Source organism: Sphingobacterium micropteri (genome assembly GCF_014692515.1).
GTDB lineage: Bacteria > Bacteroidota > Bacteroidia > Sphingobacteriales > Sphingobacteriaceae > Sphingobacterium > Sphingobacterium micropteri.
On the sequence record NZ_JACOIK010000010.1, the window covers coordinates 57,672 to 173,014 of the forward strand.

Below are 115,343 nucleotides of genomic sequence, written 5' to 3' on the forward strand. Positions count from 1 at the left end.
GCATCCTCGCCCCCTTCGCCGGTATTGCTTTTCGCACCGATACGGTTCATCGCGATGGCTAGGGTACTGTGTGCTTCCGTGGAAATGGAACCCATGGACATGGCACCTGTAGCAAAACGTTTCATGATGTTTTCTGCAGGTTCGACCTCCTCCAACGGAACAGGTGTTCTATGCTTCGCAAAATCAAGTAATCCGCGTAGCGTGTACATGCGTTCTTTTTGGTTATTGATGAACGCTGCGTATTGTTTGTAGGATTCAAAATCACCTGTGCGGCAAGCCTTTTGTAAAAGGTGTACCGTTTCAGGGTTCCACAAATGACGTTCTCCACGACGTTTCCATTGATAAATACCGCCTTCTGGCAATAGTTTCTGTTCCACGCGTGATTGTCCGAAAGCTCGCCAATGTTTGGATAAAGCTTCTGTCGCGATATCGTCTAAGGTCAATCCACCTATTCGGGAAACCGACCCGCAGAAATATTGATCGACGACCGATTTGTCTATACCCAATACTTCAAATATCTGTGCGCCGTGGTAGGACTGCAGGGTAGAGATACCCATTTTCGAGAATATCTTTAACAGGCCTGCACAGATGGCTTTTACATAATTTTTTCGTAATTCCTCCCAAGTCAGTTCTGTTTCGATCTGCCCTAATTCTTTCATGGTACGGATCGAAGCCAATGCCATATAAGGATTGATGGCTGTCGCGCCGAATGCTAATAGACAAGCAACGTGGTGTACTTCCCATATGTCACCAGCCTCGACCACTAAACCTACCGCACCTCTATTCCCTGTTTTAATAAGGTGGTGATGTACAGCGGATATCGCTAAGATCGATGGAATCGCACAGTGTTGGGAGTCGATCGCGCGATCAGAAAGAATGATCACCTCAAAGCCATCGCGAACCGCATCATCGGCGTATCGACATAGTCTTTCCAGACCAGCTTCCAATGACCCCGGTTTACCATCTGCTTTAAAGTAAAGCTGCAATGTTTTCGCTTGGAATATACCGGTGTCGATGGAACGAAGTTTCTCTAATTCGCTCGAGGTCAATATCGGATGCTCCAAGGTTACGCAGTGACAGAATTTTTTATCCTCTACCAGAATATTGCCCGCATTACCGATGAATGTCGCTAAGCTCATCACCATACGTTCCCGAATCGGATCGATTGGTGGGTTGGTAACCTGTGCAAAGAATTGCTTGAAATAGCTAGACAGGTGCTGTGGCTGGTCTGATAGAATCGCTAACGGAACATCCGTACCCATCGAGCCAATCGGCTCATAACCGGTCATTGCCATCGGCGTGATGATACTTTCTAAATCTTCACGTGAATAACCGAATGCTTGTTGGTATTTGAATACCGATTCTTTTTTAAGGTAGGTATAGGTAACACGAGGTGCTTCCAATTCCGCCATGCGGATTTTGTAATTATCTAGCCATTCGCCATAAGGTTGTTGGCGGATAAGTTCACCTTTTACTTCCTCATCAGAACGAATACAACCTTTTTCCATATCCACGACGAATATTTTACCGGGCTGTTGACGACCTTTCTTAATGATCAAGCTTTCCGGTACCGGTAATGCACCCGCTTCCGAAGCCACAACCACGCGGTCATCGGATGTCACGGCAAAGCGTAGCGGTCTCAAACCGTTTCGGTCTAGCGTGGCACCAATGGTATTACCGTCGGTAAAACACAAGGCAGCAGGGCCATCCCATGGTTCCATTAGCGTTGCGTGGTATTCATAGAATGCTCTCTTCAACGGGTCCATTTGGGTATTGCCATCCCAAGCTTCCGGTACGAGCATCAGCATCACATGCGGCAAACTTCTTCCGCTATGTAATAGCAATTCCACGACGTTATCTAAACAAGCTGAATCCGATTGTCCGCGATCAACTACCGGAAGCAATATCTGCATTTCTTCTTCGGTAAAATAAGGAGAAGAAAGTGCTCTTGCGCCGGCATAAAACCAGTTTAGGTTTCCGGTCAGGGTATTGATCTCCCCATTGTGCGCGATATTGCGGAACGGTTGTGCCAACGACCAAGAAGGAAAAGTGTTTGTAGAAAAACGCGAGTGTACTAATCCGAATGCGGATACAACACGTGGATCTCTCAAATCTTCGAAATACGTACCAACTTGATAAGTCGTTAATTGTCCTTTATATACAATCGTCTTACAAGATAATGAAGCGATGTATAAAGGCAATGGATAGGCTTGTTGTTGTTTTATTTTTTGGATGATAAGACGTCTCAGCACAAAGAGTTTCCGTTCGAAATCTTCTGTGGTGGATACCCCATCTGGGCGAGAGACAAAAAACTGAACGATCTCGGGTTCTGCGCTCAATGCCGTTGGGCCGATACCTTCACGGTTAACCGGTACACCGCGGAAACCTAAGAACCGCATGCCGCGCTCTTCGGTTGCTTCTATAATCGCGTTTCGGCATAGTTGATTTAATTCCTCTTCTTTAGGAAGGAAGACCATTCCTGTGCCATAATAACCCGGTTCTTCTAGTTGAATACCCAAGCTTATACACTCTTCCCATAAAAATTCATGGGGTAATTGAATCATAATTCCCGCTCCGTCTCCACTTTCAGGGTCACAGCCACATGCCCCCCGGTGCTCCATGTTTTCCAACATTGTCAAGGCATCCTTTACTTGCTGATGCGACTTTTTGCCTTTGATGTGGGCGACGAAACCAACACCACATGCATCATGCTCAAAGTCAGGATTATACAGTCCTTGTTCCGGTAATCTTTCGTTTGTCATTTCTCTCCTCAAAATATTTGGTTGCTAATATACGAATAAAAAATGTTTTTTATTATAAATTTTTTAAGAAAAATGATTAGGTGTTGAGGTATTTGTAATTTAATGTGCTTTTATTGCGGAAATCATATTTGCTATTTGGATTCAGTCTACGGTTTTTGTTAAGAGGTAATTTTTGAAATATGTATCGCCTGTGGTACATATTTTAGTAAAAAACGTATCGCAGATGATACGTTTTGTTTTTTTCATCTCTTTTGCTTTTATCCATATATGCGGATCTCTTCTGACAATATATGTTCTTTTAACCTCGGTTTAATCGATGTATTCAACCAGATACAATTTTTTAAGCCGTCTTCTAAATCCAGTATTACTAAAACAAACGTAATATTTTGTGGTTTAACGCTTAAAATATTATAATATTTTGTGGTTTAATCCTTAATTTATTATGTTTGTGGTATGGTAAACCGAGAATTATATACCAACATCCAAGAAGATTGGGACAACAAAAAGGCAATAGTGCTTACGGGGGCAAGGCAGGTAGGGAAAACGACTTTGATTACCCAGCTTGTGGAGAATAAAAACGTATTGCTGTTAAACGGAGATGATCCGCAAACCCGTTTAAATTTTGCCAATGCGGATTTCAACTATCTTAAAAACGCAACCGCTGATTATGACGTCATTGTAATAGACGAAGCCCAACGTATTGAAAACATCGGTATCGCCGTAAAAATGCTTATCGACGCCAAATTCGGCAAGCAGTTTATCCTTACAGGTTCGAGTTCGCTGGAATTAGGCGACAGCCTAAACGAACCGCTTACAGGTAGAAAATGGGAACATCTTATGTACCCTTTGAGCTGGAAGGAAATCAGGGAGCATTACGGTTTTGTGGAAGCAACCAACCGCTTGGAAGAATTTATGATTTATGGAATGTATCCCGAAGTGGTTACGGAAAACCGAAAGCAGAAAATTTTGTTACAGCTTTCGGGAAGTTACCTCTACAAGGATGTGTTGGAGCTGGTCAATATCAAAAAGCCCGATTTGTTGCTGAAACTGTTAAATGCCTTGGCTTTGCAAGTAGGAAGCGAAGTATCGTACAACGAGCTTTCAAAAATACTTGCTGTGGATAGAATGACTGTCATCAATTATATTGACTTGCTGGAAAAAGCGTATGTAATATTTCGTTTGTATCCGTTTTCGACCAACCAGCGGAATGAAATCACGTCAAAACCCAAGGTTTATTTTTATGACAACGGCATTCGAAATGCCATCATCGGGCAATTCAATCCGTTGAATAGCAGACAGGACAGGGGTGCTTTGTTTGAGAATTTTATCATCAGCGAAAAAATAAAACGGCTTTCGTATGACGGATTTTACGGGAAAATCCATTTTTGGAGAAATACACAAAAAGCGGAAATAGACTTTTTGGAAATCATCGAAAATCAAATTTCGGTCTATGAAATAAAATACAGTCCGAAAAAGAAGGTAATATTTACCAAATCATTTACCGAAAAATACAATCCAGCAAGGGAAATCGTTATCAATAAAGACAATTTTTGGGAATATCTGTAAGGGGTACAAACTTCGTTTAAATTCAATGAGACTAAAAATTAAATCACCGGAATGGCAAATAGCGGTATATTAACCATCCAGCTTTCCTCTCTATAATTGCTCATGGAAGTACGGATTGCTTTTCGTGGCTTGTATTTGTCAGCGTAAACGCGTAAGCTTTTCGCTTGTAGATTCTCTTCGGCTTTCACCTCGATTGGAATCACCTCACCTCGATATTGTATAAGAAAGTCAATTTCAGCACGCGAATTGTCCGGAGACCAATAATAGGTGCTGAAATCTTCCCGTGTCATGAGTTGCTGAAGGACATATTGTTCTGTGAGAGCCCCCTTAAATTCTTGGAATACGGCATTGCCTTCCAATAAACTACGTGCGTCTAGGTCGGTCAATGCTGCGAGTAATCCTACATCGACTAAAAAAAGTTTGAAGGTGTTGAAATCTTCGTACGCTTTTAAAGGGATAGCAGGTTTGGTGACATTGTGTATTTTGTGAATCAGACCGCAATCTTTTAGCCAGGCCATCGCTAACTCATAATCTTTTGCCCGAGCGCCTTGTCGTATGATTCCATAAATGAATTTCTTGTTCTCTTTTGCCAATTGAGCAGGTATAGAATTCCAAAGCATACGAATGCGCGGAACAATATCGTGGGGAGCATGCTTCGAAAAATCCTGTTCGTAGGCAGTTAATATACGTTTTTGTATAGATCGGACTTCATCATGATTTTTAGACTGTATAAATGTGTTTACAGCTTCGGGCATACCACCCACATAGTAATAGTGACGTAACCACTCGCTTAATTTTGTTGAAAAGCTGTTCACCATTGTCCAGTCTTTGCTATAGAGCAATTTCACCAATGCATCTTCTCCAACAGCGGACAGGAACTCTATAAAGGACAAGGGATGAAGATCCATAAATTCTACCTTTCCAACAGGGAATGAAGTTTGGCTATGTAGTGCAACGCCTAAAAGACAGCCTGCGCAAATAATATCATATTGGGGGGCGTTTTCATGAAAGTATTTTAAAGCGGTTATGGCTTCGGGAGCTTCTTGTATCTCATCAAAAATGAGCAAGGTGTGTGGGTCGATCGTCATACCAGTCTCGATTTGTAGCCCTAATAAGATGCGATCAATGTTAAAATCGGCTGTAAATAGATTTTTTATCAATGGGTTGCTTTCCATATTGATGTAAGCGGCCTGTTGGTAAGATGCTTCACCAAAAGTCCGCATGAGCCATGTTTTCCCTACTTGGCGGGCACCTCTTATGATTAGTGGTTTATGGTCTTTTCTCGATTTCCAAGATAGTAGCTTCTGATATAAATCCCGTTTCATGATACGAAAGTATAAAAATATGTATGACTTTTCGTGTTGCTTAACATTTTTATGTACGACTTTTTGTTCTGAAACGCATTTTTATGTAGGAGTTTTGTTTGTTAATGTAAAAGTGACACCTTTTGATGAAGGAAAGATATATCGCTGTGGCTTATATTTTTCTATATTAAACCAAGTCAAACGCTATGGCGAAGCGCAATAATTCAGCGAAAGAATGGCACTCGATTTTATATATCAAGTTTTTGCGGTGTGTGGAAATTGTATGAGGAGATAAAAAAAGTTGCTGGGCGATTTCTTTGGTCGATTTTCCATTGGCAAGCAAAGAGATGATTTCTTTCTCCCGATTGGTCAATGTCGCGAATTTTCGATAATGGGTACGAATATAAGCGTCTTGATCCAGCGTCTTATTAACGCGTGTAATCAAGTTGTCCATTCCCATAACGGGGGAAGAAAGCAACACCAGTTTGTTGTTAGTCCCCGTGCTGTTTTTTACCTTTAATAATTTGCAGACTGTATAAAACCAAGTGCAGTCGTTGTCGCCATATAGCTTTACGCGTTGAAAGAAATTGTATTGCTTATCGAAATCACCTGCGGCGAGATAATGTCCTATTCCTTCGAAGTTAGCCACGATCTCCTCTGGAACGAAGTAGCGGTCGTAGTACGCCTCGCCGAGCTCATTTATCTCTTCAACGCAAGTACCCAGATGTTCACAACCCCATTTGTTCATATAGCTGCAACCAATAGGCTGTATTCCGTCAAGTTCCTGAAGCATTAACGATGCCGGTACAACGTCGCCTATATCGGGTATATTGAAATCTCCTTGTTTAATACCCTTGGCTATGCCGTATAGCTGTGTCTCCAGTGTCTCCATAACAGGTAATAGTAGTGATTGTATGTTAGTAGGTTGAAGTTAGGCAGTATTTGTTGTGTTTCCAAATGTTCGATCTAAAAAATACCTAGGATTGGGTATTTATATTGTATAAAAGAGTGTATATTTTTGAAATTATATTAACCTAAAAACCATGAAGATGATGAAAAGGTCATTGTTTATCATACTTGTTCTTGGCTTTGTTGTGCCAGGTTGGGGACAAACCTCTGATGTCAGCCATTTTTATGTCGCCTATGATATTTCAGGAAGTGTAGGTAGCATTGACCGAAATAATAATTTACAACAGAGTCTCTTCCGCCTTTTAGATATAGACGCGAAGATCTTGGAACAACCTAAAAGTAACTACGAAAAAGCAATCTCTTTCTCGTTATACCCTTTTGGTGATGGCTCGAAAACACCGATGGTTTATGATGCATTTGAAAAAGAGCGCGATCAGCAAATCGCCATTTTAGACCTCAAAAAACATACAGACAAAAACCGGAGCGAGATGTATAGCGACTTATTGCAAACGCTTACTATGATTAACAACGCTGTTTCGGACGCGCCGGTTAATACGGGTGTTTTTATCTTTACAGATGGTAGTTTTAGTAACAAGGATATAAAAGACATTGATAAATTTGATCGGTATAAAAAAGAGGTTGATGTAGCTCTTCTAAATCTCAAAAGAAAGTTGGGATCGGACAAGGTATTTATCATACAAACATCGCAAAAGCTGCCTCATTTTCAATTTAGTGACCACGTAAAAACGCCTAAGTCGATAACAGATAGTGTCGCTTATTCGGACAGATATTTTTGGATAGATGCGCGCCAAAATCTAAACAACGAAAAATATGCAGCTCATTTAGATCAGTTTTTTCAGCAGGCGTTAAGCATTATTGCTACAAATCCTGATTTGCCCTTGAAAAATGAAAGAGAAGTAGCTGTTACACTTCAGGAGATTTGGAGCGTAGATACAAGGATCTTAGCGGATTACATTGAAAAAAATCCAATCATCATAGCAGGTTCAAATGAAACAGATTTAGACCCTATTAACAAACTGACAGATTTGAAAGCATTGTTGTCTAAGCCTGTATGGAATAAAAGTGAGATCAGCCAAATACAAAAACATCTGAGCGATTTTGTAATTACCAACAAGGAAAAGACCAAGGACGATGCTGTTGAGCTTAATACGATAAAACAGCAACTTTATGACGCGGCCCTAGTCGCTGAAATACATCATATAGAAACCGACAATGACGGGGGCTCAGTAGATACAGCACGCCAGGAGTCTCCTATCAAAGAACCGCTTAGTTTAGCAGTCGCTTATTCGCCGGCTGCCCCTACCGTAATAGCGGAAACGGTCCGGGAGGCAAAAGGCTGGCAAAACCTCGAATAGAAAGCATTGGAAGGTATGGCGGAATATATCATCAAACGAGCTAAAATGGAGGCTGTTTATGCATTTGTAGACAATTTAACGACTGTGTTTAAAGATAGTACGGTGTATCGTTTATTTCCGGCAACGGATCATTTTATCCAAACACTAAATAATACATATGATATTGTCATCTTGAAAGATGCCCTAAAAAAAGATCTAAACACATTGCCTGAAAGGATTTTTCGAGATTCATCCTTCGTACAATCGCAAAAGCTTTATTCTTTTTGGATATACTTACAACTTTACGATATACTGATGGATAGAGGGAGTATAGAAGAAGCGTTTGAAAAATTGAATAACAGCATACAAGCCGATAAAAACCTAATTGGTAAGTTGAGAGGATCGTCTGTAGGTAAAGCCCTTTTGTTGTCTGTAAATTTAATCGACTACTTAAATACGAACGATTTTGCACGGGTCTACGATTTTTTTGATTCCGAAGAAAACTTGGAAGAGTTGTCTGCCATGCTTTTTGCACTGTCAATAGATGCAAACGATACTGCGATAATAAGGGAACTTCCAATTATTAAAAAAGACGTTGCGGCGATCTATCGCAATTATAATTTAGTAAAGAAGCAGATACATACTTTGCAGAGCCTCTCCGGTCAGAAGCCTACTGCAGACTTTGAAGGGTATCGGCAGTATCAAAAAGATCTTTTGCTGGATGTATTGCGAAGAACCGCATCTTTACTTACATCGGGGGCGGCAATAGTAAAGTATATAGAGATAGATAATAAAAAACCTAGAAACGAAGGGGAACAAAAGGATCCGAATAAAATACAAGAAGAACGTCGGAAAGAGTACCGCGATCAACAGCAATTGATGTATTCGTTAAATAACGGGATAGATGCTTGGTTTGATCTCAAAGAGGGAAATTACGCAAGGGCGATGTTTACGCTTTCCGATGCCTTATTAGTAGGCCCATCGGAACAAAATGAGAAAATTTCTACCTTTTTATCTGTATCTGGAGAAATTGCGAATGCATCTTCTACGGCGGAAATCAGTGACATAATTGCTCGGTATACACTTCCTGTAGCTAGTCACAAGACGAAAAAGATAGCAGGAAAGTCATTCATGATAACGGCCTATGCAGGTTTATCTGGCGCGCGGTTTATTCGTAAAAATAACATTGACGAAGAATATGGTATGCCTATCATAGCGGCGATAGGTCCGGAATATTCCTTCGGTTTAACAAATGGAATATCGCTATCGGGGATGGTTACCTTATTGGATTTGGGTAATATTGTGCAGTATAAATTACGGAAAGATGAAGGAGAGAAAGAAGAGATCTCCTTTGCCCGGGCCTTTTCGCCAGGGATATTGTTTGCACTGTCTCCATTCCCTAAGATACCTGTCGCGTTCACCGCATCCTTTATGTCCAATCCTGGTAGATTTCAAGTAGGTACAGTTTTAGATATGCCTTTATTTGGTATCTATAAATGGACGAAGGGCAAGTAGATTTCAATAGCGACTTTACCGATCAGATCGACGTCGTCTGCCCGCGTTGCGAGAAAAAAGCCCTCGTCATCGGAGCCAGCTTGCGCGTTCCCATCATGGAGCAAGAAGAGAAGGTACGCTTTTGCTGTGGCAGCTGTGGCTATGCCATTAAATATGCCAACACACCGAAAATGCTAGTCTATGCGAACAGTAACGGGAAGCCTAGGTATAGCCGGATGGTGTACCGCAATATGCCTATCGACCCTTTCTTTGGTTTTGCAGTATGGTACAAAGTCGAGACTACCCAAGGGCTGCTCTGGGCTTATAACCTGGAGCATCTATCGTTAATCGAAGCATATATTGCCGATCCATTGAGGGAGCAGAATGCATTGGAAAGCAAAAATAATAGTTTAGCTAACCGCTTGCCAAAATGGGTAAGCTCGGCGAAGGGGCGGGAATACCTACTGCGGTTAATTGCACGATTGAAACTTAAGAAGTAAATAGCGTATTTATGCCTTATCCAAGGGAAAGTGCTTATCGACGTATGCCTTTACACGTAAAGCTCTTTGATATACAGTTTCAGATTCATGATGCACACGTGCGTATTGTTCAGATACCTCTTCACCATAATCAAAATATTCCTGTTGGAGTTTACGTATATGACCAAGGACACCGAAAAACTCCTGTTGGTCCCGGTCTAAGGAGATGATATCTACTGACACCTCATCATAATGCTTGAACACCTGATGAATCAATTTATCTCCCTCATCGTCCTGTTCATCAAACCAATCTTCGTTTTCATAAATATAGTCTGCCCAATCCTCAAACCATTCCATTTCCACCGTGATGTCTTTGTTCAGCGCGATAAGATCTTTATTATGGCTTTCCACCTCTTCGTAGAAATCTGCGATGTCAATCGTAAACGGTTCCGCTATCTCGGGAAGTTCCACGTTGTCAGCAAGCTTAAAAGCGGATTCTAAAAAATCAAGTTGCAGTTCGATGGGGGCTAGCCGGTACTCCAGCTCTGTTGTCTTTATATCGATCTCTGTAAGCGTATTTTTATGTTGTAAGAGATTTTGTTTGGTTTCCCACGACCTGTCGTGCATGCGATAATAAGCTGCCAGTGCCCTCACCTCAAAATCCAGTGCTTTCTTTTTTAAGTCAAACTGGAGTATAATGGGACGTAGGGGGTGTTCTTTTACGATCTCTTTCATTTTCTTACAATATACATTTAATTCTTGAAAAATGGCTGCCGTTATTCCAATCTTGCTGTGATGATCAGAAATAACGGCGCCTTTCCTTGTGTTTGTAATGCTTCTGCATGTTTTTTAAATACTTCTATACCTTAGAAGTCCATATTGTTAATCCTAGAAAATGTTGTTCCGAAGAACGACTTAAACCACGTAGCTCGCTACAATGTCGCTATAGTTTGGTTCAGGGTTAATACCCAGGTAGCTGGCGCGGAACTCATACTCCTGAAACCTCTCCAAGCCCTCGATGACAAAGGTCGATTTTGAGCTGAGTAGTTCAGACCATTCGGTTTCGATACCTTTTTTTCGGAATTGATAGCGATACATGCGGGCACCTTTCCAACGAGCTACCTTGATCTTAATGCGGCGGGATCCAACCTGTTGCGGTTCGGCTACCACACCTTTCGGTTTGGGGACGACGCCCGTAAATGATTCGGCATCTTTAGAGAGTGTAAAGCCAGCGGTTTGGATGATAACCGCATCCTTGTTGGCAATCGTGTCGACATATTTTGCGAGTTCGCTGAGCAAGTATTCTAGCTCGTTTCTCTTTTCGCGTCTGATCCGGATCGCCCGGCTGTCTCGATGCGCGGCTTCTGTAGCCGATAGGCGGAAGGCGATTAATGCCGTTTCGATGCTACCTAAGCCCGGCACCGGCTCTGGGAATACCGCTTCGGATGCTCTCATTTTCGTGATAATCTGTTCCGCATACTGCATCAACTCCTCGTTGTTCATGCTTCTGAATAGTTTTGTTGGTTTTTTCATGATTTTAAAAATTAAAATTTAACATTTATTTATTGATCCTTGTTGCAACGATACAAACATACGGCATCGGTTTGGCGCCGATATGGTAAAATCGTGCCAAAAATAGGGGTACCTCAAAAAACTTTTGGCACGATTTTACCATATGAAAAGCGTCGTTTGAGACTTGTTTTTTATATAAAAGCTGTTTTATTGATGCAAGAGGGGTGTTTTTTTGTGAAGATAGCGATGAAAAACCGTAAACACTAAAAATAGCTGAAAAACTAAAAACCGGAATGTAAAAGGAAAAAGCACGACGGAAAAACGAAAAAACAGTCGTGTATCGCAATAGTGTTGCTGCGCTTTTTTGTTTTACATCGTTGTATTTTCTTTTTGCACGGTTGTATTATTGCTCGCTACCGGTGTATTTCTACTAAACACGCGTACCCATTCTTTTGGCTGTAGGGTAATTCTTTTTTGCAGAGCTACTTTTTCTCTTTAAGGGAAGGCTGTATTGCCTTGCACGAGTGTCTATTAATTTTTCGGTCGTGCGAAACAAAATATCCGAAAGGTATTTTTATACGTCACAGCAGGAAAAACGCATATTATCCGTGTATTTCGGGTTTACCCGGATGCCTAATAGAAAAGCACGGCGGTCACGTTATTTTCTCTTCCTGTTTTTTTAAGATACATCAGTGTTTTTTCTTTTTCTTTTTACGGTGGAGCTCCCTTTCCTTGGATGGTGAATGGCCAAAGCGTTGCACATATTGCTTGTAAAAATAATGGGCTGTCGAAAAATTAAGCTGAAAGGCAATTCCGTCTACAGACATATCCGTTTCGCGCAGCATCTCCCTCCCCTTATATAAGCGTATTGTCTGTATGGCGCTGTGGATCGTCGTGTGTTTACCTTCAAAGACGCGATATAGCTTGCGAGAGCTGACTTGCAGCTTTTCAGCAATAGTATTTTTATTGATATCTTCGTCCATATAGTGCTCGGTGATATAGTCAATAGCTTCATTATAGATGACGATATCTTCTTTATGTGCCGACCGGGCTTTGTCATTCAGATCCTGATGATATACATCTAGGAGTTGACAAAGGTGATAGTGTATTTTGCTGTACAACGAATAGGGCGTATCTACAACTTGTTGGATTTTTTCAAAGATCTGCCTGATGCGGTAACCGATGTTTATACTGGAAAAATAAGGCTGATCTATTGTTGCAGGTTTTACGAGCTGTGGCCATTCCGATGTAAAGGTTGTTGTATCGTTGATTTTTACGCCCAGAAGCACCATCCAGGTCTTACCGGCCTTTACCTGTATGTTGTGGGTCTCGCGTATACTGTAAAAGCCTCTATATTCACCGGTGGACAAAGCCGTATGAGATAAGGCATCCCGTTTAGAATGCCCGGTAAACTGGAAGAGCAGCCAAAAGCAGTCTGGTAAGAGCAGATCAAAACGCCAATCTGTTTGGTATGTTCCCTTGACTTCGATTACGTGGAGTCCTTCCAGTTGTTTGAAAGCCATATACTGCTTGCCGTCCCAAAGGGTAATATCTGCTTTGGTAAGAAAATTTAGATTAAGGGTTGGCAGATTGCCGTTGTTTGCGGTGTTAGATTGAAGGGGTGGAATACGGATACCGTGATTGTAAATAGGTGTCATGCGGCTTAAAAGAATGATTGTTTTTATTGCTGTTAAGGAGCTTTAATATTGGTTTTTCGGAATACAGTTGGGCTGCAGCCCAGTTTTCTTGAGAATGTACGCCCAAAATAGTTGGTGCTGTTGAAGCCCGATTTGCTCGCAACTAGATGAATGGGGAGCGATTTTTCCATAGTTAGCAGAATCTGGCTTTTCATAATTTGTTATATTGTTTCTTTAAAGGTAATGAAACTTTTTGGTTGTAACGGGTTTAAAAAGCAAAACTTTCACGATTCGGTTGCATTACCAGCCGGAATGAAAGTTTTTGCTGTTCTTGGAAAAGGGATATTTGCAAAAAAATGAGGTGTCCTCAAACAGGTTGGCGATGACTCAAATTTAACACGGTTACATTGCTAGAGCTTGAACCGTAACCCCACCGAAAGATCAATCCGGGTCACATTTTCGCGTTCATTGTCGTTCTCGGCTTCAATGGTTTGTGTTGTGCCGTCGGCACGTTTAACCTCAAATTTACCAAAACTGCCGCCCAAAAGTGTCGCTCCTGCTGTGAAAGACAGGCGCTGACCGAAAGGCACGACGAGATGTGCGCCAAGCGATATACCAAAGTTTTGTGCCGTGATTTTCAAATCGTCATTAATAAGCTTCGCGTTGTTGGTATAGGAAAGGTACCCTAAAGCGTAGTGCGCCTGTAAGGCTGCTTTTCGACTAGGGAAGATATATCTATAGTTGAAAGAGGGCGCAATAAAGTTTATGGCAATATTGTCGCTCATACTTCCCTGTCCTATGACTTGACCAGTAGCGATATCCGTTACGGTAACATTATCAATGGTAGCTTTGGAGCCGAAACGGACGTATTTTAGTCCGATACCCATGTTTTCTTTGAAGAAATAATCTAGATCCGCACCTACATGATAGCCTGACCGTAATTTGTTGGCGTAGTCGACGAAATCTGGTTGTACCTGGTCGCCTAGTTTTGCAATTCTATAACTCCATCCGCCGTGGACAGCTAACTCCCATTTCTGTGCGAAGGGATCGTCTGTAATTTGTTCTTCTTGTGAAAAATGAGTAGGAAGACTGTCCGTTTGGGCCTGTGCTGTTAATGTTCCCGCGCCAAACATGAATAAGCATGCTAACAGTTTGAATTTGTTCATAGAGATTAATTGTTAGGTTATTAATAGTTTTATGATACTGTTATTGTCAGTGTTTATCCTCTGATTTTGCCGGAAAACTTAATTCTTCCATATTCTGATTCATAATAAAATCTCTTCGAACCATTTATGAGAAGCTTTTCCGAACATCCGGTTAACAAAAAAGCGAATAGTGGATAAATATAATATCGAGTCATCACGAATCCCATTTGTTTTGCTGTAAATAGTGGTAGCCGTAATCAAAGTTCGGTACAAATTATAATACAAATCGGACAAAATAAAACGTAATTCGTTGAAAATGTACGATTTGTGCTGGATTCTATTTCTCGTGACCGTCTACCCCTTGCTCTCCAATTTGTTATACAAGGCAAAATATTCTTCCTTGGTGGGCGGGTAGCCCGGAGGCCAATCGCCATACACATCGAAATACGCCACAACCGCTTCTGACGGCAATTCTCTTGCGGTGTTATCAAACACCTCATCTATAACGGGGTTACTGGTTATACCCAGTCGGTAGTGCTCCTTATTTTTGTAGTTAGGAATCTTGTTGGGTGCTTCATTATCCGCGTGGAGGTGTTCATCTATAATTTGTAAAAGTTCCGTATCAACATATACGAGGGAATATTCGGTTTTTTGGAACGCCCGTATAATTATTTTCATAAGAGGAAGCCATTTCACATTGTGAATCAGCATCCGTTTATACCAATATATCTTTGGGAACTGCATATAAGAGGATCCTTCAAATATTTCTAAATCACGGGCAACGATCGCAGCAGCATTACTGGCAACTTCCGGATGTACTTCTAACCAAAGATTGGAATCCTTAGATTGAAAATAAAGGCAACGCGATATAAAAACGAGCGTTTCCGAAAGTAAAGAAGCCAGTTCCAGTTCAGGGCTATAGGGTTCCTTCTTGTAGTGCACTTCGATAGGGCCAATCGTATTTAACCCCTCCCAGATTTCTTCTTTGGAAGGAATATCCGAAAGAACGCCTGTTTTTGGGATACGCGAGTCTGTTCCGAACTGTACCTCAAAGTTATGGTCGATAACCTTGTAATAGAGCTTCTCAAAAAAATATTCTCTCGCGTCGAGATGGAATAATGCATGATATACACTTTTTTCCCATCCTTGTGGTGTTAATTCCTCAATTAGTTCAGGTAAGATTTTAAAGAGATCGGTGAATACACTGATCATTACTTTTCTAGGTAAAAGTTTGTAGTTGTTGAGCAAATTTGTCATAATGGTTTTACTTTGATACTTCTCAAAAGTAATAAAAAATACAATAAGTTACAACCAACCTTTATCCACGGCGAGTGCAATCAGCTCGACGACGTTTTTGCATTGCGTTTTCCGCGTGATTTTTTTGCGGTGAGTGGCAACCGTTTCGGGGCTTATACAAAGCTGATCGGCAATTTCGGTTGTTGTTTTTCCTTGGGCGACGAGCTGTACAACTTCGATTTCACGTACACTTAAGGAAATTTTCTCGTTATTACCACTGGCAGCTATAGATGACGGTAGTACCTTTTTTCGGGCATGTGCAATGGAAAGATTAATCGTGAGCAGCAACTGTTCCTTGTGGAAAGGTTTGAGAAGGTAAGCATAAGGCATGACGAGCGCTGCTTTCTCTAGGGTCTGAAGATCAGAGTAAGCCGTAAGAAATACGACGGGTGTGCGCTCCGGGACAAACTGCTGTGCAAACTGAATACCATCGATTGCATGACGGAGATTAATATCACTGAGTACTAAATCGAACGATTGTTGCTCCAATAGCTTCATGGCTTCCTCTGGACTCGTAGCCATTGCCGCAGCGTAACCGTTCGTCTCCAAGTGAAGTTTGATGCTCCGTGCAATGATGATTTCATCTTCCAGTATTAATATGTTGGTTTCCATGGCTTTTGTCATTTTGTAGGTAGTTCGATAATGAATATGGTTCCGCCGTTGATCTCCAAATCAATCGTACCTTTTAGTTCGGCGATGAGTAAATGGATGAGGTTCATTCCTTGGTGACCAGCATCCCATATTTTGTCTTTGTTAAACCCGACACCATTGTCCTGATACCGTAGGATCATGTTGTCTCCATGGGCATCTAGGCGAATATAGATCGTTTTATTTGTCTGCTGCTCCTGAAAGGCGTGTTTTATGGAGTTGGTGATCATCTCATTGATGATAAGTCCGATATACGTTAACCTATTTGATGGTAGTATCACTTGCTCCATGTCGGAGTGGAAGTCGATATTTTGCCCCGAAAAAATAATCAGATCTTGTGCAAGGTTATCGATAAAGGTGTTGATGTATACACCTTGTTCTGAATCGCGTACATTGAGGAGATCATGTATTTTGGATACGGTAAAAATGCGTGACTGCAGGGTGCGCAATTTATCCTGAATACGTTGGTCGCTGATTTCAAAACTTTGTATGTCAATAAGACTGGTGATCAGCTGCAGATTATTCTTGACACGATGATTGAGTTCCTGCATCAGGAAAGAAATATTTTCTTTTTGATGCTGTGTCAATTCTAACGACTGGTGAAGCGCTCTATTGGCCTCCGATAGTTCTTCGGTACGCTCCTGGACCATGCGGAGCAGCCGGCGATTGGTTTGTCGTTGTTGATAGGTTTTGTAGGAAAATCCGCCGGCGATGAGTACTAATACAAACAAAACCAATCCGATTCGGAAAATGGTGGTAGCATACCAGGGAGAGCGGATAATGACCGTTATTTCATCTATATCACCCCATAACAACTCGTTGTTGCTTCCACGTACTTTAAAGGTGTAGGTTCCGGGAGAAAGGTTGGTATACGTGGTGGAGCGGTCGCGCGTTACGGGGCGCCATTCTTTATCGAACCCTTCCAGCATAAATTGATACCGGTTCTTTTTGCTCCATAAATAGTTTAGGTTCACATAGTCAAAAGTAATCACGTTCTGATCGTGTGAAAAAATGAGTGTGTCCGTGTAGAGGATATTTTGAGCAATAGGTCTTCCGAAGAGGAGCACATTCTCAATATGTGTTCGCCCTGTATGAACGTTGATCGGGATACTGTCTGGATGAAAGATGTTAAATCCATTCATTCCGCCAAAATAAAGATTGCCTAAACTGTCACGGTAAGCCGCCTTGCCGTTAAACTCGTTGTTTTGCAACCCGTCATCTTCGGTATAGTTTTTAAATGTTTCGGTTCGTTGATCCAGCATAGAAATACCGTAATTGGTCGATACCCAGATATTGTGGTTGTCATCCACCTGCACGCCATAAATAAAATCGTTCGGGAGCCCCGTCTGTTTCGTGTAGTGCGTGATTTTTCCGGTCCCGGGGTGGAGCTTATTTAGTCCTTTTGCCGTACCCACCCAGATGTGCTGTTGATCCTCCGTAATGGCAAACACCCGTCCGTTGGATAGCGAATCGTAATACGTAATGTTTCTATCGCTATTGACGCAATAGAGACCATTCTCACTCCCGATCCATATATTGCCTTTGCGGTCTACATAACTGGCTCTTGAGCCTAGAATGGGCCTTTCCCAAAAAACCACCGGATTTGCTTTTAGATCGTGGATGTTGAGCGCATAAATACCGCTGGCCAACGTGTGTATCCATATCGTGTCGGAAGAGATAGGGGTTATCTGGATAACATCACGATCCACAGTAGGTAAAGGGATACGATCAAATTTATCGGCTTGTGGGTTATAGCGCAAAAGACCTTGGTCATAACCACCTGCCCAAAGTTTGCCTTCGGCATCCTCGGCGAGTGTATATCCTACAAAATCTGTTCGGTAAAGTTTGTAATCAGCGGATTTTAACGGATGCTTTACAAACCCAAATTCGGTTGCCATCCATAAATCGTTCGCCGATCGCAAAAAATTGAAGATGCTGATAAAATCCTTTTTTGGAGCGTTGCTTGCCTGGATACGCTTCGGTTTGAATTTGGTTTGATAGGGATGGTAATAAAATAAGCCCCGCGTTTCTGTACCCAACCATTTCCCACCTTGTGCATCTTGTTCATAGGCTAAAATAACGGCTTCCAATTCTTTTCCGCGATGATCTACGAACGTTAATCTTTGCCATTTCCAGTCTTCCGTCACGAGAAAATTTGTACGGGCACCGCTCATCAATAGGTAATTGTCGTCCCAAGGATAAATACCGCGTATAACCTGCTCACTTTCTTGTTTCAGTTCTTTTGTATCCGGTGCCAATGTATATAGTCCGCGATCTGTCCCGATGAGTATATCGCCGCTCGGTTGTTTAAACAAGACGTTTATCTGTCTCCTTTGTAGCGCCTTTAAATAATCGGTGGCATATAAGGATTTTGATCGGAGGTCTAGTAGATATAAACCACTGGCATTTGTACCTATTAGGTAGTGGTGTTCGTCAATCGATTCTATACAGGTGACGAAATCATGTTCGAGTAGTTGTGGGATCTGTAAGGTTTCATAGGTTAATGTATGCCGGTTGAAAAGTAAGCAATGACCGGCCGTGCCAATTAGCAATTGATTGTCCGATGCGGCATATAATGCCAAGCTGTGTTTGAGGGACGGTGTGTTTTCAAAATCTAATTGATCGGAAAAATGAATAAATCTGTTTTCTGCCAAAAGGTAGGCACAGAGTGCATTCATATGGGTGGTCATCCATAGGGTGTCGTTCTCATAATGCATCGCCCGGATAAGATCGTTCGGAAAATCGTTGATTTGTTCCTCGGCGAGCCAGACTTTCATTTGGTGACCGTTGAAACGGTTCAGGCCATTTTGTGTGCCGATCCACAAATAGCCGTTTTTATCAAATTGTAGCGATGTGGCGCCTAATTGGGAGAGACCTTCTTCCTGTGCAATTTGAAGGACAGCAAGTGTGTCACCGGGTGCTGTTTGTGCGTTGCCCGACAACCATGCTGTGATCACCATAAGATACAGGAGGAATCGTTTTCTCATTTCTTTTGCGAAAGGTTAATAATTCTTTCGGATGTTATTCAAAGTTAGGGAAACCATTTCTTGTTGCCAATACCCGTTAGTGGGTATTTTTTTGGTTGTGAATTCAGACAAGTTTTTCCTATTTTTATCCAAAACCAATCGTTTCTTATGGAACAAGAATTAGAAGAAAAATACAAAATCGGAGCACCGGCAGCATGGGCTACTCCATTATCGGAAGAAGAATTGTTGTCTAATATTGTGGAAAATGACTTTTCCCAACAACAATATGATGAAGGTAAGGATTATTGTTATTTCCTACGTAAAATCCAATATACAGACGATACACAGAATGCGGAATACAATTGTATGGCCTATAGCGTGCAACAACCGGGTACATTAGAGTTTGCGTCTGTCAATGAGTTTGTCCTTTATCCATCCGAACACATGGTTTTCCATCGCATTGCCATACTCCGGGATGGTGTGCTGATCGATAAATTGCCGGATACAACGTTTAAGGTCTTGGATAACGAAGGACAAAGTTTGGACGGCGTCATCAATAGTTCGAAGAAAGTCAATATCAATATTAAGGATGTGCGCCTTTATGATATTATCTTGGTGGAAGATACCCGCGTGTTGACCTTTACCGATAAAGATTTTTTGCGTAGAGAATTGATAAAATATGTATGGTCTAGTCCGGACGTATATTGGGCGTATGGAAGCTATGCCTTTGATTTTATCAATAAACGTTCTAAACCGATTGCCTATAAGAAGCAATTTTTCCGTGATGAACAGGGAGAATTGTTGCCCATAGAGGAGGGTGTGATCGCATCGGGAGATACGTTTTCGTTACGCTATACGCATTATCTAAATCCGGTAGATGTTAATCGGGAGCTATTTCCTTTTATTGATTTCGTCACGCAGGGTACTTATGAAGAATTGCTGGGTTTGGTGCTGCCTTATTACGAGACAGCATTGACGGCTAAGCCGCTTTTGGAATATGCCCCTGATCTGGTTGCTAAACTGGATGCACTTGGCGATGACCTCGAAGCTAAAATTCAGTTGGCGATTGAATTTGTACAGAATCATGTGCGTTATATATATAACGAAGAGGAGATGCACGGTCATAAACCGCAAGATCCGTGGGTTACGTATGAATTTAAACAAGGAGATTGTAAGGCGAAAACCGTGCTGCTCAAATGTGTACTGGATTATTTAGGTGTTGATTCATCGGTTACGCTGGTCAATTACAACGCGGATTATTATTTGAGATATTATCTGCCGTCGTTATTTAATTTTAACCATGTGATTGTAAAAGTGCGTCATAAAGAGGAAGACTATTTTGTGGATGCTACGTATCGCGACGAATATGGTACGCTCGAAAACCGTACGTTTATCAGCTTTCTGAACTATATGGAAATCAAGCCGAATAGTGTTTTGCAACAGCGCGAACCTTATAAAAGTCCTGATTTTTCGATTTTTGACGAGGTTACGCTGGATGTGAAGGATGAGGTGGGGACCATTTCCATAAAAACAACCTATCGCTACGGTCGGGCAAATGGCATGCGTCGTTATGTGAAGACCACCAATAAAAAAGCCGTGGTAGACAACACCAACAACTTCGTTTTCAGCTGCATGGATTTTGTCGAAGGTGAAAATGGGAATGATAAGCGCCAGGTGTTTAAAGATGCTTCGCTGACTGTCGTAAGCGACGATAAAGTGAATAATATCTTCGTAACGCTATATACAGCGACTATTGATAAACCCTATTATGTGGGAAATGACGGGCGTAAATACGTGAAGTTTTATGATGGTAACATTTTAAAGAATCATTTAAAGGATTATGTGCTGAAAGATGTGAGCTTCTGGCATTCGTATGATAGTGAGCGTTATTCCATAACGATCCGTTCAGATAAACCGATAGATATGCAGGATCACTATACAAATAGGCGAATGGATGTGGACTATAGGCTTTTTAAATATAGCTTGAAGAAAAAAATCGATAAGTATGGCGCTACGGCAGAGATTGAATATATCCCGCTTTCGAATGTGGAAGTGCCGGTGGAGGATATCGCCGATCTGCGTGACAAATATGCGGCAATAGGTAAAGAAAGTGCGTTTGGATTAGGGGTAGCAATCGCCAAGCCTGGTTTTTTTGATTCGATTAAAGCATTGTTCGGCGGTAAGTAGGGGGGTATAGATAATAAACCGATCTGCTTTACGTAGCGGATCGGTTTATTTTATTTCTGGTATTGGGTTTAATCCTTATCTCCCAAAATCATCTTCAACCCGAACGATGTCGCTCTCATCAGAAGGGTTGTTGGCGTCTGTATGTTGCCATATTTCAGCTACTACACCGTAGGTTTTCAAACCAATTAAACGGTGACGCTCTCCTTGAGACAGACGGATAACATCACCCTCCTTTAATTTTTTTAGTTCATTTTGTTCATCCGTAGCGCTGGTGATAATGCCTACTTCGCCCTGTGTAACACGCCATATCTCCGCACGACGGTGGTGATATTGCCAGGATAATCGTTTTTCTGGAGCAACCACCAAGATCTTAGGACTTAATTTGCCGGATATTTTGAGATTTTGTACGTCTAATCCATCAAAATAGGTGTTGGCAAACTGTTGTGCCTGTTCCTCGGCAATAACAAAGAAACCTCCCCAAGGACGGGTTTGGTCTATATGATCAATAGTAAACCCTTGTGCTGTTAATTTTTCTTCTATTTGACTAAATAATTCGCCTTTATTAACGTATTGTTCTGACATATCTGTTTATTTGTTAGTAATTGTAAAACTAATCCGCTCGTCTGTCATACTGAGGTTACGAAGCATCTTTAATAATGTTGGTAGCTATGTTTTAAATAGCGCCGTTTTTATTCGGTGAAGTTAGGAGTTTTCTGGAAATTAAACAATACATGTTTTTAAGCTCCTTAACTTTTCTTACATTTCCTCAATAACATGTTTTCAATGGCAGAGGAGAGCAAAATCATTTCATTTTATATAATGCTAAATTAAATTGCATATAAAAATGAAATTATTTAGGTTTGGTATTCGGTAACATGCTTAACAATCCAAAAAAGAAAATCAATGACACAGTTAAAATTTGACAAACAAAACGAAGCTTTTTTGCAGGCAGTTTCTTTTGTGAATCAAACAAACCAACATTTGTTCCTAACGGGTAAAGCAGGTACCGGTAAAACTACCTTTTTAAAATACATCCGGGAAAATTCACATAAAAAGATGGCGATTACGGCTCCTACGGGGGTGGCGGCAATGAATGCCGGCGGAACAACCCTGCATGCGCTCTTCTGGTTGCCGTTTGGAACATTTATCGAAGATTACCCTTTGCAATGGAATGAACAAGATAGCCATATCTATAACAAGAGTCGGTTATTTTCGACCATCAAACTTACTCGACAACGACGGGCTATTTTACAGGAGCTGGAGCTATTGGTCATTGATGAAGTCTCGATGGTGCGTGCCGACACATTGGATGCGATTGATGTTATTTTGAAATCGGTACGTCGCGACATGCGTCCGTTTGGAGGTGTGCAGATGCTTTTTATCGGTGATCTTTATCAGTTACCGCCCGTTGTTCGGGAGCATGAATGGCAGGTACTGCGTGATCATTATCGTAGCCCGTTCTTTTTTGATGCGAAAGTATTGCGGGAGCATCCACCGGTTATCTTGGAGCTTAGCAAGATCTATCGGCAGAATGACAGTGATTTTATCGATCTGTTAAACAACATCCGAAATAATGAGTGTTCGACAGATGATTTGGAGAAGTTGAACGGTCACTATCAGCCCGCGTTTTCTCCAGATGAAGAAGAGCAATATATTACCTTAACCTCACACAATAAATTGGCGGATGCCATTAATCAGGAAGAACTGACTAGGCTGAAAGGAACAATGCATAACGTACGGGCTGTCGTGAAAGATGAGTTTCAACAGGGTTCTTTTCCGGCAGATGAAATGCTCCCCTTAAAAACAGGTGCGCAGGTTATGTTTATTAAAAATGATAGTGGAGAAGATCGGAAATTCTTTAATGGGAAAATAGGAACGGTTAAGGAACTAAATTTGGATCGCCACCAAGTGGTAGTCGGTTTTAACGACGGTTCGGATGATGTCGTGGTTCGACGGGAGACTTGGGAGAATATCCGATATAAATATAATAAAGGCGAAGACAAGATCGAGGAAGAGGTGATGGGGACATTTTCCCAATTCCCGTTACGGCTCGCATGGGCAATCACTATCCATAAAAGTCAAGGACTTACCTTTAATAAGGCTGTCATTGATGCGGGAACTTCATTTGCGGCAGGGCAGGTGTACGTGGCGTTGAGTAGACTGACCGGATTGGAGGGCCTGGTATTAAAATCTAAAATTCCGATGCATTCCATCCGTACAGATGCACAAGTGGTGGATTTTATGCAGCGGATGATACCAAATGCAGAAGTGACCAAAATTCTGGAAACGTGCCAGCGTAATTATTTGGGACAGATTGTGCTGCAAAGTTTTCGCTGGGGTACATTAGTCGAAAATGTAGATGAACTCATAGAATCTTTAGGAAAACGGAATATCGACAGTAAAGAAGCGGCGTTGGAATACCTGGGCAATCTTTCCGGTATATTAAAGGAGCAGGAGAAAGTGGCAAATAAGTTCGTAACCTTGTTGTATACGATGCTGCGCGATAAGGAAGCATTGGATTATGGTAAGATTTGCGAACGCACAAAAGCTGCGGTAGCTTGGTTTTTACCTCGGCTTGACGAAGAGGTATTGCTGACGATGCAGGAACATATCGAAACATGGGCAATAAAAAAACGGACTAAAAAATATGTTCAGGAGCTACGCTCGATATTATTAGATTTCAGACGTAAGAAAGAGCAACTAGCACATTGCCTCACGATTGCCGATATATTGACGCAGGAAGGTGATCTGTCTTCACATGTACAGACGCTTAGCCAACAGGAAAAGACGAAGGATAGCGAAATTAAAGAAGCAGAGGAGGAGGGCGTAGAAAAAGATACCAAAGCCATTTCATTGGATTTGTTCTTGGACGGATTGTGTGTGGATGATATCGCGCAGAAGCGTGGTATGGTGGTCGGTACGATATACGGACACCTCATTCATTTTGTAGGAAATGAAGTGGAAGCGGAGGATTTGATTGATAGCGCAAAACTGGAGGTACTATTGGATGTATTGCGTAAAAATGACGGGAAGTCTTCTTCGGAGATCAAGATGATACTCGGCGATGATTATTCGTACCCAGATATAAAGCTGGGGCAAAAGGTGTTGGAAAGTGAGATAAGGTTAGATGAGGTTAGAAAGTGAGATAAGGTTAGAAAGTTAACTTTATAACTCCTTAACTCTCTAACCTCTTAACAAATTACACCAAAATGGAAAAATCAAATCGCAGAAAAATGGCAACCTGGATCGGTGTGCCATTCCAGATGTTGGCGACTATCTTTGCAGGCTATTGGCTGGGAAGCTGGTTGGACGAAAAGTATGCGGTAGAAAAGAACTGGTGGACAATAGGACTGACGTTGTTTGCTGTGCTGATTTCCTTATATCAGCTGATCGTGCAGGTGCAGCGTATGGGGAAGAACGGAAAATAAACTTATAACAGATTGGATATTTTAAAAACTACAGGGCAGTTTGCCTGGAAACTATTGCTGGGGAGCGTATTCGTTTTCGGCGGCGCTTATCTTATACAGCAATCGGCAGATCTTCGTTTTTTAGATAGCACGTTCGTGCCGCTCTGTATATTGCTATATATGGTTACGGTATTTGCCTATGCCATATCGTATTTAGGCATACATAGTAATCCGGAGCTAGGCGTCTATGCCATTCTGGGTGGTGTCATGGTGAAAATGCTGGTATCACTTGGCATTTTTATGGTTTTTCTGTACGGTTTTAAACCCGAAAATAAGGTACTATTAGGACTGAATTTTTTTTGTATATATTTATTAATGTCATGCTTTGAAGTTATTGTTTTGTTACGTAACTTGCGGCGCAAAATAAAATAGCTAAAAATATTGTATAGATGGAAATAAGCCACTTTTTAACTTCAGCCAGGATCAGAACTTTGATGATTTTGTGCGTTTTTCTAGCTTCTTTCTCTTCGTTTGCCTCCTCTTTAACGACTACATCTGCACCGGAACAGCATGCCGAAACAGCGGATGACCATGCACACGAGAAGAAAGGTTTTGATATTACCGCGTTTATTTTCCATCACATCGGTGATTCGCATGAATTTACTATTTTTGGTGGCGATCCAGAAGGAAAATCAAAATGGGTAGGTATTTACTTGCCTGTTATATTATATACAGAGAATGGTTTGGTAACTTTTTGTTCGAGTGATTTTGCACGGAACGACGATGGTACCAAAATCGTCGAGAAAAAAGGCCAAGCTTTTGTTAAATACCATGGTAAGATTTACTATGCCGCGGAGCAGGCGAATGACCATGGCGCTTATATCGTGTATGATGATGAGCACCACGCTACGAATAAGCGTCCGTTGGATTTCTCCATTACTAAAAACGTATTCAGTCTCTTTTTAGGATTCATCGTATTGATTCTGGTGTTCTTTGCGGTAGCAAGAGGATACAAGAAAAATGCAGGGAAAGCGCCAAAGGGTATACAGTCCTTTATGGAGCCGATTATTCTTTTTGTACGGGATGAAATTGCTATTCCAAACCTAGGGCACCGATATGAGCGCTTTATGCCTTATTTATTGACTGTATTCTTTTTTATATGGTTTATGAATATGTTGGGCTTAGTGCCATTCTTCCCTGGGTCGGCCAACGTAACCGGAAATATTGCCGTGACGATGGTATTGGCTGTTATTACGTTATTGATTATTTTGTTTAATGGGAATAAATATTACTGGGGGCATATTTTCAATCCGCCGGTACCTTGGTGGTTGAAACCGCTGATGATTCCTGTAGAAATTATCGGTGTATTTACAAAGCCATTTGCGTTGATGATTCGTTTGTTTGCGAACATTACGGCAGGTCACATCTTAGTGTTGTCTTTATTGTGTTTGCCGTTTATCTTTAATGCAAGTGCAGTAGCTGGAGGTTCAGTTATATTTACTATCTTTATCAGCTTAATAGAATTGTTAGTGGCTTTTATACAGGCGTTTATCTTTACAATTCTGTCGGCTTTGTTCATCGGTATGGCTATCGAAGAACACCACGAACATTAATAATAGATTGAGGGAAAAATTTTTTAACTAATATATTTTAAAACTATGACAGGTACATTAGCCGCAATTGGAGCAGGTTTAGCTGCTATCGGAGCTGGTTTGGGAATTGGTAAAATCGGTGGTTCTGCAATGGAATCTATCGCTCGCCAGCCTGAGGCTGCTTCAAAAATCCAAACTGCTATGTTGATCGCTGCTGCCTTTATCGAGGCGGTTGCTCTATTCGCAGTGGTTGTTTCTTTGATCGCTTAATACTAGCCTCAAGAAACCAAAGGATTAAAAGAACCTGTCTTGGGGTTGCCATTTCGGGTTCTTTTATTCATCAAAAAACAATAGTTAAAAAGAAAAACTTTAAACGTCATACATAGCATAATAATATGGATTTATTAATTCCCGAAATTGGTCTGATTTTTTGGCACACCGTTAGTTTCTTAATCCTGTTATTTTTATTGGGTAAATTTGCTTGGAAACCCGTACTGAAAGCAATTAAGGAAAGAGAAGAAAATATCCAAAATGCGCTGGATTCGGCAGAAAAGGCGAAGTTGGAAATGGCTCGCCTAACCAATGAAAATGAGCAGTTATTAAAAGAGGCACGTGTGGAGCGGGATAATATCTTAAAAGAAGCAAAAGAACTTAAAGATAAGATCGTTGCCGACGCGAAAACGGAAGCACAGGAGTCCGGCAAAAAGATTTTGGAGCAAGCAAAAAGAGAAATCGAAGAGCAGAAAAACAAGGCATTAGCCGAAGTTAAAAATCAAGTTTCTTCTTTATCTTTGGATATTGCCCGTAAAGTTTTAACAAAAGAATTTGAAGATCAGACTAAACAGGACGCTTTTGTAAGTGACTTGTTGAAAGATGTGAAGTTAAACTAACGGGTTGTTCAGATTTTAAATAAAAAATATGTCAATTTTTACAGTTGCATCCAGATACGCGAAGTCTTTGCTAGATCTAGCGGAGGAACAAGGCCAATTAGATGCCGTGAAAGGGGATATCGACGGTGTGGTTTCGGTACTGAAGTCTAATACAGAGCTGTTGGCTATTCTTAAAAATCCGATTATTAGCGGTGATAAGAAACGCCATATCCTGGCAGCGATTTTCGAGGGGAATATCAACCCCATCATTCTTTCTTTCTTTTATATATTAGTGAACAAAGGGCGTGCAGCTATTCTATTGGATATCGCACAGGAATTTGTTCGTGAATATAACGAAGCAAAAGGTATTGTGAAAGCATCTGTTACATCGGCTACAGCGCTTTCCGAGGCCAATCTTGCGGATCTTCAGAAGATCATCACAGAAGAAATCAAAGCAGAGGTCATCCTTAAAAATAACATAGATCCATCCCTAATCGGAGGTTTTGTGGTACGTGTAGGTGATAGACAGATTGATGCAAGTATTGCTGGTAAATTGAATAAACTAGAAAAGCATTTTGCAGCACAAGGCGTTTAAGCCTTAGTATTGAATTGAAAATAGAATCAAAAACCCCTTATAATAATAACAATGATAGAGGTAAGACCAGATGAAGTTTCGGCAATTCTTAGAGAGCAATTGTCGGGCTTTAAATCAGAAGCCGAACTAGAGGAAGTGGGTACCGTACTTACCATTGGTGACGGTATTGCTCGTATATACGGCTTAACTAAAGTTCAGTCCGGTGAGTTGGTTGAATTTGATAATGGATTAGAAGGTATCGTATTAAACTTGGAAGAAGACAACGTGGGTGTCGTTCTTTTGGGTTCTTCAGATGAAATTAAAGAAGGAGATACGGTTAAACGTACTAAACGTATTGCATCTATTAAGGTAGGTGAAGGTATGTTGGGTCGTGTTGTCAATACATTGGGCCAGCCTATTGATGGTAAAGGTCCTATCGCAGGTGAGACCTACGAAATGCCTATCGAACGTAAAGCGCCGGGTGTTATCTACCGTCAGCCTGTAACGGAGCCGTTGCAAACAGGTATCAAAGCTATCGATGCGATGATTCCAGTTGGTCGTGGTCAACGGGAACTCGTTATCGGTGATCGCCAGACAGGTAAGACTGCAGTGTGTATCGATACCATCTTAAATCAAAAAGAGTTCTACGATGCAGGCGAGCCTGTATTTTGTATATATGTTGCTGTGGGACAGAAAAATTCAACAGTAGCGAACATTGTACGTGTGTTGGAGGAAAATGGCGCAATGGCTTATACCGTTGTTGTTGCGGCATCTGCAGCAGATCCTGCTCCAATGCAGTTCTACGCGCCAATGGCGGGTGCTGCTATCGGAGAGTTTTTCCGCGACACTGGTCGTCCAGCATTAATCGTATACGATGATTTGTCAAAACAGGCAGTAGCGTATCGTGAAGTTTCGTTGTTATTACGTCGCCCACCGGGTCGTGAGGCTTATCCTGGTGACGTATTCTACTTACACTCCCGTCTATTGGAGAGAGCGGCGAAGATTAACGCGTCTGATGACATCGCTCGTAACATGAACGATTTACCCGAATCTATCAAACACTTGGTAAAAGGTGGTGGTTCATTAACGGCACTTCCGATCATTGAAACACAAGCGGGTGACGTTTCTGCCTATATTCCAACAAACGTAATCTCGATTACCGATGGTCAGATCTTCTTGGAATCTAACTTGTTCAACGCAGGTATCCGTCCGGCGATTAACGTAGGTATTTCGGTTTCACGTGTAGGTGGTAACGCACAGATTAAACCAATGAAAAAGGTATCTGGTACATTGAAATTGGATCAGGCTCAATTCCGTGAATTGGAAGCTTTCGCTAAATTTGGTTCGGATTTGGACGCGGCTACAAAAGCGGTATTGGATAAAGGTATCCGTAACGTGGAAATCTTGAAACAGGGACAATATTCTCCAGTTTCGGTAGAGAAACAAGTAGCGATCATCTATGCAGGTACAAAAGGACTGCTTCGGTCAGTACCCGTAAATAAAGTTCGTCAGTTTGAGGCAGAGTATTTGACACAATTGGAGCAACGTCATCCAGAAGTTTTGGCAGCCTTCAAAGCTGGTAAATTTACGGATGAGTTAACAGATGTGTTGGAAAAAGTAGCTAGCGAATTAGCAGCAAAATATTAGTCTTAGATGGCAAATTTAAAAGAAGTAAGAAACCGGATTAGTTCGGTAACATCAACGCAACAGATTACCAAAGCCATGAAAATGGTGGCTGCGGCGAAATTGAAGCGTGCTACAAACGCTATCGTACAGTTACGCCCTTATGCCAACAAATTAAGGGATATTCTGGCACAAGTTTCTGCTTCTGTTGAAGGGAATGATTCACCCTATACACAAGATCGTATACCCACAAAGGTATTGGTTATCGTATTGACGTCCAACAGAGGTTTGGCCGGTGCATTTAATGCCAACGCAATTAAAGCCACGAATAATTTGATTTTCGGTAAATATGCGGAACAACATGCCCGGGGTAATCTAAGCATCATTGCAATCGGTAAACGAGGGCATGATTTCTTTCAGAAACGCGGTTTTAATGTGATAGGTAACTACAATGAGCTGTATAGTGACCTTAACTTTTTAAATGTATCCCAAGTAACGGATTATGCTATGCAAGCGTTCAAAGCGGGAGACATTGATAGGGTAGAGGTTGTGTATAACGAGTTTCGCAATGCGGCGGTTCAAGTTTTGACGACAGAGCAATTGTTGCCGTTGGTGCCTCAAGATAAGCCGGAAACGGCAGTGACAGCAGAAACGGATTATATTATAGAGCCATCCAAGGAGAGAATCATTGAAGAGCTTATTCCAAAAGCTATCAAAACGCAATTGTATAAGGCGGTTTTGGACTCTAATGCTTCTGAGCATGGAGCGCGTATGACAGCGATGGATAAAGCAACCGAAAATGCAGGTGAGCTATTGAAAGCGTTAAAATTGTCTTACAACCAAGCAAGGCAAGCGGCGATTACAACCGAGTTGACGGAGATCGTCTCTGGTGCAGCTGCCTTATCTAATGGATAAGATTAGATGATAATGATATAAAAAAGGGAATCTCTACAGATTCCCTTTTTTTGTATATGGGTATAGCGATAGCACACATGTACATACATTGGACTTAACATCATTATATTACCATCTATTTTATGTAACTTTGTGACCTTACAAAAAGATGGAGCGCGGTGTTGTTACGTGTCGTACAGAAACCTTAAGCACCACTGGTATAAAATATAATATGGCAAATATAGTGGCAATTGTTGGTCGCCCGAACGTAGGGAAATCAACTTTATTTAACCGTTTAACAGAAAGCAGAAAAGCAATTGTTGACGATTTCAGTGGTGTTACGCGTGATCGCCACTATGAAGTGGCGGAATGGATAGGGAAGAAATTTACGGTTATCGACACAGGTGGATTTGTATACGGCTCAGACGATGTTTTTGAAGAAGCTATTCGGGAGCAGGTCCATATTGCTATAGAGGAAGCATCTGTCATCCTCTTTATGGTGGACGTGACTACGGGTATTACCGATTTGGATGATGAAATAGCCGATTTGCTTCGCCGTACGCCAAAACCTGTTTATGTGGTCGCTAACAAAGTAGATCATGCCAAAAGAACGCATGAATCTGCAGAGTTCTATGCCTTTGGATTGGGTGAAGTTTATAATGTGTCTTCGATAACGGGCTCGGGTACCGGTGAGTTATTGGATGACGTAGTGTCCCATTTCCCGGAAGAGAAGGAAGAAGAGGAAATTTCCTTGCCTAAGTTAGCCATTGTCGGTCGCCCCAATGTGGGGAAATCATCGTTAACGAATGCGCTATTAGGGAAAGAACGGAATATCGTGACGGATATTGCGGGTACTACCCGAGATTCTATCCGCATTCATTATAATCAATTTGGTAATGAGTTTTTACTTATCGATACAGCTGGGCTTCGTCGGAAAACAAAAGTGAATGAGGATATCGAATTCTATTCGGTTATGCGGACGATCAAGGCGTTGGAAGATTCGGACGTTGTTATTCTGATGTTGGATGCCAATGATGGGATTGAGTCACAAGATATTAATATTTTCCATTTGGCGGAAAAGAATAAAAAGGGAGTCGTTATTGTTGTTAATAAATGGGACACCATCGAAAAAGATCACAAGACAACCAAAGAGTTTGAGACACGCATTCGTGAGAAAATATCGCCGTTTACGGATGTTCCGATTATTTTCACTTCGGTAACGGAAAAGCAGCGTATTTATCGAGTGGTTGAAAAAGCCATGGAGGTGTATGCCAATAAAACGAAAAAGATACCCACTTCGAAACTGAATGACACGATGTTAGAAATCATTCAACACTATCCACCGCCAGCTATCAAAGGAAAATATATCAAAGTCAAATATATCACGCAACTCGCAGGGCGCTCCCCTATGTTTGCCTTTTTCTGTAATCTGCCGCAATATATCAAAGAGCCTTATAAGCGTTTTATTGAGAATAAATTGCGCGAGCATTTTGATTTTACCGGAGTACCTATTCAAATATTTTTTAGACAAAAGTAAGCTGATCATAGATTTTTATGGAACCTAATCTTGTTCTTTATAATACCCTTACCCGAAAAAAAGAAAAGTTTGATCCCCTAAATCCACCGTTTGTGGGCATGTATGTATGTGGCCCGACGGTATATAGTGATGTACATTTGGGAAACTGCCGTACATTTGTGTCCTTCGACATGATCTTTCGTTACTTGCTGCATCTGGGGTATAAGGTAAGATATGTACGAAATATTACTGATGCCGGACATCTTGAAGGGGATCGGGATGAAGGAGATGATAAATTTTCTAAAAAGGCAAAATTAGAACAATTGGAACCTATGGAAATTGTGCAGAAATATACGCTAGGCTTCCATGAGGTTTTACGACTTTTCAATACGTTACCGCCGAGCATCGAACCTACCGCAACGGGGCATATCTCGGAACAAATTGAGATGGTACAACGCATTATCGACAACGGTTATGCTTACGAAGTCAATGGTACCGTGTATTTTGATGTAGAGAAATATGTAAAGGAACACGATTATACCGTGTTAACCAACCGTAAATTGGAGGATCTTTTAAACAACACACGCGAGCTGGGTGGACAGGATGAAAAGCGCGGGCGTTTGGATTTTGCACTTTGGATTAAAGCGAAGCCGGAACACATTATGCGTTGGCCGGCTCCCTGGAGTGTTGGATTCCCTGGCTGGCATATCGAATGTTCTGCTATGAGCAGTAAATATCTCGGTGCGCAGTTCGACATACATGGTGGAGGAATGGATCTTGCGGCTACCCACCATACGAATGAGATCGCCCAATCGGAAGCCTGTCATCACGTTCATCCCGCGAAATATTGGATGCATACGAATATGCTAACCGTGAACGGTGCACGGATGTCAAAATCGGCTGGAAATGGTTTTTTGCCCCATGAGTTGTTTACCGGTAATCATCCGTTGTTGGAAAAAGGATATTCTCCTATGTCGGTTCGCTTTTTTATGATGCAAGCACATTATCGTAGTACATTGGACTTTTCAAATGAGGCACTGGATGCTGCTGATAAAGGGTATAAGCGCCTCATGAATGCTATTGTATTATTGGAAAAGATAAAGCCTTCGAATAAAAATAGCAGTGATTTTGACTTACTCGCGTTAAAAAAACGTTGTTACAAGGCGATGGATGATGATTTTAATACGCCAGTGCTTATCGCTGAACTGTTTGAAGCGGTTCGTTTTATCAACGCAGTATACGATGGGAAGATGACGATCGATCAAACGATGCTAGCGGAACTCAAATCGTTCATGCAAATTTTTGTGGTGGATATATTGGGCTTAAAGAATGGGATTCTGGCGGACGACGCAGATGACACCGATGCATTGATGCAGATTATTATAAACCTGCGCAATGAAGCAAAGAAAAATAAAGATTTTACGACGTCCGATCGTATTCGGGAAGATCTCCAGTCTATTGGTGTCCAATTAAAAGATAGCAAAGATGGAACGCTTTGGAACAAGATTTGATTGTAAAGGACGAAAACAGTAATTTAATGAAATTGATAAAAGTCTATTGGTTACTAGCCGTCGTCGTATATTCTGGTACATCGTCTATTGTACATGCACAGTTACCGGGGAAAGTAGGAAGCTTGATTAGTGCAGATCGGACAGCGGCTAATATAGCAAAAAGAGAGAATCCACACAAAGCGCTTACGTCGATCGTAGACAAAGAATCTACTTTATATGTTCCGTCACCGGTAAATGCTATAAATTACCTAAATAACCGACCAAATATACCGGATGTTATGTCTTGGGAGCCTAATTTTGCGTTGGTTTCCAAAAGCTTCGATTGGGGGGTGACATCCGGACCTATGGAGTTTCAAAAGGTCGGTGCAATAAAAAGATATGGACAATATCTTACGGTCTGGCGTCGTGACCGGAAAGGAAATTGGAAAGTACATATACGGGCTGAAGTGGAGAATTTTGGAAAAGGTTCCAAATCAGACCTCGTATTTTATGAACCGGATGATTCTTGGTACTTAAAGCATCGTTCCAAAGTACGTTTGCAGCAGCGGGAGGAGGTTGTAACCCAAAGTGACGAACTCTTCTCCACGATCTTAAAAGCAAATAATGAAGCGGCGTTCAATGAATTTCTTGCCGACGATGTACGTTATTATTATCCTTGGGAGGCAGAAATAGAAGGTAAGAAAAATGTGCTTGCTTTTCTAAAGAAAAAGCGAATAGAGATCACGACAGATCCTTCTGGTGTGGGGCGTGCTTATAGCGGAGAATATGCTTACACTTCGGGAACAGCAACGGTACGATCCAAAGAAAAAGTCGTTAATTTTAACTATATCCGTATTTGGCAATTGAAAGATGATTATCAATGGCGGGTTATTATAGAGATGATGTTTGAGCGATAAAAAAGAGGCAAGTGCCTCTTTTTTATTTGTTCGCTAGAATTTCTTTATTTTCTTCCATCCAAGGTTTTAGAACATCACATCTTAGGAAATCCTCATTAATATCAATAAAGGTGTTTTCTTTACGTTGTTCAAACCACTCACTAAGTTTTCTGTTTACCTTATCTTGGCTCGCTGCTTCCTGTATCTTAGCAAAATCTTGTCCTAAATTTGCTTTGTGTGGTGCTACACGAGATTTAAGATAGACAAATTTGTATACCTGCTCTCCTGTCTGATCTGCGGATAGGAACGACTTCGAATATTGCCCAACTTCTAGCGGATCAATCGCGGTAAATGTCTCCTTATCCATTCTATTGATGGGAATTAACGGGGAATTATCTTCTGGGTTTGTCATCATCCCCCCAGCATATTTTGTTTCGTTGGCATCGGAGTGCAACGACGCCGCGGTGTGGAAAGCCAATTTGCCTTCCGACACTTTTTCATAAATGCTGTCTATTTTTGCTTTTGCACGTTGTAAACTGGATGATGTGGCTTTCTTCTTTATCAATACGTGCCGTACATTGACTTCTTCTCCTCGCCGCTGTAGAACCTGTAAAAAGTGAAAGCCAAACTGGGTTTCGAATACCGGCGAAACTTCACCTTCTTTGAGTTTAAAAGCCATAGCTGAAAACTCTTTTACATAGTGATCGCGCGTAGCAAACCCTAGCTCACCACCATATGGAGCTGAACCGTCCTCTGAATACAGACGGGCCACTGTCCCAAAATCAGAGCCATTTAATACTTGTTGTCTATAACCTTCAGCTTTCTTCCTGAATTGCTCTTTTTCTTCCTTGGTTAATTCCGGTTTGATGACAATCTCGCCGATTTCTACTTCCGTATCAAAATAGGGAAGGCTATCTTGGTCTAAACTCTCAAAATATTGTTTGACTTCGGCTGGTGTTACATTTATGGTAGATACGATAGTATGACGCATCCTTTCGGCTTTCAGCTGTTCGGCCACATTGGAACGCATTTCTTCTTTATATTGCAGAAGAGAACGATTTAAAAATTCTTCCAGCCGTTCCTTTCCGCCGGCTTGTCTTACCATCATTTGCATCCGTCTATTCAAGTTGTCGTCAACCTCTGATTCTGACACTTCTATAGAGTCGATCGCTGCCTGCTGGGATAATAGCTTTTGAGTCAGGAGCTGTTGTAAGACGAAACATTTCATCTCCTCATTCGGCTTTTCACCCTGTGCCAAATATTGTGCATATTGCATTTCTACATCTGATTGCAAAATAATGCTGGATCCTACGGTGGCAACCACACGGTCTACCAGTCTCCCTTGGCCATACACGGATTGCAAGTAGATGATAGACATCATCGCTATTCCCAGTAAACTTATATATTTCTTCATCATAAATGTTGCATCGATACCCCACAAAATTACCATAAATAACCGGATTTTTGTGGGTACTTTGTCTGCAAAACTGTTAAAAATGTTAAAAAGTTGTCTTGGATTTTATGCTCCACTGTCATCAACTATATTTTCCTAGCAGAAAAATATGTAATTTAGTAACGGTTATCAATAAATACAGCAATATGAAAATATCCATGATCGTCCTGTTGGGATGTTTTACACAATTGGCGATGGCGCAGGAAATTCCGATGTTTATCGGCACGTATACCCATGCGGGGAGTCAGGGGATTTATTTATATATGTTTGACCAACAAAGTGGAGATGCGACGATGTATTCGTCTACCGCTAGCGAGCATCCGTCCTTCTTGGCGAGATCAGCAAAAGGAGATATGTTGTATGCTGTAAACGAAACGGGCGATAGTACCGCCGCATTGTCGGCTTTCACTTTTGATGGGGATATATTGTCTTTTGTAGATGCTATGCCGACCGGCGGAAGCTATCCCTGCCATGTCGCGGTGAGCAAGCGCCATCCTCTTGCTGTTGTTTCTAATTATGGTGGAGGATCTTTATCGGTGTACCGTTTGGGGGAAAATGGGGGGCTAGTAGAGAAGATACAGCACATCCAACAGGAGGGAACGGGGCCGGATAGCGCAAGGCAAGAAGCATCGCATGTGCATTCTGCTTTCTTCACTCCGGACGAAAAGCATGTCTATGTACAAAATCTGGGAACAGATATGGTCACCGTGTATCGGGTAGATAAAACAAATAATAACTACCGTTTAATAGAAGAAGGACATTTGTCAACCCCAGCGGGAGGTGGTCCCCGCCATTTGGTATTTGATGAGCATGGGAAAAATAGTTATGTACTGTTAGAGATGACGGCTAAGATTGCCCATTATGAAAAGAATGGCGAAAATTGGATCTTGGTAGATACGATTTCCATTAACGAAGATGGCTTCGAGGGAGACAATGGTGCCGCAGAGATAAAGCGTTCTGCCGATGGAAAATTTATCTATGCTACCAATCGTGGTGATGCCAACACCATTACATTATTTGCAGTAGATAAATCGGGTAAGCTGGAACGTAAAAAAGTATATCCTACTGGGGGTGAAGGGCCTCGGAACTTCAATTTATCGCCTGATGGCCGTTTTCTGCTTGTTGCGAATCAGAAGACAAATAATATAACGGTTTTTGAACGTAACATGGAAACCGGGGAACTAAAAGATACAGGTAAACAAATTGAGGTATCAACTCCTGTTTGTATTGTTTTTTAAACTCCTCTATTCTGTTTCTTCTTCCGTTTTAGCGATATTGGGTGTATCATCATCTTCATCATCGTCATCTTCACTGTCCAATTCATGGGTTTCTTCGTTGTACATGCCGGCAAGTTCATCAACAATAGTACCTTTCCAAAGTGGTGTGCCCGTGAAATAAGCAGCCCTACCAATCATATGCGCACCGATAGGAGCGGTAATAATCAAAAAGAAAATAATGGCAATAGCTTTGGTAGTCACCGATACATCGGGGAACATGATGGCAGCGCAAATGAGTAATAAACCTACGCCTAAGGTAGAGGCTTTCACCGTTACGGACAAGCGTAAATAGAAATCTGGCATGCGCAATATGCCTATAGAGGCAAATAAAATAGAAAGTGCACCTACCGTACTTAAAAGGGCTAATACAATATCAATCATCTTTTTGTTTTTCTATATAGTAAGCAAAAGCCACCGTGCCTAAGAAGGCAATTAGGGCAAGAATAATGGCTACATCCAAAAAAACCTCTTGATTAGAACGGATGCTGTAAACGGTTATAATCCCGATACCTGTTGTGATGATCAAGTCCAGCGCTACTACACGGTCTACTACCGCAGGGCCTTTGAACAGCCGGATGAATACCAACATAACGGAGATCGCTAATATCGGAAGGATAACGTAGTCGAAATAGGCTTCTAGTGTAATCATCTTAAAATCGCTAATAGTCTTCTCTCCAAACCAGTTTGTGTCTGTCTGACAAATGTCTCCGGATCTGTTAAATACATCACGTGAATATAAATCGTTTTCTTGTCATCACTAATGTCCACAATGAGTGTGCCTGGCGTCAGCGAGATCATGGTCGACAATAAGTTTATCTCAAAATCTGTCCGGGCACTCATCGGATATTTAACAATCCCGGGTTTAAAGAAATATTTCGGTGTAATCACATCAAATGCCACCTGCACATTTGCTTTTATGATTTCATAAAGAAAGTAAAAAGCAAAGCTTATAATTTTCGGAACCCGATAAAAATATCGTTGATCAGCTTCGTTGCGATTCATGATCCATAGGATGAAGAAGCCGAGCATGAACCCGAACAAGAAGTTGGTGTAATAAAGAGAACCCGTAAGTGCTACCCATATCGCCGAGAGCAGCAGGTTCATTAAAAAATTCTTAATCATATCTTAATCCGTTTTGTTGCCCAAAACAGCATCAATATATGCTGAAGGGTCGATTAACTGTGTCGATATTATATCTGCTACTTTAACAATAGCTTCCGCATTTAATCCTATATAAAGTGTTACAAGCGCCATTAGCGCGATCGGTAATACCATGAGTATCCTTTTATAAGGGGGCATAGGCGCAAAGAGATTCTCCATCTCCTCTGGGGCAGGTGGGTTTTTCCAAAATACTTCCGACCACATTTTAGCAATAACGTATAGTGTCACAAAGCTACCGATGATTAAGGCTGCGACGTAGAAGTATTGGTGTTGAGCGAAGGCTTCTTGAAAAAGAAAGATTTTTGGCCAAAATCCCGATAGGGGTGGTATTCCTACTAAGGAGAATAAGACAATGGCGATGAGGAGCGATATTTTTGGATAGTCGCGATATAAACCACCTAATTTGCCCATATCCATTGTCCCTCCTAGTTGACGGATGAGTCCGGCGATGAGAAACATGTTGGTTTTCACCATAATATCATGTATCAGATAAAATACAGCTCCCATAAGCGCTATCTTACTAAACATGGCAATACCTCCAACCATAAAACCAATATGGCACACAATGAGATAGGAGAATAAACGCCGTATATTCGTTTTTATAAGGGCACCAAACGCTCCTGTTACAATAGTCAATACGGCAATTACCATTAAGAGGGTTCGTGTAAATTCGTCTGGAACAAAAATTAGGCTAAAGACACGTAGCATAGCGTAGATTCCTACTTTTGTTAATAACCCCCCAAACGTTGCAGCAACCGCTGAAGGAGGCGTGTGGTAGGAAGACGGCAACCAATAGTATAATGGAAATACGGCCGACTTAATACCGAAACCAATAATGAAAAAACAGGATGTAATACCGATGAGTGCTTTGTTTTGCACTTCCTGGATTCGAATAGACAAGTCGGCCATATTAAGCGAGCCGGTTATGCCATAGAGAATACCGATTCCCGTCAGAAAAAACATGGATGCCAGAATATTCATCGCCATATATTTGACGGCGCCCTCCAATTGAGCTTTTCTTCCTCCTAAGGTCATCAATACAAAAGAAGAAATAATAATAACCTCAAAATATACATACAGGTTAAAAATATCCCCCGTTAGGAACGCACCGTGTAATCCCATAATAAGAAAATGAAAAATAGGGAAGTATCCGTAGAGCATCCGTTGTCGGCTAAGCCCGACCGAAGAAAAAATGGAGACTGCAAAACAAGCAATAGAGGTAAGCAATACCAAGGTGACGCTCAGTAGATCCGCAACAAACACAATTCCGAAAGGGGCATCCCAGTTTGCAGCATTCAACGTCAGAATACCACTTTCTTTTACACGCCCGAACAGACGGAAAGCGACCATAAGGCCAACCAAACTCCCTCCCACGCTTAAATAACGTTGGGTAAGCGTTTTCCTCCAAAACATAAGTTGGATGATGGCCGTAAATAATTGCACAAAAATAGGTGCTAAAATATGGTTGTCTATCATATATCTTCTTCTTCAGGTGTATTTAAATCGTCCAAATCATCTGAATCGACCAATGCATACACGCGTTTAAGCAGTACAATCGCAAAGGAAGTTAAACCAAAACTAATGACGATAGCGGTTAAAATTAATGCTTGAGGTATGGGATCCGCATAAACATCTTGAAAAACTTTGTATGCGCCATCAATAACGGGTGGGCTTCCCTTTGTAATCTTTCCCAAGACGAAAATCAAAATATTTGCGCCGTTACCCCATAAAATAATACCCAATAAGAGCTTGACCATACTCCGTCGCAGAATGAGATATACGCCAGCCGCATATAATAAACCTAATATTAAAACCAATAGTAATTCCATATTAATCGTTTAGCGCTATGGTAAATAAGATAGTTAATACAACGCCAATCACGACTAGATAGACCCCTAGGTCGAAAAATAGCGCGGAGCCAATCATACCGATTACGGGGATAGGTTCTTCAAACCACAGGCCGGTCATGGGCGGAAATCCGAGCAACAATGGAAAAGTAACACTCACCGCAGATATGGCAAGGCCAATAGGGATTAACGATAACGGCTTATATCGAAGGATTTTCATGGTGTTTTCGGTGCCGTTAGCAAAGCTATGGAGTACAAATGCGATAGAGGCGACTAACCCACCTACAAAACCACCGCCAGGATAGTAGTGTCCGCGTAGAAGCAAGAAAAATGAAAACAACAGTAATATCGGGAGTAAATACCGGGTAGCTGTCTGTAATATAGCACTCTTCATATTTTTATTTTTTTCTCTGTTAGAAAGTTAGAAGGTTAAAAAGTTAGAAGGTCTCACTCTTTAACTTCTTAACTCTTTCACTTCTTAACTTCTTCAATTATTCCTTCTCTGAAGATTTCAACCGTAATTTAATTAAACTATAAACGCCTAATGCGGCTATAGATAGTACGACGGTTTCAAACATCGTATCCATTCCACGGAAATCTACCAAAATCACGTTGACCACATTTTTTCCTTTCGCCAGCAGATAAGCATTTTCACCGTAAAAATCACTGATAGCCGTGGTGTTGGGTTCGTATAATACCCGTAAGGCTATAAGTGAAATAATAACGCCGAAGCCTAAGGCTACGATAGCGTCCCGTATCAATATTCCTTGGCGTACGAAATTAATAAAAGGTGGAAGCTTGTATAAAACCAATACAAACAATACCGTGGTCAGCGTATCAATGGTAAATTGTGTCATCGCTAAATCTGGTGCACTATAGAATACGAAAAGCAAACAGATACAATATCCGATAACGCTTGTCGACACCACCGATGTTAGACGAGACTTGGTCGTTACGATAATATACAATGCTCCTATTAAGATCGCCACGATACCGACTTCGTACCATGACAACGGTGTCAGGTTTTCAAAGTCAATTTGGATGGGGCCACCTAACCAGAGTTTATACGCTAGTAATAGTTCGGCAAAAAGTATGATCTTAAGATGGTAAGAACGAAGGTATCCGTCATGGATGGCGTTTGTGTATACACTAGAAAATCGTGTAATACCGTTCGCAATATTGCTGATAATATGTTGTGGCGAAATCTTGTTAAATCGTTCAATAGCCGCTAGTTTAGCCCTACTTGGTTTATTTAAAAGATAGACAACGGTACCTGCTGCCAACGTAGCCAAGCTCAAAATGAGTACTGTATTAAATCCATGCCATATCTTAAGATGCATGCCTGTTTCTTGGCCCGCGATGGCATTGGCAGTTTGGTGGTTGAAATAATCCCCTACGATACCGGGAAATATACCAAAAACCAAGCCCAATGTCGCGAGAATAAGCGGTGGGATCCACATAGATTTGTAGGGGAGATGTACCTGTTCAAATTCCGAAGGTAGTCTCCCGGTGAAGGGTTTTATTCCGGCCATAAAACCTGCGGCTACCAAACCGATGTTGGTGATGACAGCAAGTGCCGTCAACCATAACGCCCAATTTTCTTGATAGTGTAGGGTTGCCTCATAGATGAGATCCTTGCCGATAAAACCAAAGGTATACGGAAGACCGGCACTGGATAGCGCTGCTAATAAAGCGGCGATGAAAACCGGCATAAGCACTTTGCGCAATCCGCTTAATTTCGTGAGGTCACGTGTATGTGTCTCATGATCAATGATCCCCGTAACCATAAATAATGTCGCTTTATATAGCGCATGCACCAAGATGAATACACTGGCTGCTATAATGGCTTCGTTGCTACCTATCCCTAATAAAAAGGTTAAGATGCCCAGTGCAGATATGGTAGAGTATGCTAAAACGCCTTTTAGGTCTGTGCGAAACAGCGAATGTATGGCAGCATATACCATCGTAAATCCACCTACAATCATCAAGGTGGTATTCCATAACTCGGTGCTACCCAACGCAGGTGTTAGACGCGCTAAGAGATATATACCGGCCTTGACCATGGTCGCTGAATGAAGATATGCAGATACAGGCGTAGGAGCTTTCATTGCACCCGGTAACCAAAAATGGAAAGGAAATTGTGCTGATTTGGTAAAAGCACCAATAAAAACCAGTCCGACAATTAGGGGGTATAACGGATGGTTAACAATTTTATCATGTTGGGCAAACAGCTCACTAATGATGAATGTATCTGCAATATTTCCCGCTAATACCAATCCTGCTAATAAGAAAAAGCCTCCTAATCCGGTAATACTAAGTGCCGTAAGTGCACTATTCCTGGATTCCTTGCTGTCGTTATTGAAGCCGATGAGGAAAAAGGAACTGATACTGGTCAGTTCCCAGAAAACAAATAATGTCAGGATATTGTTAGCGAGTACGACGCCTAACATAGCACTCATAAAAAGGAGTAGATAAGCGAAAAACCGGTCAAAATAAACATGTCCTTTTAGATAACTGCGACCATAAAAGAAAATGGCCGTTCCAATACCGGTAATTAACAGGGCAAAAAGTAAAGATAAACCATCCAGACGGAAGTCAAAGTTAACGCCCAAACTCGGAACCCAAGCAAGGTGTTGGATAACGTTTGTTCCGTTCGCTATGACAGGCACATGCCATAAATAGAACAAAAAGAGAATTACAGGTATAAACGGGAGTAAAATACTCCATTTCGTCTTAATAATCTTGCCGAAAGGAACGAGAAGGCTTGATGTTATTAACCCTGTTAAAACAGTAAATAGCATGCAGTCTTTATGTTTAAATAATGTTGGAAACGTTATAAAATTACAAAAAATCCGCAATTTGTAGGGGTGTTTTTTGAAATATTGTTATATAAATAAAGCCCCCCGTTTCTACGAGAGGCTTTATTTACCATGTTTTTTACACTATTTCTTCATGTCGTCTGCTCCTTTGATGATCGCTTCGACTACGGTGGGATCCTGAAGTGTAGACGTATCGCCTAAATTATCAATTTCGCCTTCTGCAATTTTGCGTAAAATACGACGCATGATTTTTCCAGAACGCGTTTTTGGTAAATCGGATACAAACTGAATAATATCCGGTTTGGCAATAGCACCGATTAAACGTGTGATAGTTTGTAAAATATCCTTACGCGTACTTTCGGCATCGATGTGATGATTTGCAACAATGACATACGCATAAATACCCTGTCCTTTAACCGGATGTGGATAACCGACAATTGCCGATTCGACAACATCAGAGTGCATGTTGATCGCATTTTCCACCTCCGCCGTGCCAATGCGGTGACCAGAGACGTTCAACACATCGTCCACACGTCCGGTAATTTTATAGTAGCCTTCAGGACTTCTGTAACAGCCGTCGCCCGTGAAATATTTATCTGGATAGGTAGAGAAATAGGTTTGACGGCATCGCTCGTGGTCGCCCCAGGTCGTGCGTAACATGCCCGGCCACGGAAACTTGATGCACAGATTTCCCGTTACATCGTTGCCCTCGATTTCTTTACCGTCTTCGTCCATTAAACAAGGTTGTACACCCGGGAGCGGTAACATCGCATAGCTCGGAATGGTTGGTGAGATACCGGCCATCGGTGCAATTAATATACCTCCGTTCTCTGTTTGCCACCAGGTATCGGCAATCGGTGCTTTTCCTTTTCCGATTTTTTCGTTGAACCAATGCCAAGCCTCTTCATTAATAGGTTCACCCACAGATCCTAGTTTTTTAATACTGCTTAGATCTTTACCCTCTAAATATTCGTCTCCAAAAGCCATTAACGAGCGAATGGCCGTAGGTGCTGTATATAGGATGTTCACTTTATATTTATCGACAATGTCCCACAGGCGTCCTGCATCCGGATAAGTTGGCGTTCCTTCAAACATTAAGGAAGTCGCACCTTGTGATAATGGACCATATACGATGTAGCTGTGCCCCGTAATCCAACCGATATCGGCTGTACAGAAATAGACTTCTCCAGGTTGATATTGGAATACATTTGAAAAGGTGTATCCGGTATAAACCATGTAACCTCCAGTAGTGTGTACGACACCTTTAGGTTTGCCGGTCGAACCCGATGTATAGAGTACAAATAACGGATCTTCGGCATCCATTTCTTCGGCAGGGCAAGGTGGATTACCTTGCGTTTCCACTTTTTTAATTTCGTCTTCCCACCATACATCACGGCCTTTTATCATGGATATCGGCGTGCGTGTACGTGTTAACACAATGACACGTTCCACGGAGTCACATTGCATAAGTGCATCATCCACAATAGATTTTAACTCCAACACTTTTCCGGCACGGAATCCACCATCGGAGGTAACGACCAGTTTACATGCCGCATCGTTGATACGGTCTGCGATAGAACGTGCGGAAAAACCACCGAATACAACAGAATGAATTGCACCGATACGGGCACACGCCAATACAGCAATAACTAATTCAGGTACCATAGGGAGATATATACATACACGGTCTCCCTTTACCACGTTATTGTTTTTTAATACATTCGCAAAGACTTCGACTTTCTCTAAAAGTTGTTTGTAAGTGAGGACGCGATGTGCCTCGTTTGGATCATTAGGCTCCCATATAATGGCAGGTTTATCGCCTAACTGATAAATATGTCGATCTAAACAATTTTCGGTAATGTTAAGTTTTCCTCCTTCAAACCATTTGATGTTAGGGTCGGTAAAGTTCCAGTTTAATACATTTGTCCATTTTCGTTTCCAAAAGAAGTTTTCTGCAATTTCTCCCCAAAATGCTTCCGGGTTTTCGACGCTATTCTTATACGCCTCCTGGTACTCCTCAAAACTTTTAATTTGTAGGTTCATGTTTTTTTTAAATGCAAAATTTAAATGATTAACTTTTATCCAATGCAGACATTTATTTATTGAAATCTGTCCGTATTGGATATACAAGCACTAATTTACTTTTTTTTGCCATCAATGTCAATTTTTTAACTTTATGTATTTGTATTTTTATAGCCGATGAAGCTGCTAAAGCAAGTATACTATTTCTTGATCTATACCAACCTGCTTATCGCAGGTGCTGCAATAGCGCAGTCTGCATTGACATATCTATTCTTTGACGCTCCTTTTGATTATCCCATTATGATGATAGAAGGAGCTGCGACCTTGTTGCTGTATAATTTTAGTATGTTACTTTCAAAACCTCGAGACCCTGAAAAATCAGCATATAGGCGTACACGGTGGATATTCAAGAATGAATGGTTATTATGGTTGAATGGTGGAATAGGAATCGTGGTACTGGGGTATGCCGCGTGGCATATCCATTTGTATAGTTTGGTTTTCCTAATAGGGATAGGGGCTATGAGTGTCGCGTATTCCATTCCAATAATCCCCTATAAAGGGAAATGGGTAGGATTCCGCCAGCTGCCCGGTATGAAGATTTTTCATATCGCGTTGATTTGGACATTAAGTTCGGTGTGTTTACCAGTTTTTGAAATGCATCTGGATGGACTAACGATTGACTTACATCTATTTCAGACGCTTTTCGTATTGAAGTTTATTTTCTTGCTAATTTGTACGCTACCTTTTGATATTCGGGATATCCAACAAGATTCCTATTATCATTTAAAAACGATACCGAATATGATTGGTGCAAATAGCGCGATTTTATTGTGCTATGCACTTTTAATAGTGCATAGCGGTATCGTGCTGCTATCCGATATCCAATTGAAAGTGCAGATGGGAATATTGACAACGAACCTGTTGATTGCCATTGTGCTTAAACAGGTCGTGTTCCGAAATGCAGATCGTTATCATTATGCTTTCTTGTTGGACTTTGCGTTAATAGCACAGTTTTTAATTGTTTATTTGTTTTTATAAAATCCTATAATTTTATCAGCTATAATATCCGACAATTTATAATAACTTTCGAATGTCCACCCGGCTACATGTGGGCTCAACAACACGTTATCCCTAGAAATAAGGTCGGTGTACCAGTCCGTTTCGCCGAGTGCCGGGAATTTTTCAATAGGTAATACATCAAATGCTGCCCCTAAAATTTTACCAGTATCCAGGTATTTCAAAACCGATGGGATATTTGTGATAGCCCCCCTGGCGCCCATCAGAAAAAAGATGGGTTTGCGGAAATGAAGCAAGTATTCATCGTCTACCATGCCTCTGGTTTCACGTGTCAGCGGAATATGAAAACTTAACACATCCGCTTGGCGAACAACTTCTTCCATCGAAACCTCTTTGGCATAGGCATCGGAAAACCCAGTTTTGTATTTGTCATAAGCAATGACATTAACGTCAAAACCTGAAAGTTTTTTCGCCATTGCCTGCCCATTATGGCCATACCCGATCAGCGCCACTGTTCGTCCTTTTAATTCATACCCGCGGTTCTCTTCCCGACGCCACTGTCCGCTGCTGATCTCCCGATGTCCGCGGTTCAGGTTATTCATTAGCATCAGCAGCATCCCGATCATGTGTTCACCAACAGCGTCCTTGTTGCCGTCGTTTGCCGGAAAGAGAAGGATACCCTTTGAGCTGGCGTATTCCTCGTCGATATTGTCCATCCCTGCTCCCGGACGGGCAATAAACTGCAAATTGATAGCTCGATCCAAGAATTCGCGATCGACCTGAAATTTGGAACGGATAACCAATCCCGTGTATTGTTGGATGACGTTTTCGGCATCCGCTCTGCTGAAATCAGGTTGATAATCGTACGAAATTCCGACTTGGTCCAACCTCTCTAATAATATAGGGTGTATGTCGTCTACAATAAGAATATTCATTTTTGGTTAAAGTTTCATGAAATCTACCGATAATAATTTGTTCAAGTTCTTCTGCGCTAATTTGGGGGGCATGAGCTTCATCAGCATATTGCGTATGCTAATTAATAAGCTATTATCCCATTGTGCAATTTCCCCAATCCGTTTGGAAGTATCCGTAATATATTTTGTTCTAAGCAATCTACGTTTCTCAAATGACGAGAACGCCTCCTTGGCATCCTCCTTTAACCCCAGTTCATCCAGTAGAACAGCGACATCTTCTAAAGCTTGACAAGCACCTTGTCCCATATTGGGCGTTGTGGCATGTCCGGCGTCCCCAATAAAGAGAATATGGTCATAAGCCAGATGTTTGAGGGGCTCGATGTCCATAATGTCGCTCCAAATCAGTTCGCTATCCTTGGTATGCGCTAAAATAGCAGGAATAGGGGCGTGGTACGTTTGAAAGTGTTTTAACAAATCGCTGACTTTGTAATCTCGATATACAGGATTATGAGGCGTAGCATTTATACATGCATACCAATAGATACGATTATTGCTTAAAGGTGTCATCCCAAATCTTCCCAATTTCCCCCATGTTTCGGTTCCCTTATTTAATGTGATCTCGGAATTGTCAATGGTTGCACGCCAGCAGGTATATCCAGAATAGCGAGGTTTGGAGGTGGGTATGAGTTGTTGTCGGAGTGGAGATCGAACCCCGTCAGCAATAATTAAAAAACGTGCGGTGTGCTGTGTACCATCTTCAAAGAACAAGGTAACAGTATCAATATGCTGTTCTAATCGGGTAGCTTTTTTGCCTAACTGTAGTTTTTGCGCTTTGACTTTAGATAGTAGGAAAAGGTGTAAATCCGCGCGATGAATAGCAAAATTTCGTTGATTATACTTTTCACGGATAGCTTGGGTGTCCGGAGATACCAAAAGCTGCCCTTTATTATCTAAAATATGGTAGCTATCCAGATAATAACCTATTTGCTCTACTTCAGTTCTCAAGCCAAGTAGGTCTAAAGCGCGCATCGCATTTGCTGCTAGCCCAAATCCTGCACCTATTCCCTTCAGTTCTTTTGTCTGCTCAAAAAGTACAAAATTCTTATCGATTTGTTGAAGAGCTATGGCCATAGCAAGCCCTGCCACACCACCACCTACTATGGCGAAATCACTATCTATCGTTTTGGTGTATGGCATTTGTAATTTCATTTGTTAATGCAACAAAATCTTCGACCGATAATCGCTCTGCTCGGAGTTCATATAACGGATTGTCGCTCATTCTATCTTTTGGCACAACAGCAGATAAGGCGTTTCGTAACGTTTTGCGTCTTTGGTTAAAAGCCGCTTTTACGACACGCCAAAATAGTTTCTCGTTACAATCAAGTGTTTCACGGTGGTTCCTTGTCATTTTAATAACACCCGAAAGTACTTTGGGAGGCGGGTTAAATGCGCCGGCCTTTACCGTAAAAAGATACTGTACATCAAAATAAGCCTGCAAGAATACGCTGAGAATGCCGTATTCTTTATTACCTGGTTTTGCCACACAACGTTCCGCGACCTCTTTTTGGAACATTCCGACCATCTGCACCACACGCCTACGCTCTTCTAAAATCTTAAATAGAATCTGTGAGGATATATTATAGGGAAAATTGCCGATGACCGCCATCGTATCTCCAAAAAAATGGCTGAAATCCAGTGTGAGAAAGTCTCCGTGAATAAGTCTGTTATCCAATTGTGGATATTTGTCTGCAAGAAACGTGATGGATTCATCGTCCACGTCAATCAGCCACGTTTCATAAGTGTCTTTTTGAAGTAAAAAATCAGATAGCACACCCATGCCAGGACCTACTTCCAATACCTGCTTAAACCCCAAAGCAGGTTCAAGGGCGTCTACAATCTTCTGTGCAGCATGCTTATCGTTTAGAAAGTGTTGTCCTAAGTGTTTCTTTGCGCGTACGGTACTCATTCGTTATGGAGGTGTAAGAAAACAAAAATAAATATTATTATTGGGACTTTTTGGTAGATCGAAAAGTAAATGATAATGAATAAAACTATTTACCCTAAATTTTGTAATTTTGATTCAAAGCTTTCGGAAAATGAGTGAAAAATTAAAAATAGGTATTACCGTAGGGGATGTAAACGGCATCGGATTAGAAGTGATTATTAAATCGTTGATGGATAATCGGGTGCTGGATTACTTTACACCGATTGTGTATGGTAATACCAAAGTTGCTTCATTTCACCGAAAAGCGATTGGTGTACAGGATTTTAGTTTCAATGTCATTCATCATGCGGATCAGGCAAATCCTAAACGTGCCAATATGATTAATTGCTGGCAAGAAGACGTGAAAATTACATTGGGTGAACAAAATGAAATCGGTGGGAAATATGCTTTTCTTTCTTTGGAGAGAGCTGCGGAGGACCTTCGTAATGGTAAACTCGATGCATTAGTTACTGCGCCTATCAATAAGCACAATATACAGCAAGATGGTTTTCATTTTCCGGGACATACGGAATATCTACAATCTAAGATGGAAGCATCTGATGTTTTGATGTTTATGATTGCTGATGAGCTTCGCATAGGGGTTGTCACCGGGCATATTCCTGTTAAGGAAATTGCGGAAGCTATAACAGCAGACGCTATTTTACAGAAATTACGGATGATGAATGAAAGTCTTAAGAAAGACTTTTGGATGGAGAAACCCAAAATAGCTGTACTTGGATTAAATCCCCACGCGGGAGATAATGGATTAATCGGTACAGAAGATGAAGATATTATTGCGCCGACTATCCAAAAAGCAAAAGAAGAAGGGATTTTCTGTTTCGGACCTTATCCTGCCGATGGTTTTTTTGCGAGCGATACATATACCAAATTTGATGGTGTTCTAGCCATGTATCATGATCAGGGCCTGATCCCGTTTAAACATATTGCTTCTCGTAAGGGGGTTAATTACACTGCGGGATTACCCATCGTTCGTACATCTCCGGATCATGGAACGGGCTATGATATTGCTGGAAAAAACTTGGCATCACATGAATCTTTCTTGGAAGCCATTTTTTCTGCCGTTCATATTGTGAAACGTCGTCGGGAGCAAGAGGAACTCGTCGCCAATCCGCTGCCATTCCGCCGCCTCTCAAAAGATAGGGATTAGCAAGAGGCTGTTTGTACGAAATAATCTGTATTTTTGCCCGCTATAGGCGTTGAGCCTAGAGAAGAAGCTATGCGAGAAAATTTACAACATCCTATTTTTCAAATCATCAGAGATTTAGCGGATAAAGAACAGATCGAATGCTACGTAGTGGGTGGATATGTTCGTGATTGTATCATGAAACGGCCTTTTAAAAATGATGTCGATTTGGTTGTGATTGGAAGTGGGATTGATTTTGCTTCTAAGCTTGGCGAAATTTTACATACTAAAGTTGCGGTCTACAAAAGTTTTGGAACGGCCATGTTGATGCACGATGGCATCAATCTGGAATTTGTAGGCGCTCGTAAAGAATCTTACCGTTCCAATTCCAGAAAGCCTATTGTAGAAGACGGTACACTTGAAGATGACCAGAACCGTCGGGATTTTACGATTAATGCCATGGCGTATTGTCTAAATGCTGATCGTTTTGGTGAACTTGTAGACCCTTTTGGTGGGATAGAAGATATCCAAAACCGTATTATTCGGACACCCCTTGATCCAGATATCACATTTTCTGATGATCCCTTGCGGATGATGCGCGCGATTCGCTTTGCTACACAACTTAACTTTAAGATTGATGTGAAAGCGGTTCAAGCTATAGCGGAAAATGCGGAGCGAATTAAAATTATTTCTAAGGAGCGGATTACAGATGAACTGAATAAAATCGTCATGGCAACTAAACCGTCCGTTGGTTTCCGCTATCTATTCGATACAGGACTGCTAAAGATTATTTTTCCTGCCATGTACAATTTATACGGGGTCGATATAATAGATGGGCGGGGACATAAAGACAATTTTTACCACACGTTGGAGGTTCTAGACAATGTCGCAGCCGTTTCAGATGATTTATGGTTACGGTGGGCAGCAATTATGCACGATATAGCGAAGCCGGCTACCAAACGATATGATAAGCGCGTCGGGTGGACCTTTCATGGGCATGAAGATAGGGGTGCAAGGATGGTACCGAAGCTTTTTGCCGAACTGAAACTTCCACTTCACGACAAAATGAAGTTTGTGCAAAAACTGGTGCAATTGCACCTGCGACCTATTGTGTTGGCACAAGATATTGTGACAGACTCTGCTGTACGTCGGTTGCTCTATGAAGCAGGGGATGATATTGATGCATTGATGCTTTTGTGTCATGCCGATGTAACAACCAAGAATGAGTTTAAAAAGAAAAAATACCGCAATAATTTTGAGCTCGTAAAACAGAAATTGAAAGATGTAGAAGAACGGGATAAAATCCGGAATTGGCAACCTCCTGTATCAGGGGCGGATATTATGGCACTTTTTGAAATCGGGCCGAGCCGTATAGTCGGTACAATCAAAAACGCCATGAGGGAAGCTATTTTGGAAGGAGAAATTCCTAATTCGCGTGAAGAGGCTTTATCTTTTATCCTAAAGCAAGGCAAGCAATTAGGTTTGTCACCCAAAACGAATACAGTCCTTTAATTTTTTAAAAATTATTGTAATTTTAACCTTGGTATAAATGATAAACTAAACGATACGATTAAGAATGGCTATTTACAGATTTAGGGTAACTTTTGAGGATTATGAGGATGTATATCGGGAAATAGATATGCCTTCGAAAGCTACATTTTTAGAATTGCATCAGGCTATCCATAACGCTACCGGCTACACTCCAGATGTTTCTTCGTCCTTTTATCTTAGTAATGATCAGTGGAAAAAAGGGACAGAGATAGCTTTTTTGCCTACCGAAAGAAAACAGAGTAACGGTGTGCTGGAAATGGAGGGTATTCGTTTGAGTAAGTTTATCGACGATCCACACCAAAAATTCTATTACATCTATAACTTTGACCGCCCTTATGACTTTCATGTCGAGTTGATTAAAATTTTAAAAGAAGAGGATGGCAAGGAGTATCCGTTGATATTTAAGACGGTCGGAACAGTACCTAAACAAGTTGCTGCTGCGAATTTTCCGTTATCGACCGCCGATGATGAGGATGATGAGGAAGAAGATTTACCGACAGATGACACAGAATACGGCGTCGACGAAGATGAAGACTTTGATTTATTTGACGGCGAAGACGAAGGCGAAGGGGAACAAGGTGAAGGAGCCAGTGGTGTGGAAGATGAATATTGATGGCAGGTGGTCACACAAAAAAGAGATTAATCGTAGTGGTCGGGCCTACCGCGATAGGGAAGACTGCTATGGCCATTACTCTGGCCAAACACTTTAAAACCGAAATTATTTCTGCGGATTCCAGGCAATTCTATAAGGAGATGTCTATTGGCACGGCAAAGCCGGATGTCAATGAGCTTACGGAAGTGAAACATCACTTTATTGATTCCCATACAATCGAGGAAGAATATTCGGCGGGTGATTTTGAAAGAGATGCATTATCCTTGTTGGATACCCTATTTGAAAAGTATGATGTGGTTGTGATGGTAGGTGGATCTGGGCTGTTTGTACGTGCGGTCTGTGAAGGTTTGGATAATCTGCCAAAAGCTCCGGCTGCGATACGGGAACGATTGAATGGCATTTTTGAGCGGGAGGGACTGGAATCTTTGCAGCAGAAGCTGAGCGAAGTTGATCCCGATTATTATCGCCACGCAGACATACATAATCCTCAGCGAGTCATCCGTGCGTTGGAGGTATATGAAGCTACAGGACAACCTTTTTCATCTTATCGTCTGCGAGAAATGGCTGAACGTCCGTTTGAGATGGTAACCATCGGATTAAATATGGAACGGCAAAAGCTATACGATCGTATAAATTTGCGTGTGGACATGATGATAGACAAGGGATTGGTAAATGAAGTACGCTCGTTATTATCCTATAGGAACAAGCCCGCGTTATTGACAGTTGGCTACGCGGAGATATTTGATTTTATCGATGGGAAAATTACACTAGAGGAGGCTATTTCTCATATTAAGCAGAATTCTCGGCGTTATGCGAAAAGACAGATTACCTGGTTCAAAAAATATGGAAATACCGTGTGGTTTGAACCGGATGATTGGAAAGGGATTTTATCTTTTTTAACGTAGAGGCTTAGCCCCTACATTAAAAAAAAGAATAATTATACCATAAAATTCCATCTAAACGGATCATTTATCTTACCGTATCGAAGTTGATTTAAATAATCTAATACTTTGTTGGAAAACTCTCGTCCCTCTATCGGTGGCAGCTCGTAATCTTGCCCTTCATAGCCGATTCTGGAGATATGGGTGACTGTCGCGGCAGTTCCGGCAGCAAAAGCCTCTGATACGCGACCATCCTTAATACCATCAATTAATTCTTGAACAGAAACTTTACGCTGTTCCGCTTTGTAACCCCATTTTTCGGCAAGCTCCATAATCGTACGACGGGTAACACCATGTAAAATCGTATCGCCATGGGGTGTTATAATCGTATCACCGATACGGAAAATCAAGTTAGCCGTGCCGGCTTCTTCTACATATTTATGCTCATTCGCATCCGTCCACATAATTTGGTCATACCCTTCGTCATTTGCCAATTGGGTAGGATATAGAGACAGCGCGTAATTTCCTGCATTTTTCGAAAATCCAACGCCACCTTCTGCAGCACGTGTGTAATACGTTTCCACTTTTAAGCTGATAGGTTTACTGTAATAGGCACCTACCGGACAGGTAATAATGGCAAATGTGTATGACTTAGATGGATGGACACCCAAGGCACCTTCGGTTGCAAACATAAACGGACGGATATATAAGGATGTGCCTTCCTGCGATGGTACCCAATTGCGATCCACGTCCAATAATGTTTTCAGACCATCCATAAAAATTTCCTCAGGAACTTCTGGCATCTGAAGACGTTTTGCAGATTTGTTGAAACGTTCCCAATTTTTATCTGGGCGGAATATACTGACTGTTCCATCGGCAAATTTGTAACCTTTAATTCCTTCAAAAATAGCTTGACCATAATGCAAGGCAGACATCGATGGATTGACGGTGAAGTCTCCATAAGGGACGACAACCACATCTTGCCATGCACCGTCATCATAGGTGGCGACTAACATGTGGTCAGACATGATAGCACCAAACTTCAAATTGCTGAAATCTACTTGCGAGAGTCTTGATTCTTTCGTTGGCTCTACGCGAATGGAATAGGTATTCGTATCGCTCATCACATTAAAATTTTTAATGTGTGCAATTTAGGAAAAAAGTATGAATATAATTAAGTATTGATTATTTTCAACAACGCGTCAAGATAGGTTCTTTCATTCGCCAGACGAGGGACCTTGTTTTGGCCACCAAGTTTCCCGCGGCTCTTCATCCACTTATAAAAGGTATCCTTTTCTGCTTGGTGAACAATGGGGTAAGCTAATGCCAGATCCTTGAAACGCTTGGCGTCGTAGTCGGAATTGATTTCCCGCAGTGTAGTATCTAATGTATCGCAGAACTTTTGAAAATCGTTAGGCTGTTTTTCAAATTCGATAATCCATTCATGCGCGCCAGCCTCCCCATTTCTGAAGTAAACAGGACCAGCGGTATAATCACGGATAATAGCTTCCGTTGCGCGACAAGCTATTTGCAACGCGTGTTCTGCATTATCTACGATAAGCTCTTCGCCAAAAGTATTAATGTAGTGTTTCGTGCGTCCTGATATTTGAAAACGATAAGGGGATAAAGAGGTAAATTTGATGGTATCTCCGATTTTATAACGCCATAAACCCGCATTCGTTGATATGATCAAGGCATAATTCTTCCCAATTTCTACTTCGTCTAATCGCAACGTTTTGGGATGTTCTTCAAGAACATGCTCCATCGGCAGAAACTCATAATAAATGCCGTAATCCAACATAAGCAGGAGATCCTCGGCGTCCGATTGATCCTGCAAACCAAAATATCCCTCGGAAGCGTTATAGTTTTCTAGGTAATACATGTTATCCGAAGGAATCAGTTGTTTAAATAGATCTCGATATGGCTTGAAACTTACACCGCCATGTCCATAAAACTCCAAGTTGGGCCAGACTTCCAAAAGATTGCTTTTACCTGTAATTTCCAATATCCGCTTTGCCATGACAATATTCCAGGTTGGAACACCTGCTAGGCTCGTGACATTTTCCTTAATGGTAATCTGGGCAATTTGTTCGATTTTTTCTTCAAAATTCGGATTTAAGGTTACTTCCAGATTCGGTGTGCGCTTAAATTCTGCCCAAAAAGGGAGATTCCGAATCAGAATGGAAGACAAATCGCCATAGTAAGAATCCGGGCTGAAGTTATTGATTTGAGAGGATCCGCCGATCACAACCGATTTACCTGTAAAGACTTTGTTTTCTGGTTTGTTGTGGCAATAAATAGAGAGCATATCTTTCCCCCCTTGATAGTGGCAATCTTCTAAAGCCTCCATACTCACCGGGATAAACTTAGACCGATCGGAGGTGGTGCCCGATGATTTTGCAAACCATTTGATATCGGAAGGCCATATCAAGTTTTGTTCCCCTTTGATCATACGATCTACATACCCTTTAATATCATCATAGTCTTGAATCGGAACGCGATTTTTATATTCTTCTGGTGTCAGGATACTGTTGTAGTCATATTTTTTTCCCCACTCCGTCGCTTCTGCTGTCGAAATTAAACTTTGAAACCATTCTTCCTGCACATCATGGGGATATTTCATGAAAAGCTCAATCTGATGAATGCGCTTTTTCATAATCCATGTGAAGAGAGAATTTAGTAATGCCATGTATAAAGGTTCCTATTAGCTAATTTTATAGTTTTTTTCTTCTCAATTCAAAATGACGTCCCAGATAAAATTTTCGAGCTAATTCATTATCTGCAATTTCTTCGGGTGTTCCGGTAAGCATAATCTTTCCTTCCGTCAACAGATAGGCTCTATCGGTGATGGATAATGTCTCCTGTACATTGTGGTCGGTAATCAATACACCAATATTTTTCCGTTTGAGTTTAGAAACAATCGTTTGTATCTCTTCCACGGCGATGGGGTCTACACCGGCAAACGGCTCATCCAATAAAATAAAATGTGGGTTTGCAGCTAATGCCCTTGCGATCTCCGTACGGCGCCTTTCTCCTCCTGATAAAAGGTCTCCGCGGTTCTTGCGGACTCTATGTAAACTGAATTCTGTTAATAGTTCTTCCAGTTTCGCCAAGCGCTCTTCTTTATTCTTATAGTGTATTTCTAAAACGGCGAGAATGTTATTTTCTACAGACAATTTTCGAAATACAGATGCTTCTTGTGCTAGATATCCAATCCCTTTTTGCGCACGCTGAAACATAGCATCTTGTGTGATTTCCTGATCGTCTAAAAAAACATGACCGTCGTTTGGTTTAATTAAACCAACAATCATATAAAACGAAGTTGTTTTTCCAGCACCGTTAGGACCCAGCAATCCAACAATTTCGCCTTGTTCAACGTGAAAAGACACATCATTGACAACCGTCCGTTGTTTATATTTTTTGATTAAATGTTCTGCCTTTAAAATCATCTGTTACGTTAACCGTTTTATTACAAATATATTTTAATATCGTATTGCTTTGATATTTAATTGCAAATTCTTTTTACCCCGCCAATTATTCTCTTCTATCGTGTAGCAGATATCAAATTTATGGCCTGCATTAATATAATCTATGTGTTCCGCTAAACCGAAACCTATACAATCGAACGATACCGAATCGTCTTGTTTTATCACTATTTTGATATGATTGGTGCCCACGATATATCCCGATCCCTGTATTTTGCGCGTGAGAAGAATAGGCGCTTCATTTTGTGGGCCAAAAGGTTCAAATTGCTTTAATAAACGGCAAAATTTATTATCGATGTCGTTAAGATTTAGTTCCGTTTCTATGAGTATTTCCTGCTGGAGCATCTCGGGCTTAATACTGTTCTGTACTACCGCTTCGAATTTTTCTTGAAACGCCGGTACATTTTCCAAGCGCATCGTGAGACCCGCTGCGTATTTATGGCCGCCATATTGGTCTAACAAATCGGCACATTCGCTCAATGCTTCGTAAAGGTCAAAACCCAATACGGATCGTGCCGAACCGGCAATGTGTCCATTGGTTTGTGTAAGTATGACGGTAGGGCGGTAGTATCTTTCTGTTAAACGCGAAGCCACAATACCGATCACGCCTTTGTGCCAATCGGCTTTGAAAAGTACAGTTGACTTGCGTTGTTTTAATACCTCGTTGTTATCAAGGATATCCAACGCTTCCTCCGTTATTTTAAGATCAAAGCCCTTGCGTACCGTATTTTGATCATCAACGGTCGTCGAATACGCTTCGGCTTCCGCCAACGATTTTGAAATCAATAGTTTCACGGCATCTTTAGCATGTTCGATGCGCCCCGCAGCATTAATACGCGGGCCAATCTGGAAAACGATATCTCCTACAGAAAAATGCCCGCTTTTATTGGAAGAGAGATTGATGAGAGCTTGGAGCCCACAATTTGGATTGGTATTTAATTTTTTGAGTCCAAAATAAGTGAGTACCCGATTTTCTCCGGTAATCGGTACGATGTCTGATGCAATACTCACCGCTACCAAGTCCAGATATTGATAAGCAAGCTGCATATCCATATCGTTTTTTTGGACGAAGGCTTGGATTAATTTAAAACCGATACCGCAACCCGATAGTTCTTTATAAGGATAGGGACAATCGCTACGTTTAGGATCTAATACAGCTACCGCATCCGGAATGGTGTTGCCTGGAAGATGATGATCCCCGATGATGAAATCAATGCCTTTGCTGTGGGCATATTTGACTTTCTCAATCGCCTTGATACCACAATCCAAAGCAATAATTAAAGAAAAACCATTTTCTGCGGCGTAGTCAATTCCTTTAAAAGAAATTCCGTACCCTTCCAAGTACCTATCGGGGATATAAAACTCCAAACCCGAATGAAAATCACGAAAAAAACTATAGACAACAGAAACGGCAGTGGTACCATCGACATCATAATCACCGTATATTAATATCTTCTCCTTGTTGCCGATTGCTCTTTCAATTCGCGATATGGCTTTGTCCATATCTTTCATTAAAAACGGATCGTGTAACAGATCGAAGTTAGGACGAAAAAAATGCTTGGCCTGTTGGTAGGTTTCAATATCACGGTTGAGAAGTAGTTCGGCTATTACAGCGTTTATACCCAACTCATCACGTAGTTTGTTGGTTTTTTGAACATTGTTTTTTGGCTTAACCACCCATCTTTTTTGCATATTGTTGCCGTTGTATTAACGTGTAAATATACATTTTGTAAACGGGTTTACCTAATAGGTGACCTTGTTAGACCTAAAAGAGGTTGTGACTTATGATGTTATAATAAATAAAAAATGTGATATTTTTGTTAGTTTTGTTTGAGACAGGTGTTCTGAGAGGAATACGAACGTTGTATTTAATTTTTTTGCTATGTCAATAGTTAGAGAAAGCGACTTGATTGGTATAGGTAAGAAGTACCAAATTGAGACGGAAGCCGGTGATAACATGGTGGTTGTTATCCACGACGATGGTAAACGCGAACTTTATCGTTCGGAGGGAGATGACAGTGAGACGCATTGTGTTATGACGCTTTCTGATGAGGAATCCCGTCAGGTGGCGGGTATTATCGGAGGATTGTCTTATAAGCCCAAAGCGTTGGAGACTATGGAAGTTGCGTTGGACGATTTACGGATTGAATGGTATAAAGTGGGGGTTTCTAGTGATGGCGTCGACAAAAGTATCGGGGAATTGGGCGTTCGGCAACGTACCGGAGCATCGATTATTGCTGCCATTAAGGAAGAAGATACGATCATTAATCCGGGGCCAGACTATGTGATTACACCGGGAACAACACTAGTAGTCGCTGGAAAGAAAACGAATATTAAACAATTAAAAGAAATCCTAATTTAATCCTATGCTATCACATACCTTGGTATTAGAAGTTGGTATTGCTGTATTGTTAGTCGCTATTGTTGGTTTGTTGGCCAACAAATTGCGTTTTTCGGTGATCCCATTTTTTATAATAATTGGTATGGTAGTTGGCGAACATGCGCCTCAAATCGGATATATCGACTTCACGTTTACGGAGAGTAAGCCGTTTATCGATTTCATGGGGCGATTGGGGGTCCTTTTCCTCTTGTTTTATCTAGGGTTGGAGTTTTCTGTAGGACGGTTAATGCGATCCGGAAAATCCATTGTTACGGGAGGGCTAGTTTATGTTTTTCTTAATTTTATCTCGGGTGTCCTGATAGGATGGCTCATGGATCTTCCTTTTAAGGAAATGATGGTGCTATGTGGCGTCATGACTAGTTCATCTACGGCAATTGTTGCGAAAGTGCTGACTGATTTGAAACGGACAGCGAATCCCGAAACGGAGATTATTATGGGGATGATTATGTTTGACGATCTCTTTATTGCCATGCACATCTCTTTTCTCTCGGGATTGATTCTGACTGGAGGAACTTCTTTTTGGTCGGTGCTGGGAACATCCCTGCTGGCCCTAGGTTTTATTTTGACGTTTTTGATATTAGGACGGAAGCTTGTTCCGGCCATTGATCGGCTTTTACAGGATAAATCGCCCGAGCTATTTATCTTAATCATATTTAGTTTGTTGTTTATCATTGCGGGGTTTTCAGAAACGATACATGTTGCAGAAGCAATTGGAGCGTTGATGGCTGGGTTGGTGTTTGCTGATTCCCGTTATATTAAAAAGATTGAAGGGGTGATTGCACCTTACCGTGATTTCTTTGGAGCGATGTTCTTTTTTAGTTTCGGATTATCTATTGACATGTATACTTTAGGAGGAGCTGTAGGTTGGGCTACATTGGCAGCAGCTATTACTATCGTTTGCAATGTGGCGTCGGGGTATTTCGCTGCCAGATTTTCGGGTAGAAAACCCAAAGCTTCATTTGATATAGGATTTACGCTTTCTGCAAGGGGAGAATTTTCCATTATTATGGCGAATATTGGAAAAGCGGGCGGCTTGCTCCCCATTCTACAATCTTTTGTAGTCGTCTATGTGCTTATCTTATCCATCGTATCGCCTTTACTGACCAAAGAATCCCGTACGTTATGGGCTGCATTGTTTGGAAAAGACACCGCTCCTTTAAAACAGAAAAAGACATTGGAGCAACTGGAAGAATCAGCCGGAAAGTCTTCTTCTTAAAGAAAACCTAACTCCAGTTTAGCTTCCTCGCTCATCATGTCTTTTGTCCAAGGTGGGTCGAATGTAAGTTCCACAAGGGCCTCCTTAACACCTGGAACAGCCGCTACTTTTCGTTGTACTTCTTCCATGATCTCACCTGCAACAGGACATCCCGGAGCAGTTAGTGTCATGACAATCTTCGCTATGCCGTCTTCTTTTGTGATAATCTCATAGACCAACCCTAAATCCAAGATATTCGCTGGTTTAAGTTCAGGGTCATATACGGTCTCTAGTTGTTCCTGTATGGCGGTTGCCAGGTTCAACCTATCCATGATGATAATATTGCTCATGTTTTTGTGATTTTATGATAAAGATCTGTCAACTGATTCATGACAGGAGCTTTTGTGAATTTTTCCTTATATAGTGTATACGCATTTCTGACAATGTCGTCTTTTTTATCCGAATTTTCAAATTTCTGAATGGCGGATAATAAGCTTTCCATTTGATAGGGATCAAATAGCCATCCTGTTTCATCGGGGATAATCATATCAGGAATAGCGCCGAGATTACTTGCTAAAACCGGAGTGTGGGTAGCCATTCCTTCGATAATTGTCAACGGAACAGCTCCTTCATAACATACAGATGGTACAATTAGTGCTTTGCTGTTTGCTAATATCTGTATCGTTTCTTGCTTGTTTTTTTGCCCCAGAAGTTCTATATTATTGCAAGTTTTGATTATATCGCTGACATCTTTTTTTAGCGGACCATCACCCACAATCTTTAATATTTTATCACTTTCTTTTATAGTCGCTATTAACGGTATAATTCCTTTTTCCGCAGATAATCTGCCGATAAATAAATAATAATTACCTGTATGTAGACCGCTTGTGGAGAGATCGACAAAGTTAGGTTTAACGATAAACTGTTTTGGAATAAATTTTTTGCCAGAAGATAAGAATAGGTCTTTGGAAAAATCGGTAAGTGTTATGAAGCGGTCAATGGACTGCCAGGTTCCTATTTTCCAATGTATAAAATGAGTCAAGGTTGCCCAAAATGTTTTGATACGAGAATGGTCCAATATTCCCAGTCTGATTCCTTTCCACGGGAAATTTTTCGAGATACTGTCTACATACAATTTTCCATCAAAAAATAGTGTCGCTGATGGACAGAGCAGCCTAAAATTGTGTAAGGTCATGACCACCGGAATATGCTGCTTTTTTATAATTTTAATGATGGCAGGCCCTGTTGCATAATATAGATTGTGAATGTGCACAATGTCTGGAGCAAAGCTTTTGATGCTTTCTTTCACTTTTCGAATGGCATAGATATTCCAAGGGTAGGCGAGAAATTGTAGCACCCCACGCCAGCCTTTTTTATTCTGAAAGGTTAGTGTTTTTACAACATGTTCTTTTTCTAATTCCTCGACTTCCTGTCGAAAAACAATATCTTCGCCTCCTGCATGTTGATAGAAATTATGAATAACAAGAATACGCATAGAACATAGGGTTTTCACAAAGATACTATTTCCCATTTTATCCTTATCTTCGCGTATCATTTTTTAGCTATGTTCCAAGAGTCAGTACACGCAAAAGCTTTTCAGAATTATTTAGAGAAAGCCGATTTTCCGCATACCCCTCCACATTTGTACGATCCAATTCGCTATATATTGTCTTTATCAGGTAAACGTATACGCCCACTATTGGTATTGATGGGAGCAGAGCTTTTTGATTCTTCTGTTGTAGAGCAAGCCTTGCCTGCAAGTGCCGCCATAGAGTTTTTTCACAATTTTTCCTTAATTCATGATGATATAATGGATGTTGCGCCTTTACGGAGAGGAAAGCCTACTGTACATCAAAAATGGAACGATAATGTGGCTATACTATCGGGTGATGCACTGCTGATTAAAGCGTATCAAGAACTAGCGAAATGCCCTGTAGACAAGATCCCCGCGTTGCTTCATCTTTTCAACGCCACGTCATTGGAGGTTTGTGAAGGACAACAATTCGATATGGATTTTGAAGAACGAGCACAAGTAAGCGAAACAGCGTATATCGACATGATACGGCTGAAAACATCTGTATTGCTTGGTTGTGCATTGCAAATGGGCGCTATTGTCGCGGGCGCAGATGAACGATCACAAGCATTGCTTTACGACTTTGGCGTAAACTTAGGGATTGCTTTCCAATTGCAAGACGATATATTGGATGTATATGGAAATCCCAAAAGTTTTGGTAAGCAGATAGGCGGTGATATACTGTCGAATAAAAAGACAATTCTTTTTGTAAAACTGCAAGAACTTATTTCTCCAACAGATCAGGAAGAATTGGAATATTTGCTTAAACAGAATATCGATAGCGAACCGGAAAAAGTAGAGAAAATGATCGGCTTATATGCTAAATATGATATTCAGACGTTAGCTATATATCAGAAAGAAAAATTTACGACTATTGCTTACGAAAAACTAACGGAAATTCAAGTGGAAGCAGATAAAAAGGAAGCTCTTTTTTCTCTTTCGGATGCGCTGATGCATCGCGTACAGTAACCTTTTGCGGTTAAAAATTGATAAAACTCTAGTTTTTTAGTAAATTGTCAAAACATCAATATAAAATATTAAGTTGCGCATGGCAGATATGGAACCGGTTAAGATAACGATATTTCAAGCATACTTGTTTTGGGAGAATGTAGAGAAAAATTTAAATAATTTATCACTGCGCCTATCTGCGTTGAAGGAAAAAACAGATTTGATTCTCCTGCCAGAAATGTTTAATACCGGCTTTACAATTAACGTTGAAAAGTGTGCGGAAAAAATGGATGGTCCAACGATGCATTGGATGTATGAACACGCTAAAGCTTATAATTGTGTTGTAGCGGGGACACTGATTATCGAGGAAAATGGACATTATTATAATCGTTTCGTGTGGATGTCGTCCGATGGCAGTTTTGTACATTACGACAAGCGTCATTTATTCGGGATGGCAGAAGAAAACAAAGTTTTTACACCCGGAAATTCCCGTATTGTTTTAAATCTTAAAGGTTGGCGGGTGTGTCCTATGGTATGTTACGATTTACGTTTCCCCGTTTGGTCTCGAAATTTAGGAAACGCTTATGATTTATTAGTTTATACCGCTTGTTGGCCCGATAAACGTTCTGCACATTGGCGAGCACTCATTCCGGCACGCGCTATTGAGAATCAATCCTTTGTAATCGGTGTAAATCGTGTGGGGTATGACGGTAACGAAATCTATTATTCGGGTGGTTCAATGTGTATTTCCCCTAATGGAGATGTAGTCTACTATAAGCCCGAAGATGAAGATTTGTATACGTTTACGTTAAATCCAGCTGATTTGATTAAAGCTCGGGAGCAATTTCCGTTCCTAGCTGATGCAGATGATTTTTCCATGTAATATCTCTTGCAAGTCTTTTAGCAAGAAAAAATCTACTGATAAGGGTTTGTTTAATTATGGATAGGGTCTGTTTAATATAGCAGATTGTATCACAGCTTTACGTAAGTCGAAAGGTACAACATCGTCTTCTTCTTCCATTTCGGGAACGACTTTCATCGCTGCTTTCTTACGATTCGCTTCGGCAAGTCTTTCATCGGTTATCTTTTTCACTTCTTTCGGAATGTCGCGTAAGCGTTCCGTTTTATTTATGGGAGTTGGAATTGATACTGTTGGTTCAATAACGTTAGGTTCCGGTCGTTGCTCGGATGTTACAGGAGGTGTTGGTGGTGGTACCTGCGGCATGCGTCGACGTGCTTTCTCTTGCTCTTTCTGATATTCCGTGTAAATTTTATAGATGACACCACCGATAATCAACAATGCAGGTAAGAAGTTCTCCATAAGGGTAAATTTAATTAAATTTTAGAAAAAAAGTCAAACCTAAATAAATTTATTTCCCTCTCCTCTACCATCAAGGGCTATTTTATAGCGGAAATATTAGATTTTATTTGCATTGTATTTAGTTTTTTGGTTTGTTTGTATATACAATTATTCTAACCCAATATTATCCGATATGAATGACAATTTTGAAGATACGGACGAATTTTTTTCTTTCTTAACAGGAAAAGCCTACGCTGCTTTGGGTAGACGTTTACAACGAAATCTAAAGGAAGAGGGGGTAAATATTACCTCGGAGCAATGGTCTCTCTTATATTATTTATGGATGGAGGAAGGACGAACCCAGCAAGAACTTGCTTGTTTAACTTTTCGTGATAAACCGAGTGTATCTCGTCTAATCAATAATCTCGAAAAGCTTAAATTGGTGATTCGCGTCAACGACAAAGAAGATAAGCGTACGAATCTCATTTTCTTAACAAAACAAGGGCGGCAAATGAAGGAAGCTTGTTTGCGCCAAGCAAAAAGAACTATCGACCAAGCGTTGGAAGGCGTGACCAGAGAAGATATGGTAAAAGCACGTAACACACTAGATGTTTTGTACAGTAATTTGTCGTAAATGGTAAGGGAAATTAATTATTATATTTCCTCCGTTTGAAATGCACTGTGGCTATTGACCAGCTTTCCAGTATTTTTAAAGTAGATTTCTTGAAAACTCAAGGTGGTTACACTGTCGATCTTGCGGAAAAACTTATCTGCGGAGACCTCGTCCAATGTTTTAAATCCACAAGCTTCCATAATTTCTACTGTAGCACGTAACGTGTTACGGTGAAACTGCGCTACCCGTATATATTTATCTTCCACATCAAGAGCTTTATATAGATGAGGACGCTGGGTTGCCACACCGACAGGGCACACGTCTTCGTTGCATTTTAATGCTTGGATACAACCTAATGCAAACATCATTCCTCTGGCACTGTAACATGCATCTGCACCTAAAGAAATAACTTTTAATAAATCAAAACCAGTAACAATACGGCCCGAAACGATCAATTTTATATGTTTCTTTAAACCGAATTTGATAAGTGTAGTGGTGACGAAAGACAATGCATCATATAAAGGCATACCTAAGTTGTCTGTAAATTCCAGTGGAGCAGCGCCTGTTCCACCTTCTGAGCCGTCAATGGAAATAAAGTCAGGAAATATCTGTGTGGTTAACATCGCATGACAGATGTCGATAAACTCTTGTTTGTCTCCCACACATAGTTTAAAGCCGACAGGTTTATATCCGGATAGCTCACGTAATTGCTGGATGAAATGTATCATGCCCTCGGGGGAGTTGAAAGCGCTATGTGCCGGAGGTGACATTACATCTGTCCCCGGGATGACGTGACGGATAGCAGCTACTTCGGGGGTGTTTTTTGCTGCAGGCAATATCCCACCATGACCAGGTTTTGCACCTTGTGACAATTTTAATTCAATCATTTTCACATATGGACGCGTTGCCTTTTCTGCAAATAACTCCGAATCAAACATGCCCATTTCGTTACGACAACCGAAATATCCTGTACCTATCTGCCAAATTAAATCTGCTCCGTTGATATGATACGGGCTAATTCCTCCTTCTCCCGTATTGTGTGCGAAATTTTGTAATGCTGCTCCCTTATTAAGAGCGGTAATGGCTGTTTTGCTTAATGCACCATAGCTCATCGCAGAGATATTGAAGACACTGAGACTATAAGGTTGTTTGCAAAAATGGTTACCCACGATTGTTCGCAAGTCATGGTTTTCGATATGGCAGGGAAAGATAGAATGGGCAGCCCACTCATTGCCGACAGCTTGCGGGTCAGACTGCATTCCAAAGGCTACTGTTTCCCGTTCATTTTTAGACCGCTGATACACGATAGAGCGTTGTCGGCGGTTAAAGGGACGCCCATCTGTATCGGACTCCCAAAAATATTGTCGCATCTCTGGACGGATGCTTTCAAAGAAAAACCGGAAATAACCTAAAATAGGATAATTGCGTAAAATCGCGTGTCTACTTTGATAGCTGTTATAGAAAGCTAATATCATCAAAGGGAAAGGAATGATAAGTAACCAAAACCAACGTGGTGTGAAGACAACACCAAAAGAGAAGATGACGAGATTGATGACAACTATCGTTAACAGAATAAGTTTTCTAACTGCCATAATTTTATATGATATATTTTACGTTGCGTAATGCCCTTATGACGAGCAAACCGCGAGCCATTAATAACCATGTCCTCACAGTTATATACAAAATTAGAAAGTTATTAGATGAAAGTGAAAAAACAAGCAGGTTCGTGAAAGATTTATCGGTTTGGTAATATTCCTGCTGTTAACCCTTGTTTCTGATGATTTCTTCGGTTAATTGTTGATATATTTTGAGCCAATATGGGTTTTTCATGAGAAACTGTAAATGCTTTTTGATCGTTTCTGTGTCTCCACGCATAGCGGGCCCCGTTTGTACATCTTTGGGTATCTGTTTTTGCACGTTTTGTGCCGTTTCCAAAATAATAGGTTTTAGTAAATCAAAAGACAGGTTTTGTTCTTCCATGATGTTGTAAGCTGTCTGAAAAAGCACATTACTGAAATTATTGACAAATACGGCTGCTATATGCAATGCTAGGCGCTGTTCACTATCACATAAGAAAGATTTGGCAGAAATATGTCGCATCAACTCAAGAAGACGGCCGGAGATTTCTGTATTAGCACCTTCTATTCCAAAAGGGATGTTCTCCAAAGAAGTGGAAATATCTTTGCGAAGACTTTGGGCGGGATAGACAACACCATATAAGGGAAAATGTGCTAAGACATTAATGTCCGTTGCGCCAGAACAATGTACTACTATTCCTTTAACAGATTTTGGAAGCATATCAACTATCTGTTGTATGGCTTGATCTGCGACGGCGATAAAATATAAATCTGCTCTATCGGTGATTTCGCTGACCACGTCTACTGCGTCGGCGTTTAAAACAGAAGCCAATGCATTTGCATTGGCCTTATTTCTGCTATACACTTGTGAAATTTGGTGTCCAAGTGCGTGGAAAGCTTTTCCTATATGTGTAGCCACATTTCCACTACCTAAAATAACAATGGTCATTACACAGGATTTTGTTTAGAGATCTTTGCATCTTTTAGACGACGATAGATGGCCATAATGAAACCGATGGTCATAATGATCGTGCCGGCCCAGAAGAAGTTGATATAAGGGAATTTAATTGCTTTAAAAACAATCCATTTTTTCTCCGGTAACGGCTTTTGATACAGCATAATTTCCAATTTATCCTCTTTTGGTAAGATGTTCGTAAAACGGAAACGCAGCCCTTGTTCCGCGACATCTTTATTAAAATCATAACTGTGTCCATCCTTTATTAAGAAAATTGGTTCTATAGTATATTCTTTTTCATCTGCAGCAATGACCTTAATTTTCAATCCGACAATAATATCGTCCGCTCCTTTAGGAATATTATTCAACGTAGCATCTCTATTAATGCCCTCAATGATATAAAACCCATTTCTGTAACGCAGCGTATCACCAATGCTCACCTGATAGGTTGCTGGTTCATCATAATCTTCATATCCAGTCTGCTCTTCAGCCGGGATGTTTTCCGCTTGCATCTGTGATTCTGCTGCTGCTGCGGTGATCAGGGTGTAAATATCATGTGTCAGGTAGTGGCGGGTATCGGGCGTACCGATTAGACCCCCCATTTCTGGGTTGTGTTGTGCAAATGGACGTAATACAAACGATTCGTTTACATTCCCCGTCTCCTCATCGATGCGTTCATATAAAATTTTATAATACACATTGGGAGAAGCGACACTATCACCGACATAGGTGATCCGGTAGTTCCCCATTTGTTTAGGCTCACCCTCTGTCAAAAACAGATTTTCGCCAGGATCGGAGAATTTGTCGCCTTCCTGACCGAAGTTCTGGACTTGTATGTAGCGGCTTTCATTGATGGAGATCACCTCGTTTGTAGCCGCGGCGATAAGTGCGCCCAATAGCAATAATGCAAATCCGATATGTGCAACAGCAGATCCTGCTAATCGCCATTTGCCTTTCAACGCATCACCCAACACACGCATATTCGCTAATAGACAAAATATACAAGTCAACGTCAACAGGATATACATCACGTTGGTATATGTCTTCGTGAAATAAACAATTATAGCACTTAGTATAACCGCAAATAGAAAAGAGGCTAATGTCGATGCCCAAAATTTCTTAGGATCTGTTTTTTTATATTTTAAAAATTGTGTGAATGCCGTTACGAGCATTATCACCACGGCAAAAGCACCTTGCCATTTGTTATAATGTGGAATGGGATCTACCGGAGGAGCGACTTTTGTGCCAAACAGAGCATTGAATACCGGAATAGAGGTAGTCGCTATCATTTGTATGCAGGCTACCGTCAATACTAACCCGCCAATAAATAACCAGAATTCACGGGAATAGATATCTTCTTCTTGTTTGGAAGATGGCATTTCTTTGCGTCGCCACACGAGCATGACAACCATCAATACCAGATAAATGAGATTGAAGATGATAAGCTGGCCCGACATCCCTAAACTGGTAAAGGAGTGAACCGATGTTTCTCCCAATATGCCACTTCTTGTGAGATAGGAAGCATAAATGACGAGTACAAAACTAATCATCGTCAATAGAGTAGCTGTAAAGAATCCATGCCCTGAATTGCGATAAGCAAGTATTACATGGACAGCGGCGATCAATGTTAACCAAGGGATAATCGATACATTTTCTACCGGATCCCATGCCCAGAAACCACCGAAATTCAATGCTTCATATGCCCAGAAAGATCCCATAATAATACCTGCTCCTAAGATCATAACTGCAAAAAGTGCCCAAGGTAATCCCGGTTTCATCCACTCTTTGTAACGCCTAAGCCAAAGACCAGATGCTGCGTACGCAAAAGGAACAATCATGGAGGCAAAGCCGAGAAATAAGGTAGGAGGGTGAATAACCATCCAGTAGTTCTGTAATAAGGGATTTAATCCGCGTCCATCTCCAATCATACTTAAGTAATCAGGCCGGCTAAAAACAGGGCCTTGCATAGCGTCCCGTAGCAAAATAAAAGGGGAACTCCCGATACGGGATCCGAATATTTCTACGCCGATCAACATAGAGCCCAAGAAAACTTGACAGAGCATCACGAACGTCATAACCGGTGCTTCCCAACTTTTGGCTTTAAATACGAGAATAACGCCCAATGTCACTTGCCAGAACATCCAAAGCCAAAAACTCCCTTCTTGTCCTTCCCAAAAAGAAGAAATGATATAGTGGGTTGGGAGTGACTTTGAGGAATGCGCCCAAACATAATGGTACTCAAAATAATGATTATAAATGAGATAGAATAAAATTGTGCCAATAGCCACAACGGAGACTAAATTAGTCCAAAAGCCAATTCGGGCAAGTGTTTTCCATGACTTAGTCTCGGGCTCACGTGTAGCGAAGAAATAGCTGATAAGTGAAAAAACGGCAGCACCAAAGGAAAGAATCACAAAAAACTGACCGATTTTCCCGGGTAAAAGATGTTCTCCAACGTAGTTAACGTCCATTGTTCAAAATAAATGTAAAAAATATCTAAAGATGATCCACAAAAAAGATGATCCACAAATAGGGTGGACGCTATTCGCCACCTAAAAATGCCGTCGCAGGTGCTACACTTGTTTCGATGACTTCCACTTCATCTTCGTTATATTTAGATGGGCACTTCATCAATATCTTACTCGCATGAAATACATCACCTTCCATTTTACCCGTCAGCACGATTTGTTCAGATCGTTCGATGTCTTGAGGCTTAGAACCCCTAAACACGACTTGACATTCTGTACTATCATTGTCATACATGTAGAAAGAAAAATGATTGGCGTCCTTAATCGGATCGTAATATAAATCTCTCTCTTTATTTAAGACACCCACAACGTAAAGCTCTGTTTTTTTCTCTTTTGCTTCCGTAAAAGTAGAATATGTACTAGAGTCAGTGTAAATAACAACAATCATCGCAATCGCGATAGCGATGATAACAATTAATATAATCGAGCTTTTCTTCATATTGCACTATCTCTAAATTAAATACAAAATTACGAAATGCTTTTGCAAGATAGTAATTTGCCAAACTTTGTAAACTATTTAGAATTGTTCTACACAGCTATCCCGCTTTTTGTAGTAAATTTGTGAAAATAAACTTCAATATGCAATTTGTAATAACAGGTGATGGATCGGCCACCCTATACCATCCTGAAGTCGGAGAGCATTATCACTCTAAACATGGTGCATTACAGGAAAGTCACCATGTTTTTCTCCGTTCGGGACTTGATTTTTTCTTACAAAAAGAAAAAAAATCACATGTAGCGGTGTTAGAAGTGGGGTTTGGTACAGGGTTAAACTTTCTATTGACAGCAGATTATGCCGATACACAAGGTATAGATTTGGAATATGTGGGTATTGAAGCTTATCCTTTAAAAGAAGAGGTCATATTCAAAACTGGATACGATAACTTTGTAAAGCCGGAAATCTGGGCGAGTTTCAGATATAACTATGAAAAAGCCCAGACGAAAGAGATTCCTTTTACGGCGTCTATTAACCTGTTGATTGCACCTAAAAAAGTAATAGATTTCCGCGATATACAAAAATTTGATGTGATCTATTTCGATGCTTTTGCTGCGGTACATCAACCCGAGATGTGGACGATGGAAACGTTGGAGCACGTATGTTCTTTTTTGCGGCCAGGAGGGATATTTGTCACCTACGCTATTACTGGGAATTTAAAACGAACCATGAAAGCTTTAGGTTTTGCTATTGAAAAAGCACCTGGCGCACTTGGTAAACGCGAGATGTTACGAGCTGTAAAAGAAAAAAGATAAAGTAACAAAGAAGAAGGATAATCCTTCTTCTTTGTTATGAGTTCTTAATGACCTGACTGGCCGTCGATGCCATGTGCATGTCCATGTGCCAGTTCCTCTTCGGTAGCAGGACGCACAGCTAAAATTTCGACATCAAAATTCAATGTCTTGCCTGCCATGGGATGATTCAAATCAGCTACTACTGCTTCAGGAGTCACTTCAACTACTACGGCACGGAACTGATTGCCTTCATTATCTTGTAAAGGTAAAACTTCACCAACTGGAGGAAGCCCCGTTTCTTTAAACATATCAGCAGGTAGTTGCGCTATTGCACGGTCGTCTTTTTCACCATAGGCGTCATTTGGCTCTAATGTAAAAGAAGTCTTATCACCAATGTTTAATCCAGCTATATTTTCTTCAAATTTGGGTAGCATCATACCTGCACCGTATAAAAAAGTCAATGGATTTTCAGTTGTGGTCTCTTCTATAAATTCTTTCTCTCCGTTTGCTTCTACGGTGTGAAGCTTGTAATTCAATGCAACGACGTTGTTGTTTTCTATTGCCATTTTGTTTAATTTATTTGGGACGAATCCCTGTTATCATGTATTAATGTCAGTAGTTCCGCCACAGAATTCTGGGGTAAACTACATGAACGATTCTTGCAAAGGTAGGATTTTGATTCCATTCCCTCTTTATCTTTTAACAACGGTAGGTTACTTTTTGTTCCTCCCAAGGTTATTTTGTTTGGGATGTAATGCCTGTCTAGTTGTTTTCTCCAAGTCGTCGCTTCCTGACCTGTTAGTGCGATCGTATTGTTCCCGTATACCTGCTCTAACAGTTGGATAGCCCAGTTTGAATAGGCGGATCCATATTTTTTGATCTGTGGAAAAACATTGGCAAATACTTGATCGGCAATCGAGATGTAGCGTTCCTGATCGATTATCTCACCCAATCGATATAGTACGCGTATAATGGCGGACGAAGATGCAGGAATAACATTATCCATGATTTCACTTTTGCGGGCAATTAGCTCTTCTGCATCGTCTGCGGTATAGAAAAATGTCTTTTCCTCGTCATCATAAAACATGCCGATAGCCTCTTCGGTCAGGCCTTCGGCTTCGTGCAGCCAGTCTTCGTTAAATGTAGCTTCGTATAAAGTGATAAAACTGTCGATTGTAAAAGCATAATCGTCTAAAAAGCCAAAAATTTTCCGGTTGCGATCTGCCGGTTGATGGAGTAAGCCGGTTTCATCCGAAAAGCAATCCCGTTTGATGAAGTTTGCCGTTTGGATGGCGAGATCGAGATATTGCTGCTTATCAAAGACGCGGTAGGCATCCACTAATCCTTTTACAAAAAGCGCATTCCAGGAAGTCAATTGCTTATTGTCCAAGCTTGGTCTTATACGCTTCTCGCGATAGACGCGGAGTTTTACTTTTATTTCGCGGAGATATTTTTCCCACTCATCTTCTGAGAATCCACTTTCGAGCGCCATTTTATCCCCATCGATGGCACAATATAACACATTCGTGCTTTCTTCGTGCCAATTTCCGGCTTTCGTTACATGAAAATAGTCAATAAAAAGGGAAGCATCTTTACCGAGTATGTTTTCCAGTTCTTCCTGATGAAAAGTGTAGAATTTTCCTTCTACTCCTTCACTATCAGCATCCAATGCCGAATAGAAGCCGCCATTTTCGGCAAGCATCTCCCGTTGTGCCCAAGCTATCGTTTCTTCTACAATTCTTTCGTATAATCGCGAAGGACGTTGCTGATAAGCTTCGCTGTATAATGAAAGAAGTTGTCCGTTGTCATATAACATTTTCTCAAAATGCGGAATATGCCAGCGACCATCCACGGCATAGCGAGCAAATCCACCGCCTACTTGGTCATATATACCTCCATTTGCTATTTTCTGTAAGGTAAAATGCGCATGTTCCAACACAGCTTGATCCTTTGCAAGGAAAGCATAGCGGAGGAAAAACAACCAGTTATTGGGTAAGGGAAACTTCGGCTCCCTGCTGTAGCCTCCATTTGTTTTGTCAAATTGTGCTTTCCATGGATTTACAATATCGTGTAAATCGCTCGCTATATAAGCTTCTGGAATAGGAGCAATCGGAAGTTTTTCTGCTTGATGGATGCCTTTGGACAAACGTTCAGCATAATCTAAAGCTACTTCCGGTGTTTCTTCCCACATTTGGGCGATCTGTAACAATATCTGTTGCCAATCATGTGGTTTAAAATAAGTGCCTCCGTATATGGGACGCCCGTCCGGTAGGCAGATGCAATTTAGAGGCCAACCTCCCGTGTTAGTCATTAATTGCACGGCAATCATATAAATTTGATCGATGTCGGGACGCTCCTCACGATCAATTTTAACCGATACATATAAGGTGTTCATGGTCTTTGCAATAGCTTCATTTTCGAAACTTTCACGCTCCATGACGTGACACCAATGACAAGCAGAATAACCGATGCTCACGATAATGAGCTTGTTTTCATCTTTCGCTTTTTGTAACGCTTCCTCACCCCATGGCATCCAATCGACAGGATTGTGTGCATGTTGTTTTAAATAGGGAGAGTTTTCGTATAAAAGTTGATTTGCCATATCTTATAAAGATTCCTTTTATGGGAGCACAGTATGTACACTATCAATATTCGGTAATGATGTGCTTTAGGATAGCCGTATTGGCTGATAACGTCGAATAATCTATTCCTTGTTCCACTTCCAAGCAAGCTGTATGGGCCGTTTTAAGATTGACAGAACGATCGGTTGTATAGGCAACAAGATCAGAAACACCGGGGTTGTGGCCGAATAATAGTATGTGATCGTAAGATGAAGGGATATCATTTAAGCGTTTCATCAGAAAAAGATAATGTGCTTCATAAACTTTCGGTTCCCACACAATACGTTCTTCGGGATAACCTAAAACACCGCAAAATATTTTTGCGGTTTGCATCGCACGATTAGCTGTTGAGGAAATAACGAGTATTTTTTCATCCGTAGTCGGTAGCTGTGTTTTTAGCTTTTGAGCAATAAGTTCAGCACGGCTAACTCCTTTGGGAAGCAAATCCCTGTCGAAGTCATCTTTACCGAAAGTAGGTAATTCAGCCTTTGCGTGTCGAATAATATAAAGTGATTTCTGATCCATATTCAATCTTTCTTATTTCGCTAGATGTTTCTTTATATAGTCGTAACTCTTCTTTATGCTTTCGAATTTGTTTGGCATATAGATGTCATCTTGTTCCACAAAGGCATATTTTAGCCCCGATTTATCTGCATAATCCGCAATTCGGATAAAATCTATCGCGCCAGTTCCAACCTCTGTATATTTGATTTCTTTCATGATATCCTCAAAATCAGCATCATCGTAACCTTCCCCAATAACAGAATCGACGTGCTGTTTGTCCATATCTTTGATATGCCACATCGGAAATCGACCTGGATATTTGTCAAAATAAGATTGTGGGTTAAGGCCCGCTTTTTCCGTCCAAAAAAGGTCGAGTTCAAAATCCACGAGATCAGGCTCCGTAAACGTGATAAGAATATCTAACCCTCGTGTCCCATTCGCAAAACGTCTAAATTCCCAGAAATGGTTATGATAGCCTACTTTAATGCCTGCCTTTTTAGCCATTTCTCCAAACTTATTGAGCTGTTCTGCAGCATATTGATAATCCTCGGTTTTTAAGTTGTTTAGATCGTCCATCGGCGTGATAGGAGCGACAATATAGGATTGGCCTAATTGATGTGCAATCTCGATATATTTTTCAATATTTTCGTGTTCAGTTAAATTTTTGTTGAGGTATTTAGAGAGATCATAGTGGCCACTATGTGTTTTTAGATTGTTGTCATCCAATACCTTTTTCAGTTCTGCAATAGGAAGTTTCCAATAAGTGCCGGCAACATCATCTACACCAAATGTTTCCACATGTTTGTAGCCGATTTTGGCTACTGTACTTATTGTTTTTATAGGGTCTACATTTATTAAGTCGCGGATAGAAAACAGTTGAAGACCGAGATTATGAAAAGGGCTATTTCCCGATTTATCGCCTTGACAGGAGAATAAGTATGGACTAAGAAAAGCGACGGATAAGCCTAAACCTGCCTGTTTTAAAAATCCTCTTCTATTTTTTTTCATTCGTATAATTTTTTTTAGCGAAATTTCTTTGAAAATCGGTAATCTGAGATGAAAGTTAGGTAAAAAATGGATATGAAAAAAGGATTCTATTTTTTTATAGAACCCTTTTCCTATGATTGATCTTCTAACTTTCTCGAAGCGCTAAGCTTAGCAGAAACGAAAATTGACTAGACTGTCATAATATCTTTTTCTTTCAATTCGGCTAGTTGGTCTACTTTAACAATGAAAGAATCCGTTAGCTTCTGCACTTCAGTTTCTCCTACTTTAATCTCATCTTCTGATACACCGTCACCTTTTAATTTTTTAATGGATTCGTTTGCGTCTTTGCGGATATTTCGTATAGCTACGCGACCTTTTTCGGCTTCTTCTTTTACTTTTTTTACCAAATCACGACGACGCTCTTCCGTCAACGGAGGTACGGCCAAACGAATAATAGCACCATCGTTCTGAGGGTTCAGTCCGATGTTTGAGTCTATAATTGCTTTCTCTATGGTGCTGATTAAATTCTTCTCCCAAGGCTGAATAACAATAGTTCTAGCATCGGTAGTATTAATATTACTTACTTGAGAAAGGGGGGTCATACTACCATAATAGTCGATGGCTATTCCATCCAACATGCCGGGAGAGGCTTTGCCTGCCCTGATTTTAGTCAGCTCAGATTCTGTATGCGTCACGGCCCTACCCATGTTCTCTTTACAATCGTCTAATTCTAAGGATATCAGTTCATTCATATCTTATATATTTCTTTTGTAATAAATTACCTAACAACTGTTCCGATATGTTCACCGTTGGCTAATTTTTTCAGGTTGCCCGGCTTGTTCATGTCAAAAACAATAATTGGAAGGTTGTTTTCTTGACATAAGGTAAACGCTGTCATGTCCATTACATTTAAACCTTTTTCGTAAACCTCGTGGAAAGAGATCTGATCGTAACGTTTTGCAGATGGATCTTTTTCCGGATCAGCCGTATATATACCATCTACGCGCGTACCTTTAAGTACAGCATCTGCATTGATTTCGATAGCACGTAAAGAGGCTGCTGTATCTGTTGTGAAATAAGGATTTCCGGTGCCTGCACCGAAAATAACGATTCGTCCTTTTTCGAGATGTCGAACGGCACGTCTACGGATAAAAGGCTCACAGATTTGCTCCATTTTAATGGCGGTCAGCAACCGGGTTTTTAAACCAACTTTTTCTAGTGCATCCTGTAGTGCCATACTATTAATAACGGTTGCTAACATACCCATATAGTCAGCTTGTACCCGATCCATCCCAGCTTTTTCTGCACTTAAGCCACGGTAGATATTTCCTCCACCGATAACGATGGCAATCTCTAAACCTTGACTGTGAATTTCTTTGATATCGTTTGCATATTGCATCACCCGATTGATGTCAATACCGTAACTTTGTTCGCCCATTAAGGCTTCTCCGCTGAGTTTGAGTAGGATACGTTTATATTTCATGATCGTTTTTTGGAATATTTCCAAAAGCCAAAGATAGAACTTTTTTTCTAGCCGCCGATTATTATATTACGCTTTTTTCATCAAGATCATTTATTCCTTAATCCTTCCAGCACCTCTTCATAGTAGGATTCGTAAAGTGGAAGGATATTGCTTAGGTCAAATTCTTTCGCCCGTGCAAATGCGGCATTCTTGAATACTTGTAGACGCTCGCAGTCTTCTAAAATATGAATAGCATTTTTCGCCATATCTTCGATATCTCCAATATCACTAAGAAAGCCACTAATACCATTTACATTGAGTTCTGGCAATCCACCGGTGTTAGAGGAAATAACAGGTACATGGCAAGCCATAGCTTCCAAAGCAGCCAGCCCAAAACTTTCTGAAGAGGAAGGCATTAAGAATAGGTCCGAAACAGATAAGATTTCTTCAATGGCATCCTGTTTTCCAAGGAAACGTACGTTTTGGCTAACTTCAAGCTGGCGCGCTAGTTCCTCTGTATTCCTTCGTTCCGGACCATCGCCCACCATCAATAATTTACTGGGAATAATCTCATTAACTCTTTGGAAGATGCGGATAACGTCTTGGGTGTTTTTTACTTTTCGAAAATTGGAAGTGTGAATGATAATACGCTCGTTATCTGGAGCTATCGCACGTTTAAAGTGTTCCCTGTTTTTATTGTGAAAACGGGAGAAATCTATAAAGTTGGGAATTACACGTACATCTCGGGTAATCTCAAAGGATTCTAATGTTTGCTCCCGCAAATTCTCCGAAACGGCCGTTACTCCGTCAGAATGGTTTATTGAAAACGTAACTACGGGATTGAAGCTTTTATCTTTTCCTACCAATGTAATATCTGTTCCATGTAGCGTGGTTACTACAGGGATATGGATACCGTACGAGGCTAATATCTGTTTGGCTAGATAGGCAACTGATGCATGTGGAATCGCATAATGTACATGCAGTAAATCCAGTTTTTCGAATCGGACGACATCTACTAGTTTGCTGGCTAAAGCAGATTCATAAGGAGAAAAATCGAACAAGGGATACTGGGCAACTGCGACTTCGTGGTAGTAAAGGTTTTCGGAAAAGAAATCCAACCGAGCGGGTTGAGAATACGTGATGAAGTGGATTTCATGTCCGTTGGAAGCGAGGGCTTTGCCGAGTTCTGTTGCAACTACGCCACTTCCGCCAAAAGTAGGATAACATACGATGCCTATTTTCATCTGCTTATTTTTTCATGTAAAAATACAGCGCAAAGATAAGGATGGTTTTATAATTGCTTTGCAATAATTATCTAGAAAATGATTAAATTTAGGCGATGAACAAAGAATTGTTACAAAAGGAGCTTATGTATAGAACTTCTCGTTCTGGAGGAGCGGGAGGGCAGCACGTAAACAAAGTGGAGTCAAAGGTAACGCTCGTTTGGAATGTCAATGCATCAGAAGTCTTGACTGAAGACGAGAAAACACGTGTTCATCAAAAATTAACCAACAGATTGAATAAAGAGGGGTTGTTGCAAATGGAGGCTTCGACCGAAAGAAGTCAACTAAAGAATAAGGAAATCGTCACCATCCGTTTCTTTGACCTCCTCCATCAAGCATTGAAAAAGGAAAAGAAACGGCTAGCAACCAAAATTCCTAAGTCTCAAATTCTGGATCGGTTGGATCGAAAAAAAAAGCAATCTCAAAAGAAGCAGAATCGTAAAAAGAATTTTAATGCCGAGTGGTAATAATGGATAAGAAAATTTCTATTCTTGAAAATGACTTACCGCCAAAGGTCTTCCTTGTTCATCTTTTTCAAAAGCGGCGATAAAGGCGACTTTGTGTCCTTCTAAAAGTAGAAATCTGGAAATGAAATCTTCATTCCTTTGCGTTGACTCGATACGTAATATAAAATCCTCATCATCCAGATCAACTGTTGCAAATTTGATATCCTTTGATACCTGGTAAAGTTTTGAAATGAGATGAGAACGTTGTAAAATAGTTCGAATCGAGGTTTTAAAAATCAGAACATACTTTTTCATTAGGATATACTATTTATCTAAATACTATTGTTTATCAGATCACCTAGAGTGTTAACCTAAAACAAATATGCATGAAAAATAAAAGAGTTTTTATGGGAAATCGGCTGAAGCGGACAAAATATCGGTTGAACCGTCGATTTTTTCGGTGAATCTTTTTTTTGAGCGGTAACTTCGGTTATCCCTCTAGCCATTGGATAAAAACTTGATACTTTTCCTTACTGACCGAAATTTTGGTGGGATGGTCAATACGTAAATTGATAACAAGCTTACGTGACAACCCCAGATTTGCGAATGCAATTGCCGTACGATTTAGAATATGCTGTCGGTTTACCCGAAAGAAATCGTCACCAAGCAAATGTTCCATCTCTTCAAGCGTTTTATTAATAAGATATTCTTTTCCACTGTGCGTTTTAACAAAAACATTGTCCAGCTCGATATAACAAAGAGCTATATCGGATATTTGAACAGGGATAATTTTATCACCGTGGATAACAACCAAAGACTTCTTTGTTCTTTCCGTTATTTTATTGTTGCTAACAGAATGAACCATCTCTAACGCGGTGGAATTGAAGGCCTGTTGTAGAAGACGATATTTCGCTAACGTTTTTTGAATGCTTTCGTCTGAGAAAGGTTTTAAAATATAATCCAGACCAAAATGCTGAAAAGCTTCCATCATATACTGATTATAAGCAGTACAAAACACCACGGGGGCCTTAGGAGGGATTGTCTTAAAAATATCAAAAGATTCGCCATCACCCAGTTGAATGTCACTGAATATAAGATCAACAGGTTGTGCCGTCCTGAAATAGGTGATAGCTTCGCGGACACTTGTCAAACGGGCACAGAGTTGCATGTCTGGTTCTAATCGTTTCAGTGTCGAGCATAAATCTTCAGCCGTCAAATCCTCGTCTTCAATGATGATGGTTCTCATGTTGGATAAGTTTAAGTTGTACCTCAAAAGTAGTTTCGTTCTCGTGAATGATTACGCTATCCTGAAGGTAGTAGCTGAACCGTTCTTTAAGGTTGTTAAGGCCATAATTATTGTTGTCTGCCATGGAGGGTTTACGTAAACATACGTTGTTGCTTACAACCATCCAACCTGCTTGTTCACGAATCGTAATGAAGAGGGGATGATCTATTGTATAAAAATTATGTTTTAGTGCGTTATCAACCAATGGTTGTAAGGAAAAGATAGGGAGTAAATCTTGCTGAACACCTTCAGAAACTTGAATATTAAACTGTATCGCTTCATTAAACCGAAGCTTCTGCATGGAAAGATAGTCTTCGCAAAGTTTGAGTTCTTGTTTGACTGTTGCTAACCCGTCATCAGATGTCAGGAAACTTCCGCGCAAATAATCGGAGAGTTGGAGCAGATACGATTCCGCTTTGATACTATCTTTTTTTATCAGCGATTTCAAACTTGACAGTGCATTAAATAGGAAGTGTGGTTGTACTTGTTGACGCAACATTTGATTGACTGCCCGTTCTTTTAATTTGTCTAGTTTTGACCGCTCCAATTCTAGTTGGTTTTTAAAATAGTCAGTCATTAAGAAATACAACCATAAGAGCACAATAAAATTCAGAATAGCAGCCCGAAAACCAGCTAGAAGTAACAGGTTGAAGACGGATCCTGTGATAATCTTATGCTCTTGGGGAGTTAGTATACCCAAATATGAAAAGAAAAGGAGGAGGCCTAAACTTATACTAAATGTCAAGATAAAGCTCAACATTTTAACTTTTACAGGAGATTTGATGGGGTCTTTGATATCAAAATGGATATGGAGGGCAAGATTGGCGACTATAATTCCAAAGAATGCTAAAAATCCAGAACATGTATTGAGCCAAAAATTTCCCTGATCTCTATATAGTAAAGCATCAATAATAGATATGGACACGATACACAGTGAGAATATCACACTGCGTTGTATCCAACAAGTTAGCGGATAGCGATGCCGGTTACGTATAAATCCCATTTGTATTTTTTTACAAAGATAGCGGAATAATTTTTATAGAGACGATAAAGTAAAATACCGTATAACTAATTTATTAGTTGTATAACTAAAAAATTAGTTGCACATTTGTTCTTACAATCGATTGCAGGCAATATTGTCTTTTTAATAAATAGAGTTATGGACGAAATAAAAGAACTTACAAAGGCGGAGGAACAGGTTATGCAGGAACTGTGGAATATGGGAGGGGGGTTCGTAAAGGACATCATAGCCCAATTGCCAGAACCGAAGCCGGCTTATAATACAATATCTACCATTATTCGTATTCTGGAGACCAAGGGTTTCGTAGAACATGAGTCTTTTGGCAAAAGCCATCGCTACTTGCCGAAGATTAATAAAGAAGAATATAAGAAGTTAATTACCGGAAAGCTTTTGCAGAATTATTTCAATAATTCCACATCGAGTATGCTATCTTTTTTCTTAGAAGAAAAGAAAATAGATGTAAAGGAATTGGATGAGATTATGCAAATCATCCAGCGCAATAAAAAATAAAATATAAGCTATGACTTATCTGATTTTAGCAAACTTATCGTTGATATTGTTCTTTTTAGTATATATACTGGTGTTGAAAAACCTCACGTTTTTTCAGTGGAACAGGATCTACTTACTGGGAGCAATAGCGGTTTCATTCCTGATGCCGTTGTTACAATTTGTAGATTTGAGCCATCATAGAGAGATATATAAACCATTAGCAATTATTGATTTTGCAGAAATGGAATCTTTGGGCATGGCGGACATGGCGAGATATAACCATTCTTGGTCAGCTATGGATTGGATTCGATTTGTTTACATCGCAGGCGTAGGACTGATGTTTCTTTGGTTAGGTATCCGATTGTATCGTGTGTTTCGTACTTTTAGCGATAATACTGCCGAACAACGGAGCTTTTCTTTTTTCAACCAAGTGTTTATTGCCGAGAAAACTCGGCATCGCGATGTGATTGCTTCGCATGAACAGATTCACATGAAGCAAGGCCATAGTTATGACATCCTGTTTTTGGAAGTTGTGCGTGTATTCAACTGGTTCAACCCGATTTTTCATTTCTACTTGAAAGAGCTTAAATTTCAGCACGAATGTATTGCTGATAAGGCATGTGCCAGAGACAAGGTGCAATATGCGGAGCTGTTAGTTTCAAATGCTTTGCGTGTTTCCCACAGTGTATTGTTGCATGAGTTTTCCAATCATTCATTTTTAAAAAAACGTATTATGATGTTATTCAAAAATAAATCGAAGAAAATAAGCCGAATTAATTATATGATGATTCTGCCCGCGTTACTGTTGATATCCGGGATGACACTTGCATTCAACGTATCTATCAAAGAGGTAGTGCCTATAGTAGTTAGAGATATGGAAAACAGTGTGCTGCAGGATACAACCAGATCTCCCCAGGAGAAAGAAGATATCGATAGAGTATTTACTGCTGTCGAAATCAGTCCAGAACCAAAGGAAGGTATGCAAGCCTTTCGAACGTGGGTAGGAGAGAATTATAATTATCCACAAGCTGCTATTGATGCAGGTGTAAAGGGACAGGTCGTTGTTTCTTTTGTTGTAGAACAGGATGGTCAGTTAAGGGATTTTAAAGTTGTAAAGGATCTCGGCCATGGGACAGGCGAGGAGGCAATAGAAATGCTGAAGAAGGCAGAGGCTTGGCGTCCGGGAATACAAAACGGCAGAAAAGTGCGTGTCGCTTATACCTTACCCTTGTCAATTAACCTTGAGCCATAGAGAATTCTTTATAAGCAATCATAGATTCATGATAAGCGGTGTTTAAAGCTTTAATCGAATAGCTTTGGATACCGCTTTTTTCGTTGCTGTCCTTTCATGGAATCATGTTTTATTGTATCTTAGATGAGTAATTAACAACTGGTAACATTTTGCTTTTAACCTGTTTTGCACTAATTAACTACAATTATTATGAAAAAGCTGTTATTTATTTTGACGATTCTTTTGTCATTGGAGAGTTATGCCATAGAAAAACACGCCCTTATTATCGCCATTGGCAATTATCCAACAACAGAGACTGGCTGGTCAGCTATCAGTTCGGTCAACGATGTCCCGCTTGTCAAAAAAACATTACTATCCCAAGGATTTTCAGAGGCAAATATTGCCACATTGACGGATGCACAAGCTACCAAAGCCGGGATCATAGATGCTTTGAATACGCTGCAAAGTAAAATAAAACAAGGCGATATCGTCGTTATTCACTATTCAGGTCATGGGCAGCAGGTATTTGATGATAACGGTGATGAGGTTGATGGATTGGATGAGTCGCTTGTCCCTTACGATGCGCACGTGGAGTATTCATCTAGCTACAAAGGAGAGAAGCATATCCGTGATGATGAATTAGGGGATATTATTGCCAGTTTTCGAAATAAGTTAGGTGGTGACGGACAGCTGCTGTTTATTCTGGACAGCTGCCATTCTGGTTCCATGACGAGAAGTAGTTTGAGCGGGATAGCTCGTGGGGGGCGAGGAGCATTGACGCCTCCTGACTGGGAAGCTCCTAAGGAAATCAACCAGATCCAGAGTGGAAGTGGATTGGGAATAGTAGAGCGGGCAGCTGTTCATGAACACGCGGCTCCTTTTGTAATGATATCGGGAGCTTCTGCAAATGAGCTTAATTATGAATACAATGGGGTAGGCTCTCTAAGCTATGCTTTTTCTACGGCCATGAACGAATTAGGTACCGATTTTACCTATAGGCAGTTGTTTTCTGCTGTAATAGCCAATTTAAACGCCATTCGCCCCCAGCAAACGCCAACAATTGAGGGTGATGTGGATATGAAACTTTTCAAGGGTGAATACGCTAAGCAACAGCCTTATTTTGAAGTTACGGATATGTTTCGCAATAACGGCATTATTAATATTAATGGGGGGCTCGTAAATCATATTTTTGACCAAGCTACGGTATTTGTGGTAGCTGCCGGAACCCGGGAATTGGATACAACGAAGATATTGGCAAGAGGAACGGTTACCTCTGCGAAATTTAATGAAGCGGTGGTCGTTTTGGATCAAGTCCTGAAAGACAACAATACTAAAAATTATTGGGTTTTTCTCGACAAACCATCCTATGGAGATATTGCTGTAACTATTTTCTTCGATAAATCGGTTACGGACCAATCTGTTTTGGAAGGTGTGGAATCTTATCTCGAAGATAACGTGCTAGGAAATGTCGTTAAAGATTCGTTATATGCTGACATTATCGTATACAAAACGAGTGATGGTTACGCGATTGGTCATGGTGACGGGGCAGAACCCTTTGCAGATATCCGGCCTTCAGCAGATCAAACGCTATTGTCTGGGCTTACTCGTAAAATATTTAATTATGCACAGGGAAGTTATCTGAAAAAACTTAACGTCAAAAATAACAATTACGAGTTTGCGTTCAAGTTGGTGCCTGTAGAATTCGACCCGAAGTCGCGTAGAATTCTAGGACAGAAAGAGGAAGAACTACACAGGGGAGGGTCAGGTATCTTCCAAGTGGCTCCAAAGGTAGATCATGTTGTTTTACAGATAACCAATAAAAGTAAGAAGGATCTCTATATTAGTATCGTGGAGATCAATACAGCCGGTGAAATCACACCCTTTTTTCCGAATCAGCGTTGTAATTTGCATGACGACGAACGGAAGTTAGCACCAGGACAGACGGTTGTTTTCAGGGATTGTGTCTACTCTTTTGGACCACCCTATGAGCGTCTTATCCTCAAAGGGTTTGCTTCAGAAAAGCCACTAAATTTTCAGCCAACGGTGAGGACGCGTGGTGTAGATAGTGCAAGCAACAATCCATTGGAAAAATTTCTGCAAAGCAGTTACGCTCAAACTAGAGGTTCGGAAGCAGAGTCTGTAACAGGAGATCTGGATGGTTACAGCACGGAGTTTGTTTACGATATTGTGAAGAAATAACAGCATGAAAAACGCTTGTGCCGAAGCGCCATCAGTTGTTGCTACGCTATGGTCTGTCAACGATATGGCATCCGAAAAACTGATTGTCGATTTCTATAAAAATTTAAATCAACATCATGCAAAAGACAAAGCATTGGCGCTAGCACAGCATATGATGATCGAACAAAATGATCAATATGCACATCCCGCAATGTGGGCAGGGTATATCACGATTGGTAAGAATTAGGAAGAAAGCTTAATGCGATGAAAATATATTTTCTAATATTAATGTTACTTTTATGTTTCCCTTCATACGGCAACACAAAGGACAGCATAGATTTTGCTATTTTCACTGAACAGGCGGAAACGTTTGTCACCGTTGTAAATAAAGGAACCAAGTTGCTGCGTTGGCAAAACTACACGGGAAATGTATTGACGCGTTATGACGTTCCTGCAAAGCCGTTGCTTGCCATTCATGAGAATCCCATATCGCGAACCCTAGTAGGGCTGTCCAAAGATGAATTGCTCGTCTGGAATATAAATTCTTCCGAGATTGTGCAACGTTTTAATGTACCAATCAAGGGCTTTAATTACGTCTTTTATCGATCGGAAGGAGATATTTCAGATTATTTGCCAGAAAAGAATCTGCTCACGTTCGTTTCAGGAAACGAATTAAATGTGGTAGATGCCTCAAATGGAGAACTACTTTTTACCAAGACATTTGATAATCAATTATATTCGCCGAGATTCCTGGCCGATGGCGATAAGCTTATCGTCGTAGAGCGAATATCTTATCTTGAACAGAAGTTAACGGAGATTGACATTCTGAATCAGAAGACAAAGTCACTCGTCTCTAATAACAGCAGTATCAAAATAGCCGTGCGTAATGATAGAACGCAATATTCGACACTGGTAGACAATTCAGTTATTTCTTATAATCTGCAACATCGCGAAACAGTCCGGGTTGCGGTGAAGAACCTCTATAATCATTTTGCGACTATGTGTTATGTAACACCCGATATAGTCGCTATATCTAATGTCAGTTCGGTTTTTTACGTTGCCATTGCCGATACTTCTTCGGTCAATATATACTTGGGGAGTGATTATGTGTATGATGGCTTTGATTCAAACACAAACCTTCTCCTATTTTCTAAGGAAAGTAAAGTATTTGTGAAGAATATCATTGGGGAAACCTTGTTTGAGTCGGAGCTATCCGATACAGATTTCATGTGTCAAAATACAGTCTTGAACGTAAATGACGTCAATAACCTATACGATAAAGAACAATATAAAATTACGACATTATTAGCAACCGGTGACCGATACTATGCAACAACCAATACCGGGGCGTTGAAAGTTCATGACCAGAACAAAGTGATGTTGGGATCGGAAAGCATATTGGGAACAGCTATTACACATTTCAACCTCTTGGATGATGAATTAGCTTTTATAGCCGGATATGGAAGAGGTTCGCTGTTTCATATAAAAAAGAAGGAACATATTCGGGTGCTTAACGGGCATAATGCTAATATTATAGGTTCCGAGAAATTATCTGATCGATTTTTGGTAACCCTCGCGCAAGATAAGAAAGCAGCAATTTGGGATATGGATAATGGTGCATATATAGGAGATTTTAAATTAGAGAAAATGCCTTTTAGATTATTTGCTACCAAAGAGAATAAGGCAACTATTACGTTTACGGACGGATCACAGCAGGTGTTGGATCTGCAACAAATAATCGATGAGTACCTGAATCCTGTGCGCGAAATCCTTTTAAGTACAACGCACTCCACAGGGATTCAGGATATAGATTTTTTACCTGAAAGCGATTTAATGCTTTCCACCGACGGCAATGGTTATTTAAAAGTATGGGATACAAAATCAATAGCACCGATTTTCACAAAAAAAATGGAGGGATCTAGTATCATTAGAGCGGTCTTTAACCTTGAATTCAACGAAATAATAGTATATGGTATGCACACTATTTATCACGTCGATTATACCACCGGCAATGTAAAGCGAGAGGTGTCCGTGCCACCGTTGTACAATAATGATTTTGCGTTACATAAGATGAGTGCCTATCCGACATCTTCTTTATTTGCTATCAATAATAATCGGAGTAGAAACCAATATGCGTATCATGCCGGAAGCGGTTTGTTCTATAGTTTATTATCTGCCGAAGGTCGGTATGCACCACTCGGGCTGGCGTCTGATGAACAGACGGGAAGACTCGCATTTTTTACCTCAGATTATATCGATATATGGTCGGTAAAGGATGGTATACAACAGGAAAAGCGGATTGTTAATCCTAACCAGAGTTGGCAAAATGGATATGCCGACCGTAAAATTGCGTTCTCTCCCGATGGAAATAAAATGCTATTCGAGCAAGAAGAAGATTTAATCGTGTATGACTTGTTGGAAGATCAGGAGGTTTTTAGAGCAAATCATGTATTTGCCGCTACATTTATTGGTGATAATGCGATTGCTTATTGCCACCGAAACGGCGATAGTTATACAGCAGATGTTAAGGTTGGCAAGTATGACCTCGAGCATAAGGATACACTTTTTTATGTGGATAGTCCTAGTGGTCGGGCGGCCTTTCATCTGCAATATAATAGTAGCGATAATGTGTTGGCCATGGGCTATAACAATGGCGATATGGTGCTTTTAGATGCGACTGTAGGCATAGAGTTAAAACGGATAACCAAGAAAAATGTAACGCCTAACGTAGCCTATAACCCGGCTAATGGCCATATAACCACTACGGTTCCCGGGACTACTATGGTGCTTGATTGGAAAAAATTAAGATTTGTGAAAGCGGTGCCGTACAGGGGAGACGGGACAGTTACACCGCGTTATGTCCATAGTCCTGATGGAACGTACTATGCTCAATTATATTGGAATCATGTCGAGTTTTTTGAAGGGCATTCGTATAAGAAGCTGTTTGAGTTTCCGCTGGTGGACAGCACCTCCCTACGGCAAAATATAGCGATTTCACAAGACAATCGGTATCTTACCTTTATGGATCCATTTGAGGGAGAAGTTCATATTTATGATATTGCACAAAAGGAGTTGCGTTACAGGATTACTCCGGAGGAAGGAGGCCGCATTGACAGCTACCAGTTACTTCGGGATGATGACGATGAATATGTCGTCGCGTTAGTAAAAAAAGAAAAACCTAAAGAAGAACAACCACCTCCTGATGCGCCAGTCGGTAGTCGGTTTTACAACACTTATTTTACGGTGTATAATCTACGAAATAATAACGAGAAGATGCAAGAGGTGTTATTAGGAGACAATAATAATCTGGAAGGTATATCTCTGACCAGAGATAATAATTATTGGTTTTTAAGGAGTGATTGGCGAGAGGTGATCGTGGTCGACAATAAAAACAATAAGAGTTCAAAGTACACGATTGACATAGATAACTCTTGGGATAAGCTTTATCCAAGTATAGACTATACACAGTTTATCGTGACGGATACAAAAGGCTATCTATATGTAATAGATATTAAAACAGGTGTTATACAGCATAGCATGCGTATAAGTCAATCTAAAATAAAAGATGTAGTATTCTTTGAGGAAGACGACGTTAAATATATGATCACGTCATCTGAAGATGGTTTTGCGAGAATCTGGGACTATGAAACTAAAAAGCTCAAGACGGCTTTGCTGGCGTTTTCCCAGGATGATTATATGTTTATGAATTCGGACGGGTATTATAGTGGAACTCGAGGTATAATAGAAGCTGTCAATTTTAAAGAGAAAGGTAAAATATATGGATTTGAGCAGTTTGATCTTATTTATAATCGTCCGGATTTGGTGTTGAGTAACTTAAACAATGATTTGGAGGTGCAGAAAATATATTATGCTGCTTATGAAAAAAGATTGAAGAAATTAGGGTACACACCGGGGAGAATTGACGTTAAAGACGGTTCGATGTCCGTTCCTGCTATTTCTATTCATCGGAGTAACCTCACGTCCCAGACAAAAGACAGATATTTAAATTTTTCCGTAAGTGCCAACGATGCACAATATGCGATCAAGAAATTACATGTTTGGGTGAATGGCGTGCCAATTTATGGTGTGCAGGGACTCGATATCGGGAAATTTGACAGGTCAATCAACCAAACAGTCAGTTTGGAGCTTTCCGCGGGATTAAATGTTGTTAAGGCGTCTGTGGCAAATGAGAAGGGAATCGAGTCTTTAAAAGAATCGTTTTATATAACATATATAGGAGATCACCCAATACCTAAAACGTATTATGTTGGTATCGGTGTTTCCAACTATAAGAATCAGCGCTATAATCTTACATATGCAACAAAAGATGTAAAAGACCTCGAAGAGATGTTTTCGGATAGATATCCGGACTTTACCGGTTACCATCTATTGGATAGTGCCGTAACAAAAGATAACATTCTCGCCTTGAAAGAAGCGTTGTCAAAAACAAACGTCGATGATATGGTCATCATTTCGTTTAGTGGACATGGTGTCCTTGATAAGGAGTATAATTGGTATTATGCCACTTATGATATGGATTTTGAGCAACCATCGGGTTATGGTTTGCGATATGAAGAAATAGAATCTTTGTTGGATAATATTCCGGCAAGAAAAAAAATATTATTGATTGATGCCTGTCATAGCGGTGAAGTAGATAAGGAATACCTCACTAAAGAAACCGTATCATCAACCGCTTTAGCTGCTATAACAAGTCTCCCGGTCGGAGGTAGGGGAGCTGAAGCTATTGATTTAAATCCAACCGTTGGCTTGGAAAATAGTTTTGAGTTGATGAACGAGCTCTTTGCGAATTTATCTAAAGGTAATGGTGCGGTTGCCGTTTCCGCTGCCGGTGGTACAGAATACGCTTTTGAAGGAGAACAGTGGAATAACGGCGTGTTTACCTATAGTTTTATCAATGGGTTAAAATACGGAAAAGCTGATAGTAATAAAGACGGAAAAATTACGGTCAACGAATTGAAAAACTATGTCTCGCAAGAAGTGGAGAAACTAACAGAAGGAAGACAGAAGCCAACATCGCGTCAAGAAAATATCGAGAACGATTTCAGTTTATAATCCCCCTCTGTTATAAAACAGATTTTGTGAGACGACTAGTCAAATATTTTTTCGATCGTTGAAGCGCCGTCTTGAATAATCGTTTTCTTATTGTCATTCAACAGTCCCGGTACTTTGTTAATGTATTTGCTTTTGCGTCCTTCGTATTCATCCACCTGTACACTGACGCGTACAACGCCAAATTCTGAATTATTGGCAATTCCTGCCGGAACAGGAATGTCATAATACCAAGGAGAGAGAATAGGCTCTCTGATTTGATTCTTAGCACCGTATTTCAAATTTCTAAAATTGTAGTCCTGCTGGATTAAGACTGCTTTTTGCGGCGAGCCATCCGTGCTCCGCCATTCACCTTCTATGACAACGGATACTTTGGCATTCAAATTTTCATCGTTAAAGATACGTGTTTTCGAAAAGAAGATACGTAGCTGGTCAAAGCTGAGGCGGGTGACGCTAGGATTCTTGGGGTCGCTGATTAGTGAAATGACAGCGTGAAAATTTAAAAGATCGTCTTTCTCTTCACGGATAACATCTTTTAATGCAAAAGCCTTTGCTGTTCCTCCTCGGGTAGCTACAAGAGGTTGTGTTTCGATATCCTGATGTAAGTAGGTCTTAAGTTCGTCTTCTCTGGTGTCTTCCTCGGGGCGTGCATACTTCTTAATATGGATTTCGGCAAAACTTTTTTCAGCTGGTCCAAAAAATGTATTGTAGTAATTATTAATGGAAATACTTTTTTTGTAGGAAGTAGCTAACGACTTCGCAGTATTGTCAGCCAAATATTTAGCCCCCATGAATAGTGCCTGGACACCTAATTCAACCGCGCCGCGATTTGGTCCTCTTTGTTCTGGGTATTTTAATTCTACGACAAACTCTTCGTTCGCTTGGATATTGGAACGGCGGTGGGTTGCACAGGAAGTAAGCAAGCACAGTGCAAGGCAGGATGCAAGAATTCTTTTCATCGTCTAATAGTTAATTTCTTCGACCAGTTATCGTATCAAAACTAATCAATTTAACTTAAAATAATGCAAAATAATTTCTCGTCGCTATGCTACCTGCACTTACGCTTTCTCTAACTTAGAAACTCTTTCTCTAAGTCTAAAGGAGCGATATACACACCGTTTTTATAAACACGCATATTCCCTCCGGAAATTTCATCGATCAAAAGGAGTTGATTATTAGAAACATCGTAACCAAATTCTAATTTAATATCGTAAAGTTCCAATCCTTTCTTTGCTAGTTCCGCTTTGACGATATCGCATATTTTACGAGTTAGATCGGCAAGTTCATCGTATTGCTCTTTACTTAGGATATCCAATATGGCCAAAGCATCTTGGGAAATAACTGGATCGCCCCGTTCATCATCTTTAATTGTCACTTCTACGAATCGGTCCAGATCTTGTGCCTCTTGGCAATACGCCGCGTAACGTCTGTAGAAACTTCCTACCGCTTTATAACGGCAGATTACCTCAAGGCCTTTACCCAATACTTGTGCATTTTTTACGACAATAGATACATCATCTATATCCGCGGAGATATAATGTGTGGGGATTTGCAGGCTATTCAACAGTTCGAAAAAATATTTTGTCATTTTCAAACCCGATCTTCCTGCACCGTCGATAGTTAGCCCAACAGTATTAGCTCCAGGGTCGAAGACGCCATTTTCGCCGGTGACGTCATCTTTAAATTTTAACAGGATTCGGCTGCTATCCAATTGATAGACATCTTTTGTTTTACCTTGATATATAAGCTGCATGATGTTGATTTAATAATCTGCAAAATACGAAAATTCTATTACTCGAGGGAGGTTTATTGCCGTATTTCAATGCGTAACAGCTTAATTTCCGCTTGCATTTGCTCTATTTTATGTAAAAGGTGCTGCGCAACCTCTATACCCTGTAAATTGATTTCCAAATCATAATGCCAAGTCGCAAATTGTTCCAGCGCTTTCAATTCTTCTTCTTTTACGAATTCCTCTTCGTCCTGAACAACCAGCTCAATCAAACCATTACTAGAAAGGTTTCGAATAAATTGTAGCTCTATTTTGTGCGATTGGCAGACGTCTATTATCCTGATTAAAGTCCTTTCCATAGCTTATTTCTTTAGATTGGCCAATTGTTGAAATAGTTCTTTTTCTTTATCGCTAAGATTAGTTGGGAGTTTCACATGTAACGTCACATAGAGATCCCCAAACTGTCCGTCTTTCTTGTATACGGGAAAACCTTTTCCTTTTAGTCGAATTTTAGTTTCATTTTGCGTTTCCGGTTTAATCTTCACTTTGATTTTTCCTGCGAATGTGTCAACAACGGTCTCTCCGCCTAAGAGCGCGGTATATAGATCGATATCCTGTACCATATAAAGATCATTTCCTTTACGTTGGAAATGAGGGTCGGGTAAAATATTAAATTCAATATAAAGATCGCCTTTCGGACCGCCATTTGTTCCTTCGCCACCTTGTCCTTTGAGTTTTATTTTTTGTCCGTCTTCGACGCCGGCAGGAATGGTGATCCGAATATTTTTACCGTTAACGGTAAACGTCTGTTGATGGGTCGTATAAGCTTGCTGTAGGGGCAGTTCTAGTACCGTATGATAATCGTTTCCCCTAAATTTCGTTTGTCTGCCACCGCCGCGTCGGCTACCAAACATTTGTTCGAAGAAATCCGAAAATTCACCCGTATCATAATTTCCCGAATAGTCAAAATCAAAACCTTCAAACGGATTCCCTGCAGCTCCTCCGCTAGCACTGCGGCTGCCCTGTTGTTGCTGTGCCTGTTCATAAGCTTCTCCATGCTTCCAGTGCTCACCATATTGATCATATTTCTTCCGCTTTTCCGAATCTGTTAATACTTCATTTGCCTCGTTGATTTCTTGAAATCTTTTTTTGGCATCCTCGTCATTTGGGTTTAGATCCGGATGGTATTTTCGGGCGAGCTTTCTATACGCTTTCTTAATATCATCTTGGGAGGCATCTTTCTCCACCCCCAATACCTTGTAATAATCTACAAAAGCCATATGTTTGATTTGTTCAAATGAACAACAATAATGTTATGGGTTTTGTTTTCCGAACGTTGCATCCGCGATGCAGAATTAGGTTATTCGATGTATGAGTAGATGCGGTTGATGTGTGATATGAGAGCTACTTTGTGTGTCAATCTAATGCTTAATCAATTATGTTTATATTTACGTCTTTTCCTAACAACTCCTTTTTGAAGAACTGTTTATTCCCTGAAAGCGAAATGTTTGCCACTTGTTGTCCTTTATCTCCACTGTTCAATTTTACGGTACTTCGGCCATCAAGATGTACCGAAAGAGAGTCGATTTGCGTTGTCGAAGAATAGCTCAGCACCGCGTCGTTCAGCGAAACATTGGCGTTATTTATGTATATATTGGCGAGCGTCACATTGGCTTGTTTGGTAGATTCTATGGTTAAGTATCCAATGGTATCCTGTTCGTCTCTGCGGAGATAATTTCGTTTTAAAAAAAATTGACTACCGTCCATTGCTGCGATACGAAATTTATCCTGCATGATATGTTGTATATTAACGTTGATATATTGTGCCTCTACATCTTCAACTGGTGTCGCCTGTCTCAAATCTATCCGAGCATATTTGCCTGTTACATGGATAAGTAAGCTATCTCCAACCGTTTTGTAGTCGAATTGCTGCGGATTATGGCTAAAAAGATTGTTTTCAGCACCTTGTGTTTTATGTATTTCTAACTGTAATTCTTTGTCTGTATCACCGGTCACTTTGATGTGTTTAATCGGTTGAGGTAGTTCCTGTGTGACTTTGAGATCGTACCTTTTCAGCCAAAATTTGGAAATATTGTCAATGGGTTTGTTGTCTAAAGTCATGGTAACTGTACATAATGACTCCGTAAATCTGATACCCAGGATAGCAGTAGCGATAGCCAAAATGAATAATATGTTAGATGTTTTCATGTTAGTGCTGTTTTTGATAATAAAAATTGATTTCTTCCAACGATATACCCAGCAGATCGATGGTATTAAAAAAATGCGGTAATTCGACTTCGATAAACTGCTTTTTCCGTAACGCCACAATGGATGGCTTAGCATCTGTCGCGACAAAAAAGCCCAAGCCACGCTTATTATAGATGATTTCCTGCTGTTGCAAGATGTCGTAGGCACGCATCACGGTATTGGGGTTTACTTCCAGTTCGCCACCTAAATCGCGTACAGACGGTATCTTCTGGTCGGCGAGCCATTCCTTTTTCAAAATTTTCTCCATAACAAACTCCGTAATTTGCAGATATATGGCTTTTTCGCTGTTGAAGTGCATTGTTATATCTCCTTTTCTTTTAGTTTGTGATAAAATGTAGCCATGGCTAAGCACCAGTACACTATATACAGGATGGTGGAGATAATTACAGGGATCACTTGCTGCAATCTTATGGGGAAAATGTTGGCACTGACCACTTGCGGCCGTAGGCTATAAAGAGCCGAAAAAAGCATAATCCATATACCCACCATTAACACCCAAAACAAAAAGACGCTGTATTTCTTGAAAAACACTCTTGATAGAAAATAAAGCGGCATTAACGATAGAACAACAATGGATATCATGCCAATATTCCAGATTGGAATAGTAAAGAAAACGGTGCTTTTTCCTATACTCGGATATAAATCACCCTGTTGCTCCAGATAATGCAATACTTGTTCATAATACAGATGCTTGAACCACCAAACCGAAATATGGTCGTATAGGATGAAACAAAGTGTGCCCAATAATAATCCAGCAACACAAAAAAGCGTAATAGCTACCGTTCGTTCCAAATAAGTGATAGGTGTCAGATTGATGCGTTCGGATTTGTTCAGCACCTCAAAGTGACGCCACGTTAAAATCATAGTATAAGCTATTGGCAACAGCAAAATAAATATCCTTTCGTCAAAACGTGTGCTCAGTAGAGCCTGTATCCATAGCTCTTGGTTGGGGAAAGCAGCTGGGTTAAAAAGCCGGTTGTAAAATATTCCGCCTGGAACAAAATACAGCACTGCGAAGAAAAATAATATAAAGAGTGGCATGGTATATAGCAGGAGCTTATATGATTGGAATAGTTCTTTCATCGCTATTTTTAAGCGGCTAATATGCAGTTTTTTGCTCATGGCTGTAAATATTTAGCATTTGACAATTGTTTTAAAAAACCAGGATGGTTGGAAATTGCGTTGAAAAATAATTCGATATCAAAAGGTGTTTCTTCGCCATTGGTATTCGCTAGGATATTGACATCGCCATTTGGCCTGCTTTCTGTGTACAACGCTTCTGGATACGTTCCTTGCCGGAATTTGATTTGCTTGTCCAGCTCATCAATTGAAGCATCCAGTGCCAACGTATAGTTTTGCAAAATGAGCAAATGATCGATGAGTTGGTGGATATCCCGAATCTGATGGGTAGATATGATAATTGTCCTATCAGGAGACACATGCCGGGCCATCAATTTTCGAAATTGTGTTTTGGAGGGAATGTCGAGACCATTTGTTGGTTCGTCCATCAAAAGCAAACTTGTATTAGTTGCCAAGGCAAAAGCAATGTTTACTTTTTTGCGCTGTCCATAAGACAATGACTTTATTTTTTCTCTCCGATTTACCTGAAATGCAATCAAAATATCTTCGAAATAGGATCGATCGAACTTAGGGTACAATGAACCATAAATATCGAGGAAATTAGAGATAGTCCATGGCGGTAAATCGACTTCATCCGTTACGAAATAGACATCCGATAAGAATGTGACCTCACGCGTTGAAGGTGAAAAACCGTTTGTTTTTACTGTTCCAGTTTTTGGAAACAACAGTCCGCAGATAAGTTTGAGAAATGTTGTTTTTCCGACGCCATTCAAACCTAATAGGCCATAAATGTGACCGGGTGAAAGCGTGGCACTGATATTATCAAAGATGGTCATATCTTTTTTGTAATGGAAAGAGAGATTATTGATTGCTATCATAATAAATAGTTTTAGTGTATTAGTATGTTAATACACTGCAAATATAAAAGAAGAAATTGAAATTGCAAGAAATAATAAAAAAACGTCTCATAGTTTGGCTATGAGACGTTTTTTAACGGTATTGGAGCTTTAAAAACCTTCTACCAATTGATTTATCGTTTCGATTTCTTCCGTTGTCAATTGAATATCTATACTCTGCGCATTTTGGATAGCCTGCTGTGCATTGCGGGCTCCCGCTAATGCGATGGTGATACCAGGGCGTTCAATCGTCCATCTTAGCACCAATTGCCCTAAAGATGCATTTTTGCTGTCTGCAATAGGTTTTATCTTATCTAATAGCACATTTGTTTTCTCGATAAAGTCAGGTTGAAAATGAGGCGAAGACGCGCGGTGATCGCCTTCCTGAAAAGTATAGCTCGAATGAATTTTACCGGTTAACAGGCCACGTTGAAGTGGGCTATATGCTAAAATCGATTTGTTTTGTTTTATACAATATGGCACTGTTTCCGCTTCAATGCCTCGGTTAACCATACTGAAAGCAACCTGGTTGGAAACGATATTTAATGTTTGTTCCGCTTCTGCGATTTGTGCGCTGGAGTAATTGCACACACCTGCGTAACGTACCTTTCCCTGTTCTATTAATCGAGAGACCGCTTCAAAAGTTTCCGAAATAAGTGTAGTGGAATCCGGCCAATGAATTTGATATAAATCAATATAGTCCGTTCTTAAACGTTTCAAGCTCTGCTCACACTCATATATGACACTTTCTTTTCCAGCATATCTGTAGACATCTAATGCTTTACCATTGTTATCTTTCGTATGCATGGCGAAATCGCCTTTTGCGGAATTCAGATCCCACCGCATACCAAATTTTGTCAAGAGCTGTACTTTATCACGCGAAATCTTCCGTACAGCTTCACCGACGATCTCCTCGCTTGTTCCCTGTCCGTATATAGGAGCGGTATCGATGGATGTTACGCCTACATCATAAGAAGCCTGAATTGCTTCTACCGCTTCTTTTCTATCTGTTGAGCCCCACATCCATCCACCGGCTGCCCAAGCGCCGAATGTAATGGCAGATACTTGCAGATCACTGTTACCTAAGTTTCTATATTCCATATCTGTTTGTTTTTCCCCTTACTCTTTATTAGAATCAACGGATAACCGCTTATCACGATTGGCAATTTCCCAAGTCACGTGGAATACCAATTTCTCCCGTTTTACCATCATCGGAAAGTCTATTTTGTCAACCGTATCTTCTGGCGTGTGGTAATGTGGGTGCAACCCCGAAAAAAAGAATGCGGACGGAATACCCTTTTCAGCAAAATTGTAATGATCAGAACGATAATATAAACGCATTGGGTCTTTAGGATCGTCATACATATAATCCAATTCCATTTGCGTATAGGTATTGTTTGCAGTTTCTGTTATTTGCTTTAATGTAGAGCTCAATTTATCCAGTCCGATGGCGTGGATATAATTGTGGTTTCCGTTCAAATGCTTATCATCTATACGTCCAATCATATCCATATTGATACAGGCAACTGTATTTTCAAGCGGAAAGATAGGGTTTTCGACATAGAACTTCGAGCCTAGCAGTCCCTTTTCTTCGGCAGCTAAACCAATAAACAATAAACTTCTGCGAGGTCCTTTACCGTCTTTCTTCGCTTCTGTAAAAGTACGGGCAAGCTCCAATACGCCGACTGTACCTGAACCGTTATCGTCTGCCCCGGGAAAAAATGTGCCATCCGGTAGGATACCATCATGGTCATAATGCCCGACGATGACAACAATCTCATTTTTTAAGTCTGAGCCTTCTAATAAGCCAAGTACATTGGGATCTGTCAACTTCTCTTTCGTAACACCCATTTCGGCCTCTAATTTTATCGGAATAGAGAACGTAGCAGGATTGCTTTTCTGCTGTTCAAGGCTGGTTTTACGCTTGGCAAGTATCTCATTTGCTAATTTTGGAGAAATATTGACCACTGGTGGTTTGAATGTACCCGAGACGTCATCATTTCCATCATCCAAAGAGAATCGCCCACTAACTAAACGTTTTCCGAACCTTTCCATGTTTTGATCAACATAATCACCCGTTGCCAAAATCATTTTTGGATTTTTTTTGAGAAGCTCCTGCACTCGTTTAAATCGGCTACTGGCCCATTCCGACATTTTCGTGCTGCCTGTAACGATGGAATGGCCGTTTGCATCTTTTGGTTCTCCTTCATTGATCACCAAAACCACCTTATCCCGGATGTCCAGATTAGCCAGATCATTATGTTTTTTGTCTTGAATGCCATACCCAACAAATATGATATCATCCGCGTAATAAGTGTTTTTTTTATGATCACCCTGTACGAAGAAATCTAGGCCATTTTCATAAGCCGTTCCATTTATCATGAACTGTTGTACTTGATAGGAAATCTTTGCCAGGTCTACAGGCTGGAAATAGCTCCCATCTACCGGTGCTTTTAAGCCGTAAGAAGCAAACTGTTCGGCAAGGTAGTGTGCCGTTTTTTCACCGCCTTGTTGACCCGTGCCACGCCCTTCAAACGATGGTGATGCCAATAATGTCAAATGCTCGCGTGCGGTTTCCACTGTCAGGAGATCCGCATATTTTACTTGTACCGAATCTTGTCGTTGTGCTACGACACAGCTATGGAGTACCGGAACGAGCAAAAAAGCTGTAATCCAATTTTTAATCATAACGCATATTAAATCTCTATCTAGCATCCCGTCGATCCCTGACTGCTAGCATTTACTATTTCACCTCACACTATGTACAGGCGATCTTATTTACACGTGTGCCGTGTCGGCCTCCTTCAAAATCGGTGGTCAAAAATGTTTTTACAATTTTTTTCGCCAGTTCGATGTCGATAAAGCGAGCAGGAATGCATACGATATTCGCATTATTATGTTGCCTTGCTAAGGCTGATATTTCGTTTTGCCATGCAATAGCAGCCCGAATACCTTGATGTTTATTGGCTGTAATAGCTACGCCATTGGCACTCCCACAGACTAATATCCCCAATTCGTTTTGACCGTTTTCGATACTCGTAGCTACCGGGTGTGCAAAATCAGGATAATCTACGGAGTCGGCTGTTGCCGGACCAAAATCTTCTACCGTGTAACCTTCATCTTGAAGAAACGCAAGTACAGCCGTTTTATATTCAAATCCGGCATGGTCACTTCCTATTGCAATTTTTTTAGACATGATCTTTTTTTATTTCTGATTATAAAATTCCTTTTCTTTTTCTAGTTTTCGCTTATGGACATTTGCAGACACCATGATACTCAACTCATAAAGCAGAAACATAGGGGCACTGACAGTCAATAAGGTGATTACATCGGCTGTTGGCGTGATGATAGCAGCAATGATTAAAATAATGACGACAGCATATCGTCTGCTTGCCCGCATAAAGGCTGGAGTCATCAAACCCAGTTTAGATAATATAAATATCACGATAGGTAGCAAAAATACAACGCCGCAACCTAATGTTAATGTAGCTATAAGCGACAAGTAAGAGTCAATCGTAATTTGATTGGTGATTTCTTCGCTTAAAGATACATTAGCCAAGAAATTGACGGAGAGCGGAACGACAATATAATAACCAAATAATGCGCCGATAACAAATAGTACGGTCGCGTAAAAAACAAACCCACGTGCAGAACTCTTTTCTACTTCTGTTAGAGCAGGCTTTATAAAGAGCCAGATTTCGAAGAGTAAATAAGGAAAGCCCAGTGCAACAGCCATCAATAAACACGAATTGATCTGCAACATAAACTGCCCTGCCATCTCCGTATTGATGATATTAAAAGGGATTTTTTCTACACAAAAACCATCCAAATTGAGCAAATCGCCCACTTTACACATCATCCGATAGGTCCAGAAGTCGAGGTTTTTCGGCCCCATAATAATCTGATTGAAGACGAAATCGTAAAAGGTGAAGGAAAGGATAGCAAATACCGCAATAGCGATAACTGAACGTATAATATGCCATCTAAGCACTTCCAAGTGTTCAAAGAATGACATTTCTCCTTCGAGGTTCTTTCCTTTTTGTTTTATAGCTTTAATTAAATCGTTTGATGTTGACATCCTAATGTTGTTTCTGAAACAAAACAAAAATACCATTCTTATTTAGAAGAATGGTATTTTAACTGTATGTAAAGGAAATTTTATTCAACCTCTTCGTCCGGATATTCCGTGAGGTCAAATGTTTCCATGAATTTTGTTGTAAAATTGCCCGCTCTAAAGTTTGGGTCACGCATTAAACGTATGTGAAGCGGAATCGTTGTTTTTACGCCCTCGATCACAAACTCACGCAATGCGCGCTCCATGGTATTGATAGCTTCTTCACGTGTTTGTGCAACACAAATTAATTTGGCGATCATCGAGTCGTAATTCGGAGGGATGGTATATCCCGCATATACATGTGTATCTACGCGAACCCCATGTCCACCTGGCGAATGAAAATTTGTAATTCTACCTGGTGACGGACGGAAATTGTTGAAGGGATCTTCCGCGTTAATACGACATTCAATGGCGTGTCCGGTTGGTTCGTAACTTTTTCCAGAAATCGGAATACCCGCAGCTACCTTAATCTGTTCTTTGATAAGATCAAAATTGATGACCTCTTCTGTAACAGGGTGTTCGACCTGAATACGCGTATTCATCTCCATGAAATAGAAGTTACGGTGTTTATCGACCAAAAATTCGATCGTACCCGCTCCTTCGTAATTTACAGCCTGTGCACCTTTGATGGCAGCTTCTCCCATTTTTTCGCGAAGTTCTGGGGTAATAAATGGAGAAGGCGCTTCTTCTACCAGTTTTTGATGACGTCGCTGTATCGAACAATCACGTTCTGATAAATGACAAACCTTACCATATTGATCTCCAATCACCTGTATTTCGATGTGACGGGGATCTTCTACAAATTTTTCTAGGTAGATTCCATCGTTGCCGAATGCTGCTCCGGCTTCTTGACGGGCAGAATCCCATGCGGGTTCAAACTCTCCGTCATTCCACACAATACGCATTCCACGTCCACCTCCACCAGCAGTAGCTTTTAAGATAACAGGATAACCAATTTCATTGGCCAGTTTAATACCTGTTTTTACATCTGGAACTAAACCATCAGAACCGGGGACTGTGGGTACGCCTGCTTGTTTCATGGTTTCTTTCGCCGAGGCTTTGTCACCCATTTTCTCTATTTGTTCAGCTGTGGCGCCAATGAATTTAATCCCATATTCGGCACAGATGGCGGAAAATTTCGCGTTTTCGGATAAAAAACCATATCCAGGATGGATGGCATCCGCATTTGTTAATTCGGCTGCCGAAATGATATTGGGAATACTTAGATAAGAATCTTTACTTGCAGGAGGTCCGATACAAACAGCCTCGTCTGCGAAACGTACATGTAAGCTATCGCGGTCTGCCGTAGAATAAACAGCAACACTTTTAATACCCATTTCGCGACAAGTACGAATGATACGAAGCGCAATCTCCCCTCTATTTGCTATTAATATTTTTTTGAACATTTTTTGTAATCTCCTTATGATGGATCAACTAAGAATAGGGGTTGATCGAATTCTACAGGTTCTGCGTCATTTACCAAGATTTTTACAATCTTACCCGAAACCTCTGATTCAATTTCATTAAAAAGCTTCATAGCCTCCACAATACATAATATTTTACCCGGTGCGATATCGTCACCTACATTTACAAATAGGGGTTTATCCGGGCCAGAAGCACGGTAAAAGGTACCGATCATAGGTGACTTTACGGTGATGAGGTTTGGAGACTCGGCCGCGGGTGCGTTCGATGCTGGTGCTACTGGTGTTGGATTGGCCGGTGCCACCGGTGTAGCTGATGCAACAGGTTGTGGCGGAAGTGCTACTGGATTTGGAACGGTCGCCGTAACATAAGTCGGCTCCTGAGTTGTTTTTATAGTAATTTTAAAGTCTTTTTCTTCGATAGCGACTTCGTTCACACCTGATTTAGCAACAAATTTGATCAGGTCTTGAATCTGTTTAATATCCATACTCATATTTCTAGTAGGTTTGTTTCTTGTGTATAAATTTCTTACGATAAATTTTCACCCCAGATTTAAGGCTAACGCATAACTGGGACAAAGTTAAATAATATTTTTATGCTTTTGTATAAGCCCATTTGAGATAAACCGCTCCCCAGGTAAAACCACCACCAAAAGCTGCTAATATTAAGTTATCTCCTTTTTTTAACTGGTTCTCCCACTCCCAAAGGCAAAGTGGAATCGTACCACTGGTTGTATTTCCGTATTTATGGATATTGACCATAACTTTATCTTCGGAAAGTCCGGCACGTTCCGCAGTAGCATCGATTATGCGTTTGTTTGCTTGATGCGGTACAAGCCAATCCACGTCTTCTGATGTCAAATGGTTTTTTTCCATTACTTCTACAGCCACATCGGCCATATTGGTGACGGCAAATTTAAATACGGTACGTCCTTCTTGATAAGCATAGTGAAGACCAGCGTCTACAGTTTGATGGGTTGCCGGATTTAAAGAACCTCCACCTTTTATATTTAAATATGGGCCTCCTGAACCATCAGTTTTCAAAACCGCATCGATAATTCCGTTGTCCTCATCATTTGGTTCCAACAATACACATCCACAGCCGTCACCAAATAAAATACAGGTATTACGATCTTCGTAATTAACGACAGATGACATTTTATCGGCACCTACCACCAGGACCTTTTTGTGTTTACCCGATTCTATAAATTGAGCTGCAGTAGTCAAACCAAATAGAAAACCAGAACATGCTGCTTGGAGATCGTACCCCCAAGCTTTCTTAGCACCAATTTTATCCGCTAAAATATTTGCTGTTGCCGGAAACAGCATATCCGGCGTACTGGTACAGAAGATGATCAATTCAATTTCGTCCGCGGAAATACCACGCTTTTCCAATAAACCTTTAACGGCTGGAACAGCCAAGTCCGATGTAGCCTTACCTTCTCCTTTAAGGATTCTCCGCTCTTTAATTCCTGTCCGTGTTACAATCCACTCATCGTTGGTGTCAACCATCGTTTCCAGTTCCTGATTTGTTAGGACGTAGTCAGGAACGTATCCGTTTACTGCAGTAATTGCAGCATGTATTTTTGACATATATAAATTAATTGAAAGCAGACCTGATTTTATCGATGATTTGCGACTCAATCATGTCTTTTGATAATAAAACCATATTTTTAATAGCTTCAGGAGTCGAAATGCCGTGCCCGATAATAACCGGTGCATTCACGCCTAAAATAGGACTTCCACCATAACGCTCATAATTGAATCTATCAAAAAAATCATCCTTCATTCCCTTTTTTAAGGTCACTACATAAAAAGATTCGGCGAGTTTCAATACCACATTACCCGTAAACCCATCACAAACATACACGTCTGCAGCGTCTGTAAAAAGATCGCGGCCTTCGGTATTGCCAATAAAATTTATCTTTTTATTCTGTTGGAGCAGGGGGTAGGTTGATATGGTTAAATTGTTTCCCTTTTCTTCTTCTTCACCAATGTTTAGCAAGCCGACTTTGGGCGTTTCTACGCCATAAATATATTGCATATATAAGCTTCCCAAGGTCGCAAATTGTGATAGCATTTCGGGCTTGCAGTCCGCATTCGCGCCTACATCCAATAAAATGCCATAACCACTTTTAATCTTAGGAACATTCGTTGCAATAGCTGGGCGAAGAACGCCCGGAATTGCCTTGACACTAAATACGGCTCCAACAAGCATCGCTCCCGTGTTGCCAGCAGAAGCAAAAGAGTCGATTTCGCCATTCTTCAGCAATTCAAATCCTTTAGCAATGCTAGAGTTAGGTTTTTGGGTAATGGCCTTGGTAGGATGTTCATGCATGCTTATGTTTTCGGGAGCATGTATGTAATCAAATTTGTCGGGATCCGCTCCAGCGTGCTTTAACCGTTCGATGGTGTCTTGTTGATCGCCTATAAGAACAAGACGTTGTCCCTCCTGTAGTACTTTTTGGGCTTCAATAGCTCCATTTATGGTGGAGTCGGGGGCGTAATCCCCGCCTAAAACGTCTAAACCAATCTTCATTCGTTATTATTTATCATCAATAATACGCAAAAACATCCCAAATTAAAGTATAAAAATTGAATTTTACACCTATTTGGGATGTTTAATTTCGTTGAATGATCTCGTTAGACAGCAGCGGTGTTTTCAATAATCAATTTTCCGTTGTAATATAAATTACCATCTACTGTATATGCACGGTGAGGTGTATGTACTGCACCTGTTTCTTTGCATACAGTTAACGTAGGTCTTTCAGCCTTATAATGTGTTCTTCTTTTGTCCCTTCTTGATTTAGAAGTTTTACGTTTTGGATGTGCCATCTCGTATTTCTGTTTTAGTTATTTTTAATTTTCTTTAATATATCCCAACGTGGGTCTGTTTTTTCTTCTGTCTCTTTGTCTGTTTCCAAATCCGGCGAATCGCTCAATTTTGCTAGCATTTCCGGATCGCAGCTTGCATTTATGCCCTGCTCTGAACATTTATTGTAATAAGGAACGCGAACATTGATGTATTCATAAAGCAATCCAGCAATATCCAATTCGTAATCCGTTTTGGATAATACCAGTACATCTTCGGTTTCCTGATTCCAGTCGTCATTTGTAAACTTGACAAGTAATCGCTCTTGGAAGTCCTGTGCAGCATCAAAGGCTGTTAAACAAACATCACATGTCAATTGAATGGTGCCATGCACATGAAAGTTTACAATCAGCATGTTTTCCTGCTTCTGTAACTCTACATCTGCTTTGAGTTGCCCCTTCTTTACCAGCGAGTGTTCATAACAATCAAAGAACTTATCATCAATATCAAACTCGAAATTGTGCTTTCCAGTTGTTAACCCTGAAAAAGGAATTCTATAATATTTTAGATGTTTCACAATCTGCATTCGAGCGTGCAAAATTAATTATTATTTCAGTAAAAAGGAAACTTTTTGCAAATTATTGTTCGTCCTCGCCGTAATAATATTTACCCAGTTCTATTTTCTCTCTACCATTAGCCATACGCCAGCGATTGGTATCGCGCAATGAATAAGCACAACCACAATACTCTTGCATATAGAATTTTTCGCGTTTGCTGATTTCCAGCATGCGCGCCGATCCCCCCTTTTTCCGCCAATTGAGTGTCCAATATTCCATTTCTGGATGTCGGGAAGCTGCCCGTAATCCGCAATCATTGATTTGTTCCATGGTTTTCCACCGGGAAATGCCTAACGAGCTCGATATAACGTCAAATCCATGCTCCGCAGCGTATTCGGCTGTTTTTTCAAACCGCATATCGAAACACATCGTACAACGTATACCACGTTCCGGTTCATCTTCCATGCCTTTTGCCAACTCGAACCAATGGTCTACATCGTAATCTGCATCAACAAAAGGAATGCCGTGCTTTTCTGCAAAACGGATGTTTTCTTCCTTGCGCAAATCATATTCTTTACGCGGATGGATATTCGGATTGTAGAAATAAATCGTAAAGTCGATGTCGGAAGCAATCAGGGCTTCCATAACCTCACCGGAGCAAGGGGCACAGCAAGAGTGCAATAATAGTTTCTTGCCGCCATTCGGCAAATTTAGCTTCTCGCGTTTAAACTCCTTGTTGTCCATGATAACCGTGCATTTAAAATATGATGCAATTTTACGGAAAACTGCTAGATTTTACAAAAGTTCGTTAACGGTTGTCGCAGGTTTGCCGATATACACGTTTATTTTTTACTTTTGTAACGCATGATACAATAATTTTTATGTCTAAAATCTCCCCTATATATTATGTGTTCGCCATGCTGGCGCTTATTCTTGGATTTTATGCCTGCGAACGAGACGATGCAGAGCCGAATTTGGAGATGAGAAAGTTTACCCGTTTGTATGTTTCTTTTGAAGAACATACGGTTGGCAAGAACCCGCCTGACACCAATATTCGTGTTATTTACCCCGCAGATTCCTCGGTTTTTGCTTTTAATGGTAGGCACGTATCGCAAGTATGGGGAGGAGGACCAATCTATTATGAAAGTCAAATGAATGCCATCTTTCAAGCCAGCGTTAACCGTGCCGGATCAAATGATACCGCCATTGCCGTACTTAATATGGGCTCATCGGGTTCATTGAACAATGCCGGTCTGCCAAAAAGCCGCTATTATAATAGTGTAAGAGGAATGGTATATCACGCGCGTACGAATGTACTCTATGTTGTTAATGGTGCAGGACCAGATGCTGGTGTATACGTCATGGAACGCCCAAGATATGCAAACCGGGAGAAACAGCCCGTTAAGAAATTAAGAAATAGTAGCTTAGCCATGTGGGGAGCAGCCTATCAAAATGAGCAGCTTTTTACGTCTAAAACAAGTTCACCCGGTGGGATTTATGTTTTTGAAGGTATTGCCAATGCAGAAGTCAGCGAGCGTGATTCCATCGGCAGTCTTGACGCTACTCGTATATTATCCATTGAGGGGGCGACAAATAATTTGCGGGGATTATTCTACGATACGGTCAAAAACGTCATGGCCGTTGCGCAGATGGGCGATGGAAATTCGGGAAATGGCCGCATCCTTATATTTGAGAATTTTTCTGATTTAGCAAAAGAAGAAGGAACGATTACACCGACACGTGTGATTACGGGGGCTAATACAGGTTTAATAGCACCCGTCGACGTCGTTATCGATACACGGCAGACAGGCGTATATTTATATGTTGCTGATCGTTCAGCGCGAAAAATATCACGTTTTAAATACACCGATAACGGAGATGTCGAACCTGATAAAGTGATCAATACCTCCGATTTCAAAGACGGCCGAACGCCGGTCAGTATCACGTTGGACACGCGGGAACATGAGTTGGAATGATTGATAGATATTTTATATTTTTGTAACTATTACGTTTGATATGTCTAAAAGCCCACTTCTATATGGTGCATGTATGTTCTTCGCACTCGTTATCGGATTTGTTGCCTGTGAGGAGGAGGACGTAGGACCGGGACTAGAAATTAGGCAAATTTCCCGTCTGTATGTCTCCTTTGAAGAATACGGTACAACGGATGAACGAGCCGATACGACTATTCGTGTCATTCAGCCGGCGGATTCTTCTGTTTTTACTTTTCGAGAAAGCCACCTATCCCAAGTACAGGGTGGTGGGCCAATTTATTTCAATCCTTATGTGAAAACTGTTTTTCAGGCGAGTGTTAATAGCGAAGAAAACAGTAACGGGCTTGATACGGTCATTGCTGCGGTTAGTGTGCAACAGACAGGATTGCTGAACAACGCCGGAAACGGTATTCGTAGCAGATACTACAACAAGGTGAGGGGTTTTGTGTACCACGCTGCTACACGATCTCTTCTGGTTGTTAATGGCGCTGGTGCAAACGCAGGGATATATGTGGTCGATAATCCCAGTAATACAGGGAACCAGAAGCAACCTTATAAAAAATTAGTCAATCCGGACCTCGATATGTGGGGCGCAGCTTATCAAAACGATCGACTTTTTACCGCTAAAATTAGTGCACCGGCGGGGCTGTATATGTTCCAGAATTTGACAACAATATCTGTAAGGGCGAGTGATTCCGTTGCGACGTTAAATCCTACCCGTACATTCCGAATTGAAGATGCCTCGACTAATCTCCGTGGATTATCTTACGATACGATTAAGAACGTCTTGGCTATTGCCGAAATGGGTGATGGAACAACGGTAGGAAGCGGACGAATTCTCCTATTTGATAACTTCTCCAATTCGATAAACGGCAATTCGGATCTCATCCGGCCATCACGTGTGATTACGGGATCTAATACGGGTTTAATCTCTCCTGTTGATGTCGCGATTGATACACGGGCGAGCGGTGTGTATTTATATGTGGCTGACCGCGCAGCAAAAAAGGTCTCGCGGTTTAGGTATACAGACGAGGGCAACGTGGAGCCAGAAGATGTGATCGATACTTCCAAATTAGGATATGGCGTAACCCCTGTTGGGTTGGCGCTGGATGCCCGGGATGATTCTACGCTGGGTCAATGAGGTTCATCAATAATTGAACTTCCTCACGCTTTTCATGATTGTCCACGTATTCATAAGCAGCAATCAGATTGCGTAGGATACGTTTGATAATCTCCAAATTACTACATGGTTTAATGTAATCATCTGCCGGTGGTAGATTTAATTGTTGCAGGAAAGCAACAATATCCACTTCCCGCATAATCTGTCCGCGATTAAACACATTAATGTAAAAAAGGACTTCGTCGGGTTTTTCTTCGTTCATGTAGGCCAACACAAAATGCTTCGGAAGATTAACGCCATAAATAGGTATGTCCAATCGTTGCGCAACGATACTATAAATGCAAGCCAGTGAAATAGGATTTCCTTTTTTGGATTCCAGTACCTTGTTGATAAAGGAGTTTTGTGGTGCATGAAAATCGGACGTATTACCGGATAAGCCAAATTCCCGGAAGAGGATATTGTTCAATAGCTTTACCTTTTCAATCGGGCTCATATCATACATCAAATGGTACCAAGCATTGCGACGTAATTCCGCTAGCCTCCCATAAACTTCATCTTCACCTAAATTGGGATATTGGTAGCGGTTTACGATAAGCAGACCTTCCAACAGATCCTCTTGGTTACTCAGCTTCCACAATTGAAGGTCATTTTTTACTTGGTTGAATTGTATCTTGTGAATGATCTGTTCCACACGTTCTTGCAAAAGCACATCGAAGGACTGTTCCCAAGATTCTTCCAATAACGGAATCACTTCCGGACCGCACGTGATTAGCTTGTCTTCCAACGCTTGGTAGATTTCCGCATCTGGATCATCCAGCAGCGAAATCAAGGCTTTTAACTCCTGCTCATTCATCCATACTAATATACGGGTTTTCTTTAATCTTTTTTTTCCGCAAAAAAAGATAGAAAAAAACTCGTCGCTTCAAATGTTTTACATTGGGGATGGTGCTAACAATGAGTTTGTACAATCGTAAAACATTTGGATGCGACATTTAGGGTTAATTGGAGATTGTGCAAATGCGTAAATGAAAGCGATCAATATTGTTTAGCGGTTGTGCGGAGCTAAAACGGCCTTATATTGTTTTGTGACCATTTTTGTGCAGGCTATTCCGTAAAAAACAAAATAAAGGAGCGTAGCGAGTTTTATTTTGTTTAGGAATAGACAAATAAAAATAGCAAAACCATATTCAGCCTTGATTTTTATGAATTCGTGTTTCTTTTGGTATCCATGAGCTCACTTCGTTCGGTTTTGTTTCTTTTTTTATCAAGAAAAAAAGAAAACATCACTTCACTTGCCCATCAAGCAAATTAACAATCCGTTTCCCATATTCCGCATTTTTTTCTGAATGCGTGACCTGTATAATCGTCATACCCTCTTCGTTGAGTTGTTTGAAAAGCGCCATGATCTCCTCGCCCTGTTTAGAATTGAGATTACCTGTCGGTTCGTCTGCCAGCAACAATTTGGGTGCAGCAGCTAACGCGCGGGCGATACCCACGATCTGTTGCTGTCCGCCGGATAATTGTGCCGGAAATAAATCTTTCTTTCCGACAATTCCGAAACGATCCAGCATATCACCCACGATGGCTTTTCGCTCCTTGCCAGATACATTTTTGTAAATTAACGGTGTTTCGATATTTTCGTATACCGTTAGTTCATCTATCAAGTGATAAGACTGGAAAACGTAGCCCATGTGCGATTGGAATAACGTTGTTCGCTTCTTCGGTTTTAAAGCCAATACGTCTTCGTCCATAAAATAGTAATGTCCTTCGTTTGGTTCATCGAGTAAACCTATAATATTCAAAAGTGTCGATTTTCCCGAACCCGATGGCCCCATGATGGAAATAAAATCGCCCTGTTCGATTTCCAGATTGATATCTTTCAGTACAAAAGAGCGTGTACCGCCTACGTTGTACCATTTGAAAATATGTTCTAATTTGATCATTTTTGTTTTATTCTTTATTCGTTTCTTAAACTATCGACGGGATTAGCGCGAGCCGCACGTATCGCTTGGGTGCTGACCGTAAATAGCGCAATGATAACGGCTATCATGCCCGTCAATATAAATATCCACCATGATGCATCTATCCGATAGGTGAAATCTTCCAGCCATTTGTTCATTGCCCACCATGCAATGGGAACAGCGATAATAATCGCAATAAAAACTAATTTTACGAAATCCTTGCAAAGCATGGCGACTATTCCCGTAACGGATGAACCGAGTACTTTTCGGATACCGATTTCCTTACTGCGTTGCTCTGCCATAAATGCTGCAAGTCCAAACAGCCCTAAACAGGCAATACCGGTGGCCATGGCCGCGAATGTTAGGCTTAGCCTGCTCATACGACGCTCCGATTTGTACATACTATCAAAGGCTTCATCCATAAACCGATAATCGAATGTAAATCCAGGGGCTAGCTTGTTCCACTTGTTTTCTATACGGCTGAGTAACAGCGGAAGGTCGCTGGTTTCTATTTTAAATGCTGCCTGTGAAGGACTATAACCTAAGAAAAAGCCCAATGGTGTAACCGGATCGCGGAGAGATTCAAAGTTAAAGTCTTTGATCACACCAATGACGTGATATGATTCCATACCATCACCAAATTGGAAATGTATTTGTTGACCAATAGGATCTTCTCCTAAACCAAAATGCTTAACAGCGGTTTCGTTTAAAATAACTGCCGTAGAATCAGCCCGTCGGGCGACAGAGAAGTTACGTCCCGATACCAGCTCCAAATTTAACGTAGGGATATATTGTTCATCGATATGCCATGTTTGTAGTTGTACCGTATTGGTCGGCGTCATAACGGTTTCTCGAGCAAAGGGGTTGTCGCTTCGACTCGAATTAGAAACCGGGAGAAAACCGCTGATAGTACCTGTTTTGACATCCGGAAGAGTTAAAATCTCGTCCCGAAAGGCTTTCGTCTGATTTCCCAGCGCGTGGTAATCATTAATTAAAAGAATGTTTTCCCGCTCGTACCCTAGTTTTTTATGCTGGATATATCGCAGTTGTGCGGTCACGATGAATGTGCCGACAATCAGCACAATCGATATGGTAAATTGAAAAACCACTAAACCACTTCGGAAAACGCTCTTTCCAGAGGAAATCACGGTATGTGATTTCAATACTTGTAATGGATTAAATGCGGATAAATAAACAGCTGGATAGTAACCGGCGATCAACCCAACGAATAATAAAAGAAGTGCAAATAGCGGAAGTGATTTGAAATTGATGATATCGTTTATTTTAAACTCCTTGCCGGATAGTTCGTTAAATAATGGTACGCTCCATGCAACAAGTCCAATGGCGAGAATAATCCCTGCGAGAGCTAATAACAACGACTCTGCCAGAAATTGACCAGCTACGCTTCTTCGCGAAGCACCCAATATTTTTTGTACACCAACTTCTTTTGCTCGGTTGGCCGACCGCGCCGTAGACAGGTTTATGAAATTGACACAGGCTATAAGCAAAATAAACAACGAAATAGCGCTGAAAATGTAAACATATTGGAAACTGCTGTTAGGACGAAGTTCTCCCCTCAGATTGGAACGCAGATGGATGTCGGTGATGGGAATGACATCGTAATGGAATGCGTTTCCGTCTTGTCTGAATGTTTCTATATCCGTGACATCCATGAATTGTTTGGCTGCTGGAAGACCGTGTTTGTGAACATACTCTTCGAGATGAGTTTCCAGCAGGGAGCGGTCGGTTGCGTTTCTCAATAAGATGTAAGTCGTGAAGTTATGGGAGAGGAGCTCACCCCAATTCCGGTAAGGGGCGTTTTCCATAGCAAACAGAAGGTCATAATTGAAATGACCGTTTCTAGGCATATCTTCGATTACTGCCGTGATCTGATAAACGGTGTTTCCGGCGTCGTTGGTCTCCAATGTCTTTCCAACAACATCTGTTGTATTAAAATAACGTTCAGCTGCAGAGCGGCTCAATACAACACTATTTGGCTCCATCAAGGCATGGTCAAGATGACCATGGAGAGCTTGGTAGGAAAATATGCGGAAAAATGAGGAATCAGCATGGGCAACGTTCGCCTCATTTATCCATTTATCTGCTTTTCTGATCAGTTTTGCGCCAGCGGATGTATATAACCGGGTGAAGTCTTCCACTTCCGTATACTCGTTTTGAAGTATAGGGCCTATTACATCGCTTGTAAGCGCCATATCCATTTTGCTTTCACCGATATGGATATGTGTATTTAGACGAAAAATACGATCCGCCTGGGTATGGAAGCGATCATAACTGAGCTCATCAAATACATAGGTCGTGATAAATATAAAGCCAACAAGTCCGAATGAAAGTCCAACAATATTGAGCATGGTGAACATTCGGTTCTTTGTCAGGTTACGGAAAGCAATTCTAAAATAATTTTTGATCATCTTGGATTCGTCATATCTGTTTTCTATCAAGACAATAGCTGCGCCATAAAATTAAAATATTGATAATTAGTTTGTTGTGTTGTTTTGGGGATGTCGAAGCTGTCCGATATCGGACAGTAGTTGTTCAATGCCGAACAGAAGTAACATCACGAATTATGCAGTTCGTATCCGTTTATATTCTCGTTCTAGCCGCTGCAGGCCTTCTTCCAGTAGTAACCGCGGGCAAGCGATATTGATACGGAGGAAATGATCGCCTGCCTGTCCAAATTTGATACCGGGCTGCAGCCATAATTGTTCGTGTTTCAGCAATCTGTCTATGATGACCGAAGAAGGCATCCCTAACGCGCTACAATCGAGCCACACTAAATAAGTAGCTTGTAGGGGAACAATGGGAAGATCGGGTAGATGCGAACGACAAAATTCTGTTAGATACTGGTAATTTTCATATATGTATTTCTTCAGATGTGCTAGCCAGTATTCTCCTTTTTCATAGGCTATGATCAGGCTGTCGATGGCAAATATATTGAGCATGGTCATTTCCCATTTTGTTAATATTGCCTTTATCCCACTACGGAAAGATGCGTTTTCGGTAAAGAAATAGGCAACTTGTAGACCTGCTAAATTGAATGTTTTGGAGGGGGAGGAAAAAGTAATGGATGTTTTCGCATAAGCTTCTCCTAAAGACGCAAAAGGGACATGTGTAAAATCGTCATGCACTAAATCCGAATGGATTTCATCCGACAGAACGACAACGTTATGGTGGATACATATTTTGCCAAGCCGTTGTAGCTCCTCTTTGGTCCATACCCGACCGGCAGGATTATGCGGATTACTGAATAATAATAGCTTTACAGCAGGATCAGCCGCTTTTTGTTCCAGGTCTTCAAAATCAATTTGATAATTTCCGTTGTCGTACAAGAGGTTATTCTCCACGAGTTCACAATGACTCTGTTTAACGGTGATGAAGAAGTGATTGTATACGGGAGGCTGTACAATAATTTTGTCACCTTCAGATGTTAGCGCCTCTACTGCTGCTGCGAGTGCCGGCATGACACCGGGTGTCGCGACGATCCAGTCTTTTTCCACCTGCAGTGCGTGTCTTTTCTTCCACCAGTTCGCAATTGCGTCATAAAAAGAAGGGGGTGTTGCCGCGTAGCCAAACACACCGTGCGATGCCCGCTTGGTCAAGGCTTCCGTCACTTCGGGAACCGTTTTGAAATCCATGTCTGCCACCCACATGGGGAGTACGTCGGGTTTGGACCATTTCACGCTTCCGCTATTTGTTCGATCGATTAATTCGTCAAAGTTGTATTCCATCTTGTTTTCTGTTATCATGCTCAACAAACTTAAAGAAAATAGCTTTATCCAATTCCAATTGCGCGGCTTTTTCGTGGCCTTGCCGAACTGACATCATCTCTGTTGATGAAATAAATAACCGCAATCGATCGTATATCATCGTCCACTATACTAATCAAATTGACTTCCATTAAATACGTCATCCAACCAAGTAATGCGTTCCGTGAGGTAATTGCGGACAAAATCGACATAATTTGCATGTGTAGTGCCTACATACCAGCTTTGGTTAATATTTTGACCTAAAACATTCCAGCGATTAAAATTAAACAATTGGCTATGAACCAGGCGTTCAGCCTGCTTATCAAGGTATGCCGTGATTGTTTTTATTTGTGTTTCTTTCGAAGCGTTCCATCGTTCACGTACCATTTTTTTAAACGCTGGGTCTTGTGCGATACGGTCCATCCATTGGCGGGGAGCATGTGCATTGGTCAACATTAATTTTCGGATAGCATCCGCTTGACCAATACGTCTATCGTTATTGAAAGCTAAATCAAAATCCCAAACCGGACCGGTGTAAATTTTTTGGTCTTCATCGCTTTTTTTGAACATTCGCATGCTCCATACCATATCGGTGTTGCCGCAAATTTCGTTAACGAGATAATAATTGACAAAACTTGGCAAATCAAAATATGGTTGATAGCCCTCATTAGGGTCACTAAAATTTTCGCTAAACAGACGGTTTTCAAACGCAGTATAGTGATTTGTTATGTAATTAAGTTCATCATCGGTGATATCATCTTCATCGGGAAATTTAACGGTTATGGGTACATCCCGAGGTGTGGTGAAGAATACCGGCTCCTGATAGGCATATCCATCTTGTTCGAGGATGAAACCACCGTTATCTTCGTCAATTTGGATACGGTCTTTACTTTCTTTGATATGTTCGGTTAGCGTGTAGTTGCCCTGGTATTCACCGTTCAGAAATAATTCAACATACTGTTGCCTAGGGGTATAAGCCAATTCCAGTCGGCGGCTCAATTCAAAAGCGATATCGTTGCGTAGCAAAGATTGGTCTCCGTAATTGGCGATCAACGCCCAGCTTTTATCTGCCGGCATGCCCAACAATCCGGCTTTATCCGTCAGTTTGATTCGGTACGGTTTTTTAGGCATTCCCCAGGTCGAATTTCCTCTGCCCCGAATCTCGGTACCACCTTCGTAAAGGACGTCCCCCAGAAGACCGGTCGTAATCGTTATATGGCCGTCCACATAATCCTCTTTGCTAACGATAGGCACATCATCCGTCGAGATATGTACCGTCGGGAACCCCGTGTCGGTAACTTTGACGTGATAGGTGTGTACATCGCCGTTTTCGGCTTCTATCCGGTAGCTGACATGCTTTGAGAAATCCTGTGGGCTAATACCACTTTGTTGTACCGTTCCGTTTACGGTCAGCAGTTCCCCGTTGTGGGTGAATTCCGGGATCAGGCTGGTGATGCTCGTTCCCATTAAGGTATGTAGAAATACGCTATCGCCGACGATTTCACCTTGGATATCCAGAAGCAGCGACGAATTTTTCTCTTTTTTGAAACTGAAAGTTGTTAATGTATTTTCCGCAGATAGACTTTCTTGCGGGGAACGCTCTTTTTTACATCCGGTAGTAAATAGCAATAATGTCACCAACAATAGCTGGCACAACGTTTTTGGTGTGTTTGTTCTTATCATAAGCAGGTTCATATTAGACCAATGGAACTGATATATCGCCGTGATTTATCCGTCCACCATTCACAAGATAGGAAATAATCTCGATACTATTCCACGATGAGATTGATTCCGGCCATTTCTGCTTTATACTTAATTTTCTCGACCAAGCCATAATAACTCCAATTCCGTAGTAGGAACTCATCTTCCTTTGCGACTTCTTCTTTATTAGTCTGATTGACCAAGAGTAAGGTTCCTGCCTGTGATTTCACGCAAATGTCTATGAGACGACGACTATAAAGGTGTAGTCGACTATCCACATAGCTCATTTCTTTTTTATTGAATTGTTTTAGGCTTTTTAGTTTTTTCTTTCGCCCTTTTCCCCCTTTGTTGAAAGCAGCAGCCTTTTGTATCCGGTGGCGTGCTGACTGAATAGCCAATCGTCGGTAAAGGAATTCTTCTTTATTCCCGATTTGAAATTGCTCTTTGTTGATTTGAAGCGTAATGGGATGTTCTACGGAAAGCGCTGCTTCTGCGATAACGTGTTCTTTAAGATCATGAACTTTCTTGGGAAGTTCAAGTGCAAGTAGTAGGAATAATTTGCCTTTCACAATTTGCAGTGAACTAGCACAGATCTTTATCTGACCGGCGAGTGCGCGTTGCAAAAGAACGCGTTTGTCCGATCGGTCTTTGCCGAGGTAAGTACGGAACGGAATTTTGAACAATGTAAATTTGAAGTTCTTTCCTTTTTCATCGTTACTTAGTTTGACCTGTTTGCCCGA

107 protein-coding genes (2 of these 107 cut by a window edge) are annotated in these 115,343 nt (G+C 40.9%); 37 read left to right on the forward strand and 70 right to left on the reverse strand.

The features are described from left to right. Positions 1-2,762, reverse strand: the 5' portion of a protein-coding gene (gene gltB / locus H8B06_RS14490) for a glutamate synthase large subunit (protein WP_190994979.1). 1,753 nt of this gene lie to the left of the window's left edge; 2,762 of the gene's 4,515 nt are visible here — the first part of the coding sequence; the start codon lies at positions 2,760-2,762; its stop codon lies off the left edge, out of view. Between the two features lie 453 nt (positions 2,763-3,215). Here gltB and H8B06_RS14495 point away from each other — a divergent pair, with 453 nt between their 5' ends. Further along, the gene (locus H8B06_RS14495; RefSeq protein ID WP_190994980.1) at positions 3,216-4,328 is read left to right on the forward strand and encodes an ATP-binding protein; all 1,113 of its coding nucleotides are present in this window, start codon (positions 3,216-3,218) and stop codon (positions 4,326-4,328) included. Between the two features lie 38 nt (positions 4,329-4,366). Here H8B06_RS14495 and H8B06_RS14500 read toward each other — a convergent pair whose 3' ends face one another. Continuing rightward, positions 4,367-5,653: an ATP-binding protein gene (locus H8B06_RS14500; RefSeq protein ID WP_190994981.1), complete on the reverse strand. Its 1,287-nt coding sequence runs from the start codon at positions 5,651-5,653 to the stop codon at positions 4,367-4,369. Positions 5,654-5,819: 166 nt separating this feature from the next. Next, positions 5,820-6,524 (reverse strand): response regulator transcription factor, encoded by a 705-nt coding sequence (locus H8B06_RS14505; protein WP_223857693.1) that lies wholly within the window; start codon positions 6,522-6,524, stop codon positions 5,820-5,822. Between the two features lie 157 nt (positions 6,525-6,681). Between H8B06_RS14505 and H8B06_RS14510 the strand changes: the two genes are divergently transcribed. Genes H8B06_RS14510 through H8B06_RS14520 form a run of 3 tightly spaced genes read left to right on the forward strand, consistent with a single transcriptional unit; the run spans position 6,682 to position 9,890 of the window. Further along, positions 6,682-7,917 (forward strand): hypothetical protein, encoded by a 1,236-nt coding sequence (locus H8B06_RS14510; RefSeq protein ID WP_190994982.1) that lies wholly within the window; start codon positions 6,682-6,684, stop codon positions 7,915-7,917. Positions 7,918-7,932: 15 nt separating this feature from the next. After that, positions 7,933-9,411 (forward strand): hypothetical protein, encoded by a 1,479-nt coding sequence (locus H8B06_RS14515; RefSeq protein WP_190994983.1) that lies wholly within the window; start codon positions 7,933-7,935, stop codon positions 9,409-9,411. Continuing rightward, positions 9,393-9,890, forward strand: coding sequence for a hypothetical protein (locus H8B06_RS14520; RefSeq protein WP_190994984.1), 498 nt, complete (start codon positions 9,393-9,395; stop codon positions 9,888-9,890). The genes H8B06_RS14515 and H8B06_RS14520 overlap by 19 nt, the downstream gene beginning before the upstream one ends. Positions 9,891-9,899: 9 nt before the next feature. Here the strand turns inward: H8B06_RS14520 and H8B06_RS14525 are convergent, their stop codons facing one another. From H8B06_RS14525 to H8B06_RS14555, 8 genes are all read right to left on the reverse strand, one after another. Then, positions 9,900-10,604: a hypothetical protein gene (locus tag H8B06_RS14525; protein ID WP_190994985.1), complete on the reverse strand. Its 705-nt coding sequence runs from the start codon at positions 10,602-10,604 to the stop codon at positions 9,900-9,902. A 180-nt stretch (positions 10,605-10,784) separates the two neighbouring features. Further along, positions 10,785-11,402 (reverse strand): hypothetical protein, encoded by a 618-nt coding sequence (locus tag H8B06_RS14530; RefSeq protein ID WP_190994986.1) that lies wholly within the window; start codon positions 11,400-11,402, stop codon positions 10,785-10,787. A gap of 668 nt (positions 11,403-12,070) precedes the next feature. Further along, the gene (locus H8B06_RS14535) at positions 12,071-13,039 is read right to left on the reverse strand and encodes a helix-turn-helix domain-containing protein (protein WP_190994987.1); all 969 of its coding nucleotides are present in this window, start codon (positions 13,037-13,039) and stop codon (positions 12,071-12,073) included. Between the two features lie 32 nt (positions 13,040-13,071). Further along, positions 13,072-13,233 carry a helix-turn-helix domain-containing protein gene (locus tag H8B06_RS20990; protein WP_394370030.1) on the reverse strand — a complete coding sequence of 54 codons (162 nt, stop codon included), beginning with the start codon at positions 13,231-13,233 and terminating at the stop codon, positions 13,072-13,074. Positions 13,234-13,428: 195 nt separating this feature from the next. Beyond that, positions 13,429-14,184 carry a hypothetical protein gene (locus H8B06_RS14540; RefSeq protein WP_190994988.1) on the reverse strand — a complete coding sequence of 252 codons (756 nt, stop codon included), beginning with the start codon at positions 14,182-14,184 and terminating at the stop codon, positions 13,429-13,431. A gap of 333 nt (positions 14,185-14,517) precedes the next feature. Beyond that, the gene (locus tag H8B06_RS14545) at positions 14,518-15,420 is read right to left on the reverse strand and encodes a hypothetical protein (RefSeq protein WP_190994989.1); all 903 of its coding nucleotides are present in this window, start codon (positions 15,418-15,420) and stop codon (positions 14,518-14,520) included. Between the two features lie 48 nt (positions 15,421-15,468). Next, positions 15,469-16,071, reverse strand: coding sequence for a response regulator transcription factor (locus tag H8B06_RS14550; RefSeq protein WP_190994990.1), 603 nt, complete (start codon positions 16,069-16,071; stop codon positions 15,469-15,471). Between the two features lie 8 nt (positions 16,072-16,079). Further along, on the reverse strand, positions 16,080-19,094 hold the full coding sequence (locus tag H8B06_RS14555; protein ID WP_190994991.1) for a ligand-binding sensor domain-containing protein: 3,015 nt from the start codon (positions 19,092-19,094) through the stop codon (positions 16,080-16,082). A 147-nt stretch (positions 19,095-19,241) separates the two neighbouring features. Between H8B06_RS14555 and H8B06_RS14560 the strand changes: the two genes are divergently transcribed. Then, a complete protein-coding gene (locus tag H8B06_RS14560) occupies positions 19,242-21,260 on the forward strand; it encodes a hypothetical protein (protein ID WP_190994992.1) in 2,019 nt (672 codons plus the stop codon). Positions 21,261-21,335: 75 nt separating this feature from the next. Here H8B06_RS14560 and H8B06_RS14565 read toward each other — a convergent pair whose 3' ends face one another. After that, a complete protein-coding gene (locus tag H8B06_RS14565; RefSeq protein WP_130143286.1) occupies positions 21,336-21,842 on the reverse strand; it encodes a cupin domain-containing protein in 507 nt (168 codons plus the stop codon). Between the two features lie 321 nt (positions 21,843-22,163). Between H8B06_RS14565 and H8B06_RS14570 the strand changes: the two genes are divergently transcribed. From H8B06_RS14570 to H8B06_RS14625, 12 genes are all read left to right on the forward strand, one after another. Next, positions 22,164-24,404: a helix-turn-helix domain-containing protein gene (locus tag H8B06_RS14570; RefSeq protein WP_190994993.1), complete on the forward strand. Its 2,241-nt coding sequence runs from the start codon at positions 22,164-22,166 to the stop codon at positions 24,402-24,404. A 65-nt stretch (positions 24,405-24,469) separates the two neighbouring features. Next, positions 24,470-24,688, forward strand: a complete 219-nt coding sequence (locus tag H8B06_RS14575) for an AtpZ/AtpI family protein (RefSeq protein WP_190315347.1) — start codon at positions 24,470-24,472, stop codon at positions 24,686-24,688. A gap of 12 nt (positions 24,689-24,700) precedes the next feature. Beyond that, positions 24,701-25,099, forward strand: coding sequence for a hypothetical protein (locus H8B06_RS14580; RefSeq protein WP_190994994.1), 399 nt, complete (start codon positions 24,701-24,703; stop codon positions 25,097-25,099). A gap of 17 nt (positions 25,100-25,116) precedes the next feature. Then, positions 25,117-26,280, forward strand: coding sequence for a F0F1 ATP synthase subunit A (gene atpB, locus H8B06_RS14585; RefSeq protein ID WP_190994995.1), 1,164 nt, complete (start codon positions 25,117-25,119; stop codon positions 26,278-26,280). A 45-nt stretch (positions 26,281-26,325) separates the two neighbouring features. Then, positions 26,326-26,529 carry an ATP synthase F0 subunit C gene (gene atpE / locus H8B06_RS14590; protein WP_105727133.1) on the forward strand — a complete coding sequence of 68 codons (204 nt, stop codon included), beginning with the start codon at positions 26,326-26,328 and terminating at the stop codon, positions 26,527-26,529. Between the two features lie 125 nt (positions 26,530-26,654). After that, positions 26,655-27,149: a F0F1 ATP synthase subunit B gene (locus H8B06_RS14595; protein ID WP_190994996.1), complete on the forward strand. Its 495-nt coding sequence runs from the start codon at positions 26,655-26,657 to the stop codon at positions 27,147-27,149. Positions 27,150-27,177: 28 nt separating this feature from the next. Further along, positions 27,178-27,723: a F0F1 ATP synthase subunit delta gene (locus H8B06_RS14600; protein ID WP_190994997.1), complete on the forward strand. Its 546-nt coding sequence runs from the start codon at positions 27,178-27,180 to the stop codon at positions 27,721-27,723. Positions 27,724-27,774: 51 nt separating this feature from the next. After that, positions 27,775-29,349: a F0F1 ATP synthase subunit alpha gene (gene atpA, locus H8B06_RS14605; RefSeq protein WP_190994998.1), complete on the forward strand. Its 1,575-nt coding sequence runs from the start codon at positions 27,775-27,777 to the stop codon at positions 29,347-29,349. Positions 29,350-29,355: 6 nt separating this feature from the next. Further along, on the forward strand, positions 29,356-30,240 hold the full coding sequence (gene atpG / locus H8B06_RS14610) for an ATP synthase F1 subunit gamma (protein WP_190994999.1): 885 nt from the start codon (positions 29,356-29,358) through the stop codon (positions 30,238-30,240). Between the two features lie 211 nt (positions 30,241-30,451). Beyond that, the gene (gene der / locus H8B06_RS14615) at positions 30,452-31,756 is read left to right on the forward strand and encodes a ribosome biogenesis GTPase Der (RefSeq protein WP_190995000.1); all 1,305 of its coding nucleotides are present in this window, start codon (positions 30,452-30,454) and stop codon (positions 31,754-31,756) included. Positions 31,757-31,773: 17 nt separating this feature from the next. Further along, positions 31,774-33,246: a cysteine--tRNA ligase gene (cysS, locus tag H8B06_RS14620; RefSeq protein ID WP_190995001.1), complete on the forward strand. Its 1,473-nt coding sequence runs from the start codon at positions 31,774-31,776 to the stop codon at positions 33,244-33,246. A gap of 26 nt (positions 33,247-33,272) precedes the next feature. Then, positions 33,273-34,142 carry a DUF4440 domain-containing protein gene (locus H8B06_RS14625; protein ID WP_190995002.1) on the forward strand — a complete coding sequence of 290 codons (870 nt, stop codon included), beginning with the start codon at positions 33,273-33,275 and terminating at the stop codon, positions 34,140-34,142. Between the two features lie 22 nt (positions 34,143-34,164). Here the strand turns inward: H8B06_RS14625 and H8B06_RS14630 are convergent, their stop codons facing one another. Beyond that, positions 34,165-35,571 (reverse strand): peptidylprolyl isomerase, encoded by a 1,407-nt coding sequence (locus H8B06_RS14630; protein WP_223857694.1) that lies wholly within the window; start codon positions 35,569-35,571, stop codon positions 34,165-34,167. Positions 35,572-35,720: 149 nt separating this feature from the next. Here H8B06_RS14630 and H8B06_RS14635 point away from each other — a divergent pair, with 149 nt between their 5' ends. Beyond that, positions 35,721-36,812: a lactonase family protein gene (locus H8B06_RS14635; RefSeq protein ID WP_190995003.1), complete on the forward strand. Its 1,092-nt coding sequence runs from the start codon at positions 35,721-35,723 to the stop codon at positions 36,810-36,812. Positions 36,813-36,818: 6 nt separating this feature from the next. On the opposite strand, the gene mnhG is transcribed toward H8B06_RS14635, so the two are convergent. The 8 genes from mnhG to acs all read right to left on the reverse strand — a co-directional run bounded on the left by mnhG (position 36,819) and on the right by acs (position 44,760). Continuing rightward, entirely contained in the window at positions 36,819-37,232 is a 414-nt protein-coding gene (gene mnhG, locus H8B06_RS14640) for a monovalent cation/H(+) antiporter subunit G (RefSeq protein ID WP_130143273.1), read from the reverse strand. Continuing rightward, positions 37,225-37,500 (reverse strand): monovalent cation/H+ antiporter complex subunit F, encoded by a 276-nt coding sequence (locus H8B06_RS14645; RefSeq protein WP_130143272.1) that lies wholly within the window; start codon positions 37,498-37,500, stop codon positions 37,225-37,227. Before H8B06_RS14645 ends, mnhG begins: the two co-directional genes overlap by 8 nt. Next, positions 37,497-37,973 carry a Na+/H+ antiporter subunit E gene (locus tag H8B06_RS14650; RefSeq protein WP_130143271.1) on the reverse strand — a complete coding sequence of 159 codons (477 nt, stop codon included), beginning with the start codon at positions 37,971-37,973 and terminating at the stop codon, positions 37,497-37,499. Before H8B06_RS14650 ends, H8B06_RS14645 begins: the two co-directional genes overlap by 4 nt. A gap of 3 nt (positions 37,974-37,976) precedes the next feature. After that, positions 37,977-39,488 carry a proton-conducting transporter transmembrane domain-containing protein gene (locus H8B06_RS14655; RefSeq protein ID WP_190995004.1) on the reverse strand — a complete coding sequence of 504 codons (1,512 nt, stop codon included), beginning with the start codon at positions 39,486-39,488 and terminating at the stop codon, positions 37,977-37,979. Continuing rightward, a complete protein-coding gene (locus H8B06_RS14660; protein ID WP_130143269.1) occupies positions 39,485-39,841 on the reverse strand; it encodes a Na+/H+ antiporter subunit C in 357 nt (118 codons plus the stop codon). The genes H8B06_RS14655 and H8B06_RS14660 overlap by 4 nt, the downstream gene beginning before the upstream one ends. Position 39,842: 1 nt before the next feature. After that, a complete protein-coding gene (locus tag H8B06_RS14665) occupies positions 39,843-40,253 on the reverse strand; it encodes a Na+/H+ antiporter subunit B (protein WP_190995005.1) in 411 nt (136 codons plus the stop codon). A gap of 97 nt (positions 40,254-40,350) precedes the next feature. Continuing rightward, positions 40,351-42,660 carry a putative monovalent cation/H+ antiporter subunit A gene (locus H8B06_RS14670; RefSeq protein ID WP_190995006.1) on the reverse strand — a complete coding sequence of 770 codons (2,310 nt, stop codon included), beginning with the start codon at positions 42,658-42,660 and terminating at the stop codon, positions 40,351-40,353. Positions 42,661-42,801: 141 nt separating this feature from the next. Continuing rightward, positions 42,802-44,760 carry an acetate--CoA ligase gene (acs, locus tag H8B06_RS14675; RefSeq protein ID WP_317170933.1) on the reverse strand — a complete coding sequence of 653 codons (1,959 nt, stop codon included), beginning with the start codon at positions 44,758-44,760 and terminating at the stop codon, positions 42,802-42,804. Positions 44,761-44,877: 117 nt separating this feature from the next. Here acs and H8B06_RS14680 point away from each other — a divergent pair, with 117 nt between their 5' ends. Continuing rightward, positions 44,878-45,738, forward strand: coding sequence for a UbiA prenyltransferase family protein (locus tag H8B06_RS14680; RefSeq protein ID WP_190995008.1), 861 nt, complete (start codon positions 44,878-44,880; stop codon positions 45,736-45,738). Here H8B06_RS14680 and H8B06_RS14685 read toward each other — a convergent pair. The 3 genes from H8B06_RS14685 to rsmA are packed head-to-tail and all read right to left on the reverse strand — an operon-like array spanning position 45,723 to position 48,597. Then, entirely contained in the window at positions 45,723-46,652 is a 930-nt protein-coding gene (locus H8B06_RS14685) for an NAD(P)-dependent oxidoreductase (RefSeq protein WP_190995009.1), read from the reverse strand. The two genes, H8B06_RS14680 and H8B06_RS14685, sit on opposite strands and share 16 nt — an antisense overlap. 6 nt (positions 46,653-46,658) lie before the next feature. Beyond that, positions 46,659-47,840: an FAD-dependent monooxygenase gene (locus tag H8B06_RS14690; protein ID WP_223857695.1), complete on the reverse strand. Its 1,182-nt coding sequence runs from the start codon at positions 47,838-47,840 to the stop codon at positions 46,659-46,661. Continuing rightward, positions 47,803-48,597: a 16S rRNA (adenine(1518)-N(6)/adenine(1519)-N(6))-dimethyltransferase RsmA gene (rsmA, locus tag H8B06_RS14695; protein WP_190995010.1), complete on the reverse strand. Its 795-nt coding sequence runs from the start codon at positions 48,595-48,597 to the stop codon at positions 47,803-47,805. The genes H8B06_RS14690 and rsmA overlap by 38 nt, the downstream gene beginning before the upstream one ends. A 130-nt stretch (positions 48,598-48,727) precedes the next feature. Between rsmA and pdxA the strand changes: the two genes are divergently transcribed. The 4 genes from pdxA to miaA all read left to right on the forward strand — a co-directional run bounded on the left by pdxA (position 48,728) and on the right by miaA (position 52,828). Beyond that, complete coding sequence (pdxA, locus tag H8B06_RS14700; RefSeq protein WP_190995011.1) at positions 48,728-49,783, forward strand: 4-hydroxythreonine-4-phosphate dehydrogenase PdxA; 1,056 nt, start codon at positions 48,728-48,730, stop codon at positions 49,781-49,783. Between the two features lie 69 nt (positions 49,784-49,852). After that, positions 49,853-51,271, forward strand: coding sequence for a CCA tRNA nucleotidyltransferase (locus H8B06_RS14705; RefSeq protein WP_190995012.1), 1,419 nt, complete (start codon positions 49,853-49,855; stop codon positions 51,269-51,271). 64 nt (positions 51,272-51,335) lie between these two features. Then, positions 51,336-51,923 (forward strand): IS1096 element passenger TnpR family protein, encoded by a 588-nt coding sequence (locus tag H8B06_RS14710; RefSeq protein ID WP_190995013.1) that lies wholly within the window; start codon positions 51,336-51,338, stop codon positions 51,921-51,923. Continuing rightward, positions 51,923-52,828 carry a tRNA (adenosine(37)-N6)-dimethylallyltransferase MiaA gene (gene miaA, locus H8B06_RS14715; RefSeq protein WP_190995014.1) on the forward strand — a complete coding sequence of 302 codons (906 nt, stop codon included), beginning with the start codon at positions 51,923-51,925 and terminating at the stop codon, positions 52,826-52,828. The genes H8B06_RS14710 and miaA overlap by 1 nt, the downstream gene beginning before the upstream one ends. Before the next feature lie 32 nt (positions 52,829-52,860). Here the strand turns inward: miaA and H8B06_RS14720 are convergent, their stop codons facing one another. The 4 genes from H8B06_RS14720 to recJ are packed head-to-tail and all read right to left on the reverse strand — an operon-like array spanning position 52,861 to position 57,981. After that, positions 52,861-53,928, reverse strand: coding sequence for a branched-chain amino acid aminotransferase (locus tag H8B06_RS14720; protein WP_190995015.1), 1,068 nt, complete (start codon positions 53,926-53,928; stop codon positions 52,861-52,863). Positions 53,929-53,978: 50 nt separating this feature from the next. After that, positions 53,979-55,493: a GH3 auxin-responsive promoter family protein gene (locus tag H8B06_RS14725; protein ID WP_190995016.1), complete on the reverse strand. Its 1,515-nt coding sequence runs from the start codon at positions 55,491-55,493 to the stop codon at positions 53,979-53,981. 25 nt (positions 55,494-55,518) lie between these two features. Next, a complete protein-coding gene (gene lptB / locus H8B06_RS14730) occupies positions 55,519-56,253 on the reverse strand; it encodes an LPS export ABC transporter ATP-binding protein (protein ID WP_165295396.1) in 735 nt (244 codons plus the stop codon). Positions 56,254-56,286: 33 nt separating this feature from the next. After that, positions 56,287-57,981: a single-stranded-DNA-specific exonuclease RecJ gene (gene recJ, locus H8B06_RS14735; protein ID WP_190995017.1), complete on the reverse strand. Its 1,695-nt coding sequence runs from the start codon at positions 57,979-57,981 to the stop codon at positions 56,287-56,289. Between the two features lie 190 nt (positions 57,982-58,171). On the opposite strand from recJ, the gene H8B06_RS14740 reads away from it, so the two are divergent. After that, positions 58,172-58,651, forward strand: coding sequence for a cation:proton antiporter regulatory subunit (locus H8B06_RS14740; protein ID WP_130143255.1), 480 nt, complete (start codon positions 58,172-58,174; stop codon positions 58,649-58,651). A 4-nt stretch (positions 58,652-58,655) separates the two neighbouring features. Further along, positions 58,656-59,906, forward strand: coding sequence for a cation:proton antiporter (locus H8B06_RS14745; RefSeq protein ID WP_190995018.1), 1,251 nt, complete (start codon positions 58,656-58,658; stop codon positions 59,904-59,906). On the opposite strand, the gene H8B06_RS14750 is transcribed toward H8B06_RS14745, so the two are convergent. Beyond that, the gene (locus tag H8B06_RS14750) at positions 59,903-60,235 is read right to left on the reverse strand and encodes an iron-sulfur cluster assembly protein (protein ID WP_130143253.1); all 333 of its coding nucleotides are present in this window, start codon (positions 60,233-60,235) and stop codon (positions 59,903-59,905) included. The genes H8B06_RS14745 and H8B06_RS14750 overlap by 4 nt on opposite strands. Next, complete coding sequence (locus H8B06_RS14755; RefSeq protein WP_190995019.1) at positions 60,232-61,440, reverse strand: glycosyltransferase family 4 protein; 1,209 nt, start codon at positions 61,438-61,440, stop codon at positions 60,232-60,234. Before H8B06_RS14755 ends, H8B06_RS14750 begins: the two co-directional genes overlap by 4 nt. 9 nt (positions 61,441-61,449) lie before the next feature. On the opposite strand from H8B06_RS14755, the gene H8B06_RS14760 reads away from it, so the two are divergent. Both H8B06_RS14760 and H8B06_RS14765 read left to right on the forward strand, forming a co-directional pair. Next, entirely contained in the window at positions 61,450-62,427 is a 978-nt protein-coding gene (locus H8B06_RS14760; protein WP_190995020.1) for a polyprenyl synthetase family protein, read from the forward strand. A gap of 88 nt (positions 62,428-62,515) precedes the next feature. Then, positions 62,516-63,289 carry an amidohydrolase gene (locus H8B06_RS14765; protein WP_190995120.1) on the forward strand — a complete coding sequence of 258 codons (774 nt, stop codon included), beginning with the start codon at positions 62,516-62,518 and terminating at the stop codon, positions 63,287-63,289. A gap of 54 nt (positions 63,290-63,343) precedes the next feature. Here H8B06_RS14765 and H8B06_RS14770 read toward each other — a convergent pair whose 3' ends face one another. After that, positions 63,344-63,727 (reverse strand): hypothetical protein, encoded by a 384-nt coding sequence (locus H8B06_RS14770; RefSeq protein WP_190995021.1) that lies wholly within the window; start codon positions 63,725-63,727, stop codon positions 63,344-63,346. A gap of 172 nt (positions 63,728-63,899) precedes the next feature. Between H8B06_RS14770 and H8B06_RS14775 the strand changes: the two genes are divergently transcribed. After that, on the forward strand, positions 63,900-64,340 hold the full coding sequence (locus H8B06_RS14775; RefSeq protein WP_130143250.1) for a MarR family winged helix-turn-helix transcriptional regulator: 441 nt from the start codon (positions 63,900-63,902) through the stop codon (positions 64,338-64,340). A 20-nt stretch (positions 64,341-64,360) separates the two neighbouring features. On the opposite strand, the gene H8B06_RS14780 is transcribed toward H8B06_RS14775, so the two are convergent. The 4 genes from H8B06_RS14780 to H8B06_RS14795 form a co-directional block, all read right to left on the reverse strand. Next, positions 64,361-65,911 carry an FMN-binding glutamate synthase family protein gene (locus H8B06_RS14780; protein ID WP_190995022.1) on the reverse strand — a complete coding sequence of 517 codons (1,551 nt, stop codon included), beginning with the start codon at positions 65,909-65,911 and terminating at the stop codon, positions 64,361-64,363. A 169-nt stretch (positions 65,912-66,080) separates the two neighbouring features. Further along, positions 66,081-66,845, reverse strand: a complete 765-nt coding sequence (locus tag H8B06_RS14785; protein WP_190995023.1) for a Rossmann-like and DUF2520 domain-containing protein — start codon at positions 66,843-66,845, stop codon at positions 66,081-66,083. Next, a complete protein-coding gene (ccsA, locus tag H8B06_RS14790) occupies positions 66,845-69,322 on the reverse strand; it encodes a cytochrome c biogenesis protein CcsA (RefSeq protein ID WP_190995024.1) in 2,478 nt (825 codons plus the stop codon). The genes H8B06_RS14785 and ccsA overlap by 1 nt, the downstream gene beginning before the upstream one ends. 70 nt (positions 69,323-69,392) lie before the next feature. After that, positions 69,393-69,818, reverse strand: a complete 426-nt coding sequence (locus H8B06_RS14795; RefSeq protein WP_190995025.1) for a cytochrome c maturation protein CcmE domain-containing protein — start codon at positions 69,816-69,818, stop codon at positions 69,393-69,395. Between the two features lie 140 nt (positions 69,819-69,958). Between H8B06_RS14795 and mnmD the strand changes: the two genes are divergently transcribed. Further along, on the forward strand, positions 69,959-70,630 hold the full coding sequence (mnmD, locus tag H8B06_RS14800; protein WP_190995026.1) for a tRNA (5-methylaminomethyl-2-thiouridine)(34)-methyltransferase MnmD: 672 nt from the start codon (positions 69,959-69,961) through the stop codon (positions 70,628-70,630). Between the two features lie 44 nt (positions 70,631-70,674). Here mnmD and H8B06_RS14805 read toward each other — a convergent pair whose 3' ends face one another. The 7 genes from H8B06_RS14805 to bshA all read right to left on the reverse strand — a co-directional run bounded on the left by H8B06_RS14805 (position 70,675) and on the right by bshA (position 77,427). Then, complete coding sequence (locus tag H8B06_RS14805) at positions 70,675-71,175, reverse strand: FKBP-type peptidyl-prolyl cis-trans isomerase (RefSeq protein ID WP_190995027.1); 501 nt, start codon at positions 71,173-71,175, stop codon at positions 70,675-70,677. A gap of 5 nt (positions 71,176-71,180) precedes the next feature. Continuing rightward, entirely contained in the window at positions 71,181-73,211 is a 2,031-nt protein-coding gene (locus tag H8B06_RS14810; RefSeq protein WP_190995028.1) for a thioredoxin domain-containing protein, read from the reverse strand. A gap of 43 nt (positions 73,212-73,254) precedes the next feature. Beyond that, positions 73,255-73,755 carry a SixA phosphatase family protein gene (locus H8B06_RS14815; protein WP_190995029.1) on the reverse strand — a complete coding sequence of 167 codons (501 nt, stop codon included), beginning with the start codon at positions 73,753-73,755 and terminating at the stop codon, positions 73,255-73,257. A 12-nt stretch (positions 73,756-73,767) separates the two neighbouring features. After that, positions 73,768-74,742, reverse strand: coding sequence for a sugar phosphate isomerase/epimerase family protein (locus H8B06_RS14820; RefSeq protein ID WP_190995030.1), 975 nt, complete (start codon positions 74,740-74,742; stop codon positions 73,768-73,770). Between the two features lie 167 nt (positions 74,743-74,909). After that, on the reverse strand, positions 74,910-75,473 hold the full coding sequence (gene frr / locus H8B06_RS14825; RefSeq protein WP_190995031.1) for a ribosome recycling factor: 564 nt from the start codon (positions 75,471-75,473) through the stop codon (positions 74,910-74,912). A gap of 26 nt (positions 75,474-75,499) precedes the next feature. After that, the gene (pyrH, locus tag H8B06_RS14830; protein ID WP_190995032.1) at positions 75,500-76,204 is read right to left on the reverse strand and encodes a UMP kinase; all 705 of its coding nucleotides are present in this window, start codon (positions 76,202-76,204) and stop codon (positions 75,500-75,502) included. A gap of 86 nt (positions 76,205-76,290) precedes the next feature. Further along, positions 76,291-77,427 (reverse strand): N-acetyl-alpha-D-glucosaminyl L-malate synthase BshA, encoded by a 1,137-nt coding sequence (gene bshA, locus H8B06_RS14835; RefSeq protein WP_190995033.1) that lies wholly within the window; start codon positions 77,425-77,427, stop codon positions 76,291-76,293. Between the two features lie 95 nt (positions 77,428-77,522). Between bshA and arfB the strand changes: the two genes are divergently transcribed. After that, positions 77,523-77,933, forward strand: coding sequence for an alternative ribosome rescue aminoacyl-tRNA hydrolase ArfB (arfB, locus tag H8B06_RS14840; RefSeq protein ID WP_190995034.1), 411 nt, complete (start codon positions 77,523-77,525; stop codon positions 77,931-77,933). Positions 77,934-77,951: 18 nt separating this feature from the next. Here arfB and H8B06_RS14845 read toward each other — a convergent pair whose 3' ends face one another. The 3 genes from H8B06_RS14845 to H8B06_RS14855 all read right to left on the reverse strand — a co-directional run bounded on the left by H8B06_RS14845 (position 77,952) and on the right by H8B06_RS14855 (position 80,200). Beyond that, positions 77,952-78,227, reverse strand: coding sequence for a hypothetical protein (locus H8B06_RS14845; protein ID WP_190995035.1), 276 nt, complete (start codon positions 78,225-78,227; stop codon positions 77,952-77,954). Positions 78,228-78,402: 175 nt separating this feature from the next. Next, positions 78,403-79,158 (reverse strand): LytR/AlgR family response regulator transcription factor, encoded by a 756-nt coding sequence (locus tag H8B06_RS14850; protein WP_190995036.1) that lies wholly within the window; start codon positions 79,156-79,158, stop codon positions 78,403-78,405. After that, positions 79,139-80,200, reverse strand: a complete 1,062-nt coding sequence (locus H8B06_RS14855) for a sensor histidine kinase (protein ID WP_190995037.1) — start codon at positions 80,198-80,200, stop codon at positions 79,139-79,141. Before H8B06_RS14855 ends, H8B06_RS14850 begins: the two co-directional genes overlap by 20 nt. Positions 80,201-80,356: 156 nt before the next feature. Here H8B06_RS14855 and H8B06_RS14860 point away from each other — a divergent pair, with 156 nt between their 5' ends. From H8B06_RS14860 to H8B06_RS14880, 5 genes are all read left to right on the forward strand, one after another. Then, positions 80,357-80,728 carry a BlaI/MecI/CopY family transcriptional regulator gene (locus tag H8B06_RS14860; protein WP_190995038.1) on the forward strand — a complete coding sequence of 124 codons (372 nt, stop codon included), beginning with the start codon at positions 80,357-80,359 and terminating at the stop codon, positions 80,726-80,728. A 10-nt stretch (positions 80,729-80,738) separates the two neighbouring features. Then, positions 80,739-81,959, forward strand: a complete 1,221-nt coding sequence (locus H8B06_RS14865; RefSeq protein WP_190995039.1) for a M56 family metallopeptidase — start codon at positions 80,739-80,741, stop codon at positions 81,957-81,959. A gap of 189 nt (positions 81,960-82,148) precedes the next feature. Then, entirely contained in the window at positions 82,149-84,137 is a 1,989-nt protein-coding gene (locus H8B06_RS14870; protein ID WP_190995040.1) for a caspase family protein, read from the forward strand. 4 nt (positions 84,138-84,141) lie between these two features. Continuing rightward, a complete protein-coding gene (locus H8B06_RS14875) occupies positions 84,142-84,363 on the forward strand; it encodes a CHAT domain-containing protein (RefSeq protein ID WP_190995041.1) in 222 nt (73 codons plus the stop codon). Between the two features lie 41 nt (positions 84,364-84,404). Continuing rightward, positions 84,405-89,189: a caspase family protein gene (locus H8B06_RS14880; RefSeq protein ID WP_190995042.1), complete on the forward strand. Its 4,785-nt coding sequence runs from the start codon at positions 84,405-84,407 to the stop codon at positions 89,187-89,189. Between the two features lie 35 nt (positions 89,190-89,224). Here H8B06_RS14880 and H8B06_RS14885 read toward each other — a convergent pair whose 3' ends face one another. The 19 genes from H8B06_RS14885 to H8B06_RS14975 all read right to left on the reverse strand — a co-directional run bounded on the left by H8B06_RS14885 (position 89,225) and on the right by H8B06_RS14975 (position 104,807). Continuing rightward, entirely contained in the window at positions 89,225-90,145 is a 921-nt protein-coding gene (locus H8B06_RS14885) for a hypothetical protein (RefSeq protein WP_190995043.1), read from the reverse strand. A 110-nt stretch (positions 90,146-90,255) separates the two neighbouring features. After that, entirely contained in the window at positions 90,256-90,939 is a 684-nt protein-coding gene (locus H8B06_RS14890; RefSeq protein WP_190995044.1) for a phosphoribosylaminoimidazolesuccinocarboxamide synthase, read from the reverse strand. A gap of 53 nt (positions 90,940-90,992) precedes the next feature. Next, positions 90,993-91,274 carry a chaperone modulator CbpM gene (locus H8B06_RS14895; protein WP_190995045.1) on the reverse strand — a complete coding sequence of 94 codons (282 nt, stop codon included), beginning with the start codon at positions 91,272-91,274 and terminating at the stop codon, positions 90,993-90,995. A 3-nt stretch (positions 91,275-91,277) separates the two neighbouring features. Further along, the gene (locus H8B06_RS14900; protein ID WP_190995046.1) at positions 91,278-92,195 is read right to left on the reverse strand and encodes a DnaJ C-terminal domain-containing protein; all 918 of its coding nucleotides are present in this window, start codon (positions 92,193-92,195) and stop codon (positions 91,278-91,280) included. Positions 92,196-92,343: 148 nt separating this feature from the next. Next, complete coding sequence (locus H8B06_RS14905; RefSeq protein WP_190995047.1) at positions 92,344-93,123, reverse strand: hypothetical protein; 780 nt, start codon at positions 93,121-93,123, stop codon at positions 92,344-92,346. Position 93,124: 1 nt separating this feature from the next. Then, positions 93,125-93,481: a GntR family transcriptional regulator gene (locus H8B06_RS14910; protein WP_190995048.1), complete on the reverse strand. Its 357-nt coding sequence runs from the start codon at positions 93,479-93,481 to the stop codon at positions 93,125-93,127. Between the two features lie 2 nt (positions 93,482-93,483). Beyond that, the gene (locus H8B06_RS14915; RefSeq protein ID WP_190995049.1) at positions 93,484-94,305 is read right to left on the reverse strand and encodes a hypothetical protein; all 822 of its coding nucleotides are present in this window, start codon (positions 94,303-94,305) and stop codon (positions 93,484-93,486) included. Beyond that, positions 94,302-95,141: an ABC transporter ATP-binding protein gene (locus H8B06_RS14920; protein ID WP_190995050.1), complete on the reverse strand. Its 840-nt coding sequence runs from the start codon at positions 95,139-95,141 to the stop codon at positions 94,302-94,304. The genes H8B06_RS14915 and H8B06_RS14920 overlap by 4 nt, the downstream gene beginning before the upstream one ends. 129 nt (positions 95,142-95,270) lie before the next feature. Then, positions 95,271-96,260, reverse strand: a complete 990-nt coding sequence (locus tag H8B06_RS14925) for an aldo/keto reductase (RefSeq protein ID WP_190995051.1) — start codon at positions 96,258-96,260, stop codon at positions 95,271-95,273. Positions 96,261-96,278: 18 nt separating this feature from the next. Continuing rightward, entirely contained in the window at positions 96,279-97,847 is a 1,569-nt protein-coding gene (locus tag H8B06_RS14930) for a M28 family peptidase (protein WP_190995052.1), read from the reverse strand. Positions 97,848-97,917: 70 nt separating this feature from the next. Further along, positions 97,918-98,355, reverse strand: coding sequence for a ribose 5-phosphate isomerase B (gene rpiB / locus H8B06_RS14935; protein ID WP_130143219.1), 438 nt, complete (start codon positions 98,353-98,355; stop codon positions 97,918-97,920). 9 nt (positions 98,356-98,364) lie between these two features. Then, positions 98,365-99,237 carry a twin-arginine translocase subunit TatC gene (gene tatC, locus H8B06_RS14940; RefSeq protein ID WP_190995053.1) on the reverse strand — a complete coding sequence of 291 codons (873 nt, stop codon included), beginning with the start codon at positions 99,235-99,237 and terminating at the stop codon, positions 98,365-98,367. An 80-nt stretch (positions 99,238-99,317) separates the two neighbouring features. After that, complete coding sequence (accC, locus tag H8B06_RS14945) at positions 99,318-100,679, reverse strand: acetyl-CoA carboxylase biotin carboxylase subunit (protein WP_190995054.1); 1,362 nt, start codon at positions 100,677-100,679, stop codon at positions 99,318-99,320. A 14-nt stretch (positions 100,680-100,693) separates the two neighbouring features. After that, positions 100,694-101,188, reverse strand: a complete 495-nt coding sequence (gene accB, locus H8B06_RS14950) for an acetyl-CoA carboxylase biotin carboxyl carrier protein (protein WP_190995055.1) — start codon at positions 101,186-101,188, stop codon at positions 100,694-100,696. A gap of 100 nt (positions 101,189-101,288) precedes the next feature. Then, positions 101,289-102,287, reverse strand: a complete 999-nt coding sequence (locus H8B06_RS14955; RefSeq protein WP_190995056.1) for a beta-ketoacyl-ACP synthase III — start codon at positions 102,285-102,287, stop codon at positions 101,289-101,291. 7 nt (positions 102,288-102,294) lie between these two features. After that, positions 102,295-103,233: a phosphate acyltransferase PlsX gene (plsX, locus tag H8B06_RS14960; RefSeq protein ID WP_130143214.1), complete on the reverse strand. Its 939-nt coding sequence runs from the start codon at positions 103,231-103,233 to the stop codon at positions 102,295-102,297. Between the two features lie 104 nt (positions 103,234-103,337). Then, entirely contained in the window at positions 103,338-103,529 is a 192-nt protein-coding gene (gene rpmF / locus H8B06_RS14965) for a 50S ribosomal protein L32 (protein WP_071790457.1), read from the reverse strand. Between the two features lie 14 nt (positions 103,530-103,543). Beyond that, on the reverse strand, positions 103,544-104,092 hold the full coding sequence (locus tag H8B06_RS14970; protein WP_223857696.1) for a YceD family protein: 549 nt from the start codon (positions 104,090-104,092) through the stop codon (positions 103,544-103,546). 52 nt (positions 104,093-104,144) lie between these two features. Beyond that, positions 104,145-104,807: an epoxyqueuosine reductase QueH gene (locus tag H8B06_RS14975; RefSeq protein WP_190995058.1), complete on the reverse strand. Its 663-nt coding sequence runs from the start codon at positions 104,805-104,807 to the stop codon at positions 104,145-104,147. Between the two features lie 137 nt (positions 104,808-104,944). On the opposite strand from H8B06_RS14975, the gene H8B06_RS14980 reads away from it, so the two are divergent. Beyond that, positions 104,945-106,039 carry a hypothetical protein gene (locus H8B06_RS14980; protein WP_190995059.1) on the forward strand — a complete coding sequence of 365 codons (1,095 nt, stop codon included), beginning with the start codon at positions 104,945-104,947 and terminating at the stop codon, positions 106,037-106,039. A gap of 40 nt (positions 106,040-106,079) precedes the next feature. After that, positions 106,080-107,198 carry a hypothetical protein gene (locus H8B06_RS14985; protein WP_190995060.1) on the forward strand — a complete coding sequence of 373 codons (1,119 nt, stop codon included), beginning with the start codon at positions 106,080-106,082 and terminating at the stop codon, positions 107,196-107,198. Here the strand turns inward: H8B06_RS14985 and H8B06_RS14990 are convergent. The 6 genes from H8B06_RS14990 to H8B06_RS15015 form a co-directional block, all read right to left on the reverse strand. Beyond that, on the reverse strand, positions 107,182-108,030 hold the full coding sequence (locus H8B06_RS14990; protein WP_190995061.1) for a transglutaminase-like domain-containing protein: 849 nt from the start codon (positions 108,028-108,030) through the stop codon (positions 107,182-107,184). The two genes, H8B06_RS14985 and H8B06_RS14990, sit on opposite strands and share 17 nt — an antisense overlap. Before the next feature lie 430 nt (positions 108,031-108,460). Continuing rightward, a complete protein-coding gene (locus tag H8B06_RS14995) occupies positions 108,461-109,120 on the reverse strand; it encodes an ABC transporter ATP-binding protein (RefSeq protein WP_190995062.1) in 660 nt (219 codons plus the stop codon). Positions 109,121-109,134: 14 nt separating this feature from the next. Continuing rightward, positions 109,135-111,567, reverse strand: coding sequence for an ABC transporter permease (locus H8B06_RS15000; protein ID WP_190995063.1), 2,433 nt, complete (start codon positions 111,565-111,567; stop codon positions 109,135-109,137). A 153-nt stretch (positions 111,568-111,720) separates the two neighbouring features. Then, positions 111,721-112,902, reverse strand: coding sequence for a MalY/PatB family protein (locus H8B06_RS15005; protein WP_223857697.1), 1,182 nt, complete (start codon positions 112,900-112,902; stop codon positions 111,721-111,723). 132 nt (positions 112,903-113,034) lie between these two features. Continuing rightward, on the reverse strand, positions 113,035-114,585 hold the full coding sequence (locus H8B06_RS15010; protein ID WP_190995064.1) for a CotH kinase family protein: 1,551 nt from the start codon (positions 114,583-114,585) through the stop codon (positions 113,035-113,037). A gap of 86 nt (positions 114,586-114,671) precedes the next feature. Then, a protein-coding gene (locus H8B06_RS15015; RefSeq protein ID WP_190995065.1) for a hypothetical protein crosses the window boundary here: on the reverse strand, positions 114,672-115,343 show its 3' portion. 423 nt of this gene lie beyond the right edge of the window; only the last 672 of its 1,095 coding nucleotides appear in the window; the start codon falls outside the window, past its right edge; its stop codon occupies positions 114,672-114,674.

Bases quoted from the DNA above. Each gene is read 5' to 3' on its own strand.
- H8B06_RS14495 (WP_190994980.1), top strand. From the start codon at position 3,216: ATGGTAAACCGAGAATTATATACCAACATCCAAGAAGATTGGGACAAC.
- H8B06_RS14500 (WP_190994981.1), bottom strand. From the start codon at position 5,653: ATGAAACGGGATTTATATCAGAAGCTACTATCTTGGAAATCGAGAAAA.
- H8B06_RS14505 (WP_223857693.1), bottom strand. From the start codon at position 6,524: ATGGAGACACTGGAGACACAGCTATACGGCATAGCCAAGGGTATTAAA.
- H8B06_RS14510 (WP_190994982.1), top strand. From the start codon at position 6,682: ATGATGAAAAGGTCATTGTTTATCATACTTGTTCTTGGCTTTGTTGTG.
- H8B06_RS14515 (WP_190994983.1), top strand. From the start codon at position 7,933: ATGGCGGAATATATCATCAAACGAGCTAAAATGGAGGCTGTTTATGCA.
- H8B06_RS14520 (WP_190994984.1), top strand. From the start codon at position 9,393: ATGGACGAAGGGCAAGTAGATTTCAATAGCGACTTTACCGATCAGATC.
- H8B06_RS14525 (WP_190994985.1), bottom strand. From the start codon at position 10,604: ATGAAAGAGATCGTAAAAGAACACCCCCTACGTCCCATTATACTCCAG.
- H8B06_RS14530 (WP_190994986.1), bottom strand. From the start codon at position 11,402: ATGAAAAAACCAACAAAACTATTCAGAAGCATGAACAACGAGGAGTTG.
- H8B06_RS14535 (WP_190994987.1), bottom strand. From the start codon at position 13,039: ATGACACCTATTTACAATCACGGTATCCGTATTCCACCCCTTCAATCT.
- H8B06_RS20990 (WP_394370030.1), bottom strand. From the start codon at position 13,233: ATGAAAAGCCAGATTCTGCTAACTATGGAAAAATCGCTCCCCATTCAT.
- H8B06_RS14540 (WP_190994988.1), bottom strand. From the start codon at position 14,184: ATGAACAAATTCAAACTGTTAGCATGCTTATTCATGTTTGGCGCGGGA.
- H8B06_RS14545 (WP_190994989.1), bottom strand. From the start codon at position 15,420: ATGACAAATTTGCTCAACAACTACAAACTTTTACCTAGAAAAGTAATG.
- H8B06_RS14550 (WP_190994990.1), bottom strand. From the start codon at position 16,071: ATGGAAACCAACATATTAATACTGGAAGATGAAATCATCATTGCACGG.
- H8B06_RS14555 (WP_190994991.1), bottom strand. From the start codon at position 19,094: ATGAGAAAACGATTCCTCCTGTATCTTATGGTGATCACAGCATGGTTG.
- H8B06_RS14560 (WP_190994992.1), top strand. From the start codon at position 19,242: ATGGAACAAGAATTAGAAGAAAAATACAAAATCGGAGCACCGGCAGCA.
- H8B06_RS14565 (WP_130143286.1), bottom strand. From the start codon at position 21,842: ATGTCAGAACAATACGTTAATAAAGGCGAATTATTTAGTCAAATAGAA.
- H8B06_RS14570 (WP_190994993.1), top strand. From the start codon at position 22,164: ATGACACAGTTAAAATTTGACAAACAAAACGAAGCTTTTTTGCAGGCA.
- H8B06_RS14575 (WP_190315347.1), top strand. From the start codon at position 24,470: ATGGAAAAATCAAATCGCAGAAAAATGGCAACCTGGATCGGTGTGCCA.
- atpB (WP_190994995.1), top strand. From the start codon at position 25,117: ATGGAAATAAGCCACTTTTTAACTTCAGCCAGGATCAGAACTTTGATG.
- atpE (WP_105727133.1), top strand. From the start codon at position 26,326: ATGACAGGTACATTAGCCGCAATTGGAGCAGGTTTAGCTGCTATCGGA.
- H8B06_RS14595 (WP_190994996.1), top strand. From the start codon at position 26,655: ATGGATTTATTAATTCCCGAAATTGGTCTGATTTTTTGGCACACCGTT.
- H8B06_RS14600 (WP_190994997.1), top strand. From the start codon at position 27,178: ATGTCAATTTTTACAGTTGCATCCAGATACGCGAAGTCTTTGCTAGAT.
- atpA (WP_190994998.1), top strand. From the start codon at position 27,775: ATGATAGAGGTAAGACCAGATGAAGTTTCGGCAATTCTTAGAGAGCAA.
- atpG (WP_190994999.1), top strand. From the start codon at position 29,356: ATGGCAAATTTAAAAGAAGTAAGAAACCGGATTAGTTCGGTAACATCA.
- der (WP_190995000.1), top strand. From the start codon at position 30,452: ATGGCAAATATAGTGGCAATTGTTGGTCGCCCGAACGTAGGGAAATCA.
- cysS (WP_190995001.1), top strand. From the start codon at position 31,774: ATGGAACCTAATCTTGTTCTTTATAATACCCTTACCCGAAAAAAAGAA.
- H8B06_RS14625 (WP_190995002.1), top strand. From the start codon at position 33,273: ATGAAATTGATAAAAGTCTATTGGTTACTAGCCGTCGTCGTATATTCT.
- H8B06_RS14630 (WP_223857694.1), bottom strand. From the start codon at position 35,571: ATGGTAATTTTGTGGGGTATCGATGCAACATTTATGATGAAGAAATAT.
- H8B06_RS14635 (WP_190995003.1), top strand. From the start codon at position 35,721: ATGAAAATATCCATGATCGTCCTGTTGGGATGTTTTACACAATTGGCG.
- mnhG (WP_130143273.1), bottom strand. From the start codon at position 37,232: ATGATTGATATTGTATTAGCCCTTTTAAGTACGGTAGGTGCACTTTCT.
- H8B06_RS14645 (WP_130143272.1), bottom strand. From the start codon at position 37,500: ATGATTACACTAGAAGCCTATTTCGACTACGTTATCCTTCCGATATTA.
- H8B06_RS14650 (WP_130143271.1), bottom strand. From the start codon at position 37,973: ATGATTAAGAATTTTTTAATGAACCTGCTGCTCTCGGCGATATGGGTA.
- H8B06_RS14655 (WP_190995004.1), bottom strand. From the start codon at position 39,488: ATGATAGACAACCATATTTTAGCACCTATTTTTGTGCAATTATTTACG.
- H8B06_RS14660 (WP_130143269.1), bottom strand. From the start codon at position 39,841: ATGGAATTACTATTGGTTTTAATATTAGGTTTATTATATGCGGCTGGC.
- H8B06_RS14665 (WP_190995005.1), bottom strand. From the start codon at position 40,253: ATGAAGAGTGCTATATTACAGACAGCTACCCGGTATTTACTCCCGATA.
- H8B06_RS14670 (WP_190995006.1), bottom strand. From the start codon at position 42,660: ATGCTATTTACTGTTTTAACAGGGTTAATAACATCAAGCCTTCTCGTT.
- H8B06_RS14680 (WP_190995008.1), top strand. From the start codon at position 44,878: ATGAAGCTGCTAAAGCAAGTATACTATTTCTTGATCTATACCAACCTG.
- H8B06_RS14685 (WP_190995009.1), bottom strand. From the start codon at position 46,652: ATGAATATTCTTATTGTAGACGACATACACCCTATATTATTAGAGAGG.
- H8B06_RS14690 (WP_223857695.1), bottom strand. From the start codon at position 47,840: ATGAAATTACAAATGCCATACACCAAAACGATAGATAGTGATTTCGCC.
- rsmA (WP_190995010.1), bottom strand. From the start codon at position 48,597: ATGAGTACCGTACGCGCAAAGAAACACTTAGGACAACACTTTCTAAAC.
- pdxA (WP_190995011.1), top strand. From the start codon at position 48,728: ATGAGTGAAAAATTAAAAATAGGTATTACCGTAGGGGATGTAAACGGC.
- H8B06_RS14705 (WP_190995012.1), top strand. From the start codon at position 49,853: ATGCGAGAAAATTTACAACATCCTATTTTTCAAATCATCAGAGATTTA.
- H8B06_RS14710 (WP_190995013.1), top strand. From the start codon at position 51,336: ATGGCTATTTACAGATTTAGGGTAACTTTTGAGGATTATGAGGATGTA.
- miaA (WP_190995014.1), top strand. From the start codon at position 51,923: ATGGCAGGTGGTCACACAAAAAAGAGATTAATCGTAGTGGTCGGGCCT.
- H8B06_RS14720 (WP_190995015.1), bottom strand. From the start codon at position 53,928: ATGAGCGATACGAATACCTATTCCATTCGCGTAGAGCCAACGAAAGAA.
- H8B06_RS14725 (WP_190995016.1), bottom strand. From the start codon at position 55,493: ATGGCATTACTAAATTCTCTCTTCACATGGATTATGAAAAAGCGCATT.
- lptB (WP_165295396.1), bottom strand. From the start codon at position 56,253: ATGATTTTAAAGGCAGAACATTTAATCAAAAAATATAAACAACGGACG.
- recJ (WP_190995017.1), bottom strand. From the start codon at position 57,981: ATGCAAAAAAGATGGGTGGTTAAGCCAAAAAACAATGTTCAAAAAACC.
- H8B06_RS14740 (WP_130143255.1), top strand. From the start codon at position 58,172: ATGTCAATAGTTAGAGAAAGCGACTTGATTGGTATAGGTAAGAAGTAC.
- H8B06_RS14745 (WP_190995018.1), top strand. From the start codon at position 58,656: ATGCTATCACATACCTTGGTATTAGAAGTTGGTATTGCTGTATTGTTA.
- H8B06_RS14750 (WP_130143253.1), bottom strand. From the start codon at position 60,235: ATGAGCAATATTATCATCATGGATAGGTTGAACCTGGCAACCGCCATA.
- H8B06_RS14755 (WP_190995019.1), bottom strand. From the start codon at position 61,440: ATGATACGCGAAGATAAGGATAAAATGGGAAATAGTATCTTTGTGAAA.
- H8B06_RS14760 (WP_190995020.1), top strand. From the start codon at position 61,450: ATGTTCCAAGAGTCAGTACACGCAAAAGCTTTTCAGAATTATTTAGAG.
- H8B06_RS14765 (WP_190995120.1), top strand. From the start codon at position 62,516: ATGGAACCGGTTAAGATAACGATATTTCAAGCATACTTGTTTTGGGAG.
- H8B06_RS14770 (WP_190995021.1), bottom strand. From the start codon at position 63,727: ATGGAGAACTTCTTACCTGCATTGTTGATTATCGGTGGTGTCATCTAT.
- H8B06_RS14775 (WP_130143250.1), top strand. From the start codon at position 63,900: ATGAATGACAATTTTGAAGATACGGACGAATTTTTTTCTTTCTTAACA.
- H8B06_RS14780 (WP_190995022.1), bottom strand. From the start codon at position 65,911: ATGGCAGTTAGAAAACTTATTCTGTTAACGATAGTTGTCATCAATCTC.
- H8B06_RS14785 (WP_190995023.1), bottom strand. From the start codon at position 66,845: ATGACCATTGTTATTTTAGGTAGTGGAAATGTGGCTACACATATAGGA.
- ccsA (WP_190995024.1), bottom strand. From the start codon at position 69,322: ATGGACGTTAACTACGTTGGAGAACATCTTTTACCCGGGAAAATCGGT.
- H8B06_RS14795 (WP_190995025.1), bottom strand. From the start codon at position 69,818: ATGAAGAAAAGCTCGATTATATTAATTGTTATCATCGCTATCGCGATT.
- mnmD (WP_190995026.1), top strand. From the start codon at position 69,959: ATGCAATTTGTAATAACAGGTGATGGATCGGCCACCCTATACCATCCT.
- H8B06_RS14805 (WP_190995027.1), bottom strand. From the start codon at position 71,175: ATGGCAATAGAAAACAACAACGTCGTTGCATTGAATTACAAGCTTCAC.
- H8B06_RS14810 (WP_190995028.1), bottom strand. From the start codon at position 73,211: ATGGCAAATCAACTTTTATACGAAAACTCTCCCTATTTAAAACAACAT.
- H8B06_RS14815 (WP_190995029.1), bottom strand. From the start codon at position 73,755: ATGGATCAGAAATCACTTTATATTATTCGACACGCAAAGGCTGAATTA.
- H8B06_RS14820 (WP_190995030.1), bottom strand. From the start codon at position 74,742: ATGAAAAAAAATAGAAGAGGATTTTTAAAACAGGCAGGTTTAGGCTTA.
- frr (WP_190995031.1), bottom strand. From the start codon at position 75,473: ATGAATGAACTGATATCCTTAGAATTAGACGATTGTAAAGAGAACATG.
- pyrH (WP_190995032.1), bottom strand. From the start codon at position 76,204: ATGAAATATAAACGTATCCTACTCAAACTCAGCGGAGAAGCCTTAATG.
- bshA (WP_190995033.1), bottom strand. From the start codon at position 77,427: ATGAAAATAGGCATCGTATGTTATCCTACTTTTGGCGGAAGTGGCGTA.
- arfB (WP_190995034.1), top strand. From the start codon at position 77,523: ATGAACAAAGAATTGTTACAAAAGGAGCTTATGTATAGAACTTCTCGT.
- H8B06_RS14845 (WP_190995035.1), bottom strand. From the start codon at position 78,227: ATGAAAAAGTATGTTCTGATTTTTAAAACCTCGATTCGAACTATTTTA.
- H8B06_RS14850 (WP_190995036.1), bottom strand. From the start codon at position 79,158: ATGAGAACCATCATCATTGAAGACGAGGATTTGACGGCTGAAGATTTA.
- H8B06_RS14855 (WP_190995037.1), bottom strand. From the start codon at position 80,200: ATGGGATTTATACGTAACCGGCATCGCTATCCGCTAACTTGTTGGATA.
- H8B06_RS14860 (WP_190995038.1), top strand. From the start codon at position 80,357: ATGGACGAAATAAAAGAACTTACAAAGGCGGAGGAACAGGTTATGCAG.
- H8B06_RS14865 (WP_190995039.1), top strand. From the start codon at position 80,739: ATGACTTATCTGATTTTAGCAAACTTATCGTTGATATTGTTCTTTTTA.
- H8B06_RS14870 (WP_190995040.1), top strand. From the start codon at position 82,149: ATGAAAAAGCTGTTATTTATTTTGACGATTCTTTTGTCATTGGAGAGT.
- H8B06_RS14875 (WP_190995041.1), top strand. From the start codon at position 84,142: ATGAAAAACGCTTGTGCCGAAGCGCCATCAGTTGTTGCTACGCTATGG.
- H8B06_RS14880 (WP_190995042.1), top strand. From the start codon at position 84,405: ATGTTACTTTTATGTTTCCCTTCATACGGCAACACAAAGGACAGCATA.
- H8B06_RS14885 (WP_190995043.1), bottom strand. From the start codon at position 90,145: ATGAAAAGAATTCTTGCATCCTGCCTTGCACTGTGCTTGCTTACTTCC.
- H8B06_RS14890 (WP_190995044.1), bottom strand. From the start codon at position 90,939: ATGCAGCTTATATATCAAGGTAAAACAAAAGATGTCTATCAATTGGAT.
- H8B06_RS14895 (WP_190995045.1), bottom strand. From the start codon at position 91,274: ATGGAAAGGACTTTAATCAGGATAATAGACGTCTGCCAATCGCACAAA.
- H8B06_RS14900 (WP_190995046.1), bottom strand. From the start codon at position 92,195: ATGGCTTTTGTAGATTATTACAAGGTATTGGGGGTGGAGAAAGATGCC.
- H8B06_RS14905 (WP_190995047.1), bottom strand. From the start codon at position 93,123: ATGAAAACATCTAACATATTATTCATTTTGGCTATCGCTACTGCTATC.
- H8B06_RS14910 (WP_190995048.1), bottom strand. From the start codon at position 93,481: ATGCACTTCAACAGCGAAAAAGCCATATATCTGCAAATTACGGAGTTT.
- H8B06_RS14915 (WP_190995049.1), bottom strand. From the start codon at position 94,305: ATGAGCAAAAAACTGCATATTAGCCGCTTAAAAATAGCGATGAAAGAA.
- H8B06_RS14920 (WP_190995050.1), bottom strand. From the start codon at position 95,141: ATGATAGCAATCAATAATCTCTCTTTCCATTACAAAAAAGATATGACC.
- H8B06_RS14925 (WP_190995051.1), bottom strand. From the start codon at position 96,260: ATGGAATATAGAAACTTAGGTAACAGTGATCTGCAAGTATCTGCCATT.
- H8B06_RS14930 (WP_190995052.1), bottom strand. From the start codon at position 97,847: ATGATTAAAAATTGGATTACAGCTTTTTTGCTCGTTCCGGTACTCCAT.
- rpiB (WP_130143219.1), bottom strand. From the start codon at position 98,355: ATGTCTAAAAAAATTGCAATAGGAAGTGACCATGCCGGATTTGAATAT.
- tatC (WP_190995053.1), bottom strand. From the start codon at position 99,237: ATGTCAACATCAAACGATTTAATTAAAGCTATAAAACAAAAAGGAAAG.
- accC (WP_190995054.1), bottom strand. From the start codon at position 100,679: ATGTTCAAAAAAATATTAATAGCAAATAGAGGGGAGATTGCGCTTCGT.
- accB (WP_190995055.1), bottom strand. From the start codon at position 101,188: ATGAGTATGGATATTAAACAGATTCAAGACCTGATCAAATTTGTTGCT.
- H8B06_RS14955 (WP_190995056.1), bottom strand. From the start codon at position 102,287: ATGTCAAAAATACATGCTGCAATTACTGCAGTAAACGGATACGTTCCT.
- plsX (WP_130143214.1), bottom strand. From the start codon at position 103,233: ATGAAGATTGGTTTAGACGTTTTAGGCGGGGATTACGCCCCCGACTCC.
- rpmF (WP_071790457.1), bottom strand. From the start codon at position 103,529: ATGGCACATCCAAAACGTAAAACTTCTAAATCAAGAAGGGACAAAAGA.
- H8B06_RS14970 (WP_223857696.1), bottom strand. From the start codon at position 104,092: ATGCAGATTGTGAAACATCTAAAATATTATAGAATTCCTTTTTCAGGG.
- H8B06_RS14975 (WP_190995058.1), bottom strand. From the start codon at position 104,807: ATGGACAACAAGGAGTTTAAACGCGAGAAGCTAAATTTGCCGAATGGC.
- H8B06_RS14980 (WP_190995059.1), top strand. From the start codon at position 104,945: ATGTCTAAAATCTCCCCTATATATTATGTGTTCGCCATGCTGGCGCTT.
- H8B06_RS14985 (WP_190995060.1), top strand. From the start codon at position 106,080: ATGTCTAAAAGCCCACTTCTATATGGTGCATGTATGTTCTTCGCACTC.
- H8B06_RS14990 (WP_190995061.1), bottom strand. From the start codon at position 108,030: ATGAATGAGCAGGAGTTAAAAGCCTTGATTTCGCTGCTGGATGATCCA.
- H8B06_RS14995 (WP_190995062.1), bottom strand. From the start codon at position 109,120: ATGATCAAATTAGAACATATTTTCAAATGGTACAACGTAGGCGGTACA.
- H8B06_RS15000 (WP_190995063.1), bottom strand. From the start codon at position 111,567: ATGATCAAAAATTATTTTAGAATTGCTTTCCGTAACCTGACAAAGAAC.
- H8B06_RS15005 (WP_223857697.1), bottom strand. From the start codon at position 112,902: ATGATAACAGAAAACAAGATGGAATACAACTTTGACGAATTAATCGAT.
- H8B06_RS15010 (WP_190995064.1), bottom strand. From the start codon at position 114,585: ATGATAAGAACAAACACACCAAAAACGTTGTGCCAGCTATTGTTGGTG.